The sequence below is a fragment of the Smaragdicoccus niigatensis DSM 44881 = NBRC 103563 genome, from assembly GCF_000380645.1.
GTDB lineage: Bacteria > Actinomycetota > Actinomycetes > Mycobacteriales > Mycobacteriaceae > Smaragdicoccus > Smaragdicoccus niigatensis.
The window spans coordinates 1-115,343 of sequence record NZ_AQXZ01000011.1; the positions used below are offsets into that span (position 1 = coordinate 1).

General features: G+C 64.1%; 103 protein-coding genes, 2 tRNA genes, 1 other RNA gene and 1 pseudogene (1 of these 107 running past the window's edge). 43 read left to right on the plus strand and 64 right to left on the minus strand.

What is annotated here, in order from left to right:
* A partial coding sequence (locus F600_RS0103310; RefSeq protein WP_018159165.1) for an ABC transporter permease occupies positions 1–417 on the plus strand: 417 nt, incomplete at its 5' end.
* Here the strand turns inward: F600_RS0103310 and F600_RS30055 are convergent.
* Entirely contained in the window at positions 414–1,058 is a 645-nt protein-coding gene (locus F600_RS30055) for a TetR/AcrR family transcriptional regulator (protein WP_081628690.1), read from the minus strand. The genes F600_RS0103310 and F600_RS30055 overlap by 4 nt on opposite strands.
* Before the next feature lie 63 nt (positions 1,059–1,121).
* Between F600_RS30055 and F600_RS0103320 the strand changes: the two genes are divergently transcribed.
* The 6 genes from F600_RS0103320 to F600_RS0103345 all read left to right on the plus strand — a co-directional run bounded on the left by F600_RS0103320 (position 1,122) and on the right by F600_RS0103345 (position 7,493).
* The gene (locus F600_RS0103320) at positions 1,122–2,537 is read left to right on the plus strand and encodes a cytochrome P450 (RefSeq protein WP_026306119.1); all 1,416 of its coding nucleotides are present in this window, start codon (positions 1,122–1,124) and stop codon (positions 2,535–2,537) included.
* 3 nt (positions 2,538–2,540) lie between these two features.
* Complete coding sequence (locus F600_RS0103325) at positions 2,541–4,151, plus strand: FAD-dependent oxidoreductase (RefSeq protein ID WP_018159168.1); 1,611 nt, start codon at positions 2,541–2,543, stop codon at positions 4,149–4,151.
* 102 nt (positions 4,152–4,253) lie between these two features.
* Complete coding sequence (locus F600_RS26720) at positions 4,254–4,913, plus strand: M23 family metallopeptidase (RefSeq protein WP_018159169.1); 660 nt, start codon at positions 4,254–4,256, stop codon at positions 4,911–4,913.
* 67 nt (positions 4,914–4,980) lie between these two features.
* On the plus strand, positions 4,981–6,012 hold the full coding sequence (locus F600_RS30060; RefSeq protein ID WP_018159170.1) for a glycosyltransferase family 2 protein: 1,032 nt from the start codon (positions 4,981–4,983) through the stop codon (positions 6,010–6,012).
* Positions 6,009–6,551 (plus strand): dTDP-4-dehydrorhamnose 3,5-epimerase family protein, encoded by a 543-nt coding sequence (locus F600_RS0103340; protein ID WP_018159171.1) that lies wholly within the window; start codon positions 6,009–6,011, stop codon positions 6,549–6,551. Before F600_RS30060 ends, F600_RS0103340 begins: the two co-directional genes overlap by 4 nt.
* Before the next feature lie 63 nt (positions 6,552–6,614).
* Positions 6,615–7,493, plus strand: a complete 879-nt coding sequence (locus F600_RS0103345) for an alkaline phosphatase family protein (RefSeq protein ID WP_018159172.1) — start codon at positions 6,615–6,617, stop codon at positions 7,491–7,493.
* Between the two features lie 6 nt (positions 7,494–7,499).
* Here F600_RS0103345 and F600_RS26730 read toward each other — a convergent pair whose 3' ends face one another.
* Positions 7,500–7,892, minus strand: a complete 393-nt coding sequence (locus tag F600_RS26730; protein ID WP_018159173.1) for a YybH family protein — start codon at positions 7,890–7,892, stop codon at positions 7,500–7,502.
* A gap of 40 nt (positions 7,893–7,932) precedes the next feature.
* Between F600_RS26730 and F600_RS26735 the strand changes: the two genes are divergently transcribed.
* Positions 7,933–8,802, plus strand: coding sequence for an ATP-grasp fold amidoligase family protein (locus F600_RS26735; RefSeq protein ID WP_018159174.1), 870 nt, complete (start codon positions 7,933–7,935; stop codon positions 8,800–8,802).
* Positions 8,803–8,804: 2 nt separating this feature from the next.
* Here F600_RS26735 and F600_RS0103360 read toward each other — a convergent pair whose 3' ends face one another.
* On the minus strand, positions 8,805–9,527 hold the full coding sequence (locus tag F600_RS0103360) for an aspartate/glutamate racemase family protein (protein ID WP_018159175.1): 723 nt from the start codon (positions 9,525–9,527) through the stop codon (positions 8,805–8,807).
* A gap of 5 nt (positions 9,528–9,532) precedes the next feature.
* Positions 9,533–11,077: an NCS1 family nucleobase:cation symporter-1 gene (locus F600_RS0103365; RefSeq protein ID WP_018159176.1), complete on the minus strand. Its 1,545-nt coding sequence runs from the start codon at positions 11,075–11,077 to the stop codon at positions 9,533–9,535.
* 142 nt (positions 11,078–11,219) lie between these two features.
* On the opposite strand from F600_RS0103365, the gene F600_RS0103370 reads away from it, so the two are divergent.
* On the plus strand, positions 11,220–11,927 hold the full coding sequence (locus F600_RS0103370; RefSeq protein ID WP_018159177.1) for a GntR family transcriptional regulator: 708 nt from the start codon (positions 11,220–11,222) through the stop codon (positions 11,925–11,927).
* Here F600_RS0103370 and puuE read toward each other — a convergent pair.
* The 5 genes from puuE to F600_RS26745 form a co-directional block, all read right to left on the minus strand.
* Positions 11,924–12,826, minus strand: coding sequence for an allantoinase PuuE (puuE, locus tag F600_RS0103375; protein WP_026306120.1), 903 nt, complete (start codon positions 12,824–12,826; stop codon positions 11,924–11,926). The two genes, F600_RS0103370 and puuE, sit on opposite strands and share 4 nt — an antisense overlap.
* Positions 12,823–13,821 carry an allantoicase gene (gene alc, locus F600_RS0103380; protein ID WP_018159179.1) on the minus strand — a complete coding sequence of 333 codons (999 nt, stop codon included), beginning with the start codon at positions 13,819–13,821 and terminating at the stop codon, positions 12,823–12,825. The genes puuE and alc overlap by 4 nt, the downstream gene beginning before the upstream one ends.
* Positions 13,818–15,005, minus strand: coding sequence for a DUF6986 family protein (locus F600_RS0103385; protein WP_018159180.1), 1,188 nt, complete (start codon positions 15,003–15,005; stop codon positions 13,818–13,820). Before F600_RS0103385 ends, alc begins: the two co-directional genes overlap by 4 nt.
* A gap of 65 nt (positions 15,006–15,070) precedes the next feature.
* Positions 15,071–15,508, minus strand: coding sequence for a MerR family transcriptional regulator (locus F600_RS26740; protein ID WP_018159181.1), 438 nt, complete (start codon positions 15,506–15,508; stop codon positions 15,071–15,073).
* Positions 15,505–17,040, minus strand: coding sequence for an MFS transporter (locus F600_RS26745; RefSeq protein WP_162141382.1), 1,536 nt, complete (start codon positions 17,038–17,040; stop codon positions 15,505–15,507). The genes F600_RS26740 and F600_RS26745 overlap by 4 nt, the downstream gene beginning before the upstream one ends.
* Before the next feature lie 71 nt (positions 17,041–17,111).
* Between F600_RS26745 and F600_RS26750 the strand changes: the two genes are divergently transcribed.
* Positions 17,112–18,359: an MFS transporter gene (locus F600_RS26750; protein WP_018159183.1), complete on the plus strand. Its 1,248-nt coding sequence runs from the start codon at positions 17,112–17,114 to the stop codon at positions 18,357–18,359.
* Here the strand turns inward: F600_RS26750 and F600_RS0103405 are convergent.
* Positions 18,340–19,728, minus strand: coding sequence for an HNH endonuclease signature motif containing protein (locus F600_RS0103405; protein WP_018159184.1), 1,389 nt, complete (start codon positions 19,726–19,728; stop codon positions 18,340–18,342). The two genes, F600_RS26750 and F600_RS0103405, sit on opposite strands and share 20 nt — an antisense overlap.
* A 76-nt stretch (positions 19,729–19,804) precedes the next feature.
* On the opposite strand from F600_RS0103405, the gene F600_RS0103410 reads away from it, so the two are divergent.
* Positions 19,805–20,239 carry a hypothetical protein gene (locus tag F600_RS0103410; protein WP_156024392.1) on the plus strand — a complete coding sequence of 145 codons (435 nt, stop codon included), beginning with the start codon at positions 19,805–19,807 and terminating at the stop codon, positions 20,237–20,239.
* Here F600_RS0103410 and chrA read toward each other — a convergent pair.
* A complete protein-coding gene (gene chrA, locus F600_RS0103415; protein WP_018159186.1) occupies positions 20,236–21,411 on the minus strand; it encodes a chromate efflux transporter in 1,176 nt (391 codons plus the stop codon). The two genes, F600_RS0103410 and chrA, sit on opposite strands and share 4 nt — an antisense overlap.
* Before the next feature lie 64 nt (positions 21,412–21,475).
* Between chrA and F600_RS0103420 the strand changes: the two genes are divergently transcribed.
* Positions 21,476–25,684, plus strand: a complete 4,209-nt coding sequence (locus F600_RS0103420; protein ID WP_018159187.1) for an nSTAND1 domain-containing NTPase — start codon at positions 21,476–21,478, stop codon at positions 25,682–25,684.
* Between the two features lie 4 nt (positions 25,685–25,688).
* Here the strand turns inward: F600_RS0103420 and F600_RS0103425 are convergent, their stop codons facing one another.
* Positions 25,689–26,723 (minus strand): aspartate-semialdehyde dehydrogenase, encoded by a 1,035-nt coding sequence (locus F600_RS0103425; protein ID WP_018159188.1) that lies wholly within the window; start codon positions 26,721–26,723, stop codon positions 25,689–25,691.
* A gap of 2 nt (positions 26,724–26,725) precedes the next feature.
* Positions 26,726–27,991 (minus strand): aspartate kinase, encoded by a 1,266-nt coding sequence (locus tag F600_RS0103430; protein WP_018159189.1) that lies wholly within the window; start codon positions 27,989–27,991, stop codon positions 26,726–26,728.
* Positions 27,992–28,204: 213 nt separating this feature from the next.
* Between F600_RS0103430 and F600_RS26755 the strand changes: the two genes are divergently transcribed.
* Positions 28,205–29,104, plus strand: coding sequence for a glycosyltransferase family 2 protein (locus F600_RS26755; RefSeq protein WP_018159190.1), 900 nt, complete (start codon positions 28,205–28,207; stop codon positions 29,102–29,104).
* 10 nt (positions 29,105–29,114) lie between these two features.
* Here F600_RS26755 and F600_RS26760 read toward each other — a convergent pair whose 3' ends face one another.
* Positions 29,115–30,014, minus strand: a complete 900-nt coding sequence (locus F600_RS26760) for a hypothetical protein (protein WP_018159191.1) — start codon at positions 30,012–30,014, stop codon at positions 29,115–29,117.
* A 199-nt stretch (positions 30,015–30,213) separates the two neighbouring features.
* On the opposite strand from F600_RS26760, the gene leuA reads away from it, so the two are divergent.
* Entirely contained in the window at positions 30,214–32,010 is a 1,797-nt protein-coding gene (leuA, locus tag F600_RS0103445; RefSeq protein WP_018159192.1) for a 2-isopropylmalate synthase, read from the plus strand.
* Between the two features lie 222 nt (positions 32,011–32,232).
* Here leuA and F600_RS0103450 read toward each other — a convergent pair whose 3' ends face one another.
* Positions 32,233–32,772, minus strand: coding sequence for a C40 family peptidase (locus F600_RS0103450; protein WP_018159193.1), 540 nt, complete (start codon positions 32,770–32,772; stop codon positions 32,233–32,235).
* Positions 32,773–33,114: 342 nt separating this feature from the next.
* Between F600_RS0103450 and F600_RS0103455 the strand changes: the two genes are divergently transcribed.
* The 3 genes from F600_RS0103455 (at position 33,115) to F600_RS26765 (ending at position 35,579) form a co-directional block, all read left to right on the plus strand.
* Positions 33,115–34,377 carry a MurT ligase domain-containing protein gene (locus tag F600_RS0103455; protein ID WP_018159194.1) on the plus strand — a complete coding sequence of 421 codons (1,263 nt, stop codon included), beginning with the start codon at positions 33,115–33,117 and terminating at the stop codon, positions 34,375–34,377.
* On the plus strand, positions 34,370–35,092 hold the full coding sequence (locus F600_RS0103460) for a type 1 glutamine amidotransferase (RefSeq protein WP_018159195.1): 723 nt from the start codon (positions 34,370–34,372) through the stop codon (positions 35,090–35,092). Before F600_RS0103455 ends, F600_RS0103460 begins: the two co-directional genes overlap by 8 nt.
* Positions 35,093–35,258: 166 nt before the next feature.
* On the plus strand, positions 35,259–35,579 hold the full coding sequence (locus F600_RS26765; RefSeq protein WP_156024394.1) for a hypothetical protein: 321 nt from the start codon (positions 35,259–35,261) through the stop codon (positions 35,577–35,579).
* A 113-nt stretch (positions 35,580–35,692) separates the two neighbouring features.
* Here the strand turns inward: F600_RS26765 and F600_RS26770 are convergent, their stop codons facing one another.
* The 5 genes from F600_RS26770 to F600_RS0103490 form a co-directional block, all read right to left on the minus strand.
* Positions 35,693–36,301: a DUF805 domain-containing protein gene (locus tag F600_RS26770; protein WP_018159198.1), complete on the minus strand. Its 609-nt coding sequence runs from the start codon at positions 36,299–36,301 to the stop codon at positions 35,693–35,695.
* A gap of 186 nt (positions 36,302–36,487) precedes the next feature.
* On the minus strand, positions 36,488–36,874 hold the full coding sequence (locus tag F600_RS26775) for a DUF2510 domain-containing protein (RefSeq protein ID WP_081628694.1): 387 nt from the start codon (positions 36,872–36,874) through the stop codon (positions 36,488–36,490).
* Positions 36,875–36,953: 79 nt separating this feature from the next.
* Positions 36,954–37,562 (minus strand): recombination mediator RecR, encoded by a 609-nt coding sequence (gene recR / locus F600_RS0103480; protein ID WP_018159200.1) that lies wholly within the window; start codon positions 37,560–37,562, stop codon positions 36,954–36,956.
* A 20-nt stretch (positions 37,563–37,582) separates the two neighbouring features.
* The gene (locus F600_RS0103485; protein WP_026306123.1) at positions 37,583–37,930 is read right to left on the minus strand and encodes a YbaB/EbfC family nucleoid-associated protein; all 348 of its coding nucleotides are present in this window, start codon (positions 37,928–37,930) and stop codon (positions 37,583–37,585) included.
* Positions 37,931–37,939: 9 nt separating this feature from the next.
* Positions 37,940–38,374: an SRPBCC family protein gene (locus tag F600_RS0103490; RefSeq protein ID WP_026306124.1), complete on the minus strand. Its 435-nt coding sequence runs from the start codon at positions 38,372–38,374 to the stop codon at positions 37,940–37,942.
* A 120-nt stretch (positions 38,375–38,494) separates the two neighbouring features.
* On the opposite strand from F600_RS0103490, the gene F600_RS0103495 reads away from it, so the two are divergent.
* Positions 38,495–39,508 (plus strand): AurF N-oxygenase family protein, encoded by a 1,014-nt coding sequence (locus F600_RS0103495; RefSeq protein WP_018159203.1) that lies wholly within the window; start codon positions 38,495–38,497, stop codon positions 39,506–39,508.
* Positions 39,509–40,951: an FAD-dependent oxidoreductase gene (locus F600_RS0103500; protein ID WP_018159204.1), complete on the plus strand. Its 1,443-nt coding sequence runs from the start codon at positions 39,509–39,511 to the stop codon at positions 40,949–40,951.
* On the opposite strand, the gene F600_RS0103505 is transcribed toward F600_RS0103500, so the two are convergent.
* Positions 40,911–41,612, minus strand: coding sequence for a TetR/AcrR family transcriptional regulator (locus tag F600_RS0103505; RefSeq protein ID WP_026306125.1), 702 nt, complete (start codon positions 41,610–41,612; stop codon positions 40,911–40,913). The genes F600_RS0103500 and F600_RS0103505 overlap by 41 nt on opposite strands.
* A 261-nt stretch (positions 41,613–41,873) precedes the next feature.
* Here F600_RS0103505 and F600_RS0103510 point away from each other — a divergent pair, with 261 nt between their 5' ends.
* Positions 41,874–43,142, plus strand: coding sequence for an FAD-binding oxidoreductase (locus F600_RS0103510; RefSeq protein ID WP_018159206.1), 1,269 nt, complete (start codon positions 41,874–41,876; stop codon positions 43,140–43,142).
* Complete coding sequence (locus F600_RS0103515) at positions 43,139–44,389, plus strand: class I SAM-dependent methyltransferase (RefSeq protein ID WP_018159207.1); 1,251 nt, start codon at positions 43,139–43,141, stop codon at positions 44,387–44,389. The genes F600_RS0103510 and F600_RS0103515 overlap by 4 nt, the downstream gene beginning before the upstream one ends.
* 7 nt (positions 44,390–44,396) lie before the next feature.
* Here F600_RS0103515 and F600_RS0103520 read toward each other — a convergent pair whose 3' ends face one another.
* Positions 44,397–44,960: a hypothetical protein gene (locus F600_RS0103520; RefSeq protein WP_018159208.1), complete on the minus strand. Its 564-nt coding sequence runs from the start codon at positions 44,958–44,960 to the stop codon at positions 44,397–44,399.
* A 94-nt stretch (positions 44,961–45,054) separates the two neighbouring features.
* Positions 45,055–45,675, minus strand: a complete 621-nt coding sequence (locus tag F600_RS30065) for a neutral zinc metallopeptidase (protein WP_018159209.1) — start codon at positions 45,673–45,675, stop codon at positions 45,055–45,057.
* Positions 45,676–45,846: 171 nt separating this feature from the next.
* Between F600_RS30065 and F600_RS0103530 the strand changes: the two genes are divergently transcribed.
* Positions 45,847–46,515: a DUF4190 domain-containing protein gene (locus F600_RS0103530; protein ID WP_162141383.1), complete on the plus strand. Its 669-nt coding sequence runs from the start codon at positions 45,847–45,849 to the stop codon at positions 46,513–46,515.
* 206 nt (positions 46,516–46,721) lie between these two features.
* Here the strand turns inward: F600_RS0103530 and F600_RS0103535 are convergent, their stop codons facing one another.
* Genes F600_RS0103535 through F600_RS0103550 form a run of 4 tightly spaced genes read right to left on the minus strand, consistent with a single transcriptional unit; the run spans position 46,722 to position 50,098 of the window.
* Positions 46,722–47,240, minus strand: a complete 519-nt coding sequence (locus tag F600_RS0103535) for a glycine cleavage system transcriptional repressor (protein ID WP_018159211.1) — start codon at positions 47,238–47,240, stop codon at positions 46,722–46,724.
* A 10-nt stretch (positions 47,241–47,250) separates the two neighbouring features.
* A complete protein-coding gene (gene mtnC / locus F600_RS0103540; protein WP_018159212.1) occupies positions 47,251–47,934 on the minus strand; it encodes an acireductone synthase in 684 nt (227 codons plus the stop codon).
* Positions 47,931–48,509, minus strand: a complete 579-nt coding sequence (locus F600_RS0103545) for a 1,2-dihydroxy-3-keto-5-methylthiopentene dioxygenase (protein ID WP_018159213.1) — start codon at positions 48,507–48,509, stop codon at positions 47,931–47,933. The genes mtnC and F600_RS0103545 overlap by 4 nt, the downstream gene beginning before the upstream one ends.
* On the minus strand, positions 48,506–50,098 hold the full coding sequence (locus tag F600_RS0103550) for a bifunctional S-methyl-5-thioribose-1-phosphate isomerase/methylthioribulose 1-phosphate dehydratase (RefSeq protein ID WP_040630382.1): 1,593 nt from the start codon (positions 50,096–50,098) through the stop codon (positions 48,506–48,508). Before F600_RS0103550 ends, F600_RS0103545 begins: the two co-directional genes overlap by 4 nt.
* A gap of 105 nt (positions 50,099–50,203) precedes the next feature.
* Between F600_RS0103550 and F600_RS30070 the strand changes: the two genes are divergently transcribed.
* The 4 genes from F600_RS30070 (at position 50,204) to F600_RS26795 (ending at position 56,392) form a co-directional block, all read left to right on the plus strand.
* Positions 50,204–50,647, plus strand: coding sequence for an SRPBCC family protein (locus F600_RS30070; protein ID WP_018159215.1), 444 nt, complete (start codon positions 50,204–50,206; stop codon positions 50,645–50,647).
* A 137-nt stretch (positions 50,648–50,784) separates the two neighbouring features.
* A complete protein-coding gene (locus F600_RS0103560; RefSeq protein WP_018159216.1) occupies positions 50,785–53,253 on the plus strand; it encodes an AMP-binding protein in 2,469 nt (822 codons plus the stop codon).
* Positions 53,250–55,262 carry an aldehyde dehydrogenase family protein gene (locus F600_RS26790; RefSeq protein WP_018159217.1) on the plus strand — a complete coding sequence of 671 codons (2,013 nt, stop codon included), beginning with the start codon at positions 53,250–53,252 and terminating at the stop codon, positions 55,260–55,262. Before F600_RS0103560 ends, F600_RS26790 begins: the two co-directional genes overlap by 4 nt.
* Positions 55,259–56,392 (plus strand): isocitrate/isopropylmalate family dehydrogenase, encoded by a 1,134-nt coding sequence (locus tag F600_RS26795; RefSeq protein ID WP_018159218.1) that lies wholly within the window; start codon positions 55,259–55,261, stop codon positions 56,390–56,392. Before F600_RS26790 ends, F600_RS26795 begins: the two co-directional genes overlap by 4 nt.
* Positions 56,393–56,397: 5 nt before the next feature.
* Here F600_RS26795 and F600_RS30075 read toward each other — a convergent pair whose 3' ends face one another.
* The 3 genes from F600_RS30075 to F600_RS0103585 are packed head-to-tail and all read right to left on the minus strand — an operon-like array spanning position 56,398 to position 60,188.
* Entirely contained in the window at positions 56,398–57,258 is an 861-nt protein-coding gene (locus F600_RS30075; RefSeq protein WP_018159219.1) for a glycosyltransferase family 2 protein, read from the minus strand.
* The gene (locus F600_RS0103580; protein ID WP_018159220.1) at positions 57,227–59,416 is read right to left on the minus strand and encodes a molybdopterin-containing oxidoreductase family protein; all 2,190 of its coding nucleotides are present in this window, start codon (positions 59,414–59,416) and stop codon (positions 57,227–57,229) included. Before F600_RS0103580 ends, F600_RS30075 begins: the two co-directional genes overlap by 32 nt.
* Before the next feature lie 22 nt (positions 59,417–59,438).
* Positions 59,439–60,188, minus strand: a complete 750-nt coding sequence (locus F600_RS0103585; protein ID WP_018159221.1) for an SGNH/GDSL hydrolase family protein — start codon at positions 60,186–60,188, stop codon at positions 59,439–59,441.
* Between the two features lie 69 nt (positions 60,189–60,257).
* On the opposite strand from F600_RS0103585, the gene F600_RS32275 reads away from it, so the two are divergent.
* Positions 60,258–60,458, plus strand: coding sequence for an Arc family DNA-binding protein (locus F600_RS32275; RefSeq protein WP_018159222.1), 201 nt, complete (start codon positions 60,258–60,260; stop codon positions 60,456–60,458).
* Positions 60,455–60,829 (plus strand): type II toxin-antitoxin system death-on-curing family toxin, encoded by a 375-nt coding sequence (locus tag F600_RS32280; protein WP_018159223.1) that lies wholly within the window; start codon positions 60,455–60,457, stop codon positions 60,827–60,829. Before F600_RS32275 ends, F600_RS32280 begins: the two co-directional genes overlap by 4 nt.
* Here F600_RS32280 and F600_RS0103600 read toward each other — a convergent pair.
* The 14 genes from F600_RS0103600 to F600_RS0103665 form a co-directional block, all read right to left on the minus strand.
* Positions 60,817–62,001 carry an MFS transporter gene (locus F600_RS0103600; protein WP_018159224.1) on the minus strand — a complete coding sequence of 395 codons (1,185 nt, stop codon included), beginning with the start codon at positions 61,999–62,001 and terminating at the stop codon, positions 60,817–60,819. The two genes, F600_RS32280 and F600_RS0103600, sit on opposite strands and share 13 nt — an antisense overlap.
* Before the next feature lie 2 nt (positions 62,002–62,003).
* Positions 62,004–62,867 carry an aldo/keto reductase gene (locus F600_RS0103605; RefSeq protein ID WP_018159225.1) on the minus strand — a complete coding sequence of 288 codons (864 nt, stop codon included), beginning with the start codon at positions 62,865–62,867 and terminating at the stop codon, positions 62,004–62,006.
* A gap of 39 nt (positions 62,868–62,906) precedes the next feature.
* Positions 62,907–63,479, minus strand: a complete 573-nt coding sequence (locus F600_RS0103610) for a hypothetical protein (protein ID WP_156024397.1) — start codon at positions 63,477–63,479, stop codon at positions 62,907–62,909.
* A gap of 27 nt (positions 63,480–63,506) precedes the next feature.
* Positions 63,507–64,895, minus strand: coding sequence for an amidase (locus F600_RS0103615; RefSeq protein ID WP_018159227.1), 1,389 nt, complete (start codon positions 64,893–64,895; stop codon positions 63,507–63,509).
* Positions 64,892–65,881: a patatin-like phospholipase family protein gene (locus tag F600_RS0103620; protein WP_018159228.1), complete on the minus strand. Its 990-nt coding sequence runs from the start codon at positions 65,879–65,881 to the stop codon at positions 64,892–64,894. Before F600_RS0103620 ends, F600_RS0103615 begins: the two co-directional genes overlap by 4 nt.
* A gap of 145 nt (positions 65,882–66,026) precedes the next feature.
* Entirely contained in the window at positions 66,027–68,204 is a 2,178-nt protein-coding gene (locus tag F600_RS0103625; protein WP_026306128.1) for a glutamine synthetase III family protein, read from the minus strand.
* A gap of 104 nt (positions 68,205–68,308) precedes the next feature.
* Entirely contained in the window at positions 68,309–70,162 is a 1,854-nt protein-coding gene (locus F600_RS0103630) for a sensor domain-containing diguanylate cyclase (protein ID WP_081628698.1), read from the minus strand.
* A 108-nt stretch (positions 70,163–70,270) separates the two neighbouring features.
* A complete protein-coding gene (locus F600_RS0103635; protein ID WP_018159231.1) occupies positions 70,271–72,415 on the minus strand; it encodes a 3-hydroxyacyl-CoA dehydrogenase NAD-binding domain-containing protein in 2,145 nt (714 codons plus the stop codon).
* Positions 72,416–72,438: 23 nt separating this feature from the next.
* Positions 72,439–73,650: an acetyl-CoA C-acetyltransferase gene (locus tag F600_RS0103640; RefSeq protein ID WP_026306129.1), complete on the minus strand. Its 1,212-nt coding sequence runs from the start codon at positions 73,648–73,650 to the stop codon at positions 72,439–72,441.
* A 236-nt stretch (positions 73,651–73,886) separates the two neighbouring features.
* Complete coding sequence (locus F600_RS0103645; RefSeq protein WP_018159233.1) at positions 73,887–75,266, minus strand: wax ester/triacylglycerol synthase family O-acyltransferase; 1,380 nt, start codon at positions 75,264–75,266, stop codon at positions 73,887–73,889.
* Positions 75,263–76,144, minus strand: coding sequence for an SDR family oxidoreductase (locus tag F600_RS0103650; protein WP_018159234.1), 882 nt, complete (start codon positions 76,142–76,144; stop codon positions 75,263–75,265). Before F600_RS0103650 ends, F600_RS0103645 begins: the two co-directional genes overlap by 4 nt.
* Positions 76,144–77,601: a flavin-containing monooxygenase gene (locus F600_RS0103655; protein ID WP_018159235.1), complete on the minus strand. Its 1,458-nt coding sequence runs from the start codon at positions 77,599–77,601 to the stop codon at positions 76,144–76,146. Before F600_RS0103655 ends, F600_RS0103650 begins: the two co-directional genes overlap by 1 nt.
* A gap of 38 nt (positions 77,602–77,639) precedes the next feature.
* Positions 77,640–78,698: a PDR/VanB family oxidoreductase gene (locus tag F600_RS0103660; protein ID WP_018159236.1), complete on the minus strand. Its 1,059-nt coding sequence runs from the start codon at positions 78,696–78,698 to the stop codon at positions 77,640–77,642.
* A 12-nt stretch (positions 78,699–78,710) separates the two neighbouring features.
* Positions 78,711–79,631, minus strand: a complete 921-nt coding sequence (locus F600_RS0103665) for a metal-dependent hydrolase (RefSeq protein ID WP_018159237.1) — start codon at positions 79,629–79,631, stop codon at positions 78,711–78,713.
* Positions 79,632–79,716: 85 nt separating this feature from the next.
* On the opposite strand from F600_RS0103665, the gene F600_RS0103670 reads away from it, so the two are divergent.
* Together F600_RS0103670 and F600_RS26805 are read left to right on the plus strand one after the other, a co-directional pair.
* Complete coding sequence (locus F600_RS0103670) at positions 79,717–80,316, plus strand: TetR/AcrR family transcriptional regulator (RefSeq protein WP_018159238.1); 600 nt, start codon at positions 79,717–79,719, stop codon at positions 80,314–80,316.
* An 85-nt stretch (positions 80,317–80,401) separates the two neighbouring features.
* The gene (locus F600_RS26805) at positions 80,402–81,013 is read left to right on the plus strand and encodes a TetR/AcrR family transcriptional regulator (protein WP_018159239.1); all 612 of its coding nucleotides are present in this window, start codon (positions 80,402–80,404) and stop codon (positions 81,011–81,013) included.
* A gap of 55 nt (positions 81,014–81,068) precedes the next feature.
* Here F600_RS26805 and F600_RS31475 read toward each other — a convergent pair whose 3' ends face one another.
* Together F600_RS31475 and F600_RS0103685 are read right to left on the minus strand one after the other, a co-directional pair.
* Positions 81,069–81,230: a hypothetical protein gene (locus F600_RS31475; RefSeq protein WP_018159240.1), complete on the minus strand. Its 162-nt coding sequence runs from the start codon at positions 81,228–81,230 to the stop codon at positions 81,069–81,071.
* Positions 81,231–81,330: 100 nt separating this feature from the next.
* Positions 81,331–83,334: a DNA polymerase III subunit gamma and tau gene (locus F600_RS0103685; RefSeq protein ID WP_018159241.1), complete on the minus strand. Its 2,004-nt coding sequence runs from the start codon at positions 83,332–83,334 to the stop codon at positions 81,331–81,333.
* A 98-nt stretch (positions 83,335–83,432) separates the two neighbouring features.
* Between F600_RS0103685 and F600_RS0103690 the strand changes: the two genes are divergently transcribed.
* Complete coding sequence (locus F600_RS0103690; protein WP_156024399.1) at positions 83,433–85,826, plus strand: MMPL family transporter; 2,394 nt, start codon at positions 83,433–83,435, stop codon at positions 85,824–85,826.
* On the opposite strand, the gene F600_RS0103695 is transcribed toward F600_RS0103690, so the two are convergent.
* The 4 genes from F600_RS0103695 to ffs all read right to left on the minus strand — a co-directional run bounded on the left by F600_RS0103695 (position 85,823) and on the right by ffs (position 89,335).
* Complete coding sequence (locus F600_RS0103695; RefSeq protein WP_018159243.1) at positions 85,823–86,404, minus strand: HhH-GPD-type base excision DNA repair protein; 582 nt, start codon at positions 86,402–86,404, stop codon at positions 85,823–85,825. The genes F600_RS0103690 and F600_RS0103695 overlap by 4 nt on opposite strands.
* A 10-nt stretch (positions 86,405–86,414) precedes the next feature.
* Positions 86,415–87,755, minus strand: a complete 1,341-nt coding sequence (locus tag F600_RS26810; RefSeq protein WP_018159244.1) for a wax ester/triacylglycerol synthase domain-containing protein — start codon at positions 87,753–87,755, stop codon at positions 86,415–86,417.
* A 93-nt stretch (positions 87,756–87,848) separates the two neighbouring features.
* Positions 87,849–89,141: an aspartate aminotransferase type Ic gene (locus tag F600_RS0103705; protein WP_018159245.1), complete on the minus strand. Its 1,293-nt coding sequence runs from the start codon at positions 89,139–89,141 to the stop codon at positions 87,849–87,851.
* Between the two features lie 99 nt (positions 89,142–89,240).
* Positions 89,241–89,335, minus strand: an RNA gene (gene ffs, locus F600_RS31015) — signal recognition particle sRNA small type.
* Between the two features lie 135 nt (positions 89,336–89,470).
* Between ffs and F600_RS0103710 the strand changes: the two genes are divergently transcribed.
* The 6 genes and pseudogenes from F600_RS0103710 to F600_RS26820 all read left to right on the plus strand — a co-directional run bounded on the left by F600_RS0103710 (position 89,471) and on the right by F600_RS26820 (position 95,066).
* Positions 89,471–89,558 (plus strand) — tRNA-Ser (locus tag F600_RS0103710).
* A gap of 599 nt (positions 89,559–90,157) precedes the next feature.
* Positions 90,158–90,796, plus strand: coding sequence for a hypothetical protein (locus tag F600_RS0103720; RefSeq protein ID WP_018159247.1), 639 nt, complete (start codon positions 90,158–90,160; stop codon positions 90,794–90,796).
* Between the two features lie 92 nt (positions 90,797–90,888).
* A complete protein-coding gene (locus F600_RS0103725; protein ID WP_018159248.1) occupies positions 90,889–91,479 on the plus strand; it encodes a LemA family protein in 591 nt (196 codons plus the stop codon).
* Positions 91,480–91,490: 11 nt separating this feature from the next.
* Positions 91,491–93,392 carry a M48 family metallopeptidase gene (locus F600_RS0103730; protein ID WP_018159249.1) on the plus strand — a complete coding sequence of 634 codons (1,902 nt, stop codon included), beginning with the start codon at positions 91,491–91,493 and terminating at the stop codon, positions 93,390–93,392.
* A gap of 118 nt (positions 93,393–93,510) precedes the next feature.
* Positions 93,511–93,906: pseudogene (locus tag F600_RS32285) on the plus strand (DUF309 domain-containing protein); the annotation flags it as partial.
* Positions 93,907–94,568: 662 nt separating this feature from the next.
* Complete coding sequence (locus F600_RS26820) at positions 94,569–95,066, plus strand: RDD family protein (protein ID WP_018159251.1); 498 nt, start codon at positions 94,569–94,571, stop codon at positions 95,064–95,066.
* 52 nt (positions 95,067–95,118) lie between these two features.
* Here F600_RS26820 and F600_RS0103745 read toward each other — a convergent pair whose 3' ends face one another.
* Positions 95,119–97,071, minus strand: a complete 1,953-nt coding sequence (locus tag F600_RS0103745) for an ABC transporter ATP-binding protein (protein ID WP_040630385.1) — start codon at positions 97,069–97,071, stop codon at positions 95,119–95,121.
* On the minus strand, positions 97,068–98,792 hold the full coding sequence (locus tag F600_RS0103750) for an ABC transporter ATP-binding protein (protein ID WP_018159253.1): 1,725 nt from the start codon (positions 98,790–98,792) through the stop codon (positions 97,068–97,070). Before F600_RS0103750 ends, F600_RS0103745 begins: the two co-directional genes overlap by 4 nt.
* Positions 98,793–98,921: 129 nt before the next feature.
* On the opposite strand from F600_RS0103750, the gene F600_RS0103755 reads away from it, so the two are divergent.
* On the plus strand, positions 98,922–100,451 hold the full coding sequence (locus F600_RS0103755; protein WP_018159254.1) for a glycosyltransferase family 39 protein: 1,530 nt from the start codon (positions 98,922–98,924) through the stop codon (positions 100,449–100,451).
* On the opposite strand, the gene F600_RS0103760 is transcribed toward F600_RS0103755, so the two are convergent.
* The 8 genes from F600_RS0103760 to F600_RS0103795 form a co-directional block, all read right to left on the minus strand.
* Positions 100,411–101,283 carry a hypothetical protein gene (locus F600_RS0103760; protein ID WP_018159255.1) on the minus strand — a complete coding sequence of 291 codons (873 nt, stop codon included), beginning with the start codon at positions 101,281–101,283 and terminating at the stop codon, positions 100,411–100,413. The two genes, F600_RS0103755 and F600_RS0103760, sit on opposite strands and share 41 nt — an antisense overlap.
* Entirely contained in the window at positions 101,280–102,257 is a 978-nt protein-coding gene (locus tag F600_RS0103765; protein ID WP_018159256.1) for a DNA adenine methylase, read from the minus strand. The genes F600_RS0103760 and F600_RS0103765 overlap by 4 nt, the downstream gene beginning before the upstream one ends.
* Before the next feature lie 109 nt (positions 102,258–102,366).
* The gene (locus F600_RS26825) at positions 102,367–103,371 is read right to left on the minus strand and encodes an alpha/beta hydrolase family protein (protein WP_018159257.1); all 1,005 of its coding nucleotides are present in this window, start codon (positions 103,369–103,371) and stop codon (positions 102,367–102,369) included.
* An 86-nt stretch (positions 103,372–103,457) separates the two neighbouring features.
* Entirely contained in the window at positions 103,458–103,946 is a 489-nt protein-coding gene (locus F600_RS0103775) for a pyridoxamine 5'-phosphate oxidase family protein (protein ID WP_018159258.1), read from the minus strand.
* An 80-nt stretch (positions 103,947–104,026) separates the two neighbouring features.
* Positions 104,027–104,114: transfer RNA gene (locus tag F600_RS0103780), tRNA-Ser, on the minus strand.
* Between the two features lie 52 nt (positions 104,115–104,166).
* Complete coding sequence (locus F600_RS26830; protein WP_156024400.1) at positions 104,167–104,826, minus strand: thioredoxin-like domain-containing protein; 660 nt, start codon at positions 104,824–104,826, stop codon at positions 104,167–104,169.
* A 12-nt stretch (positions 104,827–104,838) separates the two neighbouring features.
* Complete coding sequence (locus F600_RS0103790) at positions 104,839–105,300, minus strand: nucleoside deaminase (protein WP_018159260.1); 462 nt, start codon at positions 105,298–105,300, stop codon at positions 104,839–104,841.
* Positions 105,297–105,833, minus strand: a complete 537-nt coding sequence (locus F600_RS0103795) for a tRNA adenosine deaminase-associated protein (protein WP_018159261.1) — start codon at positions 105,831–105,833, stop codon at positions 105,297–105,299. The genes F600_RS0103790 and F600_RS0103795 overlap by 4 nt, the downstream gene beginning before the upstream one ends.
* Before the next feature lie 85 nt (positions 105,834–105,918).
* Here F600_RS0103795 and F600_RS0103800 point away from each other — a divergent pair, with 85 nt between their 5' ends.
* Positions 105,919–106,878: a prephenate dehydrogenase gene (locus tag F600_RS0103800; protein ID WP_026306133.1), complete on the plus strand. Its 960-nt coding sequence runs from the start codon at positions 105,919–105,921 to the stop codon at positions 106,876–106,878.
* On the opposite strand, the gene F600_RS0103805 is transcribed toward F600_RS0103800, so the two are convergent.
* The 3 genes from F600_RS0103805 to F600_RS30080 form a co-directional block, all read right to left on the minus strand.
* Positions 106,861–107,466, minus strand: coding sequence for a putative glycolipid-binding domain-containing protein (locus tag F600_RS0103805; protein ID WP_018159263.1), 606 nt, complete (start codon positions 107,464–107,466; stop codon positions 106,861–106,863). The two genes, F600_RS0103800 and F600_RS0103805, sit on opposite strands and share 18 nt — an antisense overlap.
* Positions 107,467–107,512: 46 nt before the next feature.
* The gene (locus F600_RS0103810) at positions 107,513–109,093 is read right to left on the minus strand and encodes a cation:proton antiporter family protein (RefSeq protein WP_018159264.1); all 1,581 of its coding nucleotides are present in this window, start codon (positions 109,091–109,093) and stop codon (positions 107,513–107,515) included.
* Between the two features lie 208 nt (positions 109,094–109,301).
* On the minus strand, positions 109,302–111,272 hold the full coding sequence (locus tag F600_RS30080) for an acyltransferase family protein (RefSeq protein WP_018159265.1): 1,971 nt from the start codon (positions 111,270–111,272) through the stop codon (positions 109,302–109,304).
* A gap of 208 nt (positions 111,273–111,480) precedes the next feature.
* On the opposite strand from F600_RS30080, the gene F600_RS26840 reads away from it, so the two are divergent.
* Positions 111,481–112,860, plus strand: coding sequence for a GDSL-type esterase/lipase family protein (locus F600_RS26840; protein ID WP_018159266.1), 1,380 nt, complete (start codon positions 111,481–111,483; stop codon positions 112,858–112,860).
* A 3-nt stretch (positions 112,861–112,863) separates the two neighbouring features.
* Here F600_RS26840 and F600_RS26845 read toward each other — a convergent pair whose 3' ends face one another.
* Entirely contained in the window at positions 112,864–113,589 is a 726-nt protein-coding gene (locus tag F600_RS26845; protein WP_342664558.1) for a zf-HC2 domain-containing protein, read from the minus strand.
* Between the two features lie 62 nt (positions 113,590–113,651).
* Between F600_RS26845 and F600_RS0103830 the strand changes: the two genes are divergently transcribed.
* The 3 genes from F600_RS0103830 to F600_RS0103840 all read left to right on the plus strand — a co-directional run.
* On the plus strand, positions 113,652–114,188 hold the full coding sequence (locus tag F600_RS0103830; RefSeq protein ID WP_018159268.1) for a sigma-70 family RNA polymerase sigma factor: 537 nt from the start codon (positions 113,652–113,654) through the stop codon (positions 114,186–114,188).
* An 85-nt stretch (positions 114,189–114,273) separates the two neighbouring features.
* Positions 114,274–114,669 carry a cupredoxin domain-containing protein gene (locus tag F600_RS30085; protein WP_018159269.1) on the plus strand — a complete coding sequence of 132 codons (396 nt, stop codon included), beginning with the start codon at positions 114,274–114,276 and terminating at the stop codon, positions 114,667–114,669.
* Positions 114,670–114,672: 3 nt separating this feature from the next.
* Positions 114,673–115,343, plus strand: partial view of a hypothetical protein gene (locus F600_RS0103840; RefSeq protein ID WP_018159270.1) — the 5' portion only. It continues 634 nt past the right edge of the window; the window shows 671 of its 1,305 coding nt (coding positions 1–671); its start codon is at positions 114,673–114,675; its stop codon lies off the right edge, out of view.

Sequence of the window (115,343 nt, forward strand, 5' to 3'; positions counted from 1 at the left end):
GACGCGTTGGACGTCATCGCCATTAGGCCCCTGCCCTACCTGGTCACCACCCGCATGATCGCCGCCATGATCGCGATCATCCCCCTCTACGTCATCGGCCTCGCGGTCGCGTACGTGTCCTGCCGACTCACCGTCCAAATCCTCGGCGGCACCTCAGCCGGCACCTACATGCACTACTTCCACGCCTTCTTCCTCACCCAAGACATCTTCTGGTCCGTCATCAAAGCCATCGTCTTCGCCGCCCTGTGCACCTTCATCCAGTGCTACTACGGCTTCTTCGCCTCCGGCGGACCCGAAGGCGTCGGCGTCGCCGCCGGCCGCGCCATCAAAATGTGCTTCATCGTCGTCGTCTTCGCCAACATGTTCCTCACACTCGCCATCTGGGGCATCACCCCAGGCATCCGGATATCCGGTTAGTCGCGTCGGGCCGTGACCGGCCCGACCATTCGATCGGCCCCGACCGCTGCGAGACCCGGCATGAGAAGGGCCAGGAGCGCGTCGACGAGTTCGGCGCGGGATCGATCGCGTCGATCGTTCCAATCCTCGGCGGCAAGGAGCACCGCCCCCGCGAACGCACTCCCCCAGGGACGCGCAAGCGAGACGTCTGCTCCCACGGTGGCGAGGGCCGAGGCCACGACATCGGTGACCCAGTCGACGATCCAGCTGAAAAGCGGTCGGCTCTTGGTCTCATCGGGACTGACCCACGTCTGCATCAACAGCGGATAGAGATGCGGGTGGCTCTCGACAAAGGTGCAGAAGATGTCGATGACGCCACGGAGGAGCTCCGCCAGCGGCAACGGCTGAGCCAGCATCTCGTCCGTTTCACTGATCAACCTCGTCGAATGCCGGATCGTCAGGGCATAGGCAACAGCCGCCAAGTTCGGAAACGCGGCGTAGACAACGGTCCGCGCATACCCCGCCTCCGCTGCGATATCCGAAATCGACGGCTCAACGACGCCCCGCGCGATCACCCGCTCCGCGGCATCCAACAGCTCCTCGCGGCGCGCATCAGCGTCGATCGGCGGGCGCCCGCGACGCACCGACTTCGCCCTTGTCATCTCACCCTTTCCGATTTAACGTACACAGTGTACTTAAAAGCCACACCAACGCAGGAGGCTTCGATGTCAACGCTGACCCGAGCTGCCCATACCGGAACCAACTGGCTTGCCGAACACCTCTTGCCAACCCACTCCACACCATTGGCCCAACCGCCGGAAGGGTCGGGCCTCAAACCGGTGATGGGCGACCAGGGACTGCCGTACGTCGGCTGGGCGCCGGTCGCGATCAACGACTTCGCCGGCTTTGCACGCAAGCGCTACGACACCTACGGCCCGGTCAGCTGGACCGGCATGCTGGGCACTCGAGCCGTCAACGTTCTGGGTCCCGATGCCCTCGGTGAGGTCCTCAACAACCGCGACAAAGCGTTCGCGAACGGCCGCGGCTGGTCCTACTTCATCGGCCCGTTCTTCAACCGCGGAATCATGCTGCTCGACTTCGAAGAGCACCTCGAACACAAGCGCATCATGCAACAGGCATTCACTCGAGACCGGCTGATCGACTACCTCGGCACGATGAACTCGGGCATCGCCCGCGTAACCGGGGAGTGGCGCCCCGGCCGGCACTTTCCGATGTACGAAAGCACGAAACACCTGCTCCTCGACGTCGCGACGGAAGTCTTCGTTGGCGAAGAACCCGGACCCGAGAGCGACGACATCAACGAGGCGTTCATCGACACCGTCGCAGCCGGCATGGCGTATGTCCGGGCGGATGTCCCGGGTGGTCGATGGCATCGCGGGATCGTCGGCCGAAAGCAACTCGAGGAGTACTTCCGCGCGCTGATACCCGCTAAACGAGCTGGGAATGGAACCGACCTGTTCAGTTGGCTCTGCCGCGCCCAGACCGACGACGGGCTCAGCTTCAGCGATGACGACGTCGTCAACCACATGATCTTCGTCCTGATGGCCGCCCACGACACCAGCGCGATCACCACGGGGACGGTGGCGTACTACCTCGGCAAGCACCCCGAATGGCAGCACCGGCTGCGCGCAGAGGTCAAGAGTATGGGCAAGCCAATGCTCGACTACGCAGACCTCGACCGGATGCCATTGATGGACATGGTTTTTCGCGAGGCTTTGCGGATCAACCCACCTGTCGGAGGGATCGCGCGACGCACCGTGAAGGACACGTCCATCGTTGGTCACTACATTCCGGCGAACACCCTCATCCTTCTGCTGCCCCAAGCCCAGCACCGACTCGAGAAGTTCTGGGACCAACCCCACCGATTCGACCCTGAGCGCTTCGCACCGCACCGCCGCGAGGACAAGCAGCACCGATTCCTGTGGTCGCCGTTCGGCGGCGGAGTACACAAGTGCATCGGCATGTATTTCGGTGGGATGCAGGTCAAGAGCATCATGTATCAGCTGCTGCTCAACTTCTCGTGGACCGTTCCGGACGGCTATCGACCGGAGATGAAGTACGGAACCGGCTACTACCCGGCAGACGGTTTGCCCGTTCACCTCACGCGACTGGGTGCATGACCGATGCCGCATGTCATCACGCAGAACTGCTGCAATGATGCGGGCTGCGTCGACGCCTGCCCCGTCGACTGCATTCACCCGCGGCCCGACGAGCCCGGCTACCTGTCCGCCGAGATGCTCTACATCGACCCCGACAAGTGCATTGACTGCGGGGCCTGCATCCCGATGTGTCCGGTCGACGCGATTCGGACGGAGGCAGATCTGGAGCCGAAATTCCTGCGCTACAAGGATTTGAACGCTTTCTACGCCTCGGAAAGCCCGGCTCCGGCCCCGCGCGCTGCCATTCCACTGACCATTCGGACGTCGTCGCGAGCGCTGCGTGTGGCCATCGTCGGAGCCGGACCGGCTGGACTGTTCGCCGCCGAGCATCTCCTCACACAGCCCGGCATGCGGGTCGAGGTCGACGTCTACGACCGACTCCCGACACCCTGGGGTCTCATTCGCGCTGGAGTCGCACCCGATCACCAACAGACCAAAGCCGCCGCCGAGGTGTTTCGGTGGACCACCCGGCGGCCCGGATTTCGCTACCAACTCGGCGTCGAGGTAGGTCGGGACATCACGCATCCCGAGCTGAGCAACGCGTACCACGCCGTGATCTATGCGGTCGGTGCGTCCGTTGACCGTCACCTCGGCATTCCCGGTGAGGACCTGCCGGGTAGCCACTCCGCGACCGATTTCGTCGCCTGGTACAACGGGCACCCCGATCATGCGGACCAAGAGTTCGACCTGTCCGGGACGCGAGCGGTCATCATCGGCAACGGCAACGTCGCCCTCGACGTGGCGCGCATTCTGGTGAGCGACCCGGCGACCCTCGCCCCGACGGACATCGCCGACCACGCATTGGAAGCACTGCGCCACAGCAATATTCGCGAAGTTCTGGTCGTCGGTCGACGAGGTCCGGCCGAGGCTGCCTACACCACGCCGGAGCTGTTGGGCCTGGCGAATGTGCCCGGCGTCGAGATCCGGATTCAGCCCGATGAAGTACGGGAAGCGTCGGGCCTCAAGGTCGACGTTCTTCGCGAGGTCGTGCGTCAACAGCAATCCGGACCGCGGCAAATCATCCTCCGCTACCTGCATTCGCCGGTCGAGATACTCGGCGTGAACCACGTCGAAGGTGTGCGCGTCGTGCGCAATGAACTCCAGGCTGTTGACGGCGGTGTTCGTGCAGTCCCCATCGACGAATTCGAAACAGTCGCCACCGGTCTCGTGCTGCGTTCGATCGGCTATCGCGGCACCGCGTTGCCGGACGTGCCTTTCGACGAGTCGCGCGGTGTCATCCCGAACGTCAACGGCCGCGTCGCGCCCGGCGTCTACGCCACCGGCTGGATCAAACGGGGACCGTCGGGCGTGATCGGCACGAACAAGCAATGCGCGCGCGAAACGGCGGAGGCACTGCTCGAAGATGCCGTTGCCAATCGTCTGCCCACCCCGCCGAAGAACCTGTGGCACATCGATCGACTCCTGGACGAACGCGCGCCCAGGCGCCTTGACGTCCGCGGCTGGAATGCGATCGACAGGTCCGAGCGGGAGGCCGGCCGATTAGCCGGCCGGCCTCGTCGAAAATTCACGAACATCGAGGAGTTGATCCGGACCGCCATGTCTGCGCCCAGGTGAGAGGCAATTTTCGCGCCCGATCAAACGATCTTGAATCCCGGCGGAATTTGAAGAAAAATGCAACTTCTGTCGCGAGAAGTGACCCCGGATTATGTTTGATCCATGCTCGTCATTAATTCGCTCTCGAATGCCGGTAAGAAGTTCCGGCGTGAGCGCTCGGGCGCGAAGGTCAGCCTGTTCGCACGCATGCCCCAAAGCAAGCGCGGCCGCGTCGCTGCCTTTTCGCTGGCCGCGGCCGCCGTGCTGGCGCCGACGGCAGCCGCAGCAACCACCGCTGCGCATCGGCACTCGGCGGCCAAGAAGGCCACGGTCACTGCGGCGGCCAGCCATGTCGCCCCACCGGCTCCGCCGCCGGCGCCACCGAAGTACTTCATTCCGACCACCGGCGTCCTGACGTCGCTGTTCGGTGAGCGCTGGGGCACGATGCATGCCGGCATCGACCTCGCTGCTCCGATCGGAACGCCGATCGTCGCTGTCACCGACGGCACCGTGATCGAGGCCGGTCCGGCGTCCGGATTCGGCCAGTGGGTCCGCGTCCAGCAGGACGACGGCACGATCGCCGTCTTCGGACACGTCAGCCAGTTCTTCGTGACCGCCGGACAGCCGATCAAGGCGGGCGAGGTCATCGCGGCCGTCGGCAACGAGGGCCAGTCAACCGGCCCACACCTGCACTACGAGGTGTGGCTCCCGGACGGCACGAAGATCGACCCGTTGCCCTGGCTACTCGCGCACGGCATCAACTGTGGTCCGCTCGCCGTCTGACCTTTCGATCGGACACGCTCACGCCCGGTAGCGCTCCATTTGCTGCGGGTGTCCTACGCTCGTCTGCATGCGTTGGTCAGTGCTACTGCCCACCCACAACCGCCCGGAAACCCTGCAAATCGCGATCGAATCCGTTCTCGCCCAAGATGATCCGGACTTCGAACTGCTCGTCGTCGGCGACGGCTGCACGGACCACACCGGCGACGTGGTCGCGTCCTTTGCGGACGACCGGATTCGCTGGTTCGATCTGCCGAAGAGTCCTGGATTCGGGTACGCCAACCGAAATGTCGCGCTGCGCGAAGCGCGCGGTGAGTGGATCGCCTATCAGACCCACGACGACATCTGGGCGCCCGACCATTTGTCGTTGATGGCGTCCTTGCTTTCCGACGACGTCGACATCGCGTATTCGAGGCCCATCTGGGCCACTCCCGACGGCTGGATGTACCCGTTCTCGTTCGATCTTCGCGACCCCATCAACATCGTTCGATTTCAGACGGAGAACTACATTCCCGCCTTGTGCTTCGTCACCCGCCGGCGTGCGGTCGAGGCGGCAGGTTGGTGGCCGGAGGACGTCGAATCGAGTGGCGACTGGCTCCTCTGGCGGCGCGTTCTAGCAGTCACCGGCTCGACGCGTCCGGCATATCTGTCCACCCCGACGTCGATCCATTTCCGCACGATCCGCCGCAACTTCGATCATCCGATGGTGGTCTACCTGCAGCGATCCGCGCAGGACTGGTGGCCGGAGGATCTGCACTTCGGCGCACGGCAAGGCGTCATCGAACAGGAAATCGTTCGCGAACTACTGGGCGACGATCCCCAGGCGTGGTGGACCAAGGTTCGGGTAGCGACCGAGACGGCCGAGCATTACCTGGCCGGGCGGGAGCCTATCCATATGCAGCAGATCGACCAACTGACGCAGAAGGTCGCCGAACTCAACGCGCTTCTCGTTCGCCAGGCGCACCAGTTGGACGAGTCACGGCGGTCTGTCGACGAGATCGTTTCCTCGCGCTCGTGGCGGCTGACCGAACCTGTCCGCACCGGTGCCGCACGAATTCGAAACCACATGGCGCGTACGCGCGGAAATGGACTCTCCCGATGACAATTGACGAAACCCTCGCCGCAGCCTGGCGCGACTCGCAGACGGTGACCTCCGACGGCAAGTCGGTCGCGCGAGAAATCGAGGGCGTCAAGGTGCGCTCGACCGTCAACCACGTCGATCACCGCGGTTCGGTGTTCGAGATCTTCGAAGGCGACCTGACGTTCTGGGACTCTCCGGTCGTTTACGCCTACCAGTTCTCGTGCCTCCCCGGACAAGTGAAGGGCTGGGGCCTGCACGAGAAGAAGTTCGACCGCTACACGATCATCTCGGGTGAGATTCTGACGCTCCTCTACGATGCCCGACCGGACTCGCCCACGCGGGGTGTCGTGCAGAAGGTGACGATGTCGGATCGAGCGTCGCGCCAGCTCATCATTCCGCCGTTCGTGTGGCACCTGAACATCAACATCGGCGATTCCGAAGCGCGGCTGATCAATTTCCCGACCGAGGTCTACAACCACGCGGCCCCGGACCGCCTGCTGTTGCCGTGGGATACCGACCAGATCCCGGCGAACGCGAAGGATTACTTCCCAAAGTTCTGAGGCAATCCTGTGCATTCGCCAAAGTCCTTGAGGCCCACGCTCACCTAGCGGGACGATGGAGGTATGCGTCACCGGCTTCGGATCGCGTCTCTTCTCGCAGCGAGCGCGCTGTTCGCGGGATGTGGCGGATCAGGCACTGCGGTTCCCGGATTCCAGGGAGTTCCGGTCACAGTCGCGCCGGGCTCTCTTCCCCGACCTGACCACGTCGTCATCCTGATCTTCGAGAACAAGGATTACGACCAGGTCATCGGTTCACGCCGCGCGCCGTACATCAATTCGCTGGCCAACGGCGGCATGAACTTCACCGACTCGCACGCGGAAACGCATCCGAGCCAGCCGAACTACATTGCGCTGCTCGCAGGTTCGATGCTGGGCGTCAACGACAATGACTGCCCGCATGACCTCGGCGACCAACCCAACCTCTTCCGGCAGCTGCTCGATGCCGGGTTCACTGCGACCGGGTACTCCGAAGGACTGCCGTCGGCGGGGTACAAGGGATGCGAGTCCGGCGACTACGCCCGCAAACACAACCCTCTTCCCAACTTCTCCAACATCCCGGATTCGTCGAACCTGCCGTTCAGCGACTTCCCGAGCGACTATTCGAAGCTCCCGACCGTCTCGCTTGTTATTCCGGATCTCTGCAACGACATGCACGACTGCAACGTCTCCGTCGGCGACGACTGGACCCAGCAGAACATGTCCGGCTACGCCGAGTGGGCCAAGACCCACAACAGCTTGCTCATCGTCACGTTCGACGAAGACAACGGCTCCGACGAGAATCTGATTCCAACGGTCTTCTACGGCCAGATGGCTCCGGCCGGTGAGTTCAACCAGCGCATCGATCACTACAACGTCTTGCGGACCATTCAGGAGATGTACGGCCTGCCCTCACTTGGCGAGTCGACCTCATCGCAGACGATCAGCGGGTTGATCCACAGCTAGCTGTGGTCAGGGCACCAGCGAGAAGTGCGTGTGCACGGCCTGCCACGGCTCGTCCATTGCTTCGCGAGTGAGAAAGACCGTGCATCGGCCTGGGCGATGGAATTCGGACCCATCCGGCCGGAATCCCGTCGACGACCACAAGCAAGCCCCCCATCCGTGCAAGCGGTCATTGGACAGTCCGGCGTCGAGTGAATCCAGGTCGAATCGGAAGTTCGAGATCTTGCCCCACACCGATCGCCACTGCTGGTCTTCGAGTTCATCGAGACCGCGCACGACCCGCGCGACGGTACCGAATCCCACCACGTCATCGGCGAAAAGGTCACGCGCAGCACCGAAGTCGACGGACCCGATGAGACGTTCCCACTGCGAAAACCAGTCCCGAATCGTATCGGTCGTCACTGGAGAAACTCCGTTCGGTGCGTTGTATAAACTCACGCCCATGGCAATGAGCGGGGTATTCGTCCGAATTGTGCGGTCGGCCCTTCTGACTCTGCCACTTACGGCCCGTCGGTGCCTATTCGTCCTCACCACACATCGCAGACTGCCCAACCTGCGCAATCCGCAGCGCTTCACCGACAAAGTGCATTGGCGGATCCTCAACGACAGACGCGACGTCCTCGCGCGGACATGCGACAAGCTCGGCATGAAGGAGATCGCACGAGACGCTGGCGGAACGTCGGTGCGAATCCCCGAGACCGTGTGGTCGGGAACGGACCTCCGCGAGCTCGGGGACGTCGCCCTGCCAGACCGATGGGTTCTCAAGCCGACCCATCGATTCGGCCGGATCATCTTCGGCTCAGGACGCCCGGACATCGCTGACCTGCAGGAACGTACGGCAGGCTGGCTCGACGAGATCAACTGGGCCGTGCACGGCGAGTGGGCCTACGGACAAGCCGTCCGCCAATTCCTCGTCGAAGAACGCATCGGCGAATCCGAACAGGTGCCCGCGGACTACAAATTCTTCGTGTTCGACGGCGTCGCGCAGTTCGTGCTCGTCGTTGCGGATCGCTTCAACGGCGGCGGGTCCAACGCCGCCTACTACGACCGGGACTGGAACCGGATCGCGGTCCACCCCGGTGGTGAGAACATGCCGCTCCACGAGCGTCCGGACAACCTCACCGACCTTCTCGACGTTGCCGGCCGGATCGGTGAGGCGTTCGACTTCATGCGGGTCGATCTGTACAGCGTCGATGGCGAAGTCTGGTTCGGCGAGACGACGCCGTACCCGGTCAGTGGGATGGCGACGTACTCCCCCGACGACTTCGACTTCCAGATGGGTGGGTTCTGGACGCTGCCGAAGCTCGGCTGAAATCAGAGCGCGAACCCCTCGAGCGCACCCTGATACTGCTTGCGTGGCGGCGGCGCATACTCACCCACCCGGCTCGTGGAAACCCCCAGGCGGACAAGACCTTCTACGATTGTCACGCCCGCTGTCACACCGTCGATGACCGGTACGCCGAGTTCCCCCGACAGTTCTGCGCACAAGTCCGCCATCCCCGCGCAGCCGAGCACGATCGATTCCGCACCGTCCTGCTCCACGGCACGCCGGCACTCCGCCAGGATCCGTTTCTTCGCCTCCGGGTCGGTCTCCAGTTCGAGCACCGGAACTTCGCAGGCTCGAACGCTGCGGCAATAGGCTCGGACGCCGTAGCGGTCGACGAGTTCCTGTGCCCGGCCCGTCGTCCGCCCGAGCGTCGTCACGACACTGAACGATCGCGCCACGTACGTCGCCGTCCGCATGGCCGCTTCCGCGATCCCGACGACCGGACCACGTGCGATCTCCCGCGCCGCGTCGAGGCCCGGATCTCCGAAACAGGCGAGAACGTAGGCGTCCGCCGGTTCACCATTTCGGATCTCGTCCAGGATTCCCGGCACCGCGAGCGCTTCGTCGTAGTGCGATTCGATCGACGCCGGACCCATCGACGGACTCACCGCGACGACGGTTGTGCCCTGGCCTGCCACCGCCCGGGCACAACCGCCGATCAAGGTGGTCATCGCAGCCGAGGTGTTGGGATTGATGACCATGATCCGCATAATCGTCAAGCCTTCACCGGCTCGCCGGATCCGGCAACGTTCCTCTGCTTGGCGAACGGCAGGTACACCAGGAATCCGACACCCATTCCGATGAACCAGCTGTAATTGGACAGCCATTCGATGACGTGACCGAGTTTGGGAACCATAACCGAGAGCAGCGCCGCGACGAAGGCGACCACCAACGCGTAGACCGCAGCCCGGTTGTACCCCTTCTCGTAGTGGTACTCCCCATTCGGGTCCAGGGTGAAGAGATCATCGACCACGATCTTCTGCTTCCGCACAATGTAGAAGTCGGCGATCAGGATTCCGAACAGCGGACCGATCATGGCGCCCAGGATGCCCAGCGTCCAGAAGATGGCGTTGTCGTTCGCATACCAGTTCCACGGCGTCAGGAGAACCGATCCGAAGGCCGCGATCATTCCACCCATACGCCAAGAGATCTTCTGCGGGCTGACGTTCGAGAAGTCGAACGCCGGGCTGATGAAGTTGGCGACGATGTTGATACCGATCGTCGCGGTCACGAACGTGGCACCACCGAGCAGAATCGCGAAAGTTGTGTCGATCTTCTGAACGGTCACAATCGGGTCGGTGATGAGTTCGCCGTACAGCGGGACGGTGCATGCCGCGGTCAGCACGGTCAGCAGCGAGAACATGATGAAGTTCACCGGGAGCCCGAGGAAGTTGCCCTTCTTGATCGACTTGAAGTCCTTGGCGTAGCGGGAGAAGTCACCGAAGTTGAGCATCGGGCCGGAGAAGTAGGACACCACCGCAGCCACCGCCGCGAACATTGCGGCGACCAACGCTCCACCGGTGAGCTGCTCCTTCGAAAGGTTGAGGCTCACGCTCCAGCCGACCTTGTTGAGCATGTAGAGGCACATGACCACCATGACGACGTAGACGGCGGGTCCGGCGTAGTCGATGAACTTCCGGATGACGTCCATTCCGCGCCAGAACAATGCCGCCTGCAGAACCCACAGAATCGCGTAGCTCACATATCCGAGCACCGAGAGGCCGAGGAATCCGTGCTGGTCAACGTCAGCCCACGGCCCCAGGCTCGGCCACAGCTTGAGGAAGATGATGTTGAGCGACTCGGCGGCGAGGAAGGTTTGCACGCCGTACCAGGCCACGGCGATAAGTCCGCGGATGATGGCCGGGATGTTCGCCCCGAGCACACCGAACGACACCCGGCTGGTCACCGGGTACGGGACACCCGCCTGCTGGCTCGGCTTGGCGACGAGATTGCAGAAGAACTGGACGATGCAAATACCGACGATGAGGCAGATGAACACCTGCCACGCGTTGAGGCCGAGCGCGAACAAGGTTCCCATCGTGACGTAGCCGCCGACGCTGTGTACGTCGGACATCCAGAAGGCGAAGATGTTGTACGAGCCCCACGTCTGCTTCTTCAGCGGGGCAAGGTCCTCGTTGGTGAGGCGGGGGTCATAGCCTTCTTTGATCAGCCCACTGCCCACGGGCATTCCCGCGGCCTCGACAAGATCATTGGCTCCCAGGGCACTGTCCGCAATCGCGGATTTCTGATCGATGGTCATCACTACCTCCTCAGGAAGAGTTCCGGTTAGGTAGTGATGAACGTAATTTCCTGTTGTTTCCTCCTAATGACCCGAAACATATATTCTGTTGCTCCGCCAAAAAGGTCATCTGTGTGCAATAAACCGTCGCTACGGTTCAACCATGCCGACACGACGACGCTCGGTCCTGCCCGATCGCCTGCACGCGCGCGAGGGGGCAAGCCCACAACTCGAGGTCCTCGACGAACTGCGGCGAGTCATCGTCGAGGGCGGTGTTCCGCCGGGTAATCCGGTGCCCGTTGGCGAGGTCGCGCGAGTCCTCGGCGTCAGCACCATTCCGGTCCGGGAATCCTTGCGCCAACTGATCGGCGAGGGCTTGATCGACCACCGGCCCAACCTCGGTTTCACCGTTACCCAGTTGACGCCCGCCGAACTCTCCGAGATCTACCTTGTCCGGGGTTCCCTGGAGAACGCCGCACATGGTGCCGCGATCAAGCTCGCGACCAGCGACGACGACGACGCCGCGAAGGTCGCGTGCGACGCCCTCGACGAGGCGATCCGCACCGATGACGCTTTGAGCTACCACCAGTTCAGCCGTGCGTTCCACATCGCGCTGGTCCGGCCATCGCGAATGGGCCGGCTGCTGCACATGCTCGAATCGGCGTGGAACATCACCGAACCGGTCCGTCCGATGGCGCAGATTGCGAGTCGGCAGCGAACGGCGCTCCACCTCGATCACAAGGAAATGCTCGACGCGTTCACCCGGCGGGACGCCGATGGCCTGCGCGAAGTGTCCGCTCGTCACCAGGATCGGTTGAAAATCGCGATCGCCGATCTGCCACCCGAGTCTGGTCTGCGACACCCTGACTAACGTGCCGGATGCGTCTTTCGCCAGTGTTCGGCGATGTCGATCCGGCGGGTGATCCACACCCTGTCGTGCGCCTGCACGTGATCGAGAAAGCGCTCCAACGCGGCGATCCGCGCGGGTCGCCCGACGAGGCGACAGTGCAGCCCCACCGACAGCATCTTGGGACTGCCACCCAGGCCCTCGCGATAGAGCGTGTCGAACGCGTCGCGCAGATGCGTGAAGAACTGCTCGCCGCTCGGGAAACCCGCTGGGGAGGAGAACCGCATGTCGTTGGTGTCGAGGGTGTAGGGAACCACCAGATGATCCTTGCCCTCGACGTCGACCCAATAAGGCAGGTCATCGGCGTAGGAATCGGAGTCGTAGGCGAAGCCCCCGTGCTCGACGACCAACTCTCGGGTGTGCGGCGAATCGCGTCCGGTGTACCAGCCCAGTGGCGTCTCCCCGGTCAACTCCCGCAAAATCTGAACGGCTTCCCGCATATGCTCGCGCTCGACCGCCTTCTCGATGTACTGATAGGACGTCCAGCGCAATCCATGGCACGCGATCTCGTGTCCGAGCTCCAGGAACGCCGAGACCGCCTCGGGATTACGCTGCAAAGCCCGGGCGACCCCGAATATCGTGATCGGAAGCCCGCGCCTTTCGAATGTGCGCAGCACGCGCCAAACACCCGCGCGAGAACCATATTCGTAGATGGATTCCATGCTCATGTGCCGGTTCGGAAATGGCTGCGCGGGAACGATTTCAGACAGAAACGTCTCCGCTGCCGAGTCCCCGTCGAGGACGCAGTTCTCGCCGCCCTCTTCGTAGTTGAGGACGAACTGAACCGCGATGCGGGCGTCGCCGGGCCACTTCGGATCCGGGGGATGCGGGCCGTACCCGACCATGTCGCGCGGATAAGTCATCGCCGCCACCTCTCCGCGAGGTCCTCCGGCTTCAAGTCCCCGAAGACACGAAGCCTCGCCATGCCGCCGTCCGGATGGATGTCGAGTCGTAGCTGGTCGACGGGTACGTCGATCAGGACGGGAAAGCGATGCCGGGTATCCGGCTGAAGCGGTGTCCGGGGCAGCAGTTCGATCCACTCGTTGTCCGCTGTCCGACCGTGCACTACCGCAGCTCCGGGACTGTTGGCGATGAAGTAGGTCGTGTCCAGTTCGATCACGCGCGGAAGTCCACGTCCGGCGAGGCGCACCTCGACCCAGTCGTTGCCTTTGTCCCGGCGTCGTGCGGTTTCCCAACCGTCTCCCATCGACTGTGGCATGCCCGGTGCGAGGAGATTCTGCGGCGACGAATAGAAGCGGTTTGAACACGCGGTGACGAGGGCGCCATTCTCGAGCGCCGCCAGGTCGATCGGTCCGAGCGCGAGGAAGTCCGGGTCCGGCACTCCGATGCCGTGCACCCTCAGCCGCGCGACGCCGCCGTCCGGATACATCGTGAGCCGAACATGCGTCCAGCGTTCAGTGCTGGTGACGTCGAAGGCATTTCGGGTGTCGCCGTAGACCTTGACGCGCGCCACGATCGGCGTCCAATCGTCGCGTTCGGCAAGTTCCGCAGCACTCGGATAGCCGTCGACGTGCAGTGCCTCGACCGAAATCTGCGACGGATAGTTGCCCTTGAACCACGACGTATCCACGACGATGCCGTAGATGGCGCCGGGGATGCCAAGCCGGACGATGGCCTGGTCGACCCCGTCCTCGCGCCGTCGACGCGTCTCCCAACCGTCGTAGACCTGCCCCTTATGGCCAAAGGTCGACGGTCGGTAACCCGCTTTCTCCGGCCGGATGAGGTTCTCCTTCTCGGCGAACGATTCGTCATTCGCCCACACCACCGCGCCCCCGAAACTGCGTAGCGCCAAGTCAGGCAAGAGAAGGAAGTCGGGGCCCGTGTCGGACTCGGTCATCTGTTCCCCTCACTGTCGATGGGTGCCCGCGCCACGACGGCGGCCAATTGCGCGGCGGACGAAACGCCAGTGTCGGCAAGCGTCAAGACGCCACAGTCGAGCCCGCGCACGAGCACGCGGGCCAGTGCCTCGGCGGAGGCCGGCTCATCGAAATCGCTCGTCCGCTCAATGTAGGCCCGCAGTCGCGGTGCGGCGACCGCTGCGGCAGCCCGGTAGAACTCGATGTTCGCCAGCCACCTGGTCACCAGGTGGCCGGGGTGCATGTCCCAGCCCTGGTAGTACCCGCGCGCCAAGGATCGACTGACCAGGCGGAAGTGGAGGTCGAGCGCGTCCTGCACCCGTCCGCCGACCGGCGCCACCTGGGTCGACCCGTCGCACACCCACACCCCGGTTTGTGCGGCAGCTGCCTGCATCACAGCTTTCGCGTGGTCGGCGACCGGATGGTCGAGCGACTGATGCATTGCCGCGATGCCACACGCGGCGCTGTAGTCGTATGTCCCGTAATGCAGCCCGTCACAGCGCCCCTGCGATCGGTGGATCGCCGCCGCGACGGTCGCGGTTCCGTCGGTCGCGACGATCGCCTGCGGACTCTCGATCTGCAGTTCGAAGCGCAAACTCACCCCGTGGGCGCGCTCGAATGCGCGGCACAACTCGACGGCCGCACCGACTTGATCCAGAGCGCGGAACTTCGGAATCGTGAAGACGAAATCGTCGGTCGAATCCAACTCGGCGACAACGGCTTCGAGAATCGCGATCGAGCGTCGCCAATCGTCGGGCGTCAGCCCGGGAATTCGTACGCCCGCCTTGACGGGCAGTTGCGCGACGGTCGTACCGACCCGGCGAGCGTCGCGCATTTCGTCGCCGGTCGATCGATAGCCGTCTTCGAAGTCGAATCGAATGTCGCGGATAGGGCTGTGGGTGAGAACGGTCGCGGTCTGCGTTACCGCGCTTTCGGTGGCAATCGAGGTCAGGAACGGGCGGTTCTCCTCGAGGAGCTCCGAAGCGCGGTGGCCCCAGTCTTCGATGACGCTCGGATCAGCTTTCGCGGCACTGAGGTAGACCGTGTGGACCGGCTGACCCGCAACGCGGTCGCCCGGATAGTGCGACGCGAGGTACCCCGCGGCAGCGGCGACGTGACGTTCGACAAGACCAGTGTCGAGGATCGATTTCGCCATGTCGCCCATCGTGACAGTCCGTGGCGAAGGGCGAAAATGATATACGATTTCGCCACCGTGACCAGTGCAAACGCCTAGTCGAGCTCGTTCAGGAGAGTCTTGACTTTGTCGAGTTTGCCTTCGAGTTCTCGCTCCAGCGCAGCCACTTCATCACGCCGCCGAATGACGAGTTCGAGCTGACGCTGGATGTATCCCCGCGATTCGGTCAGAATCTCGCGCCGGCGCTCCGGGTCGTCAACGCCCGTTCGCCATTCGCGACGCAATTCGGCACGGGCGTCCTCGGCTTCGAAAACGGCGCGGAGTTCGTCGAGGGACAGGCCGAGCAGTTCCTTCAAGCGCAGTAGCTCGGTAATGCGATCAATCGCGGCATCGGTGTAGGTGCGGTGCGAGCCGGGCTCACGGCCACCCGCAGCGGGGAGCAAGCCGATCTCCTCGTAATACCGGATCGTTCGGGTCGTCGTCCCCGCGGCCCGCGCGACATCACCGATCCGCAGCTCCCTCGCCTCGCTCACGGGACCGCACGCACCTCTTCCAGGATTGCTTCTTCGACGTCGTCGGCAACGTTGTAGTCGTCGGCCTGACCCTTGACGTGCTTGGGTCGCATCATCGAAACTCCAGCACCGATCAGGGAGATTACTGCCAGCACCCACAGTGCGTTGTGCATGTTCTCGATGAATGGCCGCAGTTGCGCATCGGACAGGCCCGTTGCCAGGCCCGAGAAGATCTTGAACAGAACCGGTTTCGGGATTCCGTTGGTCACCGCGGCCATCACGAAGGCGATCGAGATGACCGCGCCCGTGTTCTGCAGGACGGTACGGGCACCCGACGCGACACCGCGTCGGTCCGCGGGAACGGTGCCCATCATGGCGGCGGTGTTCGGCGAATTGAACATTCCCGACCCGATTCCGACGAGCGCCAGCCAGGTACCGCTCTCCCAGTACGAACTCTGGGGCTCCATCGTCGTCATGAGTGCAAGTCCTGCTGCGGTGACGAGCATTCCGCCAGCGGCCAAGGCACGTGAGCCGTGACGGTCTGCCCAGACGCCGGCGAGCGGCGACGAGATCAGCATTCCGATGGCCATCGGCGCCAACTTCAGACCTGCGGTGATGGGGTCGTCGCCTTGGGCGCCTTGGTAGTAGAAGACGAAGATGAACATCAGTGCAAAGCGCGAGAGGCCATTGATGAAGGCTGCGCCGGTCGCCGCGGCGAACAGTCGGTTCGCGAAGATCGAGAGATCGAGCATGGGCGCGCGCCCGTGGCGTTCGATGAGAACGAAGAGAGGCAGGAGGATCGCCGCCAGGATGAAGCCGACGACCACCGGCATCTCGGTCCAACTCTCGAGACCACCACGCGAGATTGCGTAGACGAGGCCGGTCAGTCCGACGACGAACGTCAACGTGCCCGCGATGTCGAGTCCGCGTTGAGCGTCTCGCACCGCAAGTTCACGAAGGACCACCGCGGACCAGACCGCGCCGATGATGGTCAGCGGGACGTTGAACCAGAAGACCCACTGCCACGAGATCGCGACCAAAGCGCCACCCAGGACCGGACCGAGAATCAGGCCGACGGCCGCCACCATCGCGTTTGTCCCCATCGCGAAGCCGAGTCGTTCCTTGGGGAACGCGTCCGTCACCAGGGCGGGACCGTTGGCGAAGATGAAGGCGCCACCGACGCCCTGGATGATTCGCCAGATAATGAGAGACGTTCCGCCCGTTGCGAATCCAGCACCGAGCGAGGCGAGACCGAAGATGACGAACGCGGCGACGAACGCTTGCTTTCGACCGAACAGATCCGACAATCGACCGGCGGTGAGCACCAGGACTGTCGAGGAGATCATGTACGCGAGGATCACCCACACGAGTTCGAGCAGCGACGTTCCCAGGGCACGCTCGAGGTCCGGCAGGGCGATGATCAGCGTCCCGGAGTTGGTCGCGACAAGCAGCATTCCGAGACTCGTGCACGACAACGCCCACCACTTGTAGGAGTCAGCCGTGGACGCGGCGTGCTTCGGCACCGGACGGTCCAAGCTCTTTTTAACGTTCACGTTAAGTATTGTTCCAGACCTTCCGCGAGTCGTCTCATCTCCCCTCCCGACAGTCAGGGTTTGATCGACTGGTGAGCGAGAGACTCGGGCGGCAGTTCGGCTGGCTGTGGTCCGCATATGCGATCAGCACCGCGGGCACCTGGCTGGCGTTCGACGCGTTCTCGATGCTCGCGATTCTCGTGCTGCACGTCGATGCCGCCCGGGTATCGCTTCTCGCCGCAGTCGGATTGGCGGTCGGTGCGCTGGTCGCGATTCCGCTGGGTCCGTGGGTCGAATTCCGGAGCAAGAGACCCGTGATGGTCTCGATGGATCTGGTGCGGTTCCTCGCCCTGATCTCCGTGCCCGTCGCGTACTTCCTCGACGCCCTCAGGTACTGGCAGCTCGCGGTCGTGGCCATCGTCGTCGCAGCCGCCGATGTCACGTTCACGGCAGCGAGTGGCGCCTATCTCAAGTCCCTGATCCCGCGGCCACTGCTGCTGACCGCAAACGCGCGATTCGAGTCCACGACCTGGACCGCAACGATCCTCGGACCACCCCTTGGCGGTGCGGCGATCGCCGTTTTCGGTCCGATTTCGACCGTGGTTCTGAATGCGGTGAGTTTCGTTCTGTCGGCGATCGGGATTCGGTGCATCGGCGGGGTCGAGAATCCGCCTTCGCGTGTCGCGGGTTACCGCGTCGCGGAACTTCGGGCCGGCTGGGACGTCATCACCGGGGACCCGATTCTGCGCCGGCTGTTCGCCAATACCGTGCTCGTCAACGCGTTGATCCTGGCGCCCTTGCCACTGCTCGCGGTGCTGATGATGGGGAGCCTCGGCTTCGCGCCCTGGCAATACGCACTGTCGTTCGCAGTGCCGTGTGTCGGTGGCATTCTCGGCGCGCGAATGGCCCGGCCGCTGGTGGCGCGGTTTGGTCAGTCTTCGGTTCTGCGGACCGCCGGCATTGCGCGGTCCTGCTGGCCGATCGGGCTGGCGTTTGTGATGTCCGGCAGCGGGGGGATGGCTCTGGTCATCGCAGTGCAGTTCGGGCTCGTTCTCTGCTGTGGAATTTTCAACCCGGTCTACGCGACCTACCGGCTGGACCGACTACCCGGCACTTACGCCGCGCGTGCGCTATCGGCGTGGTCGATCAGCACCAAGACGACCACCGCATTGATGACGGCGGCCTGGGGGCTGGCCGCGTCGATCACCGGGCCGCGGATTTCGATTGCTCTGGCGGGGGCTTTGTTGCTTGTCACTCCCCTCCTGCTGCCGCGTCGGTTCCCGGTTTCTGCAAGCGCGCGTCCGGAAGCTGCCGGCAAGCTCAGGGAGCTTGTCGACTAGTTCCGACCCGGCGTTCGGGGTGGTGGAAGTGGTTGACCCGGGGTTTGCGTTCCGGGTCAATGATTTTGGGTGGTATCCACACCGTCCATCCGAGGTGGTTTTTCGTGGTTTTCCACTGATGGAGACCAGGACCGGCGAGTGGATGGTGGATATCGCAGGCTGGCCCGAGTTTGTCGATGTTCGTCGGGCAGCCCTCGACCCAGTCCCGGTCCGCGTGGTGTGCCTGCGTGTAATAGGCGCCGCGGTCGCAGCCGGGGAAGCTGCAGCCGCGTTCGGTCGCCGCGAGCATCAACCGCTGCCCGGGCGAGGCGATCCGCCGGGCCCGGCCGTGATAGAGCTCAACCGGTTTGGCGTCGCCGAAAAGGGTGGCGAGGAACAGTTCCGCATGTCCGGCCATGCGCAGGACGTCACTGATCGGGATATCGAGGCTGCCGCCGGTGCGTCCGGTCTGTGGGGCACCCAACGCGGGGTCCAGGGCGGTGATGTCGGCGGTGATGATGACCGTGACCGGCATACCGCGGTGCTGGCCGAGGTCTCCGGACATGAGGATCGCGCGCAGCATTGCCACGAGTGCGTCGTGGCAGCGTTGACCATAGGTCCGGGTGTCGGCCTTGATGTCGGCTTCGGTGGGGTCGTGGTCGATCGTGGGTTCGGCATCGGCGGGGTTGCACATGCCACGCCGTGCGAACTTCGCCAGGTACGACTCCAGATAGGCGGCAGCTTCCGGGGTGAGGCAGAACGTGCCGGACACCATCTTGTCGCTGCCCTGCTTGTGCAGCGTGAAATGCCGCTTGCGGGCCCGGTCCAGGTCATCGTCGAGGGTGCCGTCCGGGTCCAATACATGGCGAAGCCGGTCCGCGAGCTTGGCGAGTTCGTCGGGGCGGAACTGGGTGGCCCAGTCCGCGAGTTGTTGTTCGGCGAACACGCGTGCGTCGGGTTCGACCGCCCGGGGCAGGTTCTTGAAGAACCGGCGGATCACCGTCAGGTGCTCACGCCCAACAGTGCCGCTGTTCACCACTTCGGCAACGTATTCGAGGTTCGGTGCGACGACGTCGCCGGAGACCATGATCCGCGGGGTCAGGTCGGCGGCGATCCGCAGCCGTGCGCGGACGTCCTTCTTGTCCAGTCGTGCACCGTCGGCGACCGCGTCCACGGTCCGCAAGATGCCGAGTGAGTCATCCGTCCGAGTCTCCAGCTCCGCCAACACCCGGTAGCCGAGGGCATCGAGTTGCCGCTTGAGCGACTCGATCTCGACGAACAATGCCGCCTGCTCGGCGCGTGTTCCGTTCGCCTCCAGCGGCACGGCAGCGCGCATCGCGGCGAGAGCCGTAGTGGCCTCACCTGCGGAAACGAGCTGGTCAACAAGCACTATTCGAATATACATTCGACCTCTGACAAGTTGGATTCAGTGGCGCACCGCGACCCCGTCCGGCACACTGACCGGCGTGGGCCAGCCGACTCCCCCAGTGCCGCAATCGCGCATCGACCACCTCGTCGACGCGATCGAAGGCGACCGCAAACTGCGTCGCACCGAATACAGCGGAACTCTGTGGCTCGGGGGGCCGCCGCCGTCGGGCCCGATCCGGATGACCTACCCGGCCTCTCCGGACCGGCCAGAGATCGCGAGCTTCATCGTTCCCGATTCGCTGCCGTACCTCACCGATCGTGCCGTGGTCTCGGCGCGGGTATGGCTCATCGGAAGTGCCGGCGAGCGCAACACGTACGTGCTCCGACACGCGGCAATGATCGTCGAGGATCCGCAGGGACGACCAGTTCACTGGCTGCAACTGACGGTTCACGTTGCGGGAACCGTTCCGGCGGGCGTCGGTTATCAAATAGTCGTGCTCGCCGAAACCGACGCGGTCCCGCCACCCGGTTAGAGCACGAAGTAGCCGAGTACTCCCGCGGCGATCACGACAGCCCAGGCCGGCGCTTTCCAAGCGGCGAGCGCCACGAACGCGGCCGCAGCAATGATCATCGCCATCGCGTCCGGAATGCCCTCAGTGAAGACTGGCGTATACAGCGCCGCAGCAAGCAGACCGACAACACCGGCGTTGACTCCCATCAGGGCGCGCTGCACCTTCGGCGCGTGCCGGAGCTTCTCCCAGAAGGGCAGCGCCCCGACGATGAGCAGCGCCGACGGCAAGAAAATCGCCAAGAGTGCGATCACTGCACCCGTGATCCCCAACCCGGTCTCGGCACCGAGGTACGCGGCGAACGTAAATAGAGGCCCCGGAACAGCCTGCGCCGCACCGTAACCCGCGAGGAACAGGTCGTGGCTGACGAGCTCGGACGTCTGACTCTGCAGCAGCGGCAGCACGACGTGCCCGCCACCAAAGACCAGCGAACCCGCGCGATAGAAGATGTCCGCCAGATCAACGCCGAGATTCTTCGTCGCCGACGCCAACAGCGGCAGACCGATCAGCAGTCCGGCGAAAATCAGCAGTGCCAGAACCGCAACCCAACGCGGAACCCGCACGTTGAACCGATCCCACATCAGCATCGGCGGCGGAGACGCCTTCAACCAGAACAATCCGACGAGCGCGGCCACCACGATGACCGCGACCTGGCCGGCAACCCACGGGATCAGCAAAGCCAGGATCATCGCGCCCACCGCGATCGTCGCGCGCTCCCGATCCGGGGCAAGGGACCGAGCCATCGCCAGCACCGCATTCGCAACCACGGCGACCGCGGCTGCCTTCAGGCCGAGCACCCAGCCCGCCTGGGGGTCGACCGCGAAATACTCAAGGCCGTATGCGAAGCCGACCATGAGCACAGCCGAAGGCATCGTGAATGCGAACCACGCGGCGAACATCCCCGCGTAACCGGCCCGCTGCAGGCCCAGCGCCATCCCGACCTGGCTCGAAGCCGGCCCGGGCAGTAGCTGACACAACGCGACGAGATCGGCGTAGGCGCGATCGGAGAGCCACTTCCGCTTCTCGACGAACGCGTCGCGGAAGTAGCCGAGATGCGCGATCGGGCCGCCGAAGGAGGTCAGGCCGAGAACGAAAAATGCGCGAAACACTTGCCAGGCGGACCCGCGCGTCTCCATGGCCCCACTATCGCACGGTATACAAACAGCGATTTTGCATCACCGCCCTCCACCCGGAGAGACGATGGTCAAAGAGGAATTCTCGGCGAACATGAAGGTCGCTATGTCGCGCATTTTCCTCAGCCATGCGAGCGCTGATGAACGACAAGCCAAGGCACTAAAGCAGTGGCTCACCGAACAGGACCCGCCCTTAGCGAACGAAATTTTCCTCGATCTCGATCATCAGACAGGAATCAAAGCTGGGCAGCATTGGAAGGAAGCGCTGCGGAAGGCTGGCACCCGCTGCGAAGCGGTCATCTGTCTCATCAGCCATTCGTGGTCAGACTCGCTCGAATGCCGAGTCGAGTACCGGACCGCCGAGAACCTGAGCAAGCAGATCTTCTGCGCTCTGTTGGAGGAATCGGCCCGGAGTTCTACTGCTGTCGATCTCACCCGCGATTGGCAGCACGTCCTCCTCTTCCCGGATTCCGGCACAGTGCCGACCACATCGATCGACATCGATGATGGTTCGAACCAGATCGTGTTCCCGACCGACGGATTGATCCGGCTTCGGGACGCGATTCGCGGGGCGGGAATCGGGGCCGAATCCTTTGTCTGGCCGCCACCGCGCGACGAGCACCGAAGTCCATACCGCGGCTGGGAACCACTGGAAGAAGTGGACGCCGCTGTCTTCTTCGGTCGGGATGAGGAGATCAGCAAGGGGCTGGACGCCCTTAGGGACATGCGAATTCAGGGCCTCGCGACCCTGTTCGTCGTGCTTGGCCCGTCGGGTACGGGTAAGTCATCCTTCCTCCGTGCCGGACTATTACCGCGGCTCCGTCGCGACGATCGCCACTACTTCATCCTCGATCCGATGCGACCGCGCCGAAATGCGTTGACGGGTGAGGACGGTTTCGCCAAGTCACTCGCCGCGACCCGGGTCCGCTTTGAACTCCCAGAAGGTCCGCTCGGTGACATCAAACGAGCCTGCACCGCCGGCGACTGGCATCGAATCGCGCAGTGGATCGAGGAAGTCCAGCACGCTGCAGCGCAACGCTGTCTAGCTGACAGTGACGGAGCCAGCGATTCCCCACCGGTCGCTCTCCTCCCGCTTGACCAGGCCGAAGAACTGTTCAATTCCGATGCGGGGCCGGAGGCCGGTCGGTTCCTGGACATGATCGCGCACCTCGCAAGCCATCCGACGCTCGGACTCATCGTGTGCGCGACGATTCGGACCGACCGCTACACAGCCCTGCAGACGGCACCGCAACTCGCCGGCGTTTCGAGCCAGCTGTTCGATGAGCTTCGGCCGATGTCGGAATCCCATTTCAGCGAGGTGATCACCAAGCCGGCGAAGCGATCGACCGAGGGTGGTCGGCAACTGACTATCGACCCTGCGTTGGTGAACAACCTCGCGGAGGAAGCCAGCAGTGGTGCCGACACTTTGCCCCTGCTCGCGCTCGCGATGGCGCGTCTCTACGAGGATTACGCAAGCACCGGAACGATCACCGTCGATCACTACGCCAACGTGGGACGAATGGCGAAGATCGTCCAAGCCGCGGTCGACGAGGTGCTGTCGGGAGATCCAGCCGAGCGGGAAGAACAACTGAGGGTTCTCCGATCCGCGTTCATTCCTTGGCTCGCAGGGGTCGATTCCGAAAGCGAGCGCCCGTATCGCCGGACCGCTAAGACGAGTGAGCTACCTACCGCCAGTAGGCCACTCATCGACGCGTTGGTGTCCAAACGACTGCTTGTAAAGGACGAGCTCGGCGGTGACACGATCGTGGAAGTCGGACTGGAATCGCTACTCCATCATTGGGACGACCTGCGCCGCTGGCTCGACGAGGAGAACCAGAGACTTAAGGAATCGGATGCTCTGGTGCGCACCGCCCACGGCTGGCACACCCATCGGGAAAACGAGTCGTGGCTGCTCAGTGGTTCTCGGCTTGTCGAAGCCGAGCAGTTGCTCGAAGACCCCACTTTCCACGACAGCCTGAGTGAGATCGAGCCCTTTGTTGAGGCGTCGCGTGCGCGGGAGAATCAGCGGCTTGAAGCCGAGCGCCTTGCTCTCGAAGAGAGAGTCGAGGTCGCGGAACGCCTGGCAAAGACCGAGGTAGAGGCACGAAAGGAAGCCGAGGCTCATTCTCGGACGCTGCGCAAGAGATCTCGGATCCTCGCGCTGGTCCTGACCGTCGCGATTGTGTTGGGCCTGATGGCCCTCAGTTATTACCGTAGTGCGGACAGGCAGGCAACACTCGCCACCGCCGCGGTGGTGGTCGACCGTGCCCAGACCGAACAGATCGTCGGCAGGCAGTCAACTCTGCAATACCTCGCCGCCTCGAAGCTGCGCGGTGACGAAGCCGACGAGACAAGACTTAACCTGGCCGGCGTCGACGCATCCCTCGGGTCCGCCCAGAAGATAGTCGACATTCCCGGAACATCCGTAAAAACCGCCTTCACTGATAACGGCCCCGTTGCTGTGTCGCTAACCCCAGCCGGAATTCGGCGATGGAGCCTGTCAACCGGTGCACCGATCGGCGATCCGATTCCTACCACGCCCCCCGAGAATGTCGCTCTCAGTCCGAACGGAGAACTTATTGCAGCCCGATTTTTGACCACGATCGACATCATCGACTTTGCAAGCGGGCGTCGTCTCCGCACGTTGGAAAGCCGTGACGGATTCAACGGCGCCGTGGCTTTCAGTCCGGACGCACAAACGATCGTCGCCGCACTGAACGGCCAACTCACCGAAGCGTGGCGAACACGGTCCGGAGATCGACTCTGGATGCGCGGGGGCCACATCAGCGACGTCTTCACCATCGCTTTCAGCGCTACAGGCGACAAAATAGCGACGACCGGTTACGACGACCGAATCGTGATGTGGGACACCGCAACCGGGCACCAGGATTACAGCTTCCCAACCAGCCACCAAGACCTTATACGCGGGCTTGCGTTCTCACCCAGAGGCGACATGATCGCGAGCGGAGCCAACGACTACAAGATCAAACTGTGGCGACTCGAACCCCGCGGCCAGGCCAGATTCATTTCTGAACTCGACGGCAATACTGGCACCGTGCTCGCACTAGCCTTCACGCACGACGGATCCACGATCGTCAGCGGCGCCTCCGACCAAACCATTCGACTGTGGGATGCCACCACCGGAGCGCAAACCGGGCAGCCCCTCATCGCCCATTCGATGCCGGTGGTGGACCTGCGGTTCAGCTCAAGCGGGCAAGACATGGAGAGCATGAGCACGGATGGCACCGTGCGGCTCTGGAATACCAACCAGCTCATTCCTGATACGGGCCACGAATCGGCGGTCTACGCCATCGCATTCGAGCAGGACGGCTCCCTCATTACAGCGGGACAGAACGGAACCGTGCGACGGCGCTTCCCGCACGATATCGGCATTATCCCCACACCAACGAAGCAGTTTCTGCCGAGCCAGTCCGCCACGATCAGCAGTAAGGGAGCGATCATCTCGTTCGGGGATTTGCCGCCTGCGTTGTTCCCTCCCGGTGAAACCACACCGAAGATTCTTACGCCCGGGGAGGCCGACGTCTCCGCCGCGGTCTTCAGTCCCGATGGGAGCTATCTAGCGACCGGAACAGTCGACGGCGTCATCTCAGTGTGGAATGTGCCAAGAGGTGACCTCTACAAAACATTCTCGGGGCCAGCGCACAGGGCGCACAAGATCACTGCCCTTGCCTTCAGTCCAGACGGACACACCGTGGCGTCGGCCGAATTCGGTAACGACGTCTGGTTCTGGAATCTCAAGAACGACACCGACGGCGGCCGCCCCTTAGTAGCGCAGCGGGACACGATTCGCACGCTGGCTTTCAGCCCAGACTTGAAGACCTTCGCAACCGGCAGTGCTGACAACACAATCGAACTCTGGGACCTGTCGGCGCATAGCAAAACGCACACTCTGAAGGGTCACACTGGTCAGGTGAACGACGTGCGGTTCAGTCGGGACGGCAAGCTACTCGCATCTTCGAGCATTGATCGAACTATCCGCCTCTGGGATGTCATGACCGGACGCGACCTCGGGAAACCACTCGCTGGCAGCACTGACAGTGTTCTCAAAATCGCCTTCAGTCCGGACGGCAAGCTACTCGCCAGCGCGGGAAGGGATGGAACCGTTCGCCTCTGGCATGTCCCAACCGCGGATCCGCAAACCGCAATCTGCACGAAATTGGCCTACGACATCAGTCCACAAGAGTGGCAAGACTGGGTGTCCGCAAACATCGACCCGCGTCAGGTCTGCCCAAACCTGCCGCAACCGCCGAGCTGACCTGTCAGCGTCCCGCGACCAGAACTTCCGCAATCTGAATGGTGTTGAGCGCCGCACCCTTCCGCAGGTTGTCACCCGAGATGAAGAGCGCGAGGCCCCGACCGTTGGCGACGGACTGGTCCTGCCGAATACGACCGACGAGCGAATCGTCGGCACCGGCGGCAGCGAGTGGAGTCGGCACGTCGACGAGCTTCACGCCCGGAGCCGAAGCGAGGAGCTCCTTTGCGCGGGCGACCGTCAGAGCACGGTCAAATTCGGCGTTGATCGACAGCGAGTGACCAGTGAAGACCGGAACGCGCACACACGTGCCGCTGACGAGCAGGTCCGGCAGACCGAGGATCTTGCGCGACTCGAAGCGCAGCTTCTGGTCTTCGTCGGTCTCTTCGCTGCCGTCGTCGACGAGCGAACCCGCGAGCGGAACGACGTTGAACGCAATCGGAGCGACGTACTTGACCGGTGCCGGGTAGGCGAGCGCCGAACCGTCATAGGTGAGCTGCTCAATACCGTCGATGACCGCACGGGCCTGCGACGCGAGCTCCTGCACACCAGCCAGACCGCTACCCGACACAGCCTGGTAGCTCGAGATCACCATGCGGTGCAGGCCGGCCTCGTCGTGCAGCACCTTCATGACCGGCATCGCAGCCATGGTGGTGCAGTTCGGGTTGGCGATGATGCCCTTCTTGAGGTTGAACGCCTGCTCCGGGTTCACCTCGCTGACCACGAGCGGAACGTCGGGGTCCTTGCGGAACGCCGACGAGTTGTCGACGACCGTCACGCCGGCTGCAGCGAAGCGCGGCGCCTGGATGCGCGACATCGTGGCACCGGCCGAAAACAGCGCGATGTCGAGACCGCTCGGGTCTGCGGTGTCGGTGTCCTCGACAACGATCTCTCCGCCACGGAACGGCAGCTTCTTGCCCGCCGAACGCGCCGACGCGAAGAAGCGAACCTCGTCAGCCGGGAAGTTCCGCTGCTCGAGGATCGCGCGCATGACCTGGCCGACCTGGCCGGTCGCGCCGACGACTCCAATACGTACACCCATGACTAGCGCCCCGTCCCTGCGTAGACCACAGCCTCTTCTTCGCCGCCGAGCTCGAACGCAGCGTGCAGTGCACGGACCGCGTCATCGAGGTCGGTGTCGCGAACCAGCACCGAGATTCGGATCTCCGACGTCGAGATCAGTTCGATGTTGATTCCGGCCTGAGCGAGCGCCTCACAGAACGTCGCGGTGACGCCCGGGTGGCTCTTCATGCCGGCACCGACGAGCGACACCTTGCCGATGTGGTCGTCGTAGGTCAGCTGCGAGAAGCCGATCTCCTCCTGCAGCTTGGTCAGTTTCTCGACTGCGCGCGGACCGTCTTCCTTCGGCAACGTGAAGGTGATGTCGGTCTTGCCGGTGTCGACCCGCGAGATGTTCTGCAGGACCATGTCGATGTTGATCTCGGCATCAGCCACCGCACGGAAGACCTTCGCAGCCTCACCTGGGACGTCCGGCACACCAATGACCGTCACCTTGGCCTCGCCACGGTCGTGTGCGACACCGGTCAGGATTGCTTCTTCCACGGGGATGTCCTCCATCGATCCGGTCACTACGGTTCCGGGCTTGTCGGAATATGACGAACGAACGTGCACCGGCACGTGGTAGCGGCGCGCGTACTCGACGCAGCGCAGCACGAGGACCTTTGATCCGGCCGCAGCCATCTCGAGCATTTCCTCGTACGAAACCTTGTCGAGCTTGCGTGCATCTTTCACAACGCGCGGATCGGCCGAGAAGATTCCGTCGACGTCGGTGTAGATCTCACAGACGTCAGCATTGAGGGCGGCGGCGAGTGCGACGGCCGTGGTGTCCGAGCCACCGCGGCCAAGCGTCGTGACGTCCTTGCTGTCTTGGCTGACGCCCTGGAAACCGGCGACCATCGCGATCTTGCCCTCGTCGAGCGCGGTGCGAACGCGACCCGGGGTGACGTCGATGATCTTGGCGCGGCCGTGCACGCTCGTGGTGATGACGCCAGCCTGCGATCCGGTGAAGGAGATCGCTTCGGCGCCCAGCGAATGGATTGCCATGGCGACCAACGCGTTCGAGATTCGCTCGCCCGCGGTCAGCAGCATGTCCATTTCGCGACCGGGCGGGGCCGGGCACACCTGCGCGGCAAGGTCGAGGAGCTCGTCAGTCGTGTCACCCATGGCGGAGACCACGACAACGACCTCGTTGCCAGCCTTCTTGGTCTCGACAATTCGCTCAGCGACTCGGCGGATCCGGTCAGCGGTCGCGACGGAGGATCCGCCGTACTTCTGAACGACGAGAGCCACGAGGCGACCTCCGGGGTCTTCGAGGGGGTGAAAGGCCGAATTAAGACTACCGACCGTCCTCCATTCGAGCGAATATCGGGCGACAACCGACATCAGACTCGAATTGACAACGTGACCAGCGATACGCTGCCCCGCAAAGCTGCGTTGCCGATATGCACGAATCCGGGGGACTACATGGTTGAATCCACCTCTTCTGAGGCTGGTGAGACGCCTGTGGCAGCTCCCATCCGGATGCATCCCGAGTTTGTGTCCGTCGTGATTCCGGCGTACGGCGCACTCCCCCATATCGTCGAGCAGCTCGATGCCCTGACGAACCAGACGTACACGGGCACTTGGGAAGTCGTCATCAGTGATAACGGCAACAACGTCACGCTTGCGGAGGTGATCGCCGAGCATCCGATCCACCTCGTCGCACCAGTACGGGTCATTGATTCGACCGACGTGCGCGGTGTCTCCCACGCCCGCAATGTCGGCATCCAGGCCGCCCGCGGAGATCTCATCGCGTTCCTCGACCATGACGACCACGCCCATCCCGAGTGGCTGGCGGCGATGGCATCGCGCGCGCCCTATTTCGACGCCATATCGGGCAGTCGGGACATCACCAAACTGAACTCCAGCGCCGCGCAGGCGTGGCGACCCCTCCAGAGTCCGGAGGACGGGTTCAAGTTCCCGAACTCCTACCGAATGTTCGTCGGCGCAAACGTCGCCATCTGGCGAGACGTGCTGGAGTCGGTCGGCGATTGGGACACCGAGTTCATCGGCGGCGCCGACGATCTGGACTACGCATTCCGAATCCAGCAGGCCGGATACACGATCGGCCATGCCCATGACGCGCGCGTCGACTACCGGCTCCGGGATGACCTGCGCAGCGCCTGCCGGCAGGTGCACAACTACGCGATCATGGACGCCCGCCTGCACCAGAAGCATCGCGATCTCGACTGGCACAACAACGACCCGAAGATGTTCGCCCTGAACATGCTCTCGCTCGTGGTCTACAACCCGCTCGTGCCCAACCGCTGGCGCGCGTACTCGCGAGGGCAATGGGCCATGCGGGCAGCGTTCATGGCCGGCCGCATCCGCGGTTCGATTCGCTATCGAACGCTGACCCTCTGAGGCGTAAGCGCTACTGAGTCTTGGCCGGCACGACCGCACCCGGCACGACTTCCGCCGGACCGTCCGCGGTGAGACCAGCAGACTGCCGCTCGCGGTATTCCTCGAGCGCGACCTGACCGCGCACGGCGGCCTTGATCTGGTCGATGTTCTCGCGCACGAGGTCGGAGATGAGTTCGTCGGTACGGGGGTCGTCGAGGACGCCGACGATCATCCGGTAAACGGTGTCGGCGACCAGACGAATGATGTCGTCATGAAACGGCACGTACCGGAACCTGCTGGTCAGCGAGTCTTTCTTGACGATCTCGATGATCATCTTGTCGATCTCGTCCCGGTTCTCCTGCAAGGCGGCCACGATGTTTGTCGTGTAGTGGCCTTCCTTCAACACGTCGCCGACTTCGTCGAGAACCGCAACCGTGATGGGTCGCTTGATGGCATCGACGACCACTACGGTCCCGCGAGTCACGAGCGTCTCCACGAACTGCGCACCGAAAGCGCGATTGATTGCGCGAGCGAGGCGGGCGAGAACGACGACGATGCGGAGGGCCCGGAACGGCTGCAGCGCCGGACTCGTCAGCACGATCGCGGGGATCATGCCGATGATGTCGAGGAAGTTGATGAGCGGAAACTTCCACGACCATTTGGCGAGATGCCACCGACGCAGGAAGTCCAGCGCGAACACACCACAGATCGCGAGGTCGAGGTAGAGCAACGTGTCGAGCGTTCCGGGACTGACTTTTCCCCACGTCATCCAGACCAGCAGCACCACGGAGATGACCGCGAGCGCGAGCAGTGCGAAGTCGATGATGGGCACTTTGCCGCGCTGTGCGTGTTCTTTCGCGGGGACTTCCGTTGCGCTCGGCACGTTGAAGGTGCGCCGCGCGGCCTCATGCGGGAACTTGATCTCGCCCATAGGTTCTATTCACGCAAACCCGCTGCAGCCGTGGGTTGCTTTTTCCGCATTGCCTGCGCCGGGTGTAAACTGCGGCCTGTGCAGCGGGCATTCCTTCTTCTTGGCTGCCGCGGCGGGGTCTGATCCAGACCGGCTTCCCGTCGCGGAGTCTTTGGTGCGCCGGTCTTAGAATCAAGACCAACCTTCCAAACGGAGAATCATGTCACCCGCAGACGCATTCACTTCCGGCACGCGCACGATCAACCCGCCGTCGCGACCGGCTCCCGCCGACCAGGCACCGTGGAACACCCAGAAGAACTCGTCTATGCCGGTCTATCGTTACCGGCCGTTCGCGCTCGAAGTCGAGGACATCACTGTTCCCGACCGCACGTGGCCGGACAAGGTCATCGACCACGCACCGGGCTGGTGTGCCGTCGACCTGCGTGACGGTAACCAGGCTCTGATCGACCCGATGAGTCCCGCGCGCAAGCGCCGCATGTTCGACCTGCTGGTCCAGATGGGCTACAAGGAGATCGAGGTCGGCTTCCCGTCGGCCAGCCAGACCGACTTCGACTTCGTGCGCGAGATCATCGAAGACGACGCCATCCCGGACGACGTCACCATCCAGGTTCTGACGCAGTGCCGCTTCGAGCTCATCGAGCGCACCTTCGAGGCCTGCCGCGGCGCGAAGAACGTCATCGTGCACTTCTACAACTCCACCTCGATCCTGCAGCGTCGCGTCGTCTTCCGTGCGGATAAGGACGTCGTCAAGAAGATCGCCACCGAGGCCGCACTGAAGTGCCTGGCCGAGGAGACGAAGTACCCGGACACCAACTGGCGCTACGAGTACTCCCCGGAGTCGTACACCGGCACCGAGCTGTCGTACGCGGTGGATGTCTGCAACGCGGTCATCGAGATCATCGACCCGACGCCGGCGAAGCCGATCATCATCAACCTGCCGGCCACCGTCGAGATGGCGACACCGAACGTCTACGCCGACTCGATCGAGTGGATGAGCCGCAACCTCGCTCGCCGCGATTCGGTCGTTCTGTCGCTGCACCCACACAATGACCGCGGCACGGCCGTGGCGGCCGCTGAGCTGGGCTACCAGGCCGGTGCGGACCGCATCGAAGGCTGCCTGTTCGGCAACGGCGAGCGGACCGGAAACGTGTGCCTGGTGACCCTGGGCATGAACCTGTTCTCGCGCGGCGTCGACCCGCAGATCGACTTCTCGAGCATCGACGAGATTCGCCGCACGGTCGAGTACTGCAACCAGCTGCCCGTCCCGGAGCGTCACCCCTACGGTGGCGACCTGGTCTACACGGCCTTCTCCGGTAGCCACCAGGACGCGATCAACAAGGGCTTCGACGCCATGTCCGAAGACGCCGCAGACGCCGGCGCGAAGGTCGACGAGATCCTCTGGCAGGTTCCGTACCTGCCGATCGACCCGAAGGACGTCGGCCGCAACTACGAGGCCGTCATTCGCGTCAACTCGCAGTCCGGCAAGGGCGGCGTCGCCTACATCATGAAGACCGACCACGGTCTGAAGCTGCCGCGTCGTCTCCAGATCGAGTTCTCGCAGGCGATCCAGAAGGTCACCGACGAACTCGGTGGCGAGGTCGAGCCCAAGAAGATGTGGGAACTGTTCAAGGCCGAGTACATCGAGCCGATCACGCCGCTCGAGCGCATGCGCCAGCAGGTGAAGGCGGCGGAGACCGACGGCGGCACCGACACCCTCATCGCCACGGTCCTCTACGAGGGCAAGGAGCGGGAGATCACCGGCTCTGGTGATGGACCGGTGTCCGCATTCATCGATGCGCTGAGCGAACTCGGCATCGATGTGCGCGTTCTCGACTACTCCGAGCACGCCATGACCTCAGGCGCGGACGCCAACGCCGCCGCGTACGTCGAGTGCGCAATCGGGGACAAGGTCCTGTGGGGCGTCGGCATCGCGTCGTCGATCACCACGGCTTCCCTGCGCGCGGTCGTTTCGGCGGTCAACCGAGCGGCCAAGTAATCCTGGAACGGGTTGGGCTTGCCTAGAGGCGCCAGACTGCAGGAAGTTGATCGCCCAGCGGCAAGTTTCCTGCAGTCTCAGGGGTCATTGTCGATCGACAAGGTAACGCCGCGCTGAGGGCGGAGAATCCTGTCAGATCGGCTGCAACCCAGAACACGAGAAGGGCGTCGACATAATGTCGACGCCCTTTCTTCGTTTATTCAGTTATTCAAAAGCTGGTGGTCACCAGTAGCGGACCGCACCGTCGACCTGCATGTCCGACATCGGCTCGATGATGACACCGACACCCTCGGTCGCAGCGTGGATGATCATCCCGTTTCCGATGTACAGACCAACGTGTCCGCCACCGTTCATGACGATGATGTCACCGGGCTGCAGCGCATCCAGAGCCACGGCCTTGCCGCCGGCCCACTGCGCGTCGCTGGTACGCGGGGTCGAGATACCGACCTGAGCGTGCGACCACATGACCAGACCCGAGCAATCGAACGCACCCGGCGTCGTCCCGCCCCAGACGTAAGCCGAGCCAAGCTGACCCAATGCAGCGTTGACGATCTGCTGACCAACCGGGATCGGCTTGACCCACATGTAAGCGGCAGCGTCATCAGCGTGCGAGTTCTTCTCCACAGTCCACGTCGCGGCCTTCACCTCAGGCGTGGCACCGAACTGAGCTGATGCGATACCGGCCGGAACCAGGGCTGCAGCAGCCGCGACGCTCGCAATGAGAGCGGTTCGGGTAACTCGTTTCTTAGCGGCAATAGCCATTGAAATTCAATTTCCTAACGTGTTGTGGAATCGGATTTTTTATTTCCGATCCGCAATTCGAGATAAACCGTACCCCGGAGTAACTATGCGTTGTCAATTAGTGGCCTGGGTTACAAGATGGCCCCTGAGCTGCTGTTTCAGCAGGTGACCCCTACTTTTGGATATACTTTCGTAGGGGTCGTTGAATAACGCATCGTGATGGGCGTCGCACTCCCGGCCAGAAAATCGGACATCAAATTCGGGCATTAATGGCCTGGGTCACACAGACCTACTCCACATCGTTCGCAGACCCGTGATCGTGACCCTGCCCCGCATCCGAGGAGCAGGCGATAACCTTGCCCAATGCGGAAGAAACGGCAGAAACGGTTCACAGTGCGCGGCCGCACCGCGCTCGCTTCGGCCAAAGCCGCAGCCTGGGCGTCACGCAAGACGGGACGCGGCGCGGGAGCCATGATCGGCGGCCTCATCGCCCTCAAGGTCGACAAATCGATCATGGCGCAGCTTGGTCGCGACCGTAAGTCCGTGCTCATCACCGGAACGAATGGCAAGTCGACAACGACCCGCATGGCTGCGGCGGCACTCGCGAAGCTCGACTCGGTCGCCACCCAGCAGGACGGCGCCAACATGGACGCCGGCATCGTGGCTGCACTGACCGCGCACCGCGATGCACCGCTCGCCGCGATCGAGGTCGATGAGCTGCACCTCCCCCATGTCGCCGACGAACTGTCGCCGGCCGCGATGGTGCTCCTCAATCTGAGCCGCGACCAGTTGGACCGCGTCGGCGAGATCAACATGATCGAACGAAAGCTGCGCGAAGGGCTCCAGCGGCACCCCGATGCCGTGATCGTCGCCAACTGCGACGACATCCTGGTCACCTCGGCTGCGTACGACAACCCGAATGTCGTGTGGGTGGCAGCCGGAAGTGGATGGGCGCTCGACTCGGTGAGCTGCCCGCGTTCAGGTGAGCCGATCGTCCGCGACGGCGAGCACTGGTACAGCACGGGTGCCGACTTCAAGCGTCCGACGCCGGACTGGCGCATCGACGACAACAACCTCTATGGCCCGAACGGCCTCGTTCTCCCGATGAAGCTGGGCCTGCCCGGCAAGGCGAACCGCGGAAACGCGGCCCAGGCCGTTGCGGCCGCCGTCGCGATGGGCGTCCTGGCGGCCGATGCGGTCAAGGGCGTCGAATCAGTCAGCGAGATCGCCGGGCGCTACAGCACGATTCAGGTCGGCGACCACCACTCCGTGCGCATGCTGCTCGCGAAGAACCCCGCGGGCTGGCAGGAAGCACTGTCGATGGTCGACCATGACGCCTCCGGTCTCGTCATCGCGGTCAACGGCCAGGTCCCGGACGGCGAAGACCTCTCGTGGCTGTGGGACGTGCACTTCGAGCACTTCCATGGGGTCCAGGTCGTCGCGTCCGGTGAGCGCGGCACCGACCTCGCTGTCCGTCTTACTTATGCGGACGTCGACCACACGCTTGTCGCCGACCCGATGAAGGCGATCCTCACCTGCCCTCCGGGCAAGGTCGAAGTACTCGCGAACTACACCGCGTTCCGCGATCTCAATACGGCTCTGGCGAAGGGTGCGCGCAATGGGTGAATCGACCGTACGCATCGGACTCGTCCTGCCGGATGTCATGGGGACCTACGGCGACGGCGGAAACGCCGTCATCCTGCGCCGGCGCCTCGCGATGCGCGGCTATGACGCCGAGATCGTCGAGATCACGCTCGACATGCCGGTTCCGGAGTCGCTCGACATCTACACCCTCGGCGGTGCCGAGGACTACGCGCAACGTCTCGCCACCCGCCACCTGCTGACCTACCCGGGACTGCAGAAGGCCGCCGCTAACGGGGCACCGGTTCTCGCGATCTGCGCAGCCATCCAGGTGCTCGGCCACTGGTACGAGACCTCGGCCGGCGAGAAAGTCGAAGGCATCAGCCTCTTCGATGTCACGACGTCGCCGCAGGAGAAGCGTTCGATCGGCGAGATCTCGATTGAACCGATAGTCGAAGGCTTGACCGAGCCCCTGGTCGGATTCGAGAACCACCGCGGCGGCACGACCCTGGGCCCTGACGCCCGCGGACTGGGGCGTGTACTCCACGGCACTGGGAACGGAGTCGGCGACGGCCTCGAGGGCGTCGTCCAGGGATCTGTCTATGGCACCTATATGCACGGTCCGGCACTCGCCCGGAACCCGCAGCTGGCCGACCTGCTCATCATGCGTGCGATCGGCGCCGATTCACTCGAGCCGCTGAACCTCCCCGAGGTCGAGCAGCTTCGGCGGGAGCGATTGGCCGCGGCCGCGAAGGGTTGACCGCCGGTCAAACGACTGTCATTCAATCAATGGAATTAGCCTTTTCGAAAAGATCAACTCGGACAAACCGATTAAATCGGCGTGCGCGAAATTTACGCTTCAATTAAGTCGCTCACCATTTCCGGCGATCGGCGAAAGTTCGGCCACGACTTCCTTGAGGAGCACTATGAAAAGGAAGCTTTTGCTTGTCGTACCCAGCTTGGCTGCGGCAACATTCTTGAGTCTTTCAGTTCCCGGCACAGCTTTGGCTGACGTCAGCGGCGGTGGCGGCGGGCACTTCTCCGGCAGCTTTGGCGGCTTCTCCGGCAGCTTCGGCGGCGGCGGAGGTGCGCACTTCGGCGGCGGAAGCGCAGGTGGCGGCGCCGGAGGCGGGTTCAACTTCAGCGGCGGCGGCTTCAGCGGAGGTTTCCACGCGGGTGGCGGAGGCGGTACCTCGGGCGGCGGAGGCGGCTTCGGCTTCGGCTTCTTTGCCGGCGGCGGCAGCTAGTCAGTTACAGAAAACCAGCGGCGAATTACTTGACGACATTTGTTGTCGAGTAATTCGCCGCTGGCTTTTTAGAATTCGACGATCGTTCGGTCGTTCGAATAACTACTGAATGATCAGTAGTAACCGCCTGGTGCGCCCACAACGCGGTCGTACTTGGCCCCTTCGGGCTTGCTGGGCAGGCACAGAAGAACCAGCAGCGCGATCCACCCTACGAAGATTGCAAGGATCAGAAGGAGCAGCCACGCGCTGAACCCTGCGTCGTGAAGCCGTCGAGCACCAAGGGCAAGACCCGGGACAAGAACGCCAAGCGCAAAGACGAACCCAACAAGGGCCAGGAGGGCGTACAACGCTGTCGAGCCGGCCAGACTGGCAGCTCCTTCGAGGACGTTCAAGACAATTGAAACCAGAAAGTATGCGAGAGCCGGCCACCAGTACTCACCGCGGCTGGCACGACCGTCGAAGCGGGCGTATTTCTGGAACATCCGCTTGATCGCATCGACGGCGCCGATCCCGTACCAAGGTAGATCGAGGGTGCCCGGGTCACCCTGCTGGGGGTTGAACTGCGGCTGGAAACCGCCGCCGTACTGCGGGGCTCCATATTGCGGGGCGCCGTACTGCTGCGGCGGGAACGGCTGCGGCGGAGGTGGAGCACCCCATGGCTGCGGGTTGAACTGCTGATTCGGGTCCTGGCCGGGTCCAGGCGGAGGCGGAGGAAAGCTCATACGGACAATTCTCACTCTGCCAAGTCAGGATTGCGCGCTGAATGACCTTGTTCCCTCCCCTAGCGCTGGCAGGACGCCTTCGCCTGATGTGGTGGAGGGGTCATCTCAAACAGCCAGGAACTGACCGACCAACGACCTGCACATGATTGCCAACATTCGATTGTGCCGACGCAGGCTCCTGCTGGCTCACCTCGACCGAGCAAGCCCGGATGATCGAATGTTTCCGTATGGGTCGACCTGAACGACCGCTCGGTGCTCTCCACCTTGGTTCTCCACGATCAGCCAGACGATGCCCCACAGAAGGCAGGTGAAGACAGTCAAAATCGCATGAATGATGTGGTTCACAGGCCTGCCGTACACCACGACCGCCTGAAATCGCGTATGCGCCTCGATCCGCCCGCCTCTCGAAACAGCCATCATGAGCGCATTGTTGAGCCTCTCGGCGCGTTCATCGTCCGAAATGACCGGACGCGGCTGCGCTTCCGGAGCCCATGCGGAGCCATCCCAAAACCGCATTCCACCGGATCCGCCGGGGTCTGGAAACCATCCAGCCGGCGCGGAAGAAGGATTCATGAGGTCATTTCCATGTAGCGGATCTTATGGCCCTGAAACGGCGGTGAAAGCGCTATAGGCCAGCACGTTACTTACGGACTTAAAGGGTGCGTCGCCCCGACAACGCCCGGCCCAAGGTCATCTCGTCCGCGAACTCGAGATCGCCGCCCATCGGGATTCCGGACGCAATGCGGGACACCGTCAGACCGGGGAACGGCCGCAGCGTGCGAAGTAGGTACGTGGCCGTCGCTTCACCCTCGGTGTTCGGATTCGTCGCGATGATGACCTCGGAGACTTCGGTGCCATCCTCGACTGAGCCGACCCGCTTCAGCAGTTCCCGAATTCGTAGCTGATCGGGTCCCACGCCGCGCAGCGGATCGAGCGCGCCGCCGAGCACGTGGTAGCGCCCGCGAAATTCGCGCGTGCGCTCAACGGCCTGGACGTCCTTCGGTTCCTCGACGACACAGATCGCCGTGAGGTCGCGTCGGGGATCAGAGCAGATTCGGCACTTCTCCTCCGCAGCGACCGTGCCACAGATGATGCAGTACTGAATCCCGTCTCGGATACGCTGCAGCGCCCCCTGCAGCCGTCCGATGTCCCCCGACGGGACGGACAGCAGGTGGAACGCGATGCGCTGAGCGCTCTTCGGGCCGACGCCCGGCAGCTTGCCGAGTTCATCGATCAGATCCTGAACGGGACCTTCGTACAACGTGAGTTCCTACAAACGGATTAGAAGGGAAGCCCGGGGATGCCGCTGCCGCCCAGGCCACCCGCGAGCGGACCGAGCTTCTGGGCCGTCAGTTCCTGGGCCTTGTTTCCGGCATCGGCGATGGCACCGATGACGAGGTCCTGCAGCGTCTCGACGTCCTCCGGGTCGACGACCTTCGGGTCGATGGTGAGGGCGACGAGTTCGCCGCTGCCCTTGACGGTGGCCTTGACCAGACCACCGCCGGCCTCGCCTTCGATCTCCGCTTCGGCGAGCTCGGCCTGCATGGCCATCAGCTGCTGCTGCATCTGCTGAGCCTGAGCCAAGAGCTGACCCATGTCCGGCATTCCTGGCATTCCTCCTGGCTGCATGGAGGTAACCTACGCCAGTTCCGTGGCCAAGTTGCTGAGCAACTCCGCCTGGATCTTCTTGAGTCCGAGCGGCGCGAACGTCTTCTCGAAGAAGCCGCCGATGCCGCCGGCACCGGTCCATTCGGTCGTGGTGGTGACCTTCGAACCCGCACCCGCCGGCTCGACCGTGTAGGTCGTGACGAGCGAGGAGTTCGAGTCCTTCTCGGTGACAGTGTTGCCCGAAACGCTCACAACAGCGTTGATGTTGCGCGAACGGCTCTCGGTCGCCTGGAGAATCCACTCGGCGACGGTGCCGTCGCCCTGGCCGCCGGAGACGACCTTGTACTCCTTGAAGTGACCCGTCAGGATGCGCGGACGCACGGTCTCGTAGTCCGCAAGCGCGGCGAGCGCCTTGTCCGGAGCCACGGGAATGTCAATTGAACTGCTAGCACTCACTTTGCCCATTCTCTGAGACTACCGCCCGTCACGAATCGGCCTCTTCGCTTGACTGGGATGACAAGTCCCATTACTTTGTCAATTAGAAGGACAAATGACGCCTCCACGTCTGTCACTGAGGAGACATCGATGACGCTGTCTGTTTCGCCACGCCTGCTTCCGGAAAATGCCTACGAAGATCTGTTGAAGACGCTGTCCGAGGGTTCGGTCCGGCGTAAGTTCGACCCCTTCCTGGACATCGACTGGGATGCCCCGCACATGGCGATCGACAAGAACGATCCGCGCTGGCAGCTCAATGGAAAGCTCGACCCGCTCGGCATCACCAGCTGGTACAAGAGCCTCCCCGTCGAAGAGCGCATTCGCATCGGCCGAATCCGCCAGGCCAACGCCATCAAGGTCGGCGCAGCATTCGAGAACCTGCTGATCCGCGGCCTGCTCGGTTTCACCAGCCGCATGCCCAACGACTCCGTCGAGTTCCGCTACTGCATGCACGAGATCACCGAAGAGACCAACCACATCCAGATGTTCCAGGAGTTGGTCAACCGGATCGGCGAGGATGTCCCGGGCATGCGCCCGTTCTGGCGCCTGGTGCAGACTCCGGCCGCTGCGGTCGGTCCGTACCTCGAGACCCTGATGTTCATGTTCATCCTGGGCGGCGAAGAACCAATCGACCATTACCAGAAGGCCGCGATCCGCGACGACGCCGAAGAGAACATGCCGCCGGCGGTCGTTCGCGCGATGCAGATCCACGTCGCCGAGGAAGCGCGCCACATCTCGTTCGCGCACGAGTTCCTCAAGCGCCGCATCCCCCAGCTCGACCCGGTCAGCAAGCTCGGAGCCTCGATTGCGATGCCGGTCATCATGCGCTTCCTGTGCGATCAGCTCGTCGTCCCGCCGGCCGCGCTGGTCAAGGAGATGAACGTTCCGGACTCGGTCATGAAGGAAGCATTCTGGGGCGGCCACGAGCAGCAGAAGATTCTGAGCGGCTTCTTCATCGACGTTCGCAAACTGGCTGAAGAGGTCGGCTTGATGAACCCGATCAGTCGCCGCGTCTGGAAGCTGATGGGTATCTACGGCGGGACCTCGCGCTACCGCAGCGAGCCGGACCGCCGCGCGAACCTCCGATCGGTCAAGACCGCATAAATGCCGCACGTCATCACGCAGTCGTGCTGTAGTGACGCCTCGTGCGTGTACGCCTGCCCGGTGAACTGCATCCACCCCACGCCTGACGAGCCCGACTTCCTCAGCGCGGAGATGCTCTACATCGACCCCAAGACGTGCGTCGACTGCGGTGCGTGCACATCGGCGTGCCCGGTGGATGCCATAAAGCCGCACACCAAGATCGACGCGTCGGAAAAGGTCTTCCTGACGCTCAGCGAGGACTTCTACCGCGAGCCGCGCAAGTACCCGATCCTCGCGAAGCCGGTCCCCCGGCTCGAGGTCAGCACTCCGGATCGACTTCGGGTGGCGATCGTCGGCTCCGGCCCGGCCGCGATGTACGCGGCCGACGAGATCCTCACGATCCCGGGCGCGACGGTCAACATGTTCGAGCGCCTACCCAAGCCATACGGGCTGGCACGATTCGGTGTTGCCCCGGACCACAAGCGCACGCGGCAGGTGTCGCAGCAGTTCGACGACATCGCCGCCCGGTCCGGATTTCAGCTGTACACGGGCATCGAGATCGGAAAGCACCTCACGCAGGCCGAACTCCTCGCGCATCACCACGCGGTCATCTATGCCGTGGGTGCATCGGCCGACCGTCCGCTCGACGTGCCCGGAATGGGGATGCCGGGCACTACGTCGGCGACCGATTTCGTCGCTTGGTACAACGGCCACCCCGATTTCAAGGACCGCGAGTTCGACCTGTCGCACAATCGCGCGATCGTCATCGGAAACGGCAACGTCGCACTCGACGTCGCCCGAATCCTCACGATCGACCCGGCCCGGCTCGCCTACTCCCCGATCGCGACTCAGGCGCTCGATGCGTTGCACGACAGCAAGATCGAAGAAGTCGTGGTGGTGGGTCGCCGCGGTGCGGCGAACGCGGCATTCACCGTTCCCGAGCTCGTGGGACTGTGTTCGACCGGCGGCATCGACGTCTCGGTGCGGGCCGATGAACTCGATGGGTCTGGCACCAAGGTCGATCTCCTGAAGAACCTGCCCCGAATCGGCACCGGAACGTCCAAGATCGAATTCCGATTCTGGAAGACACCCGTACGCATTCTCGGCGGCGAAACCGTGAGCGGTGTCGAGTTCTCGAACACTCAGACCGGCGAACTCGAGCAGATTCCGGCGGGGTTGGTGCTGACCTCGATCGGCTACCAGGGCCGCCCGGTGCAGGACCTGCCGTTCGACGAGACGCGCGGGGTGGTACCGAACGAGGACGGCCGTGTCTCGGCCGGAACCTACGTCACCGGCTGGATCAAGCGCGGACCGAGCGGATTCATCGGCACCAACAAGTCGTGTGCGCAGGAAACCGTGCGCGCGCTCGTCGATGACTTCAACAACGGCCGGCTGCGGGCACCAGGAACGCGGACGCGTGACCTTACGGCTCGGATCGGTCGCCTGCGGCGAGACGCGCGATAACCGACATCAGCTCTTCGTCCTGATCGAGATCGACGCCCATCGTTCGAGCACCACCGTCGATGAGATATCCGACGTACAGGGCGAGGTCGTTGATTATCTCGTCGCGCGTGCGCTTGGGTGCCGGGTCCTGGACCCATCGGGTCAGTGTGCCTTCGACCATTGTGACCAGGGCATATGGCAGCGATGCGAAGGGCGCGGGGTCCATGCCGATCATCGCGGCGATCGAGTTGACGACACCACTGATCTTGACCGCGACTTCGTCCTTCAGGGTTCCGATCGCGGACACCTTGGAATCCGAGGACGGACCGCTGCGCAGGAAGCCGTAGAGCCGCTGATGCCCCTCGGCCCAGTCGCCGATCGCCTGGATGGTCCGGCGCGCGATCGTGGACACGGAACCGTGCGAGAAATCGAGCGCGGCGATCAGGGTGTCGAGCAAGTCGTCAGCGATCTGGGCGCGAATCCGGCGGTCGAGATCGTCCCGGCCATCGAACTGGCGGTAGACCACCGACTTCGACAGCCCGGCGCGATTGGCGATGTCCTGAATCGGCACATCCACCGAAGGCGCGGACTCGAGGAGTTCGATCGCTGCTCGAACAATGCGAGTCTGGCGTTCGAAATTGTGCCCGACCCACCTTCCGCGCATGTCCGATTGTGGCTCCACAAACGATCATTCTACGAGAAGCCGCAGGTCACCGTGACAAGCCGGCATTCCGCGATTCTTGCGGCATAAGGTTTCGACCACTCGACTGCCGGGAATCGGACACCTATGACCGTTCTGTCGGCACTCGTGATTGCTTTGTGGTTGCTCGTTTCCGTCCCAGTGGCAATTGCCCTGGGTACCGCCTTGCGTCGGGCGACGCCCGAAAGGGAGCAATCCACATCGGCGGATGAATTCGAGCCGGTATCGCGCTAGCGTCGAAGTATGGCCGAAGATCACTTGGCCAAACTGGAACGGCTGCGCGCGAGCTACCGCGCGATTCCACCTGGCGAGCCGATACGGCTCGCCAAGCGAACGTCCAATCTGTTTCGAGCGCGGACGCATTCCCACACGCGTCTCGACGTTCGCACCTTTGATTCAGTGCTGAATGTCGATCCCCACTCGCAGACCGCTGATGTCGAGGGCATGTGCACCTATGAGAATCTCGTGCGGGAAACTCTGCAATTCGGACTCGCCCCGAAAGTCGTGCCACAGCTGAAGACCATCACACTCGGCGGCGCCGTCACCGGCCTCGGGATCGAATCCACGTCGTTCCGGAACGGGGCTCCGCACGAGTCCGTCCTCGAAATGGAAATCCTCACCGGCGCAGGCGAAATCGAGACGGTGAAGCCCGGCGACGACCTGTTCAGCGGCTTCCCGAACAGCTACGGAACGCTCGGCTACGCGACTCGCCTGCGGATCGCGCTCGAGCCGGTGTGCACGTACGTCGAGCTCGAACACCAGAAATTTGACGAACTCACGCGGCTGCAGGATGCACTCGCACATCCGCCCGATGTCGACTATGTCGACGGCGTCGTCTTCGGCCCGCACGAGAGCTACCTCTCGCTCGGCCGCGGATCGAACATCCCCGGACCGACCAGTGACTACACCGGCCAGCAGATCTACTACCGCTCGATCCAGAACAAACCCACCGACTTACTGACGATCCACGACTACCTGTGGCGCTGGGACACCGATTGGTTCTGGTGCTCGCGCGCCTTCGGTGCCCAGAATCCTCTGGTACGCCGATTCTGGCCCCGCCGACTCCGGCGTAGTGACGTGTTCTGGAAGCTCATGGCACTGTCGCGCCGGCTGCCGACAAAGGAGGAACGCGTCGTTCAGGACGTCGAGATTCCCGTCGAGAATCTCGCCGAATTTCTGTTCTGGTTCCTGCGGAACATCCCGATCACGCCGATCTGGATCTGCCCGATCACCGCGCGAAACTCGTGGCCGCTGTACCCGCTCGAACCGGGCCACCTGTACGTCAACGTCGGGTTCTGGTCGTCGGTACCAGCGGGCACGCAGGCGAACATCGCGATCGAAACCAAGGTCACCGAACTCGGTGGCCACAAGTCGCTGTACTCGGATTCGTTCTACGACCGCAACACGTTTGACCGCCTGTACGGCGGGGATTTCTACCGCGGGATCAAGGAACGCTACGACCCGGATCGGCGATTGCTGAACCTCTACGACAAGGCGGTGAACCGACGATGACTCGACCGGCAGCCATTCCATTCGCGGAGGCGCTGGGCATCGCGAAACTGAAGATCAAAGCGTACGACGGCAGCTCCGCCGGCGCCGATGTGCCGATTGGAATCCGCGTCAATCGACCACGAGCGGCCGCCGATCTTCTGCACTCCCCCGGCGAACTGGGCCTCGCCCGCGCCTTCGCGGCGGGAGATATGACGGTCTTCGGAGTCCCCGAGGGCGACCCCTACGAAGTACTCGCCGAACTCGACGACATGGGCGATCACCGTCCACCCGCGAGCGCGTTTCTCCATCTCGGCATGGTGGCTGGTCGCGATCTCCTCCACCGCAGTCCGCGTCTCGAGATCGAGATGCCACCGCGCTGGCGTCGATTGAAGCGTGGCCTCCGGCACTCGAAAGCGCGCGACGCTGAAGCGATCCGGCACCACTACGACGTCTCGAACGAGTTCTACGCAAACGTCCTCGGGCCGTCGATGACCTACACGTGCGCCGTGTTCGACACGACGCAGCAGTCCCTCACCGACGCGCAGGAGAACAAGTACCGCCTCGTGTTCGACAAGCTTGCACTGCAACCCGGCGATCGTCTGCTGGACGTCGGCTGTGGTTGGGGCGGCATGGTCCGCTTCGCCGCCGAACGTGGCGTCCGCACGCTCGGTGTCACACTGTCGAAGCCGCAGGCGGACTGGGGACAGCAGGCGATCGAGGAGGCTGGACTCGGGCACCTCGCCGAAGTTCGCTACCTCGACTACCGAGACGTCGACGAGGACCAGTTCGACGCGGTCTCCTCGATCGGGCTGACCGAACACATCGGGTTGGCGAATTACCCGGACTATTTCCAATTCCTGGCGTCGCGTCTACGGGATGGCGGGCTGTTGCTCAACCACTGCATCACCCGTCCCGACAATCATTGGGGAACACACCCGGACAGCTTCATGGACCGGTTCATCTTCCCCGACGCCGAACTCGCCAGCCCGGGACGAGTCGTCTCCGCGATCCACGACAACGGGTTCGAGGTTCGGCACGAGGAGAATCTCCGCGAGCACTACGCCCTCACCCTGTCCCACTGGAACCACAATCTCGCGGCTCACTGGGACGAATGCGTTGGCGAGGCAGGGATTTCCACGTGCCGAATCTGGGCGATCTACCTGGCCGGATCGCGCCTCGGGTTCGAACAGAACGACCTTCAGCTACACCAAGTGCTCGCCGTGAAGGGGCGCGCACGTCTTCCGATGCGGCCGTGGTGGAGGCCGTAGCGATAGATCAGGAGAGCTTCACGCCATCGAGCGAAATCTGGAAGCCGGCATTCGCCTCCGTGCAGGAAATTCCGGTCCGCTCGGATGTGCACGCGAACTTGTCGACCGTGATCGTCTGCCCGTAATCGAGGACCTTGAAGGCGGCCGTGGGCTTCCACTCGACATTGCACTGGTAGCCGGACTTGTCTTGCCACAGGGTGGCGCCGGTCCAGTTCTTGTCGTCGCACTTGATGTCATCGGGGACGGCCTTGCGACCGTTGACCACACACGTTGCGTCCGGCGGCGAGAAGTCCGCCATTCCCTTCGCGAAGGTGAAGGTGCATTGCAGTGCACCCGACGGCGACCGGAACTCGATGTAGTAGCCCGCTTCGTCCTCGCGGCGGAAGTCCACCGGATTGACCGGCCCGGGCTTGCCGGCCGCGGGTGCGCTAGCGGGCACCGGTTCGCCCGTGATCGCCGTCGTCGTAGGTGCGGCCGGCGACACCTTCGGAGTGGAACCGGTGCCGCCACATCCAGCGAGCACGAGGCCGGCCAACGCGACACCCACGGGTATGGCTGCCGAGCGCTTCATGCGACACCGCCTTCTTCTGAGATGACGACTCGACCGAAACGCTAGCGGTCGAGCGCAACCATCACCCCGATTCGCGGGAACCGACACGAAGTTGCTAGATGCAGGCCCGGACTCCGCCGTTCCAGCCCTTCATGAAGGAATCGTGCTGTTCCTGCGCGGTGCCATGGTCGGCGTTCGACTGCGCGGGGTGGGCGTCACCAGCGAACTGGTCCAGACGGACCAACTCTTCCTCGTCTCCGTCTTCGACGACGACAATGCCATCCGCGGCCATCTCGCCGAGCGTGGCGCCGGCGATGCACTCCGCGGCGAGTTCGTTCATCGGAAGTCCGGCGCGCGTCTGAATTGCGTGACCCCACTCGTGCGCCACGACGTCGTAGATCCAGAGGTCACCGAGCTTGCTCGCCTCGCCGATGAACGGCGCACCGAAGGTGACCGAGTCGTCGGCCGGGCAGTAGAACGCGTTGTTGGTCTTCATCTCGCCGCAGGCGGTGTTGACGGTGTCGTAGACCAGGCCACGGAAGTTCGGGGACGTGTAGGTGCCACCGAAGTACTCGCTGTAGTGCTTGGCCCAGAACTTGTCGACCACCTTCGCCGTGGCATTGAACTCGGCCTTGACTTCCTTCGTCAGGGCAGCTGCGTTGGCCGTTCCGGACAGCGCAACAGCGATCGTCGCGGCGGCGGAAACCGTGGCTGCGGCGATTCCGAAGGTCTTCATGGCTTCTCCTGGCTTCTCGGCGGGCGGTCGGTCAACCCGTGGTGATGTCTTTTAGAAGAGCGAGGGGCGCAGAAGGTTCCCGAGTTTCCCGAGGAACTTTTCAAGATCGGTGGCAGCGGCCAACAGTGGCGCGCGACCATGGTGGAGACAGGCTTCGATGGAGGTTCGGGCATGGCTTACCAACCGCCGCAACAACCACCGTGGCCGCCGAATAATCCGCCCGGCAATCCGCAGGGCTCGTGGCAGTCGGGGCCGTATCCGTTTGGCCCGCCATCTGTAATGCCTCCGTACAGCGGTCTTGCAATCGCTGCGCTCATCACCGGAATCCTCTGCGGTCCAATAGGTTTGATCCTGGGAATCATCGGGATCAACGACACGAAGAACGGGCAGAAGCGGGGCCGCGGAATGGCCATCGCCGGCATTGTGTTCGGCAGTTTGTATGTTCTGGCCACGCTGGGCCTCATCGCGTTTACCGTCAGCGAAGTGCAGTCGATGAAAGCCACTGATCTCAAAGTCGGCGACTGCATCGAAGGACTGCCCGCGGAAGATGGCTCCGAAGTCTTCCGAATCACGACGGTCGACTGCTCGGAGCCGCACCGGTCGGAACTGTTCGCCAACATCGACATCACGGCCTCGAGCTACCCGAGCGCCAGCGAGTTCTCCGAACTCGCCAAGAAATGCGTCGACCGCCTCCACGAACTACACCCGAACACGACGAGTGAGCAGGGCGTCAGCATCTTCACGCTCCACCCCACGAAGGGCTCCTGGGATCAGGAAGACCGGACGCTTTCCTGCTTCGCGGTGACGACGGAAAAGCGGTCGGGATCGGTATTCAAGTAGTCGGTCCTTGAAACCTGAAACAAATGGACGAAAGGCTGCGCGAATTCTTCTCTGATCCACAGAATGCGGATCCACATTCCACATGAAGGCGAGCCAGAATAATAAGTGCCTTACCTGCACAGGGACGGCAAGACCCCATCCCCCGAAATACGACTGATGGCCGAGAACTCCGGTTCCCGGCCATCAATTGGTTTATCGAGGTCCGGTCAGTTCCCGTCTTCGATCGCCAGGTCGACCATGAGTTCCGCGGCGACCCGTTCGAGATCCGTCCGGACATCGGCGAAGTTGTCGCTGGTGGGCACGCGAACCACGACCTGCGCTTCGAACAGCATTCCGCCGCCCATCGGGGCTTCGCGAGTCGCCGTTGTCATCGACTCGATGCTCGAGCCGCGTGAACTCAGGACCGAAGCGATCTCGTGCACAATGCCCGGGCGGTCGCTGCCGAGGATGTCGATCGTGAGCACCTTCGAGTCGCTGGCACCTTCGGTCGGTGCGGCGGGATACGCGGTGACCTTCAGCAGCCCGTCGAGGGTCTCGGTCGCGGCGACCATGGCGTCGACGTTCTCGGCGGGCACGGTGACGACCACGATGCCGGCGAACTTGCCCGCGAGCTGCGCCATCTCACTGCGTTCCCAGTTTCCGCCGAGCCCCGAAACGACATCCGCAAGCGCTGCGACGAGGCCGGCGCGATCGTCGCCGATGACCGTGAGAACAAGTTGTGGCACGGGGAAAATCCTACGGGAGCTCGACGTCCCGGAAGTCGCTGATCCACTCGTGCGGCTCGCGCGGCGGGTTGGGTTCCCCCGGTCGCGAAACACCGACGGCCAGCCACCCCGCGGCGACCGCCGCATCGAGCTCGTCCGGGTGGTCGGACAGGAACAGCAGCTGGTCGCCCGGGATACCGATTGCACCGGCGATCTTCCGGTACGACGACCGCTCACGCTTCGGCCCCGCCGTCGACAGGTCGAAGTGCCCGCTGATCAGCGACAACAGTTCGCCACCACGCGCGAATTCGAACCAGTCCTTCTGGTTGCGGACCGAGCCGGACGAGTAGACGTACAGCTCCATCCCGCGGTGCCGCCAGGCCCGCAACGCCGGCGCGACGTCCGCGAAGAACTCACCGAAAACCGCACCTGACCGGAAGCCCTCGGCGCAGACGATTCCCTGCGCCAACTTGAGCGGCTCGGACTTGACGTCGTTGTTGAGCCAGCCGATAAGGATGTCTGCAACCTCGGCGACGTCCGCATCCGGACGTTTCGCCTGCACGCGAGTCGCCTCGATGATGGACGCCGCCGCACCCTCGGCGTTCTCCGCGAGCCAGCCCGGCAGCCGGCTGCGGGTGTACCCGTAAAGGTCGCCCCGCACCGACGCCGTCGGGCTGGTCGTGCCTTCGATGTCGAGGACGAGCGCCCGAATCATGCAGAGACGACGAGTTCGTCGAGGGTCGGGAAACCGCTCGAGATCTTGTCGCCGGTGAAGTCGCCAACCCAGCCGTCTTCCTCTTCGAAGAAGCGAACGGCCACGAACTCCGGACGGGTGCCCATGTCGAACCAGTGCAGAGTGCCGGCCGGAACGGAGACGAGGTCACCGGCGGTGCAGACGGTCGCGAGAACTTCGTCCCCGAGGTGGAGGTAGAAGCAGCCCTGACCGGCAGCGAAGAAGCGGACCTCGTCCTCGGCGTGACGGTGCTCGTCGAGGAACTTCGCCCGGGCGCCCGCGGCCTTCGCCGGGTATTCCGGGTCGTTGTCGTCCGGGTGGATGCGGACGATGTCGACGAACTTGTACCGACCGTCGGCGTTGAGCTCGGCGATCTCATCGGTGTACTTGGCCTGGATGTCTTCGGTTGCGGTGGCTGCCGTCAGACCCAGCAACACCGGCCAGCGGGAGAAGTCGATCCCGCGCTTGGCGAGCTCGGAGGCGATCTCCGTGTCGTCGGTCGTCCGTAGCTTGACGAGGGATGAGTCATTGGCGGACATGATCTGGAGCAGGGTCATCGGTTCGGTCCAATCTCGCGGGTTCCGGTAAGAGTCGTTAGTTCACACATTGCCTCAAGACACTCCGCGCGGTCGCGGGCCTGCGCAAGCGTTGTACCCCAGGCAGTGATTCCGTGACCTGCGATGAACAGCACCGGCGGAGCGTCGGGGTTCTCGGTCAGGTACTTCTCGATGTCGGCGCCGATCTGCGGGACATCGGCGTGGTTGCGGAACATCGGAATGTCGATAGCGTCTGGCCGGGTTCCGCCGAGGCCCTTGATCAGCTCGTATCCGGCGAATCGCACAGAGTCGCCGGAGGCGGTGATCGACAGTGCGGTGGCATGCGGCGGGTGAACGTGCACCACAGCCTTCGCGTCACGCGTGCGGTAGACCGCCGTGTGAATGGTCGTCTCGGCAGACGGTCGTCCCGCACTCACGGGACGGGAGTCCACGACATTGACCTCGACCATGTCATCGCCGGTCAACTCGCCTTTGGACAACCCACTCGCGGTGATGAGCGCGGTTTCGCCCTGGCGCACCGAGATATTGCCGGCGGTCCCCGGCATCCAGCCCGAGCGATACAGACCTCGGGCGGCGGCGGCGATGTCGTCGCCGGCGTGCGACGTCTGCGACAGCACACCATTCTCGGTCACGACTGCGGTGACCAGGTCGGACGGCGTCACGTCGAAGGCCGGGTTGAAGGCGGCGGTGCCTTCGGGCGCCGTCAACACTCCCCCGAACCCGGTGACTTCGGATGCTGCCCGCTGCTCGACCACAATGTCCGCGCCGCGAGCGGTGGCCACATCGCGAGTCGACTCGGGCGCGACGACGATGAACGGAATCCCGTGGTGACGAGCCGCGATCGCGAGCATGTAGGTGCCGATCTTGTTGGCGACGGCACCGTCCGCGGTAACTCGGTCCGCGCCCACGATCACTGCGTCGACCTGCTCGGTCGCCATCGCCCACGCCGCGGCGGAGTCGATCGTGAGGCGATGCGGGATGCCGGCTTCGGCCATTTCGAACGCGGTCAGTCGGGCGCCCTGCAGCAGCGGGCGGGTCTCGTCGACGATGACCTCCGCCAGGGCACCGCGCGAGTGCAGGACTCGCAGCGCACCGATGGCCGTACCGAGCGCCGTGGTCGCGAGCCGGCCCGTGTTGCAGTGGGTCAGGATTCGCAGCGGCCGATCCGGGCACAGCTGCTGAATGAGGTCCGCGGCATTCGTCGCGGCGGCGAGATTGACCCGGCCGTCTTCCTCGAGCATCGCGAGTGCTTCGTCGAGCACGGACCGGGCGCCACCCGGCAGCTTGCTCAGCGCGCGCTCCACGCCCCACGCGAGATTGACCGCAGTCGGGCGGGCGTCGGCGATGCGCTTGGCTTCGGCCGCCACTTTCTCAGAATCATCGTGCGCGAAAGCCGCAATCACCACACCGAACGCACCCGAAACGCCGATCGCCGGCGCTCCCCGGATGGCCAAAGACTTGATCGCATCGATGATCTGGTCGACCGTGGTCAGCCGCATCTCCCGCATCTCATGCGGCAGCAGCCGTTGGTCGACGGTCACCAACGCACCGTCGTCCCACACAATCGAACTCTGATCCCTCACATGCACGCAACAACGGTAGCGAACCAGTATGACAAGGGCGAAAAGCTGGGACGACCAGCTCATTCCGCACGAGGATTGAACCGAGATCCGATACTCACATTGAGGGACGCCATGGACGCAAAGTTCACCGTCGAATTCGACACCGCAGCGACTCCGGAACAGGTTGTCGGAGCACTCACCGACTTCACCGGCAACCGGCCGAACGTATGGAAAGGATTGACGCGCAGCGACTATCAAGTGCATTCGATCGGCCCGACGTCAGCGGACGTCACCGAAGGCACCGTGAAGTTCTGGGCGCGCGAGTCCTACGACTGGTCGCAACCCGGTCGCGTCACGTGGACGTGCCGGGAATCGAAGTTTCTGAACCCGGGAACGACGATGCAGGTCGTCGCCACGCCGAACGGCAGCGGTTCCCACGTGACGTACGACTTCCACCGGAATTTCCGGGGCTTCCGCGGCGCAACCCTGTACCCCTTCATCAAGCTCACCGGCAAGGGCTACTTCCGCAAGTACTTCAAGTCGACGTTCGACCGGGTCGCACAGACCGGGGCCTAAGCCAGACCGGAGCTGACCGAACTCGACCTCACCCCCGGCCAACGGTGGTGGTAGCGTTCCCGCCCGAGACGGCGGGCGATTCATCCCGTTGGTCCAGGTAGTACCTCTTTTCGGGTTGAGGGGGAACGGGCAGCACTGTGCAGCAATCTGACCTGCAAGAACGACTCACCGACCCACCCGCCGCATGGTCTGACAACCCGGCCGTCATCGGCGAACACGTTGAGCTGACGTACCGCGAACTTCACCGCTCCGCGAACCAGGTCGCGAACGCCATACTCGCCCGAACCGGGCCGGGACCGATCGCCCTTCTCCTCGACCACGACACGTCCGCGATCGTCGCCGCACTCGGTGTTCTCAAAGCGGGCGGGCACTACATCGCACTCGATGTCACCTGGCCATTCGAGCGACTGGTGGCGACCGTCGGCGATTCCAATGCGCGGTTTCTCCTCACGAGTTCGCCGCATTCGGAGACCGCGAGGGGGCTGCAGACTCGTGTCGAGCAGCTCCGATTCGTCGTCGACATCAGGCAGCTCGAATCGGAGCCTTCAAACGACGTCGCCGGACCGTCGAATGCGGACGATCCCGCACTGATCGTGTACACCTCCGGCTCGACCGGACTCCCGAAGGGCGTGTGGCACAGCCACGCATGCCTCCTTGAGAACGCACAGATATGCGCATCTCTCCTCGAAATCCAACCTGGCGACCGGATGTCGCTCGTCCACGGACTCGGCACGATGGCCAGCGCGACGACGTTATGGGCGACGTTGCTCAGCGGAGCTGCAGTCGTCCCGATAGATCCGCGGAAAGGTCCACCCGCTCACCTGAGGGAGCGCATCGCGACCTGTGGTGTCACCGGATTACACCTGGTCCCGACAGTTTTTCGGCATCTGGTCGAGCGGGCTGAGACCGGGGCATTCGCTGGAGTCCGGCACGTCCGATTGGGCGGTGAGGCCGTCACACGCAGCGACTGGCAACTCTGGCGCCGGCACTTCGACGACGACTCGCGACTCCACGTGAGCCTCGGCTCCTCCGAGACCGGTCTGATCAGCCACGCGGTGTACGACCGAAACACGGCCGAGCCACCTCCGATCCTGCCTCTGGGCAGCGCCGTCCCCGGCCGGGAGGTCGTGGTGCTCGGTGACCGCGGCGAGCGTGCGGAACCAGGCGAGGTTGGGCGGCTGATGATCCGTGGCCGCCACCTCTTCGGCGGTTACCACGGGCGTCCCGAGGAAACGGCCGCAGTCCGTTCGGTCGGCACCGACGGATTCACGTCGTTCCTCAGCGGCGACCTGGGGTGGTACGACAGTGACGGCCAACTGTTCCATGCCGGTCGCGCGGACAGCCAGGTCAAGATCGACGGTGTTCGGGTCGAGCCCGCGGAAGTCGAGCACGCTCTTCGCACGTTGCCCTGGGTCGCCGATGCCGCCGTGGTCGCACACTCTCGGCCACAGGGACGGTCTGCACTCGCGGCGTTCGTCGTCGCCCGCGAGGACAATCCGGCAGGCCTGCGATCCGTGCGCTCGCACCTGCGCGAACTCCTTCCGCCGCAAATGATTCCGATGACGGTGGAACCTCTCGACGCGTTGCCGACGCTGGCCAGCGGAAAGATCGATCGGCGCGCGTTGACGTCCCGACCCGTGACGCGTCAACCGCACGCCGGCCCCCGAAACGAGATCGAGTCCGCGCTCGCCGAAGTCTGGCAGCGGGTTCTCGGTGTCTCCAACCTTTCGATGACCGACGATTTCTTCGTCGACCTCGGTGGCAACTCACTCGCCGCGGCGCAGGTGCTCGTGGAGACCGGCGAGATCGTCGGTCGCAAGCTGTCGATCGACTTCCTGTATCAGTCCAGCACCGTGGCTGCTATCTCGGAGCGCGTCGTCGATACCGGGTGGGAGCCCCCATCGGACGGCACGCTGGTCGTCCACCCCGAGGGCCGGCGCCGACCGTTGTTCGGAATATGCGGAATGTACGGACATGCGCTCCGCCTACTGCTCATCGGGCAAGCGTTGGATCCCGACCAACCGGTGTACGGTCTGCAGCCGCCCGGAATGGACTGGACGACAGTCGGCGCGACCACGGTCGACGCCATGGCAGCGCACTACGTCGACTCGATTCGGCGGATCCAGCCACACGGCCCGTATCAGCTTCTGGGCACAAGCTTCGGCGGCGTTCTCGCGTTCGTCATCGCTCGGCAATTTCAGTCCGAAGGTGAGCAGGTCGAATGGCTCGGAATGGTCGACACCGCGCCACCGGACTGCATCGTCAAGGGCCGTCGAAACCGCGCCGCCAAGCGTGATTACAACGGGGCAGAAAGCTCAGACCCGGTCCTGTCCATGGGCCTACGCGTTGCGGTCCAGCATGCCGACGCCCTCGCGAATTTCGTACTCGATGGTTCATTCCAGGGTCGTTTGACGTATTTCCGGGCCAAGGAACCGCGGACACTGCCGTGGCGGGACCGGCGGCGACTGTGGTCGCACCTCGTCACCGACCGCGTTCACACCGTGCAGGTCCCGGGCTGGCACGGAAACTTCCATCGCGAGCCGCAGTTCTCCGCGGTCGTCGCAGAACTACGACAATCCCTCGGCCACACGAAGGACCCTCGATGACATCGACTCAGACGGCCCTCCTCCTGGTTGACCTTCAGCAGGACTTCCTGTCCTCGCCAACCCTGACACCGACGCGTGGCGAGTTGATCGATCGCGCGACCACCCTCGTGGACGGATGGCGACGCCAAGGCAAACCGGTCGTGCACGTGATCACCACGGTCGCCCGTGACGACGACCGGCGAATGCCGCACTGGCGGGCGGCAGGTGTCTGGCGTTGTGAAGCCGGCACCGCAGGTCACCAGACGCCGGACACACTCAGGCCGCAATCCGGCGAACCTGTCGTTCACAAGACGGACTTCAGCGGGTTCGGCGGCACCGACCTGGCATCAACGCTCGAGGCACTGAACGCCAGCGCGATCGTCATTGCCGGAACGCACCTGCACGCGTGTGTTCGTGCGACGGCTCTCGACGCCTACCAGCGCCGGCTCGACGTGACGATCGCAGCCGACGCCGTCGGAACAGACGACGGGCTGCACGCCCAGGCGACGAAGGACTGGCTGGCTGCCAGAGGTATCACATTCCGCCCGGTGGACCGCCTGCTGACCGCACCAGAAGTGGTGCACGAGGCGACTGCCGAAGAGCTGCCGAGCCTGATCGCCGGCCCCGACGAGGAAGTCGGCACCGGCTCCAAGCAGCTGAACCATGCGTTTCCCGCGCAGAGCAGCCACGTTGCCTGGACTGTCGCGGCCGGTGACGCACGTGCGGTCGACCGCGCGGTCAGTGCGGCGAGAGCAGCCGCTCCGGGGTGGCGAGAAGCCGGCGGGCGCGCCCGGGCCGCCGCTCTCGTCAAGGTGACCGAAGAGCTTGCCGCAGCGGCTGATTCGTTTACTGCGGCGATCGTGGCGGATGTCGGTAAGCCCGTCAGTGCCGCACGCGCCGAGGTCGCTCGCACGGTCGACCTCCTGCGCGCAGTGAGCGCTCGCGGCGACGACTCGGTCGTGGCTGTCTGCGGGCCGGCGTCGATTTCCGAGGACCGTCCCGTCGGGACGATCGGGGTGATCACTCCGTGGAACAACCCACTCGCGATCGCGGTCGGCAAGATCGCGCCGGCCCTGGTCTACGGCAACACCGTCCTGTGGAAGCCATCGCCCGCCGCCACGCGAATTGCCGTGATGTTCGCGAGGTTGACGGCGACGCATCTGCCGCCGGGGGCGATCAGCATGATCGCGGGCGATGAATCAACCGCGCAGTTGGTGATGGCACACTCCGGCGTCGATGCGGTCACCATCACGGGTGGCGACGCCGCCGGTCGTGCGGCGCGCCTGATGTGTGCCCGCCGTGGCGTTCCCCTCCAGGCAGAGCTCGGCGGAAACAACGCGGCCCTCGTCGCGGCCGACGCCGATCTCGACGCAGCTGCGATCGAGATCGTTGCCGGCGCTTTCGACTTCGCCGGACAACGCTGCACCGCGAACCGACGGGTCATCGTCGAGGAATCGGTGCTGGACGACTTCGATGCGGCACTCCGGCGGGCGATGTCGCACGTGGTGCTCGGCCGACCCGAGGAAGAAACGACCACGGTGGGCCCGGTCATCGGAGAATCGGCGCGCGCACGTATCGAGCGAGCCATCAGCAGAGCGATTCGCGACGGCGCGATTCCCGTTACCGGCAGTGCGGAACCCGATGACGCCGCACTCCGGGCGGAGGGCGCCTACGTGCGGCCCGTGATTCTGCGTTGCGCCGACCCTCGGCTCGAGATCGTGCAGGAGGAGACGTTCGGCCCGGTGCTCGTCGTACAGCCCGCAGCGGACTGGGCCGAGGCGATCGACCTCGCGAACGGAGTTCGGCACGGATTGGTGGCGGCAGCGTTCACCCGTTCGCCCGACAAACAGGAACAGTTTCTTCGAGACATCCGGGTCGGCATTGTGAAGTTGGGATCCAGCACCGCGGGCGCAGACGTCGAGGCGCCGTTCGGTGGCTGGGGTCATTCCGGCGTGGGACCGCCGGAGCACGGCGCGTACAACCGCCAGTTCTACACACGCCCTCGTGCCGTGTACGGTTTGTCCATATGAGCCGCTGGTTACCGGCAATTACCGGTCACGCCCCCGGAAAAATCTCTCCCAAGTCTGAAGTCGTCATCGGCGTCCTGCCGGGCGAAGGCGTCGGGCCCGACCTCACGCAGAAGTGCGTTCAGGTCCTCGAGGCCACGAGCACACTGCACGGATTCCCGGTGCAGGTTCTGCACGGACCTAGCGGTCATGGTGACCTGCTGACGGCGGACGTTCGACAATTCCACGCGGACGTCTTCGCCCGCGGGGGCGCGGTCCTGTCCGGCGCGGTCGGCGGACGATTCGTGTACGACCTGCGTCGTGACTTCGACCTGTACTGCAAGCTCGTGCCGGTCCGCCCGTGGCGCGCCCTGCTCGATAACTCACCGCTACGTCCCGAGCACGTGCGGGACGTCGACATCATGATCGTTCGGGAGAACAGCGCGGGCCTGTATCAGGGCGTTGCGACCGTCGATGGTGAGGGCGACGAACGACGGGTTGTGCACTCCTTCGAGTACAGCCAGGCCGAGGTTTCGCGGATCGTTCGGGCGGCAGCCGCTCTCGCGGCGGGTCGCCGGGGACGGCTTGCGGTCGTTTACAAGGCCGGCGGACTGCCGACCATGAGCCGACTGTGGCGGGAGGCCGGAGAGGAAGCCGCGGCATCGTTCGGTGTCGAGACCAGCTTCGTCGACATCGACCTGTGCGCTTACGAACTCGTCAGCAAGCCGGCGTCCTTCGATGTGATCGTCGCGCCCAACACGTTCGGTGACATCCTGGCCGACATCTCGGCTCTCCTCCTGGGCGGCCGTGGCGTTTCTTTCTCCGGCAACTACGCGCCCTCGGGTAACGCGGTCTACCAGACCAACCACGGTGCCGCGTTCGATCTCGTGGGAGCCGACGCCGCGAACCCTGTTGGCCAGATTTCGTCCTTGGCGATGCTGCTTCGGGAAAGCGCCGGAATGCCCGCCGCGGCGCGCACGATCGACGCCGCGATCAAGACGGTGTGGAACGACGGGTGGCGAACCCGCGACGTCGCCGGACCGACTCACAAGGTCATCGGTACGAGCGAGTTGGTGGCTCGAATCGTGGATGCGATCGATCAGATGGCGGACGAGCCCGAGCCGGACGACGCGGAACTAATCTCCCAGCACTGAGACCGCTAACGCGCCACGGCCTGCCGGATGCATCCCACACCGAACAGGCCGGGGCGCAGCATCGTCAACGGAGATCGGCGGCGGGCCAGCTGACCCGTCATGAGCAATGCGCAGAATCCCACGGAGGCCACGCCGTGGTAGACGAGGCGAAATCGGTCGACGTCGCCCACCGACAGCGCAATTCGGGCTTTCCGCTCGCCGTACGAGACGTGCCGCGAAAGCACCCAACGCCAGCGGAGCCGCTCCGGCGGGATGTGGTCGTGCACGATCGCGGATGCCGCGAACACGATTCGGCGGCCAGTGCTGGTCAGGCGCCGGGTGAAGTCGGTGTCCTCGCCGCCGGTCTGGTCGTACGTGGGATCGAATCGCAGCGCCTGCTCCCCCGCGAAGCATGACCGCGCGAACGCGATATTGCCCGTGTACGCCTCGGGCCGTTCGGACAGATCCGCAAACTCCGGCATCTCGAAGTACGACGCCAACGCCGGAGAAACATCGAGCCCGTCAAATTCAGGACGGACCGGCCCCGTCACCGCGTCGGCACCGGTCCTGCGATGTGCGCCAACGAGTTCGGTGAGCCACTGCGGGTCGCACGTCTCGTCGTCATCGATGAAGGCCAACAGGTCGACGTTCTCGGCCTCCGCGTAGTCGAGGATGCGGTTGCGTACCGTCGCGAAGCCTGGCGCCGGTTCCACGACAACGGTCACCCCGGCGGGAACGAGCGACACGGCGGGAACTGCCGAGCCGTTGTCGACGACGAGGACGCTGACGATCGTGTCTGGTGGTGGGACGAGCGCGAGCACCGAATCCACGCATCGACGCAGCTCGCGCGGGCGATCACGCGTCGGGATCGCGACGAGAACCCGCACCTGCGTCCTCTCTGATAGGCGACACTTCGCACACACTCGCCCGCATCGGCGAGCTTCCGCTGATCGGGTCGCTCGGGGTCTGGGACAGCACGAGATTGACGTTCGCGCTTCCGGAACCATACGGCGAGTAGCCGGGTAATCCCAGTTCCTCGCACGCCTCCCACCAGCCATGTTGTCCGAACACAACCTCCGGGTCGATTGCCGAGTTGAGTTTGACCCGCGCCCGCACGCTGCCCAGTGGGGTCTCCAGGCTCGCCCAGTCGCCGGCCGCAATACCGCGCGCCGCGGCAGCTGCCGGGTGCATCTCCAGGGTCGGATCAGGTGCACTCTTGCGCAGCGCGGCGATCTGCCGATGCTGGGTCTCGCAGAAAAACAGCGACTTGGCACAGCTCAGGATCAGCGGGAACCGGGCCGCTAGATCGGGGCGCGAGCGCGGGCTGGTGAGCGGTTCGGCAAAGGCCGGCAGCGGGTCATAGCCCTGCGCGGCGAGCGTGGCCGAGTACAGCTCGACCTGGTGCGACGGCGTCTTGAATCCACCGTCCTCGTACTTGCGATATCGAGTCGTCAGCGGCACCCGAATCCCCTCGGGGTGTTCGCGAAGGTCTTCGAGCGTGATTCCGGTCGGTGCCAGCTGATGCCGTCGCGCCGCGTCGATGTCGCCGTTCCAGAAGTGTTCTCCCAGCCCGAGCCGGGTCGCGAGATCGAACACGATCTGCAGATCAGATCGAGCTTCGCCCTGTGGGGAGACGAGTGGCCGCCGGAGCTGAACGAGCGATTGCGCCTCCTGGCTGATCTCGAAGCCAATTTTCAATGCCTCGGACTCGAACGGCGTCGTGACCGGCAGAACGATGTCAGCGAGCTCCGCGGTGGGCGTCATGAACAGGTCCGCTTGGACGAAGAAGTCCAGGTTGCGCAACGCATCACGACCGCGGCGGCTGTCGGCGTGAGCCATCACCGGATTGCCCCCGAACCCGACCAGGGTCGTGATCCGGCCGTCGAGAGCGGCATCGTAGAGGTCTTCGCCGGTGACGAATTCAAATCGCGCGGGTCCGAGCGGACGCTTGTCGACGCCGAGAGCGGGCGGACGATTGCTGGTCAGGAACTCCCGGCCGTCGATCGGGTTGGCGGGGACCGCTTCGAACAGCACATTTCCGCCGCGGACGTCGAGGCTTCCAGTCAAGGCATAGAGGACGTTGATCGCCCGCATCGTCTGTGTGGTTCCGCTGTGCTGCTCGAGTCCGCTCCACGTGTAGAACGCGAGCGGTCGAGACTCCCAGATCGTCTGCGCGGTCGCGACGATGTCGGCGGCGGGAACGCCGGTGATCCCCTCGGCCCGCTCCGGCGCGAACTCGGCACAGCGCTCTTGGAGTAGTTCCCACACGGTCTGGCCGTCGACGACGTCTCCGGCATTGGTCCAATCCCGCACGAAATCGTCGTCGAACCAATCGTTCTCGATCATGACGTGAGCGAGAGACAGAGCCAGGGCAGCATCAGTTCCGGGGCGAACCCGGAGCCAGTGATCAGCCCGGGACGCGAGACCGGCCTTCCGGGGATCGATCACGATCAGCTTCGCACCGCGCCGGACCGCATCGACCGTGCTCGTGGCGTGCGACAAGCGCGCGACGGACGGGTTGTAGCCCCAGAACAAGATGCACCCGGCGTTGTCGATATCCGGAAGGTAGGTACCCGGAACCGGGGCGCCGAACGTGTACATCGGCGCGAGGTGGCGGCCCCACCCGCACAGCTCCATGTAGTTGGCGTAGTTGGGCGTTCCGAAGGTGCGAATCAGCCGGAGAATCCAGTCCGCCGCGTCGCTGATCGCCGTCGTCGACGGCGAGCTCGACGTGAACGCAACCGACTCGGGCTTCTCGACAGCGTTGAGCCGCGCGGCGACGGTATCAAGAGCCTCGTCCCAGGTGATCCGCTCCCAACCAGGATCTTCGGCGTCCTTGGGATTCGTCCGCTTCATCGGATGGAGAAGACGGGTGGAGTGGTACACGATCTCGGGCGCGGCCTTGCCCTTCAAGCAGATCGCCTTGCCGGTCGGGTGCGACGGGTCCGGATGCAGGGCGATCAATCTGCCGTCGGCCACGTCTGCCCGTGCCCCGCACCGGGACACACACAGCGGGCAGAAGGTCGGAACCGAGTCGAAGCTCACGAGCCGATTCTCACTGCTGTGATCAAGCGCGGCAATGGGTCAGCACTTCGTCGGCGATATGCCGCATTCCGGCCGTGTTGGGATGGAACGGAAGCGGCCTCCCCGACCACGGCACCCAGAGCTCCCAGCCGGCAACCCACGGCTCGGGAGCGGCAATCCCATGGGAGCGACTCGTCTGCGAAACGGTGACCAGGTCGGCACCCGATTGGTCCGCCGCACGACGCGTGGATTCCTGCAACCGACGTTCGGTTCGCCGCATCTCCTCGGTCTCGCGTTGGGGAAACGGCAGATCCGCGGCCGGCGTATCGCCGATGAGCGTCAGGTAGTCGACGAGCAGCACACGTGCGCCGGGTGCTCGCCGACGCACCTCATCGACGATGGTGATCAACACTTTGACCAGCGCAACGCCGTCTGCGTCCGTCGTTCTGCGAACGCGGCCCAACCGGCCCAGCGCGCCGACCTTGATCACCGAGGCGAGGAATCCGAGGTCATTACCGCCAATCGTGATCGTGACGTGCGTGGCGTCCCGGGTGACTGCCTCGATCTGCGGTGGACGTGCGCCGGTCAGAGTCAACTGGCGGGAATGCAAGATATGCGCCGTGGTCGCGCCCGCGGACGTGACGTCCCGCAGTTGGCTGCCCAGAGCACTCGCCAGCAGATGCGGATAGTTCACTCCAGAACGCATCGCGCCGACATCAACGACCGGGCGAATGCCCGGACCGGATGCGAACGAACTTCCCAGCGCGACGAGGGAGAGGCCGCCGGACGACATGCGCTCAGGGTACGCGACGGCGAAGAATCCGATACCAACCTTGGTATCACGATCGGTATCATCGAGGTCATGGCCATGACTCTCCGCATCCCCGACGAACTCAACGAGCAACTTCGCGAGTCCGCGAAGGCGCAGGGGATTTCGATGCAATCAGCGGTCATCTTGGCGATCGCCGAATATGTCGAGCGTCGCGAGGTTTCGATGGCGGCTCATCTGGCGCAGGAATTCGTCAAACAGAATCGCGAACTGATCGACCGGCTCGCCCAGTGATCTACTTGTCCTTTGCCCAAGCACAGGCGATCGCAGATATCGCGGTGGACGGCAAGGCACACTTCCGGGATATCGGCCTGCTCCACGCAGCGCTGGAGCGACCGAAGGCGACCGTCTTCGGAGAAGATGCCTACCCTGACGTCTTCGAGAAGGCCGCGGCGCTCATGCACTCGATCGTTCGATCTCATCCCCTCATCGACGGCAACAAGCGATTCGGGATTACCGCGACGGCCGTCTTTCTGGGCCTCAACGGCGTCCAGCTAGGTCTGCCCGTCGATGAGGCGGAGAAATTCGTCGTCAGCGTTGCCGATGGAACGTTTTCAGAGGTCAGTGAAATCGCGGCGCGGTTGCGGGCGTTTCAGTCGGACTGAACCGCCGAGACTGCTCGAGGTGCAGCCGCCGGAACCAACAACGCACTCGGCACGAGCAACACCGCAACGACCAACAACGCGTTCAGCGTGCCGATGTGGTCGGCCACCACGCCCAGGAGAGGTGGACCGGCCAAAAAGGCCAGGTAGGCGATCGTCGAGACGACGCTGACCCGGACCGCGGCATGCGCCGGATCGTCGGCCGCTGCGCTGATTCCGACCGGGAAGCCCAGCGAGGCACCCGCTCCCCACAACACAATCCCTGCGGAGACGATTGCCGGATGTCCGCCGACCACGATGAGAAGCACGCCGACGATCGCCGCCGCCATCGTCGACCACAACATCAGCGCACGACCCCAGCGATCGACCAGCACCGACCCGAACATCCGCGCGGCGGTCATCGAGGACACGAAGACCACGAACCCGGCGACCCCCACCCAGTGCGGCACCGCATAGCCATCCACGAGCGCGACCGCCAGCCAGTCGTTGGCCGTCCCCTCGGTCACGGCCAACGCGAACACCATCAGCCCGATCAGGATCGTGCGCGGCTCGAGCCACGCGCGCAGTGCTCGACCTCGCACAGGCACGCCTTCGGCGTGGACCGCGTCGCGCGGCAGGAAGTTGCCGACCGTCACCTGGGCAAGCACGAACATGAGTACCGCCATCGGCACGACATGCGCGACCAACGACATTCCAACACCCGTCGCGACGGCACCGATGACCGCGCCGGCCACCGCACCCAAGCTGAACAGCGCATGGAAGACCGGCATGATCGTGCGTCCGAGCTCACGTTCCACCGCCGCGCCTTCGACGTTCATCGCCACGTCCCATAGACCGATGCCGACGCCGTAGCAGAACAGCCCGACGCCGACGACCGGCACGCTTTGCAGAACCCCGGTTCCGATCGCCGTGGTCCCGAGCCCGAACACGGCGGCGATAACCCCGACGCGCACCACGTGCGCAGCGCCGATGCGATTGATCAATGCGCCCGCCGTGGGCAGCGTCAGCACCGAACCGACGGCGATCACGAGTAGCAACTGACCCAGTCGGCCATTGGAGAGTTCGAGTTCCGCGCGGACTGCCGGAATCCGCGACACCCAGGTCGCGAAGCCGAAGCCGTTGAGAAAGAACGCGATCATCACCGCCCGGCGGGCGGCGAAGACGGTTGTCGGCATCGTCAGCTGACGCGATGTCCGCCGAGTCGACCGACCATGGTCGGCTCGCGGTGGTCGAAGAACAGACTGACGCCCGTGTCGAGCGTGGCGATCTGCGCCAATTGATCGTCGGTCAGGGTGAAGTCGAAAATGTCGAAATTCTCGGCCATCCGGTCCTTGCGCACCGACTTCGGAATCACGACGACCTCACGCTGGACGAGCCACCGCAGGACAACCTGGGCGATCGACTTGCCGTGCGATTCGCCGATAGCACCGAGCACTGGATCGGAAAAGATGTTGTTGCGGCCCTCCGCAAAGGGACCCCACGACTCGATCTGAACGCCGCGCTCTTTCATCAACGCTTGGTCCGATTCACGTTGAAAGAAGGGATGCGTCTCGACCTGATTGACCGTTGGGGCGATCTCGTTGTGGTCGATGAGGTCGACCAGCCGGTCCGGATAGAAGTTCGAGACCCCGATCGCCCGGGCCAGCCCTTCCTTGTTCAGTTGCTGCAGAGCGCGCCACTCGCTGTAGACGTCGCCGAACGGCTGGTGGATGAGATACAGGTCGACGTAGTCGAGCCCGAGCCGGCGCAGCGAGTTGTCGAACGACCGCCTGCTGTCGTCTTCGACGCTTCCCGTCGGCGCGTGCTGGATCCACAACTTGGTCGTCACGAACAGCTCATCACGGGGTATGCCGCTCGCGGCGATCGCGGCACCGACCGCTTCTTCGTTCTGATACGCGGCCGCGGTGTCGAGATGCCGGTACCCGACCTCGAGCGCAGCCTCCACCGTGGCCTGCGTCTGGCCTGGCGGGATCTGGAAGACGCCGAAACCGAGGATCGGCATTTCGACGCCATTACTGAGCGTGACGGACTGCAAGGTCATGGCTGCACCCTAGAAGGGCATCGGAGCGCGGGCAACGGTTCAGTACAACGTGACGTTATCTCGGGTCAGGGTGAATCCTGGCTCGGAGAAATGGCACGTGATCTTGGATTGCTCAGAGATGCAACGGAATCCACCGACATCGATCGCATCGCCAGACTCGAGCGTCTTGTAGTTGCCCTGGGCGGCGCCACAGCTGTAACTGGCGCGGGTCGAGGTGACGACGGCACCGGTCGCGTTCGACTGGTCGCACGACCCCTGTTGCCCGGCGGCGGCATCCTTGCGGACACACGTTGTGTTGGATTCGGGCAGCGTCTCGGTATCGCCCTTACGGAGCGAGATGACGCAGGATTCCGCGTTTCCCGGGGTCGAGAACTTGTAATAGATCCGGTCCGCGTCCTCGCTGCGGTAATCGAAGACGATCACCTGGCTGCCATTGGTGGACGCGCCCCGCGGCGCATTCGCCGAGGATGACGCTGCGGCCGAACTCGACGACGCCGCGACCTCCGACTGGAGGGTCTTGCCATGTTCCTGCTCCACGTCCGGGCCACTCGAACTGCAGCCCGCCAGAGTCAGGGCAAACGCCGCTGCAGCGGCACTTCGTAACCACTTCATTGTCATCGAGTACCCAGAAACCGCCGCTCATTGCGTGATTCGTGGGAACGGGCTCGCTGCTTCCAGCTCATAGGCGAGTTCGAGCAATGTCCGCTCGGCGCCTGCACGCGCACAGATCTGGACCGAACCCGGCAGTCCGGAACTCGTCATGCCGTGCGGCAACGCGATCGCGGGCCCGCCACCGAGGTTCGCGAACGGCGTGAACGCCGCATATTCGACGAGTTTGTCGAAGAGCACCTCGAAGTCCTGCGTCGGTGCCTGTTCGCCGATCAGCGGCACCGGCTGCGCAACCACGGGCGTGATGAAGACATCGACGGCTCGAAAATGCCGTGGGTAGGCGCGTCTGGTTCGACTGAGCCGTCGCAGACCGGTGACCAGTCGATGCGGTCGGCGGCTCGCAAAACGGGCCAGGCCCTTGGTGAACGGATCGAGCCCACGGGGATCGAATCGGCGGCCGTGGAGACCGGCGAGGGCCGACGACTGGAAGATCGCATTCCACGCCCAATAGGTCTTGAAGTCGTCCACGAACTCCGGGCTCACATCGAACCTCATCTCGCCGACGACGTGATGCCCGAGTCCCTCGAACACCGCAATGGCCGAGCGCAACGTGGCTTCGACCTCGGGATGAACCCGGCGGTCGAGGATGTCCTGCACGACGAAGCCGATCCGTAGCCGCCGCGACGACGGCCCCGCGACCAGGCCGACCGGATCGAGTTCGGGGTGGTAACTCTCTGCAGCCACGAGATAGTGCGCGGTGTCGCGAACCGTGCGCGTGAGCACGCCTTCGGAGATCAGGACAATCGGCAACGTCCGCACGCCGGGGCGGTCGAGCAGTCGCTTCGGAGTCAGCTTGAGCCCAACGAGTCCGTTGGCCGCGGCCGGGATGCGAAGCGATCCCCCGCCGTCGTTGCCGTGTGCGAGTGGGATTGCTCCCGACGCGACCAATGCGCCGGCGCCGCCCGACGATCCGCCCGCCGAGTAGGCCGGGTTCCAGGGATTACGCGTCGGTTCGCGATAGGCCGACTCGGTACTCGCCGTCAGCCCGAATTCCGGCATCGCCGACTTGCCGAGCAACGCGAAACCCTGGGCGAGGAACTGACGACTCGGACCAGCATCGACCTTTGCGGGAAGCGGGTCGACCGCCGACGACCCCATGTAGGTCGGCAGCCCGGCGGCCTCGATGTTGTCCTTGATGAACGACGGCACACCCGCGAACGGGCCCGCCGAATGCCGACGAGGGCGGTCGAAGCAGTTGGTCCGCACGGCGTTGAGGGTCGGATCGATCTTCTCGACCCTGGTTATCGCGGCTTCTCGCACTTCGGCCGAATTGGTCTCTCCCGAGGCGATCCGGGCGGCCAACGCGAGGGCGTCGTCATCCCCCAACGCGTCGTCGGTGAACGCGTGGACTCTCGTCACCTGTGCGGTTCTTCGATGTGGTCCACGAGTCCGGCGAGAGCCTGGTAACCCGTCGCCCGCCCGACGTACATCGCCCGGCGCAGAAGTTCAGGGTCGCGCTCGAGCCGCGTGATGCGGTATTCGTCTGCGGGAGCTCGTAATTCGAGGACTCGTGGGCCGACGGCCGAAGGGTCGGCGGTCAGTCGTTCGAGCGTCGCGTCGTCTTCCAGGCCCCGCTGGTAGCGCGCATGCCAGGTCGCAATGGCCGGCGGCGAATGCCGCTTGAAATAGCGCCGAACGCTCGCATGCTCGAGCCAATGTGGCTGCTTGGTCGTCTCGCCGACATGGCGGCAGCGCAAGACGACAACGTGCGTCGCGCCGTCTGCAACCGCAGTGCGGAATCCGACGTTTTCGGCGACTCCGCCGTCGACCCAGTGGCGGCCGCCCAGTTCGATCGGACGGCCCGCGAGCACGGGAATCGTGGCGGACGCCCGCACCGCGCGACCGAAGGTATCAGCATCTTTGATGTACGGGTGCAGGTCGACGCCCTGGCCCGTTCGCGTGCACGTCGCGAGCGGATGCAGCGGAACCTCCGAACTCGCCATCTGTTCGAGGATTCCGGGTCGAGCACGTTCGAAACTGTCGAGGATCAGCTCGGTGTTGATCGGCGTGCGGCCGCGCGCGAGCCGGCGGAAATCGCACACCCCGCCCATCAGGCCGGGCCATTGCGGCAGGCTCTCCGACGCCGACCCGCTGACGAACAATGCGCCCGCTACCGCACCGGCGGAGACTCCGTAGACGGCATCGAACGCCAGCGACAAATTCAGTTCGTCGAACGCGGCAAGGATTCCCATCGGGTAGGCAACGCGACTGCCCCCGCCCTCGATGGTGATCGCCACTCGGTATGGGTCCTGCCGGCGTGCTGGACGAGTGCCGGCGTCACGACGCCGGCGAAGCACGTCGACGACGTTCGGGACGGTTGCGGTGGTTCCGGTGTACAGACTCACGACGCCTCCTCGGTTCGCTCTATTAAGCGTCTCGGATGCGGAGCAAGCAGAGATCATCGGCGCCGTGAACAGGACCGGACATTCCGGCGAAAGTTACGAAACGCGTGGTGTGCGACACCCGCACACCACGCGTTGATCGGTCGATTCAGAGAATGAAGAGCATCTCCTGATAGGTCGGCAGCGGCCACAGGTCGTCGGCGATGGTCGTCTCGAGAGCGTCGGCCGCGACACGCACCGCCTCCATCGCCGGGAGAAGCGCTACCTGCGCATGCTTCGCCTCGTCGTAGGCCGAATCGGCGGAATGATCTGACAACGCGGCCTTCAACGTGGCCAACGCAGTGCTCAGCTCGGCAATGGTCCCCGAGACCGATTGGAGCAACGACGAGTCCGGCTTGAGCCCCGCGCTCTTGAGCACGATCACGTTCTGTGCGAGTTCGGTCTGGTAGCGGATCGCGGCAGGCAACACGACCGTCGAGCCGATTTCCAACGCGAGCTTCGCCTCCACCGCGATGGTCAGCGCGTACTGCTCGAGACGCACCTCATAGCGGCTGTGCAGTTCCCGCTCGGTGAAGACGCCGTACTTCTCGAACACCTCGACAGCCTCGGGTTTGATGAGCTCCGGGATGGCATCGAGGGTCGTCTTGAGGTTCGGCAGCCCGCGGGACGCGGCCTCGATCTGCCAGTTCTCCGAGTAGCCGTCGCCGTTGAACACCACCGCTCCGTGCTCGGTGATGATGTCCGTCAGCAGAGTCTGCACCGCTTTGTCGAACGGTTCGCCCGCCGCGACGGCCGACTCCAGAGTGGTTGCCAGGTAGTCGAACGAGTCGGCCATGATGGTGTTGAGCACGATCATCGGTACTGCGACGGTCTGTCCCGAACCTGGCGCGCGGAACTCAAATCGGTTGCCGGTGAACGCAAACGGGCTGGTGCGGTTGCGGTCGCCGGGGTCGGTCGGAAGCACCGGCAGGGTGTCGACGCCGATGATCATGCTGCCTTTACCCTTCGACGACGTCGCGCTGCCCTTGGCGATCTGGTCGAAAACATCGGCGAGTTGGTCTCCGAGGAAGATCGAGATGATCGCGGGCGGGGCCTCATTCGCGCCGAGGCGGTGGTCGTTGGTCGCCGACGCGACCGATACGCGGAGCAGACCGGCGAACTTGTGCACGGCTCGGATCACGGCCGCACAGAAGACCAGGAACTGGGCGTTTTCGTGCGGAGTGTCCCCCGGGACGAGCAGTGAACCCAACTCAGAATTTCCGACCGAGAAATTGACGTGCTTACCCGAACCGTTGACGCCGGCGAACGGCTTCTCGTGGAACAGACATTCCATGCCGTGCTTCTTGGCGACCGTCTTGAAGACCGTCATGAGCAGCTGTTGGTGATCCGACGCGATGTTGGCACGTTCGAACATCGGTGCCACCTCAAACTGGCCGGGCGCGACCTCGTTGTGGCGAGTTTTGGCCGGAATACCGAGCTTGAAAAGCTCGCGCTCGGTGTCCATCATGAAGCCCAGCACGCGCTCGGGAACCGCGCCGAAGTAGTGGTCGTCGAATTCCTGCCCCTTGGGCGGCTTGGCGCCGAAGAGCGTGCGCCCGGCGTTGATCAGGTCCGGCCGCGCGAGGAAAAAGTGCCGGTCGACCAGGAAGTACTCCTGTTCCGGCCCGCAAAACGAGACGATCCGATCGATGTTCTTGTGTCCGAACAAGGTCAGGATGCGCTCAGCGTGCACGCCCATCGCCTGCTGGCTCCGGAGCAGCGGGGTCTTGTAGTCGAGCGCCTCGCCGGTCATCGATACGAATACCGTCGGCACGCACAGCGTGTTGCCGTTCGGGTTCTCGAGGATGTACGCCGGGCTGGTGACGTCCCATCCGGTGTAACCACGAGCTTCGAACGTCGAGCGGAGGCCGCCCGACGGGAAGCTGGACGCGTCCGGTTCACCCTGTATCAGGGTCTTGCCGGCGAATTCGGCGAGTGCCTGGCCATCAGAGACCGGCTCGAGGAAGCTGTCGTGCTTCTCGGCAGTCAGCCCGGTCATGGGGTAGAAGACGTGAGCGTAGTGGGTCGCGCCCTTCTCCAGCGCCCAGTCCTTCATGGCCGCGGCGACCGCGTCCGCGACCGCCGGGTCGAGCTTGGCGCCCTTCTCGATCGTGGCGACAACCGATTTGAAGATCGCCTTCGGCAGCCGAGCCTGCATCTCGGCCTTCGTGAAGACATTCGCGCCGAAGATCTCCCCCGGGGCTTCCGCCGGATCAAAGCTGAACGCCGGGGGCACGTAGGCCTCGACACTGGTAATTGCCTGCAGTCGTGCTGAATTTCCGGCCAACGGACGTCCTAACCCTGAAAGAAACACCTGGTGGCTTGACCGTAGGAATGCCCAGTGGCGAACCTGTTACCGATGCGTCAATGCCAGATCACACGCTGAACGATTTAGGTGTGAGGCCGATCGAGGGGCCGCGCGGAGCTCGCGCCATTCTCAATCCGATTCCGGCCATTGGCCTTGGCGCGGTAGAGCGCGGCATCTGCCGCGGCGACGACACGGTCCGGATGCGGTTCGGTGGGCGGCACGACTCCGATACCGAACGATGCTGTGATCGGCCGTAGCGTTCCGTGCGCGGCGAAGTGGTGCTCGATGCGCTCGCGCAGTCGCTCGGCAAGAGTTCCCGCCTCGTCCCCAGTGGTCTCGCGGGCCAGGACGACGAACTCCTCACCACCGAAGCGGTAGGCCGTATCGGTGGGTCGCAACTCACGGCGGACGGCTGCCGCGAGCTCCTGCAGAGCTTCGTCGCCCCGCTGATGGCCGAACTCGTCGTTGTAACTCTTGAAGTGGTCGACGTCGAACATGATGAGCGCCATCGGGCGCTGATAGCGGGTCGTCCGCTCGCATTCGAGCGCGATGTCGTTGTTGAAGCTGCGGCGGTTCGGAAGGGCCGTCAGCGCGTCGGTCTTGCTCAGTTTGTCGGCTTCGCCATGCAGGCGCGCCGCCTCGATCGACGCCGCCGCATGGATCGCGAGCGTCTCGATGACCTCGAGGCTGCCATCACTGAGCGAAATCGGATTCTGGCTCACGAACTCGATCGCTCCACTGACGCGGGCACCGACGACGAGCGGCACCGCGAGAGTCCGCAACGGCCGATCTGAGTTCAGTTCGACGATCGATTCCTGGCCATCGGATTCGCTTGCCAGCCGACCGTGCTTCACCGCCTGCCCCACGACACCGACGCCGACTTCCGCCGATGGCCGATCCGCCGGTAGTCCAAGCGGGGTTTGAGTGTCGTAGGCCAACGTCAGAGCCTGGTCTCCGTCCGGATTCGAGAGCCACACGATCACCCGCGAGAAATCGCTGACGTTCAGCGCACTGTGTGCCACCGCATGCAGGACGTACTTGAGGCTGAGGCTGCCGGAGATCTCGCGGGCCATGTCGAGAATTCGGCGCAACTGATCTTGCTGGCGTGCGGCGAGTTCCGCTTGTGCGCTGGTCAGGGCGTTAGCCACCCCCAGTGCCGCCGCCATCGAATTCACGCTCGAACCGATGCGCTGAATCTCCGCCGGCCCCGAGGTTTCGATGCGCTTGTCGAGGACACCTTGCCCGATCAAATCAGTCACGGCGACGATGTCCTCGACCGGCCCGACGACGAGGTCGGCCAGGAGCCGCCGCTGCCACGCGACACCAATCGCCAACGCGGACAGTGTGATCACGACGAGTCCGAGCCCGACCTCATACGCGACGGTCACGCGCGAGGTCGCGACCTCCCGACGGTCCTCGACGAGTCCGGTGAGTGTGTCCTCGCGCTGGCGATAGGCGTCGAACAACCGCTTTCCCTCGTCCAGGAAAGAAACCAGCTCGGGACCACTGGTCGGAGCGGCTCCGCTCACGACATCGGCGGCCCACCGGTCGGTCCATGCCTGTTGTGCCAGGCGTACCTCGAGGAGCGCGGGAGCAAGTGCGGCATCGGACCCGGCCAGCCGCACGACGTCCGCATTGTCGTGGGCCAACTCGTCGGCACCGCGCCGGTATGGCGCCAAGAAGCTGTCGTCGCGGATCAGCAGATAGCCGCGAAGACCAGTCTCCTGGTCGATCATGTCGGCGTGTGTCTCCTGAACCGCACGACTGGCCGCCGAATAGGCGAGCTGCGCGGGCCGCAGCCACAGCAGCACGATGCCGAACAACACCGTCAAGACCAGCGCCAACAGCGTCAGGGTGACGAGGATCAGGCGGAAGGTCAGTGTGAGCCGATCCGCCAGACCCTCCGCAGCACCCATCGCGGGGCGCCGAATTCCCATGAGGGAAGGCTAATCGCCGCAGCGGTTGTCAGGCCACCAAAATGACGCCTGGGTTGGAACGCGAACGGCCCGGGGAACCGAAGTTCCCCGGGCCGTCACTGAACTGAATCAGCGCAGCGAGTCCGGAACGTTGAAACGCTCGCCGTACTTGGCTGCGAGCTCGTCGGCACGCTTGACGAAGGCAGCCTTGCCCTCACCGTTGTAGTTGGCGACGAACTGGTGGACACCACCGGTCCAGGCCGGGAAACCGATACCGAAGATCGAACCGATGTTGGCGTCGGCGGTGGTGGTCAGAACACCCTCGTCGAAGCACTTCTGGGTCTCGATGGCCTCGGCGAACAGCATGCGGTCCTTGAGGTCCTCGAACGGAACGACGTCTTCGCGCGAGCTGTTGAAGGTCGTCCGCAGCTCGGGCCAGAAGCCCACGGCCTTGCCATCGACGTATTCGTAGAAGCCGGCGCCCTGGGCCTTGCCCTGACGACCGAACTCCTCGATCATGCGGTCGATGATGTCGCCCGTCTTCTTCGCCGCGTCGTTGATGACGATGCCGGCTTCCTCAGCAGCTGCAGCGGTCTCCTTGAAGATCTTCTGCATGGTGCCGAAGTTCAGCTCGTCCGACAGCTTCAGCGGAGCAGCCGGGTAACCCGCCTGCAGACCGGCCTGCTCGATGGTCGCCGGGTCGACGCCCTCGCCGAGCGCCGCGATGGCCTCGTTGATGAACGTTCCGATGACGCGCGAGGTGAAGAATCCACGGCTGTCGTTGACGACGATCGGGGTCTTGCGGATGGCGAGCGTGTAGTCGAACACGCGAGCCAGCGCCTCGTCCGAGGTCTTCTCACCACGGATGATCTCGACGAGCGGCATCTTGTCGACCGGCGAGAAGAAGTGGATACCGATGAAGTCTTCCTGACGCTTGACGCCCTCAGCGAGCATCGTGATCGGCAGGGTCGAGGTGTTCGAACCGAGCAGTGCGTCGGCGTCGACGATGTCCTCGATCTCCTGGAAGACCGCGTTCTTCAGCGACGGCTTCTCGAAGACGGCCTCGATGACGAAGTCGACACCCGCGAAGTCGGCCGCGTCAGCGGTCGGCGTGATGAGGTCGAGCAGCGCCTTCGACTTCTCCTCGGTGGTCTTGCCACGCGAGAGAGCCTTGGCCTCGAGGGCCTCCGAGTACGCCTTGCCCTTGTTGGCAGCCTCGATGGTGACGTCCTTGAGGACGACCGGGATGCCCGCCTTGGCGGAGACGTACGCGATGCCCGCGCCCATCATGCCCGCGCCGATGACACCGATCTTCTTGATCTCACGCTTCGGAACGTCCTTCGGACGCGAACCGCCGTTGTTGATCGCCTGAAGGTCGAAGAAGAACGCCTGAATCATGTTCTTCGAGACCGGGCCGGTCAGCAGCGAGACGAAGTAGCGCGACTCGATGAGCGAAGCACTGTCGAAGTCGACCTGCGCACCCTCGATGACGGCCGACATGATGGCGCGCGGCGCCGGCATGTTGGTGCCCTTGATCTGCTTGCGCAGGTTGGCCGGGAAAGCCGGGAGGTTGGCGGCGAGAGCCGGGGTCGACGGGGTGCCGCCCGGGATCTTGTAGCCCTTGACGTCCCACGGCTGAACACCCTTGTCCGGGTTGGCCTTGATCCAGGCCTTCGCGGCCGGGACGAGTTCCTCGACGGTGCCGACGAGCTCGTTGACGAGGCCGATCTCCTTGGCCTTGGCCGGAACATTCTGCTGGCCCTGGAGCAGGACCTGCATGAGTGCGTTCTGAATACCGAACATGCGAACCGAGCGAGTGACACCGCCACCGGCCGGGAGCAGACCCAGGGTCACTTCCGGAAGACCGATCTTGCTGCCCTTGACGTCGGCAGCGATGCGGTAGTGACACGCGAGTGCGATCTCGAGTCCACCACCGAGAGCGGCACCGTTGATCGCGGCGACGACCGGCTTGCCCAGGAGTTCGAGGCGGCGCAGCGGGCCCTTGACGTCGTTGAGCAGGTCCATGACGGCCTGCGCGTCGTTCGGGCCGACCTGCATCATGTTCTTGAGGTCGCCACCGGCAAAGAAGGTCTTCTTGCCCGAGGTGATGACAACACCGGTGATGCTGTCCTTCTCGGCCTCGAGACGGTCGACCGTCTCCTTCATCGAGGCGGTGTAGGCCTCGTTCATGGTGTTCGCGCCCTGGCTCGGGTCGTCGATCGTCAGGGTGACGATGCCGTCGGCGTCCTGGTCCCAGTTAATGATGTTCGTCATTTGTCTGATTTCTCCTGGAGGTCTTAGACGCGCTCGATGATGGTGGAAACGCCCATGCCGCCACCGATGCACAGGGTGATGACGCCGTAGCGGCCGTTGCGACGCTCGAGCTCGTCGAGGACGGTGCCGAGGATCATCGCGCCGGTTGCGCCGAGCGGGTGGCCCATGGCGATCGCGCCACCGTTGACGTTGAGCTTCTCGTCCGGAACCTTCAGGTCCTTCTGGAACTTGAGGACGACCGAGGCGAACGCCTCGTTGATCTCCACGAGGTCCATGTCGTCGATGGTCAGGCCGGCCTTGGCCAGGACCTTCTGCGTCGACGGCGTCGGGCCGGTGAGCATGATCGTCGGGTCGGCACCGCTGGTGGCGGTGGCGACGATGCGTCCACGCGGGGTCAGGCCCGAAGCCTTGCCGGCCTCTTCGCTCGCGATGAGGACGAGCGCGGCACCGTCGACGATGCCCGAGCTGTTTCCACCGTGGTGGACGTGGTTGATCTTCTCGATGTAGTGGAACTTCTGCAGCGCGACGGCGTCGAAGCCACCCATCTCGCCCATCATCGCGAACGACGGCTGGAGCTTGGCGAGGTCAGCGGTGGTCGTGCCCGGGCGCATGTGCTCGTCGTGGTCGAGAACGGTGATCCCGTTGATGTCCTTGACCGGAACGACCGACTTGGTGAAGTAGCCGCCCGACCAAGCCTTGGCTGCCAGGTCCTGCGAGCGGACCGCGTAGGCGTCGACGTCATCGCGGGTGAAGCCCTCGATGGTGGCGATCAGGTCTGCGCTGACGCCCTGCGGGACGAAGTAGGTGTCGTAGCTGGTCGCCGGGTCCATGGCCCATGCGCCGCCGTCCGAGCCCATCGGGATACGCGACATCGACTCAACGCCACCGGCGATGACCATGTCGTCGAAGCCAGAGGCAACCTTCTGCGCGGCGGTGTTCACGGCCTCGAGGCCGGAGGCGCAGAAGCGGTTGAGCTGGTATCCACCGACGGTGTTCGGGAGGCCCGAGGTCAGGACGACCGTGCGAGCGATGTCCGCGCCCTGGTCACCGACCGGGGTGACACAGCCGACGAGGAGGTCCGAGATGCGGTCCTCGTCAAGGTCGGGGAATCGGTTACGGAATTCCTGGACAAGACCAGTGAGCAGGTCAACCGGCTTGACCGAATGCAGCGATCCCCTCTTCCCCTTGCCTCGGGGAGTGCGAATCGCGTCGTAAATGAACGCCTCTGTCGCCACTTCGATGTGTTCCTTCCATGTTTGCGGCACCAAGTACCGCATTGATCCACCCGATCCCCGAGTCGGTCACAGCCAGCAAGCTATTTCCGGAAGGATCGCGCTAGGCACTCTCACACTAACCCTGTCAAATCCGGCTGGATATCGGGGGTCGTCTGTGCGCTACCACAGCGTACGCAAAGTTTAGGCAGATGCCTACAGTAAGTGCCATCACACTTGGCTCACCCCGGTTGACCAGGTCAAACCGCGCGCATTCGGCGTCGGGCTCCGATCCGCTGCAGTTCGCCGAGTGCCTCGACGATCCCGTCGGTGATGCGATGTACGCCGGGGACCCGGTTCGTCGCGGCCGCGACACCGAACGTCATCTGGTCGCCGTGGCCGATGCAGGTCATGTTCATCGGGCTGTTGTGCATCGGGATCGAGATCGGGATGAGCGCGTCGAGCCTGGCGCCGTTGAGATAGAGCTGCTCGCGTGGGCCCGGCACGTTCGAGACGACGACACCGAACGCGGCGGGGACGAACGCGCCGAAGCCCAAGGCCATGGTCGCGATCATCGGCCCGTTCGCGACGAACGTCTGCAGCGACAACGCACCCTCGGACAATCGCGACAGCTGTGCCTTGCTCGCGGAGTTCGACGCCGCCACGGCGTCCAGCCGCTCCTCGGCGTTGGCGATCTCAGTCGCCAGATCGACAGTAAGGAACGCGAATGCCGATCCCGGCCGCTCGTCGTCCTCGCCGCGGATGTTGAACGGCGCACCGGCCGTTAGCGGAGCCTCCGGCAGAGCATCGCGATCGAGGAGGTAGGACCGCAATCCCGAACCGCACAGGTAAAGCACGAGATCGCTTACAGTGCAATCGAAGTCGGCGGCAACCGCCTTCAGGTCGGCGATGCCGAACTGGCAGTAGCTGATGCTTCGACCGTGGGAAACGCGCCCGTGCCACATCGTCTTCGGCGAGCTGTACGGGGAGGCGAGCGCGTTGCCGTCGAATGATCCGCGGGCCAATTCGAGGACTGTGCGCGTCAATTCATAAGCCGTGCGGGCTGATGCCTTCACCGCGCCGGTGAGTGCCGCGCGCCGAGGCGAGGGTGGTCGACTCTCCGGCCCGACGGTGTACATCGCCGGACGGTTGCGCGCGGCCGGATCTGGGGACAGCCACCGCAGAAGCCGTCGCATGCCGGTAACGCCGTCCAGAACCGAGTGATGAACCTTGAAGAAGACGGCAAACTGCCTCTCGGCGAGCCCGTCGATGAGGTGCAGCTCCCACAACGGGTGGTTCGGATCCAAGCTCTGGTCGTGGATCTCACCGACGAGAACGTTGAGCTCACGCTCCCCACCCGGCCGGGAAATCTGGTGCAGACGGACGTGGTGATCGACGTCGATCTCGCTCACCTCCCGCATGAGCGGGAATTGCCGCAGACTCGGAAAGGCCGGCTTGAGGTTGTACGGCGAGGCCGGCACAGTCTGCTCACGCATCTGATCACGAAGGTCGGCAACGAAGTCGTCCCCGGCGTCGTCGGGCAGCGTGTAGACCATCATCACTGCGATATGCCAGGGCATTTCATCGCGATCGACGAGCATGAACGCCGCGTCGAGTGGCGTCACCGACTTGAGGGTCATTTGCCGCCCCGTTCCTCGACCCGCTTCAGCAACGAATGGACACGCTTGTCCCGGGTCAGCTGGCTGTCGAGAAACACGTTGATGAGGCCGCGGAACAGCGCGTATGGCTCCCACCCGCTGGGCGCGATGGTGCGTGCTGCGCGGCGGCCGATGCCATCGGCGATCGTCTTGGCAGCCTCTTCCGCACTGATCCGGATGTTGAGCGGCCACGGCAGCATTCCACCGATTTCGTGACCCAGCTCGTCTTCGTCGAGAGTTCCGCGAGCCATCGCAGTTTCGACGATGCCGAAGTACGCGACGCCGGCCGAGGCGCCGTGCGGTGCCAATTCGACCCGCAGCGAACGGCCAAGCTGCTCAACTGCAGCCTTGCTGATCATGTACGGCGCGCCACCCATGCCGGGCGCGAATGCGGCGCACGACGAAACCACAACGACATGCCCCTGAGCAGCGATGATGCTGTCCAGTGCAGGGTGGATGGTGTTGAACACCCCGGTCAGGTTGACGTCCATGACGCGGTCGAATGCGGTGCCATCCATCGTCCGAAGCGTGGCTGGCTTCGGGACGATGCCTGCGTTGGCCACGACGATGTCGAGTCCGCCGAAGACCTCGATGGTCTGCAGGACGGCCTTCTCCATGGCATCCCGATCGGCCACGCTGGCGGCGATTGCCACGGCGCGATCGCCCAGGTCATTGGCGGCTTTGTCGGCCGCTTCCCCGTCGAGGTCGACGATCGCGACGGCGGCACCGCGGCTGTGCAGCAGCTTGGCGAGTTCAAGTCCGATGCCCTGGGCCGCGCCGGTGATGAGCACAACCTTGTCGTTGACGTCGTAGGACTGGCCAAGCAGCAGGCTCAGTGGGTTCAGTTGCGTAATGTCCATCAGACCGTCACCTCGTAGGAATGGGCATCGAACTTGGCTGTGCGACGGCGGTATTCGAAGCTCCAGTTGGGGTAGAGCCCGGCGTTCTCGCCGCTGTCGGTGGTGTAGTAGCTCTTGCAGCCACCCTTGAGCCAGACCGTGTCGCGACTCCTCGTTTCCATCTCTTCGAGGAAGGCATCCTGGACCTCAGGACGAACTTCGACCCGGCGGAAACCCTTTGTGCGAGCGGTCTTGAGTGCATCGACGATGTAGGCGATCTGCGACTCGATCATGAAGATGGCGGACTGGTTTCCCGCTGCCCCGAACGGTCCGAGCGTGCAGAAGAAGTTGGGGAATCCGGCCAGGGTCGCGCCGAGGTAGGTCTGTGGCTGCTTGCGGTACAGCTCTCCCATCGAGAGCCCTTCCCGTCCGACGTAATGATCGAATGCGGTCGGAATCGAGGTGAATCCCGTGCCGTAGATGATCGTGTCGATGTGGTGTTCAACACCGGCGCGATCGACGATCGAGTGGGCACGAACTTCGGCGATTCCGTCGGTGACGACCGAGACATTCGGCTTGCCGAGAGCGGGCAGGTAGGCGTCGGAGAAGATCGCGCGTTTGCATCCGATGATGTAGTCGGGGGTCAGCTTCCTGCGCAGCTCCGGGTCCCGCACTTGGCGTAGCAGCTGGAACCGGCCCATCGACTCGTAGATGTGGCGGAAGCGCCGATCGACGAAGTTCATGAGTCCGAACGCTTCGATCGCGCCGTACCAGCCGGAGCGCACTGCCCGCTGAACGAGCGGGACGTTGCGCAGCACCGACTTCTCAATGCCGAGCGTGCGGCGGTCCATGCGCGGGACGATCCACGGCGCGGAACGCTGAAACACCGTGAGGTGATGGACGTCCGGCTGAATCTCGGGAACGAACTGCACAGCTGAGGCGCCCGTGCCGATGACGGCAACGCGCTCGGCGGTCAAGTCGTGTTCATGATCCCAGTGCAGCGAGTGGAAGGTCTTGCCTTGGAAGTTCTCGATGCCCGGCACGTTCGGGTACTTCGCGTCGGCGAAGATCCCGGTCGCCGAGATCAGGAAGTTCGCGGTCATCGCACCCTGGGAGGTCTCGATGCGCCACCGCGACGCTTCGTCATCCCAGCGTGCGCCCTCGAGTGTCGTGTTGAACCGGATGTGGCGCAGCACGTCGAACTTGGTTGCGACACCGCGGATGTACTCGAGGATTTCCTTCTGCGGCGCATAGGTGTGCGACCAGTCCGGATTCGGCGCGAAGGAGTAGCAGTACAGGTGTGAGGGAACGTCGCAGGCTGCACCAGGGTAAGTGTTCGCACTCCAGGTGCCGCCGAGGTCGTTCGATCGCTCGAGAACGGCAATGTCGTCGAAACCGGCTTCCTGCAGCTTGATGGCCAGTCCGATTCCGCCGAATCCGGCGCCGACGATGACGGCGTGTTTGTGTTCGATGTTCATGAGATTTGTACCTATTTCTGAGTTCAGAGGTCGACTGGTCAGAGATCGACGACGAGCGAGTCACCGCACGCGCGCGAGACGCACGTGAGCATCTGGCTGTCGCGCTCGGAGTCGAGGAGTCTCTTGTCGCGGTGGTCGACCTGGCCAGCGAGGACGGACACCTTGCAGGTGCCGCAGAAGCCCTGCTGGCAGGAGTAGACGACGTCCGGAATCTGTCGCTTGATCGCCGCCAGAGCGGTCTCGTCGGCCCCCACGCGAATGGTTTTGCCGGTCTTGGCCAGCGTCAGATCGAATTCCTTGCCGTCGACGACCGGCGGTGCCGAGAAGCGCTCGATGTGCAGGGAACCAGTGGGGTTCGCCTGGAACGCAATTCGCTGTGTCGCGGTGAGCACCGGGATCGGGCCGCAGACGTACATCGCGGAGCCAGGTTCGGCGCCAGCGAGCAACTGCTCGAGGTCCGGAACACCGTTTTCCTCGTCGGTACGAATCTCGACATTCCCCGCGAGTGCTTCGAGCTCATCGAGGAACGGCATGGTCTCGCGGGAGCGACCGAGGTAGACCATCTTCCACTGTGCGCCAGCAGCCGCCGCGGCTTTCACCATCGGCAGGATCGGCGTGATCCCGATACCGCCGGCAATGAAGTGGTACGACGGCGCCTCCACGAACGTGAAGGCGTTGCGCGGGCCGCGGACGCGGATTTCGTCGCCGACCTTCAGGCCCTCGTGGACCTCCAGCGAGCCGCCGCCACCGTCGGCGATGCGACGCACGGCAATCCGATACCGCGTCCGGTCCGCAGGGTTGCCGCACAGCGAGTATTGACGCTGCTTTCCCGAGGGGAGAAAAAGGTCGATATGCGAGCCTGGCCGCCAGGCGGGCAGGATGCAGTTCTGTGAGTCCCGAAGCGTCAGGCTGACGACATCGTCCGCCTCTCGTTCGACCCGGGTGACAACCAGGTCGAGGTCGAAGCCGCTGTGCCGCAACGGCTTCGGACGGGAAAAGATCGAGGCGGTCGGTCCGGCGACGAATACCTTCTTATAGGCGTCCATGACGGTTCCCAGGACCCGCAACGATGCGGGGGCGTTGACTTCGTTGTCCACGGTGAGAATTCCTTATTGACCTTCTGCCCGCGGAGCGGGCGAGTGGCCGCTAGCGCGGGCGGCCGGCGAATGGGCGAGGTACCGCAGCGCGGTGTCCATCGAACCCAGCTGCGAGGGATGGAACTTCGGATTCAGGTAGCGGGGCATCTCGGTGAAGAACACGGTGAACTTCGGGATGACACCCCGAACGGTCGCGCTGACGAACTGCCACGGCCAGTTGCGGCCCTTGTCCTGCGACGGGTCCTTCTGGAACAGGTACGCGGTCGAAATGATGAACAGCGGAAGGAGCGTCGCCGTAGCGAGCACTGCGGTGCGCGCGCGACGGGCGTAACTGCCGTCCAGGTACATGTACGCGTCGTAGACGACGCTGCGATGTTCGACTTCTTCGGCGCCGTGCCAGCGGACCAGGTCCAGCATGGTCGGGTGCATGCCGACTTCTTCGAGAATGTCGGCGTTGAGCAGCCATTCGCCGAGAACAGCGGTGAAGTGCTCCATACCCGCGAAGAGGCCGAGGCGTTCCTTGAGCCACTCTTCCTTGGCGCGGCCCGTGAGGCCGTGGTCGCCGAGGATGCGGTCTACGAGCCAGGCAACCTTGTTGACGTAGCCCTCAGCGTCGAGGCCAATGGACTGGAGATGCTTGCGGGCGCCTTCGTGGCTGTTCGCGTGCATCGTCTCCTGGCCGACAAAGCCCTGAACTTCCTCGCGTAGGCGTTCGTCCTTGATGTAAGGCAGCGCCTCCGAGAGAGCCTGCGCCATGGCGCGCTCACCTTCCGGCAGGACCAGATGCATCACATTCACGATGTGCGTCGCGAGGACTTCACCAGGGATGTAGTGCATCCGCACCGAATCGAACGAGAAGCTGACGTCGCGAGCATTGATCGCATGGGCTTCTTCGCTGTAGGTGCGCTTCTTTGCGTCTACCGGTTCGTTCATACATCGACTGTACAACGCAACAAATATGATTGCAATGTTGCAGCAACATTTGCTATCGATATGTTGCACGGCTTACTCTTGGTAGATGCTCGAGGTATCCGAAACCAACGCAGTCGACACCGTCGAAGCGCGCATCCTCGACGCCGCTCTGGTGCAGTTCGAGAAGGTCGGGTTCCGAAAGACGACGATCGAAGACATCGCCCGCCAGGCCGGCGTCGACCGGGTGACGGTCTACCGCCGCATCGGGTCGCGCGATGACGTGGTCCAAGCAGTGGTGAGCCGCGAAGTCGCCGCCACACTGGCCGAACTCGATGAGCTACCCGCCAAGCACGACAACATCGACGACCTAATCGCCGACATCTTCGTCACCATCATCGTCAAATGGCGCAACCACGCTCTGGTTCAACGGATGCTCGTTCTCGAGCCGGAACGACTGGTCACCAAACTCACGATCGACGGCGAGCTGACCTTCACGATGTCCGTGGCGGCGACGGCGAGCGCCCTGCGCCGAGCCGTCTCCAGCGGGCTCGTCCCCGAACCGACAGACCTCGAAACCCGCGCGGAGCTCGTCTGTCGCGTCGTCCACTCGATGATTCTGGCGCCGTACGGACAGCTCCGGAACGCTGACGAACAACACCTCGACGCTTTCGCCCGGAAGTTCCTGGTACCGATCGTCACTGGTTAACCGTTTGCAGTCACCCGCCCGCAGTTGTCTTGACTAGGATGGGCAGAGCGCAGAACTCCCGCGCGACCGACGGCCAGGAGGTGCCATGCCCGAAGGTTCGCAGCAGGATGAACGTGTCTGGGGCGGAACAACTTTGGCCGAGCGACGCAAGCAGCGCCGGGCCGCTTTCATGACCGCAGCACTCAACATGATCGGCGAACACGGCACGCCCGCAGTCACGATGCGCGCACTCTGCCGCGAGACCGGCATCGCCGACCGCTATTTCTACGAGAGTTTCGAAAGCCGCGACGACCTGCTCGTTCAGCTCTACAAGAAGGTCGCCGACGAGACGTACGAGTTCCTCGCCGACAAGACGGACTTCTCGAGCCCGCGCGACTTCGCCCGCACTTACGTCGAGCTCGTCGTCGATCTCACCATCAAGGACCGTCGGCGAGGGCGGCTTCTGGTGGTCGAACCGATGGGCGAACCGGCATTGCGCGGGATCTGGCTCGCAACACTTCCGGTTTTCACAAAACTGCTGCGCACCGCACTTCCTAGGTCCGCGAGCCAGGTCGAGCGCGCGGTCGTGAGCATCGGATTCGTTGGGGCCATCGGCTCGATAATCCTCGCGTGGCTATCCGGCGACTTTCCGGCTGACCGCGACGAGCTCGTCGCCGAATGCGAGAAGTTCGCCGTTCGGGTGATGGCAGTCGACTGACCACATACGAATCGTCCCGGAGGCGGTGCTTCCGGGACGATTGCAGGTCAACGGGTTATAGGCCCTGACACTGCAGGGCGGTCAGGCCGTAAGCCTGGATGCAGCCGCCCCACGTGCCGATGTCGGCCGCGGCCGGCGGAAGGCCGAGAATGACCGTCCGCGGCAGGATCGGGACAGCGTTGATGATCAGGCCGATGACGTCGATGCCGAACAACATGGGGACTCCTCAAGCTCATGTGTAGCGGCTTTAACGGTAAACGACTTTCGTCACACCCATGATCAATTTCGATATCTTCTCGTGATCTTGAGGTCGACTCTCAGCTACCGATGACCTTGCCGCCAAGCACCTTCTTGACCTCGGAAATCGCCATGTCCATCGGGTCCTGACGCGCCTGACTCGGCTGGTCGACCGATTCGTAGGCGTCGTACGACTCGTCCGGCTCAGGCTCCTCCGGCGGCTCCATCGGACCCGGATCCTCCGGATCGTGGGACGAGACCGGCGCGGCGGTGGGGGCTGCCGACCGCGACGGGCGCACGAACTCCCGACGTCGGTCCGCGGCGCTCGGTCCGGCTGAAGCTTGCGCAGCGGGTCGCCTCGGCGCAGCAGTCACTGGCCCGGTGCCAGGCTGAATCCCCACGTCGAGGCCGCATACCTGCTTCACCGCCGCCCGAATCTGATCGGCATGGCGTGGGTCAGCCAGTCGCTGCGCGCCGTTCCCGCCGATGACGAGAATTCCCTGCTCCAAGGAGACGGGTGACAACGAACCCATCATGGTTCTCAACATGCCCTGCGGCATCGCATCGCGGACCTTGAGCCAGTTCGTCCGGACGACTTCGACATCTCCGGACACCGTCGGCGCGGGTGGCGGCTCAGTCGCCGGCTGCGGCACTCGCGGCGGTTCCGGCGCGGGCTCTGGACGCTTCGCGGGTTCGGGGCGTTTCGGCGGTTCCGGCGTCGGCTCGGGTCGCCTACGCGGTTCAACAGGCTGCGGCGGATCAACAGGCTTGGGCGGTTCGACCGGCCTCACAGGTTCGACGGGCTCAACCGGTTTGGCCGGTTCGACAGGCTTGGGAGCCGGCTCGGCCGGCTTGTCCGAAGCTCGAACAAACTGGCGACCGGAGGCCGACGTGTCCCCCGCGGCGGCGGCCGCAGCAGCCGGACGGGCGACGACTCCACCGGCCTCGAGCCGTTCGAGGCGCTGCAGAACGGCGGTTTCCGCGTCCGACGCAGAAGGAAGGAGCATGCGCGCACAGATCACTTCGAGCAGCAGGCGGGGTGCGGTCGCGCCACGAATGTCCGAAAGCCCGTCGTGCAAGAGCTCCGCGTACCGAGCCAGCGTCGCCGGACCGATCCGCGTGACATCCATAGCCATCCGTTCGAGCACGTCCGCCGGCGCATCGACGAGTCCGCGCTCTCCCGCATCGGGAACGGCCTGCATGAGAATGAGGTCGCGCATGCGACCGAGGAGATCCGTCGCGAACCGGCGCGGATCATGCCCGGATTCGACGACGGACTGGACCACGCCGAACAAGCTCGCGCCGTTCGAGGTGGCAAGCGCGTCGACGGCCGCATCGATCAGTGCAGTGTCGGTCGCGCCCAGCAGACTGAGCGCCCGCGGGTAGGTGACACCGTCGGCTCCGGCGCCCGCGAGCAATTGGTCAAGGACGCTCAGCGAGTCACGCGGCGAACCTCCGCCGGCCCGAATGACGAGCGGATACACCGCATCGTCAACCTGCACCTTCTCCGAAGCACAGACCTTCTCGAGCAGACCGCGCATCGTCGAGGGCGCCAGCAGGCGGAACGGGTAATGATGCGTTCGTGAGCGGATGGTGGCGAGAACCTTGTCTGGCTCGGTCGTCGCAAAGATGAAGATGAGATGCTCTGGCGGCTCTTCGACGACCTTCAGCAGCGCATTGAACGCGGCCGTCGTGACCATGTGCGCCTCATCGATGATGAACACGCGATAGCGCGACTCGCTCGGCACGTAGAACGCGCGGTCACGCAGCTCACGGGCATCGTCGACACCGTTGTGGCTGGCCGCGTCGAGTTCGGTGACGTCGAGATTGCCCGGACCTCCGGGCGCCAACGCGACGCACGACGGGCACGTTCCACACGGCGTCGACGTCGGGCCTTGTTCGCAGTTCAGCGACCGGGCGAGGATGCGGGCAGAGGACGTCTTTCCACAGCCACGCGGCCCGGAGAAGAGGTACGCGTGGTTGATTCGACCGGCATCGAGCGCGGTGCACAACGGCTCCGTGACATGCTCCTGGCCGACGACTTCACCGAAGGTCGCAGGTCGATACTTCCGGTACAGAGCCACGGACAAGAGGCTAGCCGCACCCGGTGACATTCTGAGAGGGGGCTGACCATTTTCCAGACCGCCGGGTCATGGTCAAGATCACGAGTACGCTGGCCAACGTGCTCTCTCGACTAGCGTCCGCAGCCATCAGATTCCCGCGATCTGTGCTGGTCGGAACGCTTATCGTCATGATCGCCGCGGGCGTTTACGGGGTCTCTGTATCGAAGTACCTCAGCGGTGGTGGCTTCACCACCAGCAACGCCGAATCGACTCGCGCGGCCCAGCTCATGTCGGACAAGCTCAAAGCTGGCGGCGCAAACCTCATCCTCTTGGTGACCGCTGACGACGGCATCGACAGTCCCGCGGCGAAGGCCCGAGCCGTCGACATCGTCGATCAGCTCAAGAAGTCCGCAGACGTCAGCAGCGTGCAGTCCTACTGGACCGACCCGGCCGCAGCGTCCGGTCTCCGCGCCGACGACGGTTCGAGTGCGCTCATCAGCGCGCGCATCGGCGGCGACGATCGGAACGGTCCCCGTACCGCTGCCGCCCTGGTCAAACCGATCACCGGAACGAAAGACGGCGTCACCGTCCGGGCCGGCGGCATCGTTGCGTCCGATGAGTTGAACCACCGAATCGGCAAGGACCTGTTCATCGCGGAAATGATCGCCGTGCCGATAACCGCAGTCCTGCTTCTCCTGGTCTTCGGCAGCTTCGTCGCCATGTGGTTGCCGCTCATCATCGGCGTCTTCTCCATCTTCTCCACGATGGCGATCCTTCGACTGATGAGCGAAGTCACCGACGTCTCGACGTATGCGCTCAACATGACGACCGGTATGGGTCTGGCGCTGGGAATCGACTACAGCCTCTTCATCGTCAGCCGATATCGCGAAGAACTCACGAATGGTCTGTCCGAACGCGCGGCGGTCATCCGCTCGATCGAAACGGCCGGTCGCACGGTGCTGTTCTCGGCCGTGACGGTCGCTCTCGGTCTCGCGTCGCTGCTGGTCTTCCCGGTGTACTTCCTCAAGTCCTTCGCCTACGCCGGCTTGGCGGTCGTGGCGGCAGCGGCCTTGGCATCGATGCTGGTACTCCCGGCCGCGCTCATTCTTCTCGGCCAATGGGTCAACCGGCTCGACGTGCGGGCGCCGTTCCGCAAGATGCTGGGCAAGCCGGAACATCCGGTATTCGTGCCGGAGAAGAGTCTTTGGTACAAAACGGTCAACTTCGTCACCCGGTTCGCGCTGCCGATCGCCGTCGTGGTGATCGGTCTCCTGCTGGTGATCGGTTCGCCCTTCTTGTCGGCACGCTTCGGCAGCCCGGACGACCGTGCCCTGCCCCCGTCGAGTACGGCCCGACAAGTCGGAGACGTGCTGCGCGACAAGTACTCCCACGGCGCCTCCGGCTCCGTGAGCGCCGTGCTGCCGAGCTACACCGGTGACTCGACCGCGATCGGCGCATACGCCGCCGAACTCTCGCGGGTCAAGGGCGTGACCGAGGTGAAGTCGATCGACGGCACCTACGTCGACGGCACGCGAGAGGTCACCCAGGTGCTGCCGCCAGCAGGCACCGGAGCACCGATTCCACCGCAACAAGCGCCGGGAGGCGCGCGACCGAAGACCGACGGCACGTACCTCTCGATCGCGACGTCGTACGACCCGTATTCCTCCGACGCTTCAGAGCAACTCGACGCATTGCGGGACGTCAAAGCGCCCAGCACCGTTTTGTTCGGCGGACAGGCGGCCTCCAACCAGGACGTCATCACCGCGCTGACGGGCAAACTCCCGCTCGCGATCGCGCTTATCGCGACCTCGACGTTCATCCTGTTGTTCCTGTTCACGGGCAGTATTGCGTTGCCGATCAAGGCAATCGTGCTGAACACGCTCTCGCTGACGGCCGCGTTCGGCGCGATGGTGTGGATCTTCCAGGACGGCCACGGCGCGAGCCTGCTCGATCTCACCGTCACGGGTTATCTCGTGCCGACAATGACGATTCTGATGTTCTGTCTGTCGTTCGGTATGTCGATGGACTACGAGGTCTTCGTTCTCTCGCGGGTGCGTGAGGAATGGATCAAGTCGCACCGGACGGCGGCGGACAACACCCATGCGCTCGCGATGGGCTTGGCCCGCACGGGACGAATCATCACCGCCGCGGCCGCGCTGATGGCCGTCGTCTTCTTCACGATGGTGACGTCGAAGGTGTCGTTCATTCAGCTGTTCGGCCTCGGCATGACGCTGACCGTCCTGGTCGACGCGACGATCATCCGCGGCATCCTCGTGCCGGCGCTCATGCGTCTGATGGGCCGCTTCAACTGGTGGGCCCCAAAGCCGCTGACCTGGCTCCACGATCGCATCGGGCTGACCGAGGAGACTCCTCCCGCGATCCACCGGGAGGCCGCGAAGCCTCCGGCGGAAGAAGTGTCCGAGGAGGCCACGGCCTCTGAAGACGCCGAAGACTCCACGTCATCTGAAGAGTCCAAGACCTCCGAGAACGACAAGGCCTCGGCCGACGCTTAGGCTTTCGCAGCCTTGGCTGCCGCCTTCGCTTCCTTCTTGAACGCACGAACTTCCTGCAGCGACTGGGCGTCGGTCACGTCCGCAACCGAGCGGCGCGAGCCTTCAAGTCCGTAGTCGCCGGCAGCCTGGCGCCAGCCGGCCGGTTCGACCTCGTACTGCTTGCCGAGAATCGCGAGGAAGATGCGCGCTTTCTGGTCGCCGTAGCCAGGCAGGGCCTTCAAGCGCTTGAGCACCTCTTTGCCGTCCGGATCACCCTCGGTCCAGATTGCCGCCGGCGAACTGTCGTAGCGGTCGATGATGATGTGGCACAGCTCGTGAATGCGCTTCGCCATTGAACCTGGGTAGCGGTGGATCGCGGGCGGTACCGAACACATCGACGCGAACTCGTCGACATCCGATTCGGCGATCCGATGAACGTCGAGTCCGCCCATGCGGTCTGCGATCTTCTTCGGCGCCGCGAACGCGGCCTCCATCGGATACTGCTGATCGCACAACATTCCGATGAGCAACGCGAGCGGATCACTCGACAGGAGGGCATCTGCCTCGGCGTCACCAACGATGTTCAGCGTCACAGTCATGCTGCCGATATTAGTGGCGTGCGTCGTCAGGGGTTGTGCCCTCTAGAAGCTGGACTTCGCTACGCAGGGCTCGCACGAGAACGTCGAGGTCAGGCACGTGCTCCGGGTCCGCGGTAACCGTGATCGTCAGTCTTCCCGCGTACGAGAACGCCACGAAGGTGACCGTCACGTTCCAGTTCTCGGCAACCGAGATCGGGACGATGTCCGCGATGCCCTGGCCTGCGAAGCAAAGCTGATTCGCCGGACCGCGGACGTTCGAAACCACCGTGTGAATCATGTGCTGGCGATTCAGGTAGTGCCGCAGCAGCCCGGTCCGGGCCGCGATACGGATCACGGCGGACAGCCAGGCGAACGAACCGACTCCGACGGCAGAGGCTGCTCGTGCCGCTCGCGTCCGACGTGCGATTTCGCCCAATCTCGCCGCGCCGGCTGCGGGCACGGCCACCAACATCTCGTTCACCCGATTGCCCAGGGCACCAGCGGTCGCCGTCGCACGAACCGAAACCGGTTCCGACACAACGAACTCGTCGATGTGCTCGCCTCGGTGAGCCAGCAGGGTGCGCAGCGCCCCGCCGATCGCCGCCAGGACCGCGTCGTTGACCGTCGCGCCCCGACGGTGTGTTTCCGTATGAATCGCTGCAAGGTCGCCGCGAACAACCGCAAATCTTCGCTTGGGTCCGGTCACCGCCAACAGCGTGCAATCGGCGGCTCGAGCGGGTCGGACGCGATGCGCCGACCGGAGCGACGCTGCGAGACCCCGGATCGCTCCCCCAGACTGTTTCAGCGTCCGGAGCCAGGACCGGACCGCTTCGGCACGAAGCTCGGACGGGGTGGGCCGGCGATGTGGGAGCGGCTCAGGCGAGATCGGCGGAGCACCGTCGACAAGTGATCCCAAGGCGGCGAGTCCGCCGATACCGTCGGAGACCACGTGATCAACAACGATGACAAGGCCGACCTTGCCTGCGGAGAGACCCGTGACGAAGGTGGCGCTCCATAGCGGCCGGTCGGCGGCCAGTGGCTGGCAGACCAACTCCGCGGCGAGATCGAGTAAGGCGTCCTCGTCTCCTGGACGGGGACACGTGCGATGCCGGATATGACGCGTCGGGTCGAAGTCGGTGTCTTCGACCCAAATCGGCCGACCCTGCCACCGCGGCACCGACACCAGTGTTTGCCGGAATCGCGGGATCGCTCGGACGCGATCCGCGAGGAGCGTCTCGGCGACCGACAGATCGAATCCGGTGTCGTCGAGGACCAGAACAGCGCCGAACTGCTCCGGCATCCGGCGACTGCCCAGCGATGCCATTGCGAGATCACCCGGGCTCGCCCGGTCGATCCGAACTTCGCCGTCCACACTTGCTCCTCGTCATGCCGGCTAGGAGCAGCATGCGGGAGTCGCGAGGCGTCAGCGCAGAGTCCAAGGCCGGAAAAGCCCGGGACCAAAGACTCAGGACGCGGCGATGAGCTTTTCCGTGGCGGCGAGCAGAACACACGTCGCCACACCGTCGATTGCCTGCTCGAGTTCGACCGTGCCCGGGAAGCTCGGCGCGATGCGGATGTTCCGGTCGTTCGGGTCATTGCGGCACGGGAACGCCGAACCGGCTGCAGTCAGAGCGATTCCGGCGTCCTTCGCGAGACCGATGACGCGCTTGGCGGTGCCGTCCATGACGTCGAGGCTGACGAAGTACCCGCCCTTGGGATCACTCCACGACGCGACCTTCGACGCACCGAGTCGGTCCTCGAGGATGCGCTGCACCATGGCGAACTTCGGCGCCAGGATCTCCTGGTGCTTCCGCATGTGCGCGCGAACGCCTTCCGCGTTTTCGAAGAAACGCAGGTGGCGAAGCTGATTTACCTTGTCCGGACCGATGCTCTTCAGCCCCGAGTATCCGAGGTACCAATCGAGGTTCTGCTTGGTGGCACCGAAGAAGCTGACGCCCGCACCGGCGAAGGTGATCTTCGAGGTCGAGGCGAAAACGAGCGGGCGGTTCGGGTTCCCGGCCGCGGCGGCCATACCGAGAACGTCGAGGCTCGGCGCCGGCTCCCCCTCGATCGAGTGGAAGGCGTACGCGTTATCCCAGTACAGCCGGAAGTCGGGAGCCGCAGTCGGCATCGTGACGAGCTGGCGCACGACCTCTTCCGAGAAGACCGAACCGGTCGGGTTCGAGTAGTTCGGAACGGCCCACAGACCCTTGACCGTCGGGTCCGATGCGGCGATCTCGACGACGGCGCGAATGTCCGGGCCGTCCGGACGCATCGGAATGGTGATCATCTCGAAGCCGAGCGACTCGGTGATCGCGAAGTGGCGGTCGTAGCCGGGCGACGGACACAGGAACTTGCGCACCGGCTCCTGCACCCACGGCCGCGCGGAGTCAGGGTTGCCGTGCAGCATCGAGTAAACGATCGAGTCGTGCATGATCTCGAGGCTCGCGTTGTTCTGCGCGATCAGGTTCTCGACCGGAATGCCGAGCAGCTCACCGAAGATCGCGCGCAGTTCCGGCAGGCCGTTGAGACCGCCGTAGTTGCGGCAGTCGGTGCCGCTCGCATCCTTGAAGTCGTCCGCACCGGGGAGACCGAGCAGGCTGTTCGAAAGATCGAGCTGCTCGGGCGAGGGCTTACCGCGCGTGAGATCGAGTTTGAGGCCCCGGGCCTGGAGTTCGGTGTACGCAGCAGCCTGACGTGAGTGCTCAGCGGCGAGTTCGGTGCTGTCCATCAGCTCGAACTGCGTCTGTTGCGGCATTCGCGCGCCCTTTCGGTGAACTACCACCGCCAACGCGTCGATTCGCCGCGCGTGGGCTTGCGTCGCGTTTCGCGGCCAACACTGGAGCCAAAACGGGAGTTAAGGGGACCCCGCGCACCCGGCAGAGCCCGTTGACCCTTGCTGCCTTCCGGCCCTGGGGGAGTTCACAGGATGCGCGTCGCGCGGGATCCACGGTCGAGTGTAGCCGTACAGGTGGTGGCTCAAGCAATTCGGGTGACAGTCGCCGTCGGGAGGCGTGCACGTGGCGGCGATCCATGCACGATCAGGCCATTTCGGTCGATGAGTGACGACCCGGTATGCTTCCCCACGGAGGATTCGCCTAGTGGCCTATGGCGCTCGCCTGGAACGCGGGTTGGGTTAACGCCCTCAGGGGTTCAAATCCCCTATCCTCCGCCAGTGTGATTGACCCCCGCCAGACTTCGGTCTGACGGGGGTCTTCTCGTCTGTATGGTCTCGCCGCACGGCCCAGTCAACGCCGAATAACGATTTCAAGCATTCTTCCGCATCATATTTGCATATTTACAGATTCAGTATGATTGCTTAACCTGACCGACCCCGACATTAACGCCGACTTAATTGTCGCACTATTCAGATGCACTTCCCGGCGCCATAAACTCGAATCACTCACAAAGTACGCCGAGACCGTAATCATGTTGCCGCGCAGGCAGTCTCGTGCGTTGCCCAATGACGCTGGGTGCGAATTGGGAATCGACAAGTGAGGCGAGAATAGGAGCAGAAGTGTCGCTTTCAGATTTCACCAGCTTATTGTCGGCCTGGGGCGATTTCGGCGGTCTTCCGTCTGGAATCGGCGATCTTCTGGGTGGAATCGCAGCCCTATTGACCGCCGGTTCGAGCGGATAGGGTCGTCGATCGCGTCCAGCAGCCGAAGTCCCCGGATTCGTCCACGATCCGGGGACTTCGGCGTGACGGGGGTGGATATCACGATCGAACGTCATCCCTCGGAATCCGGGGTTTCCGCTTCTAACATCTCGCGAATGGGATCACTCCGGGTCGTCGCCGCGGCAGCGGTTTTCGCGGTCGCAGCGGGTTGCTCGGCATCCGAAACCGGGACTGCTCACCCCTCGGAAAGTCCGACCACCACCCGAACTCTCCCGGCCAGTGTGCAGGAGATCGTTCTGCGGCCCATTGACGAAAACGGCAAGGTCCAGCCCGGCTGGAGCGTCAACGATGCCGCCAGCGCCGTCAGCTGTGACGCCGCGAAGTCATCGCCGAACGCCGTGACCGCCGGGGTGGTCGAGGGCTGCGGCTCGGATGCCGACGGATTCCTGGCGTGCTGGCCGACGTCACACAAGTACTCGGCAGTCTGCCTACGCCAGCCCGTTGGCAAGCACCTGGTCCGCATCGACACGAAGATCACCGCGAAGGGCGTCGCCGCGAAGAACCCCGAACCGCTCGCGATCGGACTCGACGACGGCCGAGTGTGTTCGATCATCCACGGCGGCGCGTGGGGCCCCGAGGGCGCGCCGGATTTCTTATGCCATGCCTACCCGGACTTCGCCGGCGTCTGGAACGGCATCAACAAAACCGCCACCGGGTGGACCGTCGACGTCAAGACCCAGGACGGTCAGACCTCGCGCGCCGTCACTTCCGTCTACTACGTCGGGATTGCCTGATTTGTGATCCACCCAGCTCGGGGCAGCGTCTTGCGAGTCGACGTGGAATCATGGGACCGACGGTCCCGACAACTCAAAGAGGTGGAACGAGAGTGGTCATCACGCTCATCGTCCTTGCAGTCATCGTCGTACTCGCAGTGCTGTTCGTCATCAGCATCTACAACTCGCTGGTCCGGCTGCGTAACGGCTACAAGAACAACTTCGCGCAGATTGACGTTCAGCTCACGCGTCGTCACGACCTGATCCCGAACCTGGTCGAGACGGCGAAGGCCTACATGGCCCACGAGCGCGGCACGCTCGAAGCTGTCATCGCAGCCCGCAACTCGGCGGTCACCGCACAGGCGGCAGCCTCGGCAAACCCGGGCGACCCGAACGCGATGCAGAACCTGTCCAACGCGGAAGGTGCCCTCACCGCCGGCCTAGGTCGACTGTTCGCACTGTCTGAGGCCTACCCGGACCTCAAGGCGAACCAGAACATGATGCAGCTGTCGGAGGAACTGACCTCGACGGAGAACCGCGTTGCATTCGCTCGCCAGGCCTACAACGACTCGGTGATGACCTACAACAACAAGCGCGAGGTGTTCCCCTCGAACATCTTCGCCGGCATGTTCGGGTTCACCGCTGCGGCGCCGCTCGAGATCACGAACCCGGAAGCTCGCGAAGTTCCTCGCGTTCAGTTCTGATTCTGCGCTAGATGAACTTCTTCGAACGTCAGCGTGAGGTGCGCTCGGCGTCGAAAAGACTTGTGCTTCTTTTCGCCGCCGCCGTCCTCGCCATCACCGCCGCGGTCAACATCGCGGTCATCGGAGCGACGCTGTCCCAAGGCGCGACGGTGGACCAGATCGTCGGTCTCGTCATCGTCGTCTCCGCCCTGACGCTGGTCCTCATCGGCACCGTCTCCGGGGTGAAGCTCCTCATGCTTCGCCACGGGGGCGGCGTCGCCGTGGCGGAAAGCCTTGGCGCGGTGCGTCTCCCGGACCATCTGACCGACCCGCAACTCAAGCGGTATCGCAACGTCGTCGAAGAGATCTCCATCGCCTCGAGCACCCCGGTTCCCGTGCTCTTCTTCCTGCCGGACGAACCCGGTATCAATGCGTTCGCGGCGGGCTACACACCCGCCGACGCCGCGGTGTGCGTGACGCAGGGCTCGCTCGATCGCCTCAACCGCGATGAGCTGCAGGGCGTCATCGCGCACGAATTCAGCCACATCGTCAACGGCGATATGCGACTGAGCATCCGTCTGATCGGCGTGCTCGCGGGTATCACCGCGCTCGCCGTCGTCGGCCGCATTCTGCTGCAGTCCGGCGCGGGCAGCCGACGCAGCGACGACAGCAAGGGCGCACTCCCGTTCTGGGCGCTCGGCCTCATTCTCATGATCCTGGGATGGATCGGTGTCTTCTTCGGACGTCTCATCAAGGCCGCGATCTCCCGCCAGCGCGAGTACCTCGCCGACGCCTCCGCCGTGCAGTTCACGCGCCAAACGACCGGCCTCGCAGGCGCCCTGAAGAAGATCGGCGGACTCGACGCCGGTTCGAAACTCCACAGCCCGCGCACCGAGAATGTCAGCCACATGCTGTTCGGCGAAGGCATGAACTTCTCGGCGATGTACGCCACCCACCCGCCACTTATCGCACGCATCCAGGAACTCGAGCCCGGATTCACGGTCGAGGGCCTCGACCGACTGCACTCCCAGTGGCAGTCCGCTCCGCCGAACGGTCTCGCCGAGGACGCCGCGCTCGGTCTCGCCGCGCCGCAGGACGGTGGATTGGCCCCACAACAAGTCCGACTCAACGCGGATGCAGTGGTCGCCACGGTCGGCTCCCCCAAGCCGGACGACTACGAATCCGGAACCCGAATCCTCAATCAGATTCCGGACGAACTCGCCGACCTCGCGCACAACCCGAACGCCGTCATCCCCCTGATGTTCGGCCTCCTGCTCGACCGCGACGCCAACATTCGCAACGCCCAGTTGACGATGATCGGGCAGACGTTCGGAAACCAGGTCGTCGCCAACACGATGACCGCGGCGAACCAGCTCGCCGCCCTCGACCCGCAGCTCCGCCTCGCCATCGCCGAACTGTCGTTCCCCGCGATGCGGCGCCGCACTCCGGACGAGATCCGGTCCGTGTTGTCACTCGTCGGACAGCTCGTCAACGCCGACGGCAAGGTCAGCGTCTTCGAATACTGTCTCGGCACACTGGTTTACGTCGGTCTGCACGAAGCAGTGAACTTCACCTCACCGTGGAAGAGCCGCCGGCAGAACCTGGGCAGCGCGCAGAACGCTGTCGCGTGCCTCCTCGCCGTCCTCGCGATCACGGGCAACCGGGATCAGCAATCGGCCGAGCGGGCGTTCCGATCCGGAATCTCGACCATCTACCCGAATGCTCAGCTCCCGCTTCTTCCGGTTCCGCAGGGCGTGCTCGCGCTCGAAGCGGTGTGGCCGGTCGTCGACGGACTGCAGGGCAACGACAAGGCGCTCATCGTCGAAGCCGTCGTGAACACCGTCATGGCCGACGGCATCGCGACCCTCGACGAGACGGAACTCGTTCGCACCGTGTGCGGCGTACTCCACTGCCCGGTGCCGCCGCTCAACTGACCAGTCCGGAGCGCGACAAGTCTTACGCACGGGCGCTTGTACGAAACTCCTGTTTTGTACCAACCCCTTTGCGTGGTGTGTGTCTCGACGAGATTGCGCCGACGCCTAATCTGGGCTCATGGAACGCGATCGCGATGACGCCGGGCGCGCGCGGAACAGCCGAGCGCGTGATGCGCTGGGACGTCCGCTGCCTTACGGCGTCGAGGGTGTTCCGCGCATTCCCGATGACCTGACGCTGTCACCTGCCGAGACACTCGCGTACGCACAGCAATTGCTCAACGACGGCCTCGCCTTCAACGCGCATGAGGTTCTCGAAGCCGCCTGGAAAAGCTGTCCGGAGTACGAGCGGGAACTGTGGCAGGGCCTGGCCCAGATGGCGGTCGGCATCACCCACGTGCAGCGCGGGAATCCGAAGGGCGCGAAAACGCTCTTCGAACGGGCCCGACTCCGTCTGAAGAGTGTCCAGGGTGAACCGCACGGGATCGACGTCAGCGGACTCATCGCTTTCCTCGACACGCCTGGGCTAGAACACGTTCCGCGCCTCATTCGACGGAGCTGGAGGGAATCTTTTCCGCCAGGGTCGCTGGAGCTGCCGTCCGGTCGTGCCGCGTTCGCCGGAGAACCCGAGGAAACGGCAATCACTGTCGACATCGGCGATGGTGTGCGCGCTGTGTTGGATGACTTTGGCGAGAGCGGCCCCGTGGACGTGAGCCTGCATTGGTCACGACACCAGCTCGACGGACCGCCGGGCACATTTCCCTATGACTCCGAGGCCGTCGTGCGGTACGTCGAGTCGATTCCGGGGCACCTTGTCATCGAGATGATGCCTGCTGCCCGACACCAGGACGACTGCGACGCCTGCCCCGTGGATTCCGCACCCGCTCTCGCGGTGGAAGTCGCACCCGGAGCCGTCATGGACCTGGTCGACGTGCTCGCGGGACTCCCCCGCGGACGCACGGGCTACTGGAAGATCGACGAGGGCGGCACGGCGCTCTGGCGCGGCAGACTCGACGAGGCAGGCAACGCGTTGATCGAGAACGTCCCCTATGACGACCGAATCTGGCGCGTCGATGGGAATGCTGTGGAGTTCGCGGTCGTCGCGAAGGTGCCGGTACTCGCCCGCCCGAAGACGTAGCCTGAGCTCAGCAAACACCTTGCGTCGCAGGAGGAGTGGCTATGACCGCCGGCGGAAACCAACCCGCACCACTCGAGCTGAGACCCGCTGCCCTCATGCATCGTTTCGGCGCACGCCTCCTCGACGGTTTGATCATCGCCGTCCCCATGTGGATCGTCGGCCTGGTCCTGAGCCTCGTCCTCGGCACATTCGGTAGTGTGCTGTGGCGGCTGCTGCTCGTCGCTGTGTCTCTCGGCTACTTCGCCTACTTCGAGTCGCAATACGGCCAGACGCTCGGCAAGCAGATCCTCGACATGCGTGTCGTTGGACCGACGGGCGCAAGCCCGACGTTCCAGCAATCCCTGCGCCGGAACTTCTTCCTCGCCGTGATGCTTCTCGGCGTGCTCACCGTCTTCGTCTGGCCGTTCGTCGACACTGCGATATCGATCATCGAAGCCGTCGTCTACGGCTGGATCGGGTGGACGATCCACAAGAGCCCGACCAAGCAGGGCTTCCACGACACCTTCGCCGGCGACTTCCACGTCGTCAAGTACGCATAAGAAAAGGCGCGCACTGGCCGTGAGCTCAGCGCGCGCCTCTACTTAGGTGCAACTACCGGACCGGGACCTCTAGCGAATCCGCAGGACCCGCGAACTGCGTGCGGTACAGCGAGGCGTAGTGACCGTCGACCGCAAGCAGTTGGTCGTGGTTGCCCTGCTCGACGATCCGTCCGCCATCGACCACGACGATGATGTCCGCGTCGCGGATCGTCGACAGTCGGTGGGCGATGACGAAGGCGGTCCGGTCTGCGCGGAGAGCCGCCGTCGCGTGCTGGACGAGGGACTCCGTGCGGGTGTCGACGGAGCTCGTCGCCTCGTCGAGCACGAGGATCGACGGCCGTGCCAGGAACGCGCGAGCGATCGTGATCAGCTGCTTTTCGCCCGCGCTGACGCCGCTGCCCTCGTCATCGATGACGGTGTCGTAGCCGTCTGGCAGTGCGTGCACGAACCGGTCGACGTACGCCGCCGTCGCGGCCTCGAGGATCTCCGCCTCGGTGGCTTCGAGGTTTCCGTACGCGATGTTGTCGCGGATGCTGCCGCCGAACAGCCAGGTGTCCTGCAGAACCATGCCGATCTTCGAGCGAAGGTCGGCGCGGGTCATGTCGTGGACGTCCACGCCGTCGATCCGGATCGAGCCGGAGTCCACGTCGTAGAACCGCAGCAGCAGGTTGACCAGCGTCGTCTTGCCCGCACCCGTCGGTCCGACGATCGCGACAACCTGGCCAGGCTCGGCCCGCAGAGACAGGTTCTCGATGAGCGGCTTCTCCGGGTCATACCGGAACGACACGTCGTCGAACTCGACGAGTCCGCGAGTGCGCGCCTTCGACGCGGGGTCCGACGGCGCGGTGTCCGGAGTCTGCTCCGTTGCGTCGAGAACCTCGAACACCCGCTCCGCCGAGGCGACGCCCGACTGGATGACGTTGGCCATCGAACCCATCTGGCTCAGCGGCATCGAGAACTGCCGTGAGTACTGGATGAACGCTTGGACGGCACCAAGTGTGAGGGAACCGCCGGCCACCTTCAACGCACCCGCAACCGCGATCGCGATGTAGTTGATGTTCCCCAAGAACATGATCGTGGGCATGATCAGGCCCGAGATGAACTGCGCGCGATAGCTCGACTGGAACAACTTCTCGTTGCTTTCGTCGAACGTGGCTTCGACCTCCTTGCCGCGGTTGAACGCGACGACGAGCTCATGGCCCGAGTACGCCTCATCCACCTGCGTGTTGAGGACACCGGTGTACTTCCACTGGTCGATGAAATGCGGCTTAGAACGCTTGGCGATCTTCGCGGTCACGAATCCGGACGCCGGAATCATGAGCACCGCGATGACCGCGAGCATCGGCGAGATGAAGATCAGCATCGCGAGAATTCCGACCACTGTCAGGGTTCCGCCGAGAGTCTGGGAGAACGCCTGGTTCATGCCGAGGGCGATGTTGTCGATGTCGTTGGTGACACGGCTGAGGGTGTCACCGCGCTTGGCCTTGTCGAAGTAGCTCAGCGGCAGGTCGTTGAGCTTGTCCTCGACGTCCGAACGCAAGCCCGAAACGGTCGACTGGATCGCCCGGTTCAGCAGCAGGCCCTGCACGTAACCGCACGCCATGGCCACGAGGTAGAGACCGACCACGATGAGGAGCAGATGTCCGACCGCGTCGAAATCGACCCCCTTGCCCGGCGTCACGTCCATCGCCCCGAGCATCTTCGCGATGGCGGTGTCGCCGCGCTCGCGCAGTATCTCGATTGCCTGTTCCTTGGTGGTCCCCGCGGGCATGTTCGCACCGAGGTATTTGCCCATGAGGCCGTTGAAGACGACGTTCGTCGCCTTACCGAGCAGCCACGGGCCAAGCGTCATCAACGCGACGTTGGCAATGGTGCACAACGACGCGAGGACCACGAGCGGAAGGTCCGGTCGCATGCGGCGCGCCATGCGCAGCGCCGTCTGCTTGAAGTCCTTGGCCTTCTCTTCCGGGGCGGCCATACCGGGAGGACCCATGGGGCGGCTCATGCGAGCACCGCCTGCGAGTCCACGATCTCGGCGTAGCACGAGCACGAATCGAGCAGTTCTTCATGCCGGCCGATGCCGACGATCTCGCCATGCTCGAGCACGATGATCTGATCCGCCTCCCGGATGCTTGACACGCGTTGTGCCACGATGATGACGCTCGAATCGCGCGTCACGTCGCGAAGCGCGGACCGCAGCCGGGCCTCCGTCGCCACGTCGAGCGCGGAGAAGACGTCGTCGAACAGATAGATCTTCGGGTTCCGAACGAGCGCGCGGGCAATCGCCAGACGCTGTCGCTGGCCGCCCGAAACTGTCGTTCCGCCTTGGGCGACCGGGGTGTCGAGTCCTTGCGGCATCGCTCGCACGAAGTCTGCGGCCTGTGCGATCTCCAGCGCGGCCCACAACTCGTCATCCGTGGCGTTCGGATTGCCGTGGCGAAGGTTGCTGGCCACGGTCCCGCTGAACAGGTACGCCTTCTGCGGCACGAGGCCGATCTGCTCACGCAACTCGATCGGGTCGAGATCGCGGATCTCGGTACCACCGACGCGCACCGAGCCGCCAATGACGTCGATCAACCGCGGCACGAGGTTGATCAGCGTCGTCTTTCCGGAGCCGGTGGCGCCCACGATCGCCGTCGTCTCCCCCGGGCGAACCGTGAAGTTGAGCGACCGAAGAACAGGTTCCTCGGCACCGGGATATCCGAAGGTCACGTTGTCGAACTCGAGGAGACCGCTGTGCGTGGCGAACGTCTTCGGCTTCGCGGGCGCGGCCAGCGAGGACTCGGTCGTCAGGACGGCGCTGATGCGCTCGGCACTGACCGCCGCACGCGGCACCATCATCGCTACGAACGAACCCATCATGACGGACATGAGGACCTGCATGACGTAACTGATCATCGCGGTGAGGGAGCCGATCTGCATCTGGCCCTCGTCGATGAGATGCCCGCCGAACCAGATGACGGCAACGCTTGTGACGTTTCCGATCATCATGACGGTCGGGAACATGATCGCCATCAGGCGGCCGACCTTGAGGGACGTCTCGGTCAGTTCCGCGTTGGCGTCGGCGAAACGCTTGGTTTCGACCTCCTCACGCACGAACGCGCGGATAACGCGGACACCGGAGATCTGCTCACGCAGGACGCGGCTCACGCTGTCGAGCTTGCGTTGCAGGCCACGGTTGACCGGAATGAGGCGAACGACGATGAGCGACATCGTGACAGCCAGGGCGATGATCGCAACGAGCAGGACCCACGACAGCCCGACGTTTTCGTGCAGCGCCATGAAGACACCGCCGATACACATCATCGGTGCGACGACGAGCATCGTGCAGCCCATGACGACGAGCATCTGGACCTGCGTGACGTCGTTGGTGTTCCGCGTGATGAGCGACGGCGCTCCGAAGTGGCCGATCTCCTGTGCCGAGAAGTTGTTGGCACGGTGAAGCAGGGCTCCACGCATGTCTCGACCGGCACCCATGGCGGCACGACCGCCCAGGTAGACACCCAGAATCGAACAACAGACCTGGACCGCGGAGACGGCCAGCATGACCAGGCCGATCTTCCAGATGTAGGGGACATCTCCCTTGACGAGGCCGTTGTCGATGATGTCGGCATTGAGGCGCGGCAAGTAGAGCATGGCAAGGACAGCCACGAGCTGGATCACGACAATGATCGACAGCTCGCGGCGATAAGGCGCGAGAAACTCGCGTAGCAGTTTGTAAAGCATCGTTACCGAGGTTACTGGAGGTTCTATCTCCGGTCCCGTGGTTCTTCTCTCACCTGGCACAGCCGTCACGCACTGGTCACACCCTCGAACAGTGCCCGAGTCACGCAAATTCCGGGTTACGGTCACCCGGTGAAGTCCGCAGCCGACACCACCTCGCGGTTCGCGCCGGCTGCCGTCTCGATCCTGGCACTGGCGATCTCCGCGTGGGGCATCGGTCGGCCGTCTTTCTGGTACGACGAAGCGGCCACGATATCGGCGATCAACCGGCCGTGGCACGACATGGTCGCGATGCTCGGGAACGTCGACGCGGTGCATGGTGCGTACTACTTCGTCATGTACGGCTGGCTCCAGATCACCGGCGATTTCGGCTTGTCCGAATTCGGCTCCCGGCTGCCGTCTGCGCTCGCCATCGCAGCCGCGGCGGGCCTCATAGTCGTGCTGGGAACGAAGCTCGTCGATCGCCGGTTCGGAGTGGTCGCGGGACTCGTCCTGGCGACCCTCCCCCGCGTGCTGTGGACCGCGTCCGAAGCGCGGGGCTACGCCTTCACGGTGATGCTCGCGGTCGCGTCGACGCTGCTGGCGCTCATCGCGGCCGAACGAGGCAAGTGGTGGTGGGCGGCGTATGTCGCCACCAGTGTCGTGCTTGTCGTGTTCTTCGTTCCCGCGATCACAGTCGTGGGCGTGAACGTGCTGATCGTCGTGCTGCGGAACGGCTTCGCGCCCATCGCCGAACTGCTCATTTCGAGCATCGCGGTGGGGTTGATCAACGCACCTTTCGCCGCATTCGCGCAGAGCCAGACCGAGCAGATCTCCTGGATGGCTCCCGTCACGCGACAGACGCTCGTCGACGCGGTGCTCCTGCAGTACACCGAGGAATCACCCGCCTACCTCATCCTCGGAATCGTGGTGGTTCTGGCCGCACTAACCGCTGCTCTGTGGCGATCCGTGCCGAAGCCGGTGTGGCACGCCGCCGTGGCGGGTGCCCTGCTGGCGGCGATTCCCACCATGGTGACCCTGGTCTACTCCGCGTTCGTGACGCCGACATACGTGCCCCGGTACATGTCATTCACCGCACCTGGGGTCGCACTGGTTCTCGCGGCGGCGATCCGGGCGCTGGCCCGCCACCGGGATTGGGTGGCAGCGGTTCTCGTCGCGGCTCTTGCCCTCGCTGCGGTTCCCGCGTTCCTCGCGCAGCGCGGTCCCTACGGGCGAGCCGGCGGGAGCGACTTCTCCCAGGTCGCCGACTTCGTCGGCAGCCACGCGCGGGCGGGAGATTGCGTCGCGTTCGAGCCGGTCCTGAGCTGGAGCCCCACCTCACAGCGAATAGTCATGCGCGCCAAGCCGGTTCAGTTCCGCGGACTCCGGGACATCGGACCGAGCGTCGACGCCGTGGCGGGCGACAAGCTGTGGGACGACCCGCGGCCGGTAGGTGACTACACCGAATGGGCCTCAGATTGCTCGGTCGTCTGGGCGGTGACCGATCGCGAACGCACGGTCAGGAGCAGCGTCCGGCCGTGCGGTTGCATCCCGTGGTTCTTCGACCCGTTCCACTTCGAGAACTCGCCGCTCTACCGCGCGCTCCAAGCGAGCGGACTGAGTGTCGATTCGCGCACTCAGTTCAACGATTCACAGGTTGTTCGGATGGCTCGGTCACGATGAAGCCGCGGAGGCGGGCCTGCTGCGCGATGTCGGTGCGAAAGACGTCGAGGTTCGACAGCGTGTAAAGCCCGTCGATGGCATCGCTGTCCCACAGATCCCACAGCCGCTTGAGGTCGGCCTTGCGCGATTGCCAGCCCATTCCGTCGATCACCGCGCAGATGAATTGGCGCGGCAGGCGAACCTCCGCCATTTCCTGGATTTCGCGAACGGCATCGGTCAGCTTCGAACCCGTGGAGTCGAAGCCCTTCGCCGCAACCGCGATGACGGCGTCGGACCCGGCCGGGATCGCGAGATCGCAGGGAGCGGTCAGTCCGTGTTTGCCGACGAATCGCGTGCGCGTCTCGCACGGCAATCCGAGTTCCACGGCGATGTTCTCGATCTCGTCCTCGACGCTCCGCCCGGACGCTGCCGCGGCGTTGGCCCGAACCCGGCCTCCGGCCCGCGCGGCGAGCACATCACCGAACGTGTAGGTCCTGGTCAGCTGCGCGTTCAGCAGTTCGACGACCCGGAATTCACGGTCGAATCGGGACACGAAACCGTCCGGATCGGATCGCACGACACGCTCGACCGACGTCGTGCCGAACAGCCTGCGCATCTCATTTCGCAGGCGTTCCTGGCTCATGCCGAGCACCAAACCGAGGACGTAGGCCGCATCCCGATTGTTCGCGACCCACCAGATCAGCGAGTCGGTCGTGAAGGGCGCCCACGCCTCGAGATCGAGCGCCACGCTCTTGATGTCCGACGCCTCGACCGTCTCGGCGACGGGATCGATGTCGGCGCTGAGCTTCGAGAGCGACGTCAGATACTCGTCGAACGTGAGACTTGCACTCATGTGGCGATGAACAGGTACTCGTCGACGGTTCGGCGGGTGGCCGCCGCGTGGGTGCCGAACGAGTACGTGTGCTGGATCGGCCGGACAGTCACATTGTCTTTGAACTCGCGCAGGAGACCGACGATGGTGTCGGCATCAGGCACCGCGTTGCTGCTGTACGAGACGACCAGAGCCGATTCATGAAAGCGCTTGAACGCCATGCGAAGTGCCTCTTCCGCGGTGCGCTTGTAGGCGAACGGCGTGTACTTCTTCGCAATCTTCTTCGTCTTGGTTTGGTCCATGATCTGCTGGCCGCGCCAGTAGATGGAGAGCCCCTCGAGGAAGTGGTAGCGCTTCATGTAGTCGGCATCGTCGCGCGGCGGCGCGTAGGGCGGGTCAAGGTAGACGACGTCGAAACCGGTGGGAACGGCGAACACATCACCGGTCATCGCGGTGTGTGTCTGACCGTTGTCGAAGACGGAGTCGTTGTACTTCTCGGCATGCTCGAGGAAGTGCTCACGCAGGGAGATCGACAGGTCACGACGGCCGTCGTTGTATTTGGCCGAGTCGGTGAACGTGAACACGCCCCGCGGTTGGCGGCGCGCTGCCGACAGGACGAGCGCCGAGATCGCCACCGCGCGCTTGTTCCCGCTCATCGTGTCGATGTGTGACCACGCACTGTCGAGGAAGCGGCGATCGTCGTCGTTGAAGTACAGCCCGGCGAACGTCTGCTGAATGAAGTCACGGTCGTCCGCAGCGGGTCCGCAGATGGTCGCGATGTCCGCCGCGGTCAGCCGGTCTGCATTGTTCACCGTGGTCGCCGTGGCGATGACGCCGGGAAAGTTCAGAAAGTCATTCGACGTGACGGCGTAACCCATCGACTTCAGCAAATAGGACACGACGCCCGACCCGGAGAACGCGTCGAGCGCGGTGCTGCCGCCGACCTCCTCGAACACCTCGGCAAGCGCCGGGATCAATCGGTACTTCGACCCCATGTACCGCAAGCGTGGGTACCCGAACGCACGCTCGACGGCTGCCTCACGGGAGGCGAGAGAGGTGGACACCGATTAAGTATGGCGGCAACCACCGACAAGTCCGGCGCAGCTACCGGCTGATGTTGGCAAGAAGCCTGGCACGCGCCGACTGCCACGCGGTCGAGGTAACGACGGCGAATTCCTGATGCCCGACGCCTGGCAACGCGAGGAGTTCGGCGGGGTCTCCGAGTCGCCTGGCCGCGGCGACATAGCGACGAGCCTGCTCGATCGGCACCGCCTTGTCCTCAACGCCATGCACACAACACACCCGAATGCCGGTCGGCAGCAGGTCGATCGGGGAGGCGATCCGGTACCGCTCGGGGAACGTCGCCTCGGTTCCGCCGAGGAACGGCAGAACCCACTCGTCACCGAAGCCCGTGGTGCTGAGGTCGAATACGCCGGCCATCGTCAACGCGGTCTTCACCTTGACGCGCGGCGCGCTTCCCGGCGCGCCCGCGGGCAATCGGGGGCGAGACGCCGTCCAAGCAGCCAGGTGGCCACCCGCGGAGTGGCCCGTCACGTGGACGCCGGTGAATTTGAGCGGCGCTGGAACGGTATGAGGAAGGTCAGCGACGAAGTCGACGGCGGCCGCGACGTCAGTCAAGGTCGTCGGCCAGCCTCCACCGCCGCCGACCCGCCGGTATTCGATGTTCCACACCGCCACTCCGTGCGACGCAAGGTCACGGGCAAGCGGCGTCATGTATCCGAGCCCGATGGGCTCGCGCCACCCACCGCCGTGGATCATCACGACGATCGGAAGTTCGGACATGCCCTCGGGCAAGAACAGGTCGCCGCCATTCTGTGGCGCTGGGCGCCCGCTGAGTGGCGGATAAGCGATCCGCTGCAAGGCGTTGACGCGGAACCGGCCCGAGAGGCCACTGCCCGGTGCAGGCGTCGACGTCGGCACGGGTTCGTGAAAACCCTGTGCAGATTCTGGTCGCGCTGACCCGGCGATTCGCCCACCGGTCATGGCCCCGGAGCAGCCGGCAACGGCTGCCGCGGCACCCCCGGCGAGGAACGACAGCATGGCGCGCCGACTCAGCGGCGCACCCGTTCCTCCCGACCCGGACTCCACCGAACCAGGTTATGCCGCAGGCGAACTTGGCTGCAGCAAGCGAGTATCGGCACTCACGAAATCCACAGCACACATATGGACACGGCTCAGCCGCCGAACTTGGCTTTCAGGATTTCCTCGACTGGCTTGGGCAATGTCGTGTCGAAGTCGTTCATGCGTGCCCAGGTCGGAGTGATGGTGATGACGGCCATCTGGTCGTAGAGCTGGCGGACCTGGCCACCGAAGTCTTCCGAACCTCGTGCCGACATCGACTTCTTGCTCGCCTCGACGTATTCGTCCGGAACGCCATCGACGATGTCGACCGTCGCGGTGCCGCGGATGAGCAAACAACGAGGTGGGAGCCCGTCATGGTCGATCGTGATGGCCACCTCCGGGCGCTCGCGAAGCGCCGCCACCTTCGGTGAGTTGACGACGGTCGCGAACGCGATCTTGCCGTCGGTCAACCAGAAACCGATCGGGATCACGCGCGGTGTTCCGTCTTTGGCGACGTAGCCGACCCGCATGAGGGTGGAAGCCCGGAGCATCTGTTCGGTGATGGGCTTGGTGAGTTCAGCTTTCAGAGCATCGACATCCATGGTGGTCACGCTTGCTGATACCCGTTATCGGTGCCCGCGGAAACAGAAAATCCCCCACGGAACTCCGTGAGGGATTTTCTTGGCGGTGGCGGCGGGATTTGAACCCGCGGAGGCTTTCACCTCACACGCTTTCGAGGCGTGCTCCTTAGGCCGCTCGGACACGCCACCGCCGAGAACTTTACCGTGACCGCGCCGGATCGCTAAATCGCCCGGTTACGACCTACTTCGTGACGTCCGCACCGGTGCCGTCCAGGCGTACGGCGTCTGGCCCGACCGGGCTCGGATCGAAGGCCGGCGGTTTGGCGGGGTCGAACATCCCGGGGATCGTCTGGCAGGTCGCTCCGATTTCGGGAACCGTGTATGGGTTGAGCCGCAGCGCGCTGATGAACTGGCTGATCCGCAGGTCAGAGACGTTGTCGACCTTCAGTTGGTGCCCCCAGCCCTGCAGGGAAACGGCCTGGTCCATCCCCGGAAACGGCGACATGAGCAGGTACGGCACGCCATCCACATACCGCGCCAACTGCGCAACCTGACCGGCACTCAACCGTTCGGGGTCGTAGGCGATCCACACGGCGCCATGTTCGAGCGAGTGGACGGCCAACTCGGTGCGAATCGGGTCCGCATAGACGACTCCGGTGCAGTCGGCCCAGATGGCATCGTGCGGCCCACCCATCGGTGGCGTGCGGTCATAGGCGACGCGCTGGCCGCGTCCGACGTGCAGCGAATGGGCGTAGGACGCCACCTCGACGCCGGGAACCGCGAGGGACGGGTCGTGGTTGCTTTCGTCCGGCACCACCTGGCTCGCGACCGCGTGCCCTTCGATCGCGCACCCGGCAATCAGGAGAGAGCAGGCCAAGAGGGCAAACCGGGCGACAGACATTCGCCGTTTATATCAGGACTCCGGGTGACGCTGCCGAGCGAAGAAGTCCTCCAGAAGCTGAGCGCACTCCGCTTCGAGGACTCCGCCGCGAACTTCGGGGCGGTGGTTGAGGCGCCGATCGCGAACCACGTCCCACAGCGATCCGACGGCACCGGTCTTCGGCTCCCAGGCGCCGAAAACGACCCGCCCAACCCGTGCCAGGACAAGGGCGCCGGCGCACATCGTGCACGGTTCGAGGGTCACCGCCAGGGTCACGCCGTCGAGGTGCCAGCCATCGCCGTGGACCCGCGCAGCCTCCCGCAAGGCCAGGATCTCCGCATGCGCGGTCGGATCCCCCAACGCGTCTCGGGCATTCGCTGCGCGCGCGAGTTCTCTTCCGTTGGAATCGAATACGACGGCACCGACAGGAACGTCCCGCTCGCCCGCGAGCTTGGCCGCCGCTAGCGCCGCCCGAATGTAGTCCTCGTCCCTCACCGCTGCAGTTTGTCGAGGACCGCCGAATACTCGTCGGTGAATCCGAGCCGCTGCGCGATCATGCCGAGCTGCTCGTCCGGGTAGAGGTCTACGTCCGAGACGATCACGCCGAGTACCGGTCCGGGCAGGCCGATGTCTTCGAGCAGGTTGAGGTCGCCCTCTTCCCACGGGTCGACGTCGTCGAGCTCATCGGGGTCGTAATCCGGGACGTCGATGTTCAGCGCATCGAGAACATCGGCGGCAATGTCGTATTCGATCGCCGCGGTCGCATCCGAGAGCAGCAGGCGCGAGCCCGACGGATGCGGACGAACGATGATGAAGAAGCCGTCGTCGACGTTGAGGAGGCCGAACACGGCTCCGGAGCTGCGAAGATCGCGCAGTTCCCGCTCCGCGTCCTTCAGGCTCGTCAACGCCTTTTCGGATAGCGCCTGGCAACGCCACTTGCTCTCCTCACGCACGACGCCCACCGCGAAGCCCTCGAGATCGTCGAGGTCACCTGAGGCGGCACTGCTGGAGGTCGGACGTTGAGCCATGCAGCCAAGGTAGCCCGATATTGCGGAGTAGTTAAAGTCGTCCGCTGGATCTTCTTGCTGCAGACGGTGTGTCAGTCTTGATGTCGTGCCCCGTTCTGCCCCGCCACCCGTATGCGTGATCGGTCTCGGACTCATCGGCGGTTCGCTCCTGCGGGCCGCCACTCAAGCGGGTCGCGATGCGTTTGCGTACAACCGCACTCGCGAGGCGGTGAAGGCTGCGCGCGACGAAGATTTCGAAGTCTCCGACAATCTGTCGGCCACGCTCGAACGTGCCGAGTCGTCGAACGCGATCATCGTGGTCAGTGTTCCGATGCCGGCTGTCGACGCGATATTCGACATGATCGCCAGGCTTGCGCCGCAGTGCACCGTCACGGACGTCGTGAGCGTGAAGGGCGCGGTCCTTGACGCCGCTCGCCACCACGGGTTGGCGGAGCGGTTCGTCGGTGGACACCCGATGGCGGGTACCGCGGAATCGGGTTGGGCTGCATCGTTTCCCGAGTTGTTCCACGACGCGGCCTGGGTGGTTGCCGCCGAGTCCGACACCGATCCGAACCGGTGGCTCGACGTTGCTCAACTCGCGCTCGACTGTGGCGCCTTCGTGGTTCCGGCGAATGCGGCTGACCACGACCGAGCCGTTGCCCGGATCTCGCACCTCCCCCACGTGCTCGCCGAGACGCTCGCGATAGCCGGCGAAGCGGGACAGGACCTCGCGCTGGGTCTCGCCGCCGGATCGTTCCGCGACGGCACGCGCGTCGCGGGAGCCTCGCCAGCGATCGTCCGAGCGATCTGCGAGCCGAATGCAAAGGCGCTGCTCACCGCACTCGACGAGGCGCTCGGCGAACTTCAGCGCGTGCGCGAATCGCTGACTGAAAAGGGAACCCTCGGCGACCTCGCAGATCGCGGCCACGCCGCTCGAACGCGGTACGAGAACGTCGAACGCAGCCCGATCGAGGGCATCAGCGTGGGCAAGGATGGCTGGGCCGAAAAAATGTGCGAAGCCGGACGCCGAGGCGGCGTCGTCCGCTCCCTAAACGAGCTCAGCTAGACCGGGATAGTCGGTGACGATTCCGTCGTCGTCGAGTGTCAGGGTCGCCGTCGAGGTTGCGGTCTGAATCTGGATCGAATCGCCGTCGATCCGGTAGACGTGAATCGCCTCGTAGAGACTCAGGTCGATCAGGTTGACCATGAGCATCGGGACTTCGATCTCCCCGCCGACGCCTTGGCTCCGGAGCCGGCGCAGCGTCAGCGTGCTGAAGAACGGGCTGAGTCCGAGATCGAGGTCGATGGCACCACCGAAATTTGACCTGACCTGCGAGTTTCCGGTGATGACCGTCCAGAATCCCTCTTCATCGCGGGTCAGCGACGTGTGCTTGACGCCCGACTTCCGCGTCGTTCGAAGGGTGACCCGGTCGATGATGCCCTTGTCGTCGGTCGCCAGATCGTATGAGGCGCTGAAGGCGGGGTGCAGCGGACTCTGCGCCGCCACAATGCGTCCGGCCGCGCGAACTCGATTGCCGGCGATCTGAACTCGCGCCGACTCCATTCGCGGCTCGTCGTAGGCGCGCCACGTCAGGATCGTGGGCCACTGTGCGTCGCCCGCGACTGCCGTCTCTGCGGTAAATGGCGTGGTCACTCCCCTACGGTAGATGACCAGACGGTGAACAGCGCGTCAGACGGTGTTAGTTGATGGTTCGTCCCATGCTCTCGGCGGCGTCGTCGGCCATACCCTGTCCGGCCTCTTCGTAGAGGTGGTGGACGACATCGGCGCCACGATCACGGAGCAGATCGATGTGGTCCGCGAACTTCACCATGGCCGCGATGCGGCCGTGGAAGGTGCGCGTCTTGAGCTGATCGAGCGCGAAGATGTTGGTGTCGTGCGCGGGCATGCACAGCATGACGAGTTCGACCGATGTCGCCATGACGAGCTTGTCCCAGAAGTCCGCGTCGACGGCGTCACCCTCGACGACGTTGACGCCCTCGTCCCGAAGTCGCATCACGCGTTCGTGGTCGGTGTCGATGCCGAGAACGCGTAGTCCGTATCGCTCGGACAGCCGCTCGTAGGCACCGGCTCCGACGCGGCCCATTCCGACGATGATGACCTGCGCATTGCCGACCTCGATCGGGCGGTCGCTCGGGTGCAGCTTCTTGGGGTCGATGTGCGGCAGGAACGGTTCGATCCGTCGGCTGACCGCCTCGCTGAGGCTGTTCAGCGGGGCCGCGACCGTGAAGCTGAGCGCCACGGCGAGCGATAGGACGACGAGCCAGTCGCGACTGAGCCAGTCGTTGGCGACCGCGAGGGCACCCACGATGAGACCGAATTCCGAGAAGTTCGACAGCGCGAGCGTGGCCAGGATGTTCGTACGCGGGCGGAGTCGGTACAGCGAGAAGACCACGATGTAGAGCAGGCTGCACAGCGGCATGCACAAGAGCAGAACGAGTGCTGCGGCCACCGAACTCCACGACGGCAGGCCCGCCAGCCCGATCGACAGGAAGAACCCGACCAGGAACAGTTCCTTCATGTCGAACAGCGACTTCGACATCGACGCGGCCTGTGGGTGTGGCGCGAGCAGCATGCCGATGATGAGAGCGCCAAGGTCGCCCTTGATGCCGAGGTGCTCGAACAGCGCGTATCCGAGAACGAGCGCGAGCATCACGCCGTAGAGAACCTGCATCTCACCGTGGCCGAGGCGGTCCAGAATCTGCCGAAGGACCCACGCTCCCGGCAAGAGCAGGAGAAGCAGCAAGGCCCACGGGCTGGGCAGCTTTCCCGTGGAGACCGTTAGGAAGATGACCGCGAAGATGTCCTGCATGACGAGGACACCGATGCTGACCCGGCCGTAAAGCGAGCGCGACTCACCACGGTCTTCGAGCACTTTCATGACGAAGACCGTGCTCGAGAACGACAGCGTGAAGCCCAGGAGCGCCAGGGTCTGCCACGACGCATCCCGGATGAAGATGACCCCGAAGGCCTTGGCGATCGCCAGGAATCCCATGAGGACGCCGGTCGACGCGGCAACGTGCAGAGTCGCCGCACCCCAGACCTCGCCTCGCATCAGGGTCCGGACGTGCAGTTTGAGGCCGATCGTGAACAACAGGAGCGTGACACCGAGTTCGGCGATGGTCTGGATTCCCTCGGTGAGGTGGAAGCCCATGGCGTTGAGAACGAACCCGGAGACGAGGAAGCCGACCAACGGCGGCAACCGCACCGCCATCGCCACGAGCCCACCGATGAAGGCGACGACGATCATGATCGGTTCCACGACGGTCAGTCTATTGAGCAATGTCCAGATTGGTGCGGCCAGATACGCGTCGTAGGCACCAATTGGGGTGCGACCGTGAGCCCGCGGAATATCCGCACCCCTGCTGTCCGCTCGCACCGCTGTCAGCGTCGGGTTCAGTGTGCACCTAGCTGATTGGGGTGCGGCCGTACCACCGGTTCTGACGCCCGAGCACGCGCCGTACTGACGTTCATTTGTCGGCCGGCCGGAACACCTTCCCGGCTACGCCGGAATCGATGAGCAGTTGGGCGAAGTACTGGTCGCCATCCAACGTCCAGTGCGCGCCGTCCCAATAGATGATCTTTCCCGTGGGTGTGACCACCGGACAGATCTGGTTCTTGCACATCAACTGCAGCGGACTGACATAAGAGACGCCGTGACTGTCGGAGAAGCCGCGTAACCAATCGTCGATCTGCTGCATTCGTTCGAACGGAACCGCATAGAAGCCGGCCAGATACTGGTTGACGCCCTGCAACTTGCCGTACTCGAGGACGCGTTCGTATACCGGCCTCTCATTGTACGTCGCGCGCGGACCGATGATCACCAATCGTGCGTGCGGGTTGATCGATCGCAAGTGGTCGATCGCCGTTGTCAGCTGACGTGAGTACTCCTCGGGCGGCACCTCCGGAGCCCAGCGTTCGTGGATGACGATCACGTCCGCAGTGCGGGCGTGCATATTGCTCGCCAAGTAACCGAAATTCCGCTCGCAGTCGAGCTGATACCCCGGAAGAAGCCGGTGCAGTGCGTAGCACTGGTAGCCGCTCGTCCCGTCGATTCGGGGATCGAGTCCGGGGATGTCTTTGAGGCTGTAGTACGTGTCGACGGCGAAACTGTTTCCAATGACGTAAACGCTTGTGCCCGTGCCGCTGAACGGCTTGTCCGCCTCGTACGCGTTCGCCCAATAGTCCTCTTGCTGACTCGCGACCGGCGCAATGATGTTGCGGAGTTCGGGCGGCAGTCGCTCCGGCCAGCCGTTCCGCAGGTAGGTCAGCGACGTGGCCGCCAGCAGTGGAATCACCAGCACGGCGGTGATCGCCAGTCCGGCCGGCCGCCACGAGAATCGCTTGCCGATGAGTCCTTGGCGGAACGGGCGTTCGACGCTGTAATACAGCGCCAGCCCGAGCACGAACGTCACGGCGGCAAGCCCCACCATGTCGAGGCCGGTCAGCGGTCCCGCATGCATGAACCGGAACAGCACGACGACGGGAAAGTGCACCAGGTACAACGAGTACGAGATCTTGCCGACGAACCGGGTCGGTCGGTTACTGAGGATCACCGCCAAATCGGAGGCGTCGGCACCCCAGATCAGCAGTGCGGCACCCACGCAGGGCAGGACCACGGCAAACCCCGGGAACGGTGTTGCTGTGGTGTAAAGGATCACGGGCCCGACGATCAGGCTGATGCCCGCGAGGTACGCCAAGTTCGCCGTCAGTCGCGTCGCCGCCGGCACGGCCACCACGGCGAGCCCAGCACCGATTGCAAACTCGAAGATGCGCAACGGCATCAAATAGAACGCGGCGTTGGGATGGTTGATCAGCACGAACTGCGACGCGAGCAGCGACGTCACGAACAACACGGCCATCGTCGTGCCGAACCGCTTGCCGAACAGCCTCCACACCGCGAGCATCAGCAACGGCCAGATCAGATAGAACTGTTCCTCGACACCGAGCGACCAGGTGTGCAGCAACGGTTTGGTGATGGCGTCGGCATCGAAGTAGCCCGCGGAATGCCAGAAATAGAGGTTTGACACAGACAGTACTGCCGCGGCCGCCGAGACCGCCGTCCGTTTGAGGTCCGGCGGCGGCATCACGAAACACGCGACGATGAACGTGATCGCGACGGTTGCGAGCAACGCCGGGAAGATGCGCCGGAATCTCCGGACGATGAACACCCGCAGCGAGAAATTGCGCATGTGCATGTCGCGCACGATGATTCGAGTGATCAGAAAGCCGCTGATGACGTAGAAGAGGTCAACCGCAATGAACCCGCCGGTCAGAATGTGCGGGTCGAGGTGGTACAGGATCACCGCAACGACGGCGACTGCACGAATACCGTCGATCGCGGGGCGGTAATCGAGGGTTCGATTGCCGACGTTCGGCAGCTTCGCGGAGGCGGCATGCGTCGGGGTATAGCGCAGCGCTTCCACTTTGGCGTTGATCACCTCGCCCCACCCGCGTCCATTTTGACCAGAATGCCCAGATGCGAACACTAATCAAACAGGGGATATCGGCGACCCGCCGTTCGTGCTATTTGATTGCTGTTTGAACGATACTCGGTGTAGTCCCACGCGTACCCGGGTTAATAGGGCATACCAAAGTATGAAATTTTGACTTGGCACCCGTGACGGGACGACGGGTAACCTCGGGCAGATGCGCCGCGCGTCGATCAACATGTTCATCTTTGCGCTGGTCGCGGGCATTGCCATCACGATTTCCCTGCTGGTCACGCCGATGCAGAGCGTGTCGGCCGCCGGGCAAACCGTGCGAGTCGGAGCAGCTGCTCCGACGTGGTCCATGTCCGGTCCCGGCGAAATCGACCTCTTCGGACAACAACTCCCCACCACGATCGACTTCTTCGGACCCGTCCGGCCGAAACTCGAGCTCACCCGCATCGAACTCTCCCCCCAGCTCGCGAATCTCGTCGAGCCCGGCAAGGGAGCGAACGCGGCTCAATCACTGCAGCAATCACTCGTGGACGGATGGACCCACTACTTCCTGTGGCAGGTGGCCATCGTCGCGGTCGTTGCGGTTGCGCTGCTCGCAGCCATCGCCGGATGGCGCCACATTTCGATCCGCCACACGCTGGCGTTCATTGCGATCGGTCTCGTCATCACCGAGGCGATCAACGGCGGCGCGATCATGGTGACCGCGTACAGCGCCCCGTCCAAGCTGCGGGAGGTCGACTCCTTTCAGGAACTCGTCGGCATCGCGCCGACGATGGCCGCACCGGCTCACGAACAACAGTCGAAGAAGTCCTCCGACCGCATCGTGGTGGTCGGTGACTCGACCGCGGCGGGGATCGGAAATCCTCCGTTACCCAACGCAGACCAGTTCGACAAGGCATGCGAGCGCAGCATCGATTCGTTCGCGACCGCGCTGGACCAGACCGCCGATTGGCAGGTCACGAACCTTGCCTGCAGTAGCGCGACGGTTCAGGACGGCCTGCTCGGCGCACAGGCGAGGGGCGACCTCTCGATCGAGCCCCAGCTACCGCGCGCCATCGCCGCCGGCCCGAAGGCCATCGTCATCAGTATCGGCGCGAATGACGTGAACTGGTCCGGAGTCCTGCAGATGTGCGCCGTGGTCGACGACTGCCGGAACAACGCGCTCGATGCCTACTGGCAACAGCAGTTGGCGGTATTCACCCGCGAGTACCTGATGCTCCTCGTCTGGCTCCGGTCGATTCCGGACCCGCCGGCGGTCGTGGTGAACCTCTACTACGACCCGTTCGGCGACGACAACAGCTGCCTGGAACCGCTGGGCATCACCACGGAAAAGGTCAAAGTCCTCAAGGAGCACCGCGACGCGCTGAATACGGTCATCGCCAACGGTGCGACGTCGGCGGACATCACCGTCGCAAAGCCGGACTTCACCGGCCATGGCGTCTGCAGCGACCAGCCGTATGTTCAGGGCATCAAGGCGAAGGCGCCGATGCACCCCACCGCAGCGGGCGCCCTGGCTATCGCACTCGCCGACCAGGACGCCCTTCGCACCGCATTGGAGCCGACTCCGACTACCTCGCCTCGGTAGGAGTCAGGCAGCTCGGCTGGCCGGACGCAGGTGACGGCCAGGACCCGAATGGTCAGCACTCGGACCAGCGGATTCCGGGTTTCGGCCAGAGCCGACCGCGCCATCCGGGACAGCCTTCGCAGTACGTGGCTCGGGCCTACCCGGGTGCTGTGCCTGGCGGTGCACGAAGAACAGGAACGCCAGACCGACGACGAGCAGACTGTGCGCGAAGATGTGCATCGGCTTGATCGCGCCGTCGACGATGTCGTACACGGTGACCCCGACGACGAGAATCGCGAACGGGGTCAGCATCGGGAGCAGGCCGACGGTCGCCTTCGTGCGCCAGGCCGCGTACATGAGACCGCAACCGGCCGCGACATTCCAGGCTCCACCTTCACTGAAGGCGTGCAGCGCGACGCTCGGCGTGGCACTCGTCTGGAGCTGAACGACCATCTGCACCATTCCGAACACCACCTGCGCGAACCCGACCCAAGCGAGCCCGATTCGCAGCCACGGCAGCGACGGCATCGTCCACTTCGGTGCACTCGCCGTGAGAATCGCAGCAGTCAGATCCGGCACGGGAGCCGCCGACTGCACGCGAAAAGCCCGATTCAACGACTCCGCAGCGACGAGCCAGGAGCGGCAATCGGCACAGTGCTGCACGTGCTCGTCGACGAGGTCCGCAGCGAATAACTCCTGCTCGCCGTCCATCCGAGCGGACAGGGATTCCCGGCATTCATCGCACTTCACAGTCAGGTAGTCGTTCGTTTTGAGCGATTAGTTCCCGCCATCCCGGTGTTATCGTCAGCCGCGTGGAGCTTGCCGGCGAGGATGCGCTGACCTCCGTGGCGCGCGCCGCGGCCGGTGGCGATCGCGCAGCTCTCGCGTCGTTCATTCGACTCGCTCAAACCGACGTCTGGCGCATGCACGCCCACCTTTACGGGACCGACCTCGCCGACGATTTGACGCAGGAGACTTTCCTTCGCGCGATCGGCGCACTGTCGAAGTTCGCTGGGCGATCGAGTGCCCGAACCTGGCTCATGAGCATCGCCCGCCGGACGGGCATCGACCACCTCCGGGCGAAATCAGCTCGGCCGCAGGTTGTCTCAGATGAGGCCGACAGCGTCTCCCCCGGCTTTTCCGAAACCGTCGCGTTGAACGCGATACTGCGGGACCTTCCGGCGGACCGTCGCGAGGCCTTCGTCCTGACGCAGCTGCTCGGCTATTCGTATGCCGAAGCCGCCACCATTGCGGACTGCCCGGTCGGCACGATCCGATCGCGGGTCGCACGTGCACGAGAGGATCTCGTCATCGCCACAACCGGCGCTCGCGAAGCCTCCGCGATGTGACCTGCTTCACATTCACTCTCGGGAACTGCTCGGCCATCGAATCCGACTATTAGGGCGACATCCCTGATATTCGGAGGACCTGAACGTGAAACTGTCACGCACCGCTGCTGTCATCGCCGTCGGCGCCGTTCTCTTCGCCGGCGGCTGCAGCTTGAACAAGTCGACCACGACGCCGGCGATGACCACCGCCACGGCCGACAGCGACGCGACGAACGTTCCCGCCGAGGTCCCGGAGTTCATCCTTCACAACGGCGCCAAGGTCAGTGGCCCGGACACCGTCAGCGTCAAGTCCGGGGACACCGTCAAGTTCACTGTCATCAGCGACAAGGACGACCAGCTGCACATCCACGGCTACGACAAGGAAATCGAGCTGAAGTCGGGCCAGTTCCAGACGGTCGAGTTCAAGGCCACCATCACCGGCAAGTTCGAGATCGAGATCCACAGCAACGACAGCCTGGTCTGCACCCTCGAGGTCCGCTAGCTCGTGTCCAACACGACGGTGATCCTGGCCCACGGCCTCGGTGGCCGTACCGATCTGCCGGTCCCCCTGTGGATCGCGCTGACCGCCGGTACGGCTGCCGTCATCATCTCGTTCATTTTCGTCGCCGCGCTGTGGACCGAACCGCGACTACGCGGTGCCGCCGGCGGCCGTGCGATCCCGGCAGCGATCGAGACGATTCTCGACTCACCGACAACCCGGGCCGCACTGCGGGCCCTGGGCCTCGCGGTCTTCGCGGTCATGCTCGCCGAGTCGTGGCTCGGCCCTTCGGCATCTAACGAAAACCCCGCACCGACGTGGTTCTACGTGTGGTTCTGGGTCGGTCTCGTCTTCGTTTCGGTAATCGGTGGACCGGTCTACCGACTGGCGAACCCGCTGCGTACGGCCGGCACGATCGTGCACGAATTGATCGGGCGACCGGAACACGCGGAACTGCTCGCCAAGCTTCGGTACAAGCCGGCAGTCCTCGGGCTGCTTGTGTTTCTGTGGCTTGAACTCGTGAGCCCACATCGTGACGATGCGCGCGTCGTAGCCACGTTCATCACGGTGTATTCGCTGGTCAACATTGCGGCAGGTGCGTGGTTCGGCCCCAAGTGGTTCGACCGCGGCGACGGCTTCGAGGTCTATTTCTCACTCATCGCTCGCCTGGCGCCGCT

Coding starts and splice junctions, on each gene's coding strand:
- F600_RS30055 (WP_081628690.1), bottom strand. CDS start 1,058: ATGACAAGGGCGAAGTCGGTGCGTCGCGGGCGCCCGCCGATCGACGCT.
- F600_RS0103320 (WP_026306119.1), top strand. CDS start 1,122: ATGTCAACGCTGACCCGAGCTGCCCATACCGGAACCAACTGGCTTGCC.
- F600_RS0103325 (WP_018159168.1), top strand. CDS start 2,541: ATGCCGCATGTCATCACGCAGAACTGCTGCAATGATGCGGGCTGCGTC.
- F600_RS26720 (WP_018159169.1), top strand. CDS start 4,254: ATGCTCGTCATTAATTCGCTCTCGAATGCCGGTAAGAAGTTCCGGCGT.
- F600_RS30060 (WP_018159170.1), top strand. CDS start 4,981: ATGCGTTGGTCAGTGCTACTGCCCACCCACAACCGCCCGGAAACCCTG.
- F600_RS0103340 (WP_018159171.1), top strand. CDS start 6,009: ATGACAATTGACGAAACCCTCGCCGCAGCCTGGCGCGACTCGCAGACG.
- F600_RS0103345 (WP_018159172.1), top strand. CDS start 6,615: ATGCGTCACCGGCTTCGGATCGCGTCTCTTCTCGCAGCGAGCGCGCTG.
- F600_RS26735 (WP_018159174.1), top strand. CDS start 7,933: ATGGCAATGAGCGGGGTATTCGTCCGAATTGTGCGGTCGGCCCTTCTG.
- F600_RS0103360 (WP_018159175.1), bottom strand. CDS start 9,527: ATGCGGATCATGGTCATCAATCCCAACACCTCGGCTGCGATGACCACC.
- F600_RS0103365 (WP_018159176.1), bottom strand. CDS start 11,077: ATGACCATCGATCAGAAATCCGCGATTGCGGACAGTGCCCTGGGAGCC.
- F600_RS0103370 (WP_018159177.1), top strand. CDS start 11,220: ATGCCGACACGACGACGCTCGGTCCTGCCCGATCGCCTGCACGCGCGC.
- puuE (WP_026306120.1), bottom strand. CDS start 12,826: ATGACTTATCCGCGCGACATGGTCGGGTACGGCCCGCATCCCCCGGAT.
- alc (WP_018159179.1), bottom strand. CDS start 13,821: ATGACCGAGTCCGACACGGGCCCCGACTTCCTTCTCTTGCCTGACTTG.
- F600_RS0103385 (WP_018159180.1), bottom strand. CDS start 15,005: ATGGGCGACATGGCGAAATCGATCCTCGACACTGGTCTTGTCGAACGT.
- chrA (WP_018159186.1), bottom strand. CDS start 21,411: ATGGAGACGCGCGGGTCCGCCTGGCAAGTGTTTCGCGCATTTTTCGTT.
- F600_RS0103420 (WP_018159187.1), top strand. CDS start 21,476: ATGGTCAAAGAGGAATTCTCGGCGAACATGAAGGTCGCTATGTCGCGC.
- F600_RS0103425 (WP_018159188.1), bottom strand. CDS start 26,723: ATGGGTGTACGTATTGGAGTCGTCGGCGCGACCGGCCAGGTCGGCCAG.
- F600_RS26760 (WP_018159191.1), bottom strand. CDS start 30,014: ATGGGCGAGATCAAGTTCCCGCATGAGGCCGCGCGGCGCACCTTCAAC.
- leuA (WP_018159192.1), top strand. CDS start 30,214: ATGTCACCCGCAGACGCATTCACTTCCGGCACGCGCACGATCAACCCG.
- F600_RS0103450 (WP_018159193.1), bottom strand. CDS start 32,772: ATGGCTATTGCCGCTAAGAAACGAGTTACCCGAACCGCTCTCATTGCG.
- F600_RS0103455 (WP_018159194.1), top strand. CDS start 33,115: ATGCGGAAGAAACGGCAGAAACGGTTCACAGTGCGCGGCCGCACCGCG.
- F600_RS0103460 (WP_018159195.1), top strand. CDS start 34,370: ATGGGTGAATCGACCGTACGCATCGGACTCGTCCTGCCGGATGTCATG.
- F600_RS26765 (WP_156024394.1), top strand. CDS start 35,259: ATGAAAAGGAAGCTTTTGCTTGTCGTACCCAGCTTGGCTGCGGCAACA.
- F600_RS26770 (WP_018159198.1), bottom strand. CDS start 36,301: ATGAGCTTTCCTCCGCCTCCGCCTGGACCCGGCCAGGACCCGAATCAG.
- F600_RS26775 (WP_081628694.1), bottom strand. CDS start 36,874: ATGAATCCTTCTTCCGCGCCGGCTGGATGGTTTCCAGACCCCGGCGGA.
- F600_RS0103485 (WP_026306123.1), bottom strand. CDS start 37,930: ATGCAGCCAGGAGGAATGCCAGGAATGCCGGACATGGGTCAGCTCTTG.
- F600_RS0103490 (WP_026306124.1), bottom strand. CDS start 38,374: ATGGGCAAAGTGAGTGCTAGCAGTTCAATTGACATTCCCGTGGCTCCG.
- F600_RS0103495 (WP_018159203.1), top strand. CDS start 38,495: ATGACGCTGTCTGTTTCGCCACGCCTGCTTCCGGAAAATGCCTACGAA.
- F600_RS0103500 (WP_018159204.1), top strand. CDS start 39,509: ATGCCGCACGTCATCACGCAGTCGTGCTGTAGTGACGCCTCGTGCGTG.
- F600_RS0103510 (WP_018159206.1), top strand. CDS start 41,874: ATGGCCGAAGATCACTTGGCCAAACTGGAACGGCTGCGCGCGAGCTAC.
- F600_RS0103515 (WP_018159207.1), top strand. CDS start 43,139: ATGACTCGACCGGCAGCCATTCCATTCGCGGAGGCGCTGGGCATCGCG.
- F600_RS0103520 (WP_018159208.1), bottom strand. CDS start 44,960: ATGAAGCGCTCGGCAGCCATACCCGTGGGTGTCGCGTTGGCCGGCCTC.
- F600_RS30065 (WP_018159209.1), bottom strand. CDS start 45,675: ATGAAGACCTTCGGAATCGCCGCAGCCACGGTTTCCGCCGCCGCGACG.
- F600_RS0103530 (WP_162141383.1), top strand. CDS start 45,847: ATGGCTTACCAACCGCCGCAACAACCACCGTGGCCGCCGAATAATCCG.
- mtnC (WP_018159212.1), bottom strand. CDS start 47,934: ATGATTCGGGCGCTCGTCCTCGACATCGAAGGCACGACCAGCCCGACG.
- F600_RS0103545 (WP_018159213.1), bottom strand. CDS start 48,509: ATGACCCTGCTCCAGATCATGTCCGCCAATGACTCATCCCTCGTCAAG.
- F600_RS30070 (WP_018159215.1), top strand. CDS start 50,204: ATGGACGCAAAGTTCACCGTCGAATTCGACACCGCAGCGACTCCGGAA.
- F600_RS26790 (WP_018159217.1), top strand. CDS start 53,250: ATGACATCGACTCAGACGGCCCTCCTCCTGGTTGACCTTCAGCAGGAC.
- F600_RS26795 (WP_018159218.1), top strand. CDS start 55,259: ATGAGCCGCTGGTTACCGGCAATTACCGGTCACGCCCCCGGAAAAATC.
- F600_RS0103585 (WP_018159221.1), bottom strand. CDS start 60,188: ATGTCGTCCGGCGGCCTCTCCCTCGTCGCGCTGGGAAGTTCGTTCGCA.
- F600_RS32275 (WP_018159222.1), top strand. CDS start 60,258: ATGGCCATGACTCTCCGCATCCCCGACGAACTCAACGAGCAACTTCGC.
- F600_RS0103600 (WP_018159224.1), bottom strand. CDS start 62,001: ATGCCGACAACCGTCTTCGCCGCCCGCCGGGCGGTGATGATCGCGTTC.
- F600_RS0103605 (WP_018159225.1), bottom strand. CDS start 62,867: ATGACCTTGCAGTCCGTCACGCTCAGTAATGGCGTCGAAATGCCGATC.
- F600_RS0103610 (WP_156024397.1), bottom strand. CDS start 63,479: ATGAAGTGGTTACGAAGTGCCGCTGCAGCGGCGTTTGCCCTGACTCTG.
- F600_RS0103630 (WP_081628698.1), bottom strand. CDS start 70,162: ATGGGAATTCGGCGCCCCGCGATGGGTGCTGCGGAGGGTCTGGCGGAT.
- F600_RS0103635 (WP_018159231.1), bottom strand. CDS start 72,415: ATGACGAACATCATTAACTGGGACCAGGACGCCGACGGCATCGTCACC.
- F600_RS0103645 (WP_018159233.1), bottom strand. CDS start 75,266: ATGACCCTCAAGTCGGTGACGCCACTCGACGCGGCGTTCATGCTCGTC.
- F600_RS0103650 (WP_018159234.1), bottom strand. CDS start 76,144: ATGGACATTACGCAACTGAACCCACTGAGCCTGCTGCTTGGCCAGTCC.
- F600_RS0103655 (WP_018159235.1), bottom strand. CDS start 77,601: ATGAACATCGAACACAAACACGCCGTCATCGTCGGCGCCGGATTCGGC.
- F600_RS0103665 (WP_018159237.1), bottom strand. CDS start 79,631: ATGAACGAACCGGTAGACGCAAAGAAGCGCACCTACAGCGAAGAAGCC.
- F600_RS0103670 (WP_018159238.1), top strand. CDS start 79,717: ATGCTCGAGGTATCCGAAACCAACGCAGTCGACACCGTCGAAGCGCGC.
- F600_RS26805 (WP_018159239.1), top strand. CDS start 80,402: ATGCCCGAAGGTTCGCAGCAGGATGAACGTGTCTGGGGCGGAACAACT.
- F600_RS31475 (WP_018159240.1), bottom strand. CDS start 81,230: ATGTTGTTCGGCATCGACGTCATCGGCCTGATCATCAACGCTGTCCCG.
- F600_RS0103695 (WP_018159243.1), bottom strand. CDS start 86,404: ATGACTGTGACGCTGAACATCGTTGGTGACGCCGAGGCAGATGCCCTC.
- F600_RS0103705 (WP_018159245.1), bottom strand. CDS start 89,141: ATGCCGCAACAGACGCAGTTCGAGCTGATGGACAGCACCGAACTCGCC.
- F600_RS0103720 (WP_018159247.1), top strand. CDS start 90,158: ATGGGATCACTCCGGGTCGTCGCCGCGGCAGCGGTTTTCGCGGTCGCA.
- F600_RS0103730 (WP_018159249.1), top strand. CDS start 91,491: ATGAACTTCTTCGAACGTCAGCGTGAGGTGCGCTCGGCGTCGAAAAGA.
- F600_RS26820 (WP_018159251.1), top strand. CDS start 94,569: ATGACCGCCGGCGGAAACCAACCCGCACCACTCGAGCTGAGACCCGCT.
- F600_RS0103745 (WP_040630385.1), bottom strand. CDS start 97,071: ATGAGCCGCCCCATGGGTCCTCCCGGTATGGCCGCCCCGGAAGAGAAG.
- F600_RS0103750 (WP_018159253.1), bottom strand. CDS start 98,792: ATGCTTTACAAACTGCTACGCGAGTTTCTCGCGCCTTATCGCCGCGAG.
- F600_RS0103760 (WP_018159255.1), bottom strand. CDS start 101,283: ATGAGTGCAAGTCTCACGTTCGACGAGTATCTGACGTCGCTCTCGAAG.
- F600_RS0103765 (WP_018159256.1), bottom strand. CDS start 102,257: ATGGGGTCGAAGTACCGATTGATCCCGGCGCTTGCCGAGGTGTTCGAG.
- F600_RS0103775 (WP_018159258.1), bottom strand. CDS start 103,946: ATGGATGTCGATGCTCTGAAAGCTGAACTCACCAAGCCCATCACCGAA.
- F600_RS26830 (WP_156024400.1), bottom strand. CDS start 104,826: ATGTCTGTCGCCCGGTTTGCCCTCTTGGCCTGCTCTCTCCTGATTGCC.
- F600_RS0103795 (WP_018159261.1), bottom strand. CDS start 105,833: ATGGCTCAACGTCCGACCTCCAGCAGTGCCGCCTCAGGTGACCTCGAC.
- F600_RS26840 (WP_018159266.1), top strand. CDS start 111,481: ATGCGCCGCGCGTCGATCAACATGTTCATCTTTGCGCTGGTCGCGGGC.